Origin of the sequence: Bradyrhizobium sp. SZCCT0148, assembly GCF_018129985.1 — a bacterium.
Lineage (GTDB): Bacteria > Pseudomonadota > Alphaproteobacteria > Rhizobiales > Xanthobacteraceae > Bradyrhizobium > Bradyrhizobium japonicum_H.
Genome location: NZ_JAFCKT010000013.1, coordinates 1 through 113,024, shown reverse-complemented (window position 1 = coordinate 113,024; position 113,024 = coordinate 1). Strand labels below are relative to the sequence as shown.

Below are 113,024 nucleotides of genomic sequence, written 5' to 3'. Positions count from 1 at the left end.
CGCACGGCACACTCTCAACCAAAGTGCAAGGGGCCGTCGGAACGGCTTGAGAAGGCGGGTATTACGGCATGGGGCCTTGGGCAAGAGGAGGAATGAGCATTGCCAAATGGCGCGCGCGCAATGGCCGCAAGCAAGATCGCCCGCGAGGTAGCGAAGGCATTAACGTCCGCCCTGAAGCGTTCAGTCAGCTTTCCGAAGAAGGGCCTTAGAAAAGAGGAAAAAGCACCTCGCCAGACCTCGCCCTCGCTACGTGCCGAAAAGTAGCGGCAGCTCCCATGGCAATCTGGCTTACTGCGGGTCTTTGGGGGCTGCTAGGGGCCTCATCGTTGCTCCTGGGAGCAGCGGTCGCATTCGTATTTACGATGCCTCGCTACGTTACTGCAGGGATCATGTCCTTCGGCTGCGGCGTGCTGATTTCAGCCGTGGCCTATGACCTTCTGGAAGACGGATACCAGGAAGGGGGTATCTGGCCTATCATTGCGGGTGCGATCGCCGGCTCTGCCGCCTATGCTCTTTCCGATTGGGCAATCTCTCGAGAAGGAGCGCGCTCGCGCAAGCGGTCCGGGGACCAGCAGGTCAACGCTGGTGAAGGTGGAGGCCTGGCGATTGCCATCGGCTCACTTCGCGACGGTATTCCGGAAAGCATTGTCCTAGGTTTAGGGCTGTTGAGCGGAAAGGGCATCAGCATCGCGATGCTCGCCGCTATCTTTCTGTCCAACTTCCCGGAGGGCCTTTCTAGTGCGCTCGGCATGCGGGCCGCCGGCCGTTCAGTCACCTATATCTTTGGACTATGGAGCGCGATCACGATCCTTTCAGGAGCTGCCGCCGCGTTAGGAGCAGCTTTCCTGGGCGCTGCTGCTCCTCAGGTCGTTGCTACCGTAAGTGCCGTAGCTGCGGGCGCTCTTCTCACGATGGTGGTGAACACCATGGTGCCGGAAGCTGTCGAAGGCGAACAGAAGCTGGCCGGCGTGCTCGTCGTTGTCGGCTTGCTTGCGGCCTTCGCGCTTTCTAACGTCGGCGAAACGTAGAAGGGCGTTAGGCGCCTTTCTGAATCAATCAGGTGTTGTCGGCCCACTGCCCTTCAGGCGCGGCTTAGATGTCGGTCGCCGCAGCGTTAGGTGCGCTTCGGGCTCGGGACTCGTCAATAGTCCGCACGAACCCGAGCCGCCGGACTTCGTCTGGGCTCGTTTCTCGCCTTCAATCTCGCCTCAAGAAGCGTTCGCCCTTGCTCGCTCGCGAGCCTCCCGACGACGTTCGCGGCGTTCTTGGCGCCGATTGGCGCGGTCAGCAGGCTGCCGGAACGAAGGAATGTGACTTGAAGGGGCTATCACAGCCGCAGCCTCGAGCAAGGGAGTTTGGACCGGTGCGGGCGCAGCGGGGCGAGCTTCCATGAACTCGAGCACGGCCCTCCCTTTGGTCGTAATCTGCCATCCGCCGCTGATGCGTTCGACCAGCCCTTGCGAAAAGATGTCGAGATCCGGAACCCGGGCGGCGAGGCGCTTGGTCCGATCCGCCCATTCGCGACCACTGGTCGCCAAGATGGCCATGTCGTGCTTGAGGTCTTCCATGACGGCGAAGCCGTCCGGATAGCTCACCAAGATCTTCAGCGCCGTGACCTGGAAATTCACACCCGCCTCAACCGATCAGCGCCACATCGTAGGTGCACGCGAAAGGGCATCACGGCCTACCTGCCTGAGCTCGTCCAGCGATACCTCGCCTTTAGTAGCAGCCTCCAGTATCTTTGAGGCGACATGGGTACGCGCTCCGATCTCGCGGCGCGAAACGCTCTTGCAAACTTCGCTTAAGACCGCGCGCAATAACGCAGTAGTTGCCGGATAGAACATGAATGCCCTCAGAAGGGAAAACCCCATCATAGCCAACATTTCGCGCGCCGCCACTCAACAATGTTAATGATGCGAGAGGCCAGTTGGTCTGACCGACCTTTTGGAATTGCCTCCACGATGGACTTGCCTTCCAAGATCGGCCAATTCGTAAGGCTATCTTGGGATCAGGAACTCGCGTGTCGAGACCCCACGAGCCCATAGGCAGGTCGTCTTTCGATGTCTGGAGCCGTGCTCCTGCAGCCGGCGCCGCGGCCAAGGAGGATAAGCCACAAGCCGGCCAATCCGGATAGGGGTGAGAGCACCGTGGAGGAAAAGACGCTCGGCCATTTGCCCAATCCGCTGCAGAAGTATGGCGTGAGGTTCGCGGCTACTTACAGTTTCAGAGCGTCAGCATGTCCCTGATCGCATTGCGGGCTTCGCGGCGGTGCAGGTCGTTATCGGCAACTTCATTTACCCGACGTTGCAGGCCAGCCAATCGCTCCCTCCCGTCGCGATTATCGTAGCACTTGCGTTCTGGAGCTGGGTATGGGGTTGTCGCCGCGGCCTTGATCTCCGTTCCCCTAACCTCGGCACTTGTCATCGTTTGCGAGCCCGGGCGAAGCACAGCCCGGAGCCCGACTACTCTCGGTGCCGGAATAGCCGCCACGATCGGACCCATACACCCTCGATAACGTTGAGAACTTCTCAAGCCGGATGTAGCCGCATGATGCCAGATCACCACGAGGACAGATCTCCCCTCACCGGCACGCTGGTTCGGCTGGCCGGCTCGCTGCGCTCCGCATTCGAAACCACCCGTCGGGCGTTTCTTGAATTTCTGACGATACCAACGCTGGTCATCGCCGGTTTTCTGTTGCTTGCTCTACTCACCTTCGTACTGGATCGGGGCCGCCTATCGAACAGCAGCAATGATGCACAACAGATTTGGGGCGGACTGTTCAGCGATGCGCAGGGCGCGCGCAATTTTCTTGGCGTCATCGCGTCGAGTATTATAACGGTAACGTCGATCACGCTGTCGTTGTTGCTCATCGCGGTGCAACAAGGCGCGGCCTCCCTGACCAGCCTCGTTTTCGACCAGTTTCTACGTCGCCGGACCAATCAGCTCTATTTCGGCTTCTTCATCGGTCTGGCGCTTTATGCACTGATCGTTCTGGCCAGCATTGAACCGCGCCACCAGCCGATTTATGGTGTGGCCCTGGCTGGCCTGCTGACGGTCGTGGCTCTCTACATGCTGATCCTTTTGACCTACACGACCATCAATCAGATGCGTCCGGTCGTTATTATCAAATCGATCCATGATCACACCCTCCTTGCGCGCGAACGTCAGCACGATCTGCTCCGCGCTACGCGGCGGTCGCCGCAGAACCCGGGCCTTATAACGGAACGCCTGAATACCACGCGCAGCGGCTTCCTGACGCGAATTGATGTCGCTGCAATCGACGACGCCCTGCCAGCCGATGTGGAAATCGTCATCCTGGTCTCGATCGGCGAATACGTCGCATTCGGCGATCCGATCGCGGAGATCAGAGCGTCGCAGCCGACCTCCTCGAAATTGAAGGCGACCGTCGGAGAGGCGATCATGCTCGAAGCGCAACGCGATCTTGACTCCGATGCCGTGTTTGGCATCGAACAGCTCATGACGATCGGGTGGACGTCGATCTCGACAGCGAAGTCCAATCCGGACCCGGGACTGTTGACCATCTGGAACCTGCGCGACTTGGCGGCACGCTGGCTCGCAACGGACGTCTCCTTCGGGGCAACGGTCGAGGTCGATTCCGGCACGGTTGGGGGCGTGGTCTACGTTGACAATCTCCCGGTACGACTGATGGAGGCGTTCGAGTCGCTGATTGTCGTCGCATCGGAGTCGATGCAGCATCAGAGCGCCGCGCAGATTTATCGAACGTTTGCCAGCCTGTATCCGCGCCTGCCGCTGGACCTGCAACGTCAGTCCGAGGATTGCCTCATGCGCTCGCTGTCCGGGTTGGGCGACCACATTTTGACCCGTGAGCTGGCAGCATCGCTGTCAATCCTCGTCGACGCCCTGAGCATGTCTGGCCCCCCTGAATGTGCAGGGGCGATTGCGCTGGCTCGGGACAAGCTGGCGGCGAGCATCGGCCAGCTTAATTCACGGTCGAGCCGAACGCCGTGACCTGCTAAGCGGGCCCGGTGAAGAAGAAGGACAACCCGAACAGAACATAGACCCCGAGAAGCAGCAGGCCTTCAAACCAGGTCGTTTCCCCATCTCGGGCGATCGCGTTGACGATTAGAGCCGTGCCCGCGATGGCGAAGAGATACAGTGGGTTGGAAAACACGAGGCTCAACGGATGACCCATGAACCACGAAATGATCACGAGGAGTGGTGCTACGACCAACGCCACCTGAATCGCCGAACCAACGCAGATACTGAGAACCAGGCCCATCTTGTCCTTATGTGCAAACCAGGCCGCGGCGAACAGATCGGCAACTGTTCCGACCAAGCCAAGCACAATGACACCTAGAAAGAGGGGCGAGAGCTGCAGTTTGGCAGCAGTCTCGCTCAGCGATCCGGATACCAGTTCGGCTTCAAACGCGATCGCAACTGTCGCGGCAATGATGACCGCGAGAGAGCGCATGAGACTCCAGTCGGCCTTGCCGGGAGACGTCTCGGCTGAGAACACATCCCGATGTGTGATTAGCGTGTAGATTAGGTTTGCCATATACAGCGATAGCAGGACGGCCGAAACGCTGAGGCTAAGCTCCTCGTCGGTAACGCGGAGCTCCCGGCCGTGACCGGCGATCTGGCCAGTATAATTGAACACGGCGGGAAGCAGCATCGCGATGACGACCAGGATGAGCAACGTGGAGAGCAGCCCCGCTCTCCTGGGATTGAAACTCTGCCGCTCTCGCGTCGCGCCCCCGATCACGATGGCCAGCCCCAAACCGAAAAGACTTGTACCGATGATGGATCCAGTGATCTGCGCCTGAACCACAGCCGTTTCGCCACTGGCAAGCACGAAGAGCGCCAGCACGAGCTCTGCGATACTGCCGAAGCTGACGGTCAGCAAACCGCCTATCGCCGGTCCAACGCGCTCTGCGAGCTGTTCTGTGGCGCGACGGATCCATTCGGCAAGGACCGCGACGGCCATAACGGCCGCGATGAAAATCCACACCGAAGGTGCGCCGACAAGATACTTCAGCCCGAGGGATATGGGGACGCAAAGGAGCAGGAAGGACAGAACCACCGTCTTCACATCGTACCTTCAATCAGCTTGTGAAATCTTCGTTCTTTGTCCGCTCACAAGCGACGACATTGCACCGGCACATGTGGAGAGCACGCGACCGATTCTTGGCTACGGCGTTGCCGGATAACCCTTGGTCCTCGATAGGGTTCAACCTCAGAAGCTTTCAAATCGGTAATGTCTAAGGTCTGCAAGTCATCGGCTGGCAGGTGTCAGTCATCTTCGGCTGCAGATGGCCGCTCGCGGGTAGCCGCATGCGCAGAACTTCTCATGACGAGGGGGCCGGCCTCCCACAACTTCGGCCTCCCACAACTAAACTTCGGCCTCCCACAACTAATGGACCTGACAGTCATTGGAACACGCCTCGTTGCGCGCCGTTTTATGCCATCGGGACTGTTGCGCGAGATCATTCGCCCGTCCCACAACGTTTCGGAATCTGCATGTCCAGCCGCGCCATCCGTATCGCCCTTTCCACTCTTTTTGCCTTGACCGGTCTTTGGCTTGGCGTCGGGGGTCTCTGGCTGGTCACGCTGGGCGGTTCGTATTCTTATCTCGCACAAGGGGTGGCCCTGATCGCGGTCGCGGCTCTCATCATGGCCCGCAATCCGTTGGCATTTTGGGTTTACGCCGCGCTTCTGTTGCTCACCATGGTTTGGGCCCTGGTCGAAGTCGGGCTGGACTGGTGGCAGCTCGCGCCGCGCGGGGATTTCATCTTCCTGTTCGGACTTATCCTGATGTTGCCGTGGCTCCCGCGATCGGCTCGAACCCGGCCCCTCGGCTCCTTCTTCAAATCGGGCCGAGCCGCTCTTGCTGCCTCGCTCGCCGTCAGCGTGGCGATCGCTCTGCTCGCTGTCTTCACGCCGTCGCACGATCTGGCTGGGAATCTGCCGGAAAGAAGCGCGACTGATCATGACGGGCTGGGACCGGCGGCTGGAACGGACTGGGCCGCCTATGGCGGAAGCCAGGCCGGGCAGCATTACTCGACGCTCGATCAGATCACGGCGCAGAACGTGGGAAAATTGAAGGTCGCGTGGACTTTTCATACCGGTGACATGCGCGGCAAGAAGGACCCGATCGAGACGACATACGAAGTCACACCGCTCAAGATTGGCGACTCTGTGTATCTCTGTACTCCCCACGATCTCGTCTTCGCGCTCAACGCGGAAACCGGCGAACAGAAGTGGCGATACGATCCGAAAGTCGCTGAACCTCCGTACCAGAGCACACAGCACCTCACCTGCCGGGGCCTGTCCTATTACGACGGCACGGCGCCAGACGCGACGGCGTCAGCGAATGCCACGGCTTCGGCAGATTGCGTCAAGCGCCTGTTCCTCCCGACCGTGGACGGACGGCTGATCGCGCTGAGCGCAGAGACTGGCAAGGTCTGCCCCGGGTTCGGCGGCCCAGATGGCTTCGTGAATCTGTGGCAAAACATGCCCAACGTGAAGACCGGATCGTATTATTCCACATCCCCGCCGATCATCGCCAAAAGCCTGATCATCGTCGGCGGCGCGGTCAACGACAATGTGTCGACGGCCGAGCCCTCCGGCGTGATCCGCGCCTTCGATGTCAATTCTGGCAAGCTGATCTGGAACTGGGACAGCAGGAAACCGACGGAAACAGCTCCCATCGCACCGGATCAGACATATTCCGCTAACTCCCCGAATAGCTGGAGCATATCCAGCTACGATTCCGCACTCGGCCTGATCTATATTCCGATGGGAAATCAGCCGCCCGATCAGTTCGGCGGGAACCGCGACAAGAACGTTGAGACCTATTCATCTTCGGTCGTTGCACTGAACGCTGAGACCGGAGCGGTCGCGTGGGTTTTCCAAAGCACACATCATGACCTCTGGGACATGGACGTCCCCGCCCAGCCCGCTTTGCTGGACCTGACCATCGCCGGTAGCACCGTTCCCGCGTTGGTCGAAACCACCAAGCAGGGCGGGCTTTTCGTGCTCGATCGCCGCACCGGAAAACCATTGCTGCCGGTTAGGGAAGTGCCCGCGCCCCAAGGTGCCGTTGCTGGCGATGTCACCGCACCGACTCAGCCCGTCTCCACTTTGTCGTTCAACCCGACGCCGCTGACGGAAGCCTCGATGTGGGGGCTCTCGCCGTTCGACCAACTAGCGTGCCGCATCGCCTTTCGCTCCATGCGCTATGAAGGACGCTATACTCCACCGTCCCTCAAGGGCTCGATCGTCTATCCTGGAAATTTCGGAACGTTCAACTGGGGCGGTGTCGCGATCGATCCGGAGCGGCAGGTCGTATTCGCGATGCCGGTCTACCTGGCCTTCACGTCGACCCTGAAAGCGCGCACCGACGCCACCAGCCGCATCGTCAGCAAACCGGATGAAGCGCCATTCAACGAGAATTTCGGAGCGCCCTATGCCGCCAAAATGGGGGCGTTCCTCTCTCCGATCGGGCTGCCATGTCAGGCTCCGCCGTGGGGTTACGTCGCCGGCGCCGACCTTACGACTGGCAAAACATCTTATCGTCATGTCAACGGAACGGTCCGGGACCTTTCGCCGATCCCCCTGCCTTTCGAAATGGGCGTTCCCGGCATTGGCGGCCCAATGGTCACCAAGGGCGGCGTGGCTTTTCTCAGCGGATCGCTGGACTATTTTGCCAGAGCGTATGACGTCACGAACGGAAAGAAACTGTGGGAAAGCCGCTTGCCGGCCGGCGGGCAAGCCACGCCCATGACCTATTGGTCGGAAAAGAGCGGGCGTCAGTTCGTGGTGGTGGTGGCCGGCGGCCATGGCTCGACGGGCACCGAAGCCGGTGATTCCATCATTGCCTACGCGTTGCCCAATTCATAATCGCGGCTCCTCAAGATAGACAACCGTTCCATCGTTGCGCAAGACGGCGCCGGACGTGCCGATCCATCTTCTGATCAATCGCCGGAAGCGTCTTGCTCCCGCGGCTCCCAGCCGGGCCAGCACTGCGGGAACACGCCGATTGATATCCGGGGCCGCGCAGGAGCGGCGACACGCGCCGACTCTTCGACAGTCGGGCGGATTCCTCCGTCATCAACTGGCGAACGCCCAACGGCGCCGGTCGGGATGCTCCGCAGCGCGGGAGCGACGACCATCCGGAAGATTAAGGCGTCAACTCAGTCGCGGTAACGACAAAATTCGTCGCCGTTTTCATATTCAAAGCAGATCTTGACGCGTCGGCGCGGCCGATCCTCATCGCGGTATCGCGAGCGTCGGTCCATATCTTCATCATCGCGCTGCATCCGCCAATTGCCGCCTGTGGTGCGATGGTCAGTATCTTCCATCATGCGTCCCATATGCTGCTGACGCCGCATGCGGTCCATGCCCGTGCGATCCTCATCGCGCTGCGTGGTCCAGTCTCGCTTGACGCGTGTGTCTTCGGCACTCTTACGCTCCGTTTCGCGCGCCTGATCGGACTGCTGCGGCGCACGGTCCGGCTGAACGGGAGTGGCCTGGGTCTCGTTGGAGCCCGGTGCAGTCTCGGGTTGTTGAGCAAGGGCGAAGCCGGAGACGAGTAAAGAGGAGAGGAACAGAACGGTCGCTGTTGCTGAATTACGCATGGCACATCCTCCTGGCCAATCACCTTAACCGTGCGGGCCGAGGGATTGTTTCTGGAGAGACTGCATCTTTTTCGATGGCGTGCATGAGATTGGAACACGCCTCATGCGCTCTCCTTATAACCCTATCAGCCATTTCGACGCGCAGTCGTGATCCTTCTATGCGCCCCCAGCCGGTCCTGGGGCGCCAAGTTTTGCGTCACGGCAAGCAAGTGAGGGAGACACGGAGTTATATGATGAAGCCTCGCGTCGTCTAGACCGGTTGCCCGCTCAATCTGAAGGTGGCACCGGCTTTCGTAAATATTTCGACTCCTCGCCTCTGCACCAAGGAAAGGCCGAGTTTGGACCGGAACCAACGCAATGAAGGAGAGCAATTGGAAGACAAGTTGACCGCTCACGTCCGCCATATAGAGCGCACTCTCCGAGTAAGCGCGATCGGCCTCTTTCTCGCCGCGTCAATCTGGTTGCTCCGTGACATTCTCTTGCTCACGTTCAGTGCCGTAGTCATTGCTTGCGTTTTGCGCGGGGCAAGCAACGCGGTGCAGCGCGTATTTCGCCTGGGTCATTACACCTCCCTGCTTTGTGTCATCATCATCACTTCTCTCGTTCTCGGTGCGCTGCTCTGGTGGCGCGGGAGCGTTATTTTCGCCCAGGCCGACGAAATCGGCCAGCAACTGAGAACCCAGTTGGAGAGAGTATGGAGGGAGCTGGAAGATAGCTCATGGGGCTCGGTATTCGCTCAACAGCTACAAATAGCCGGAAAATCTCTGCGAGCCGGCCTGACTGGCTACGTCCCGGGTGTCATCGGCTCGGTTCTCGGTATCGGCGGCACTCTTGTCGTTGTGGGGGCGACGGCAATATTCCTGGCTGCATCGCCGCAATTGTACCTCGAAGGCGCGCTGCGTCTGCTTCCTGTGGCTTGGCGGCCTCACGGGCGGGAAGTTGCTCGGGAGCTTGGTTCTACGCTCAGGCTCTGGTTTCTCGGGCAATTCATCGACATGGTCATCGTAGGGCTTCTTCTTGGCTTGGGTCTTTTTCTTATCGGCTCGCCTTTGGCACTTTCATTGGCTCTGCTCGCTGGGCTGCTGAACTTCGTGCCATACATCGGGGCGCTCGCTGGCGCCGTACCGGCGATCCTCGTCGCCCTGGCTCAGTCTCCTACCTTAGCGGCATGGGTCGCTTTATTGTTCTTGTCGATCCAGCTCATCGAGGGAAATGTCATCTCACCATGGATTCAGAAAAGAACGATCTCACTCCCGCCGGCCCTCACGATACTTTCTCAGACCGTTTTGGGGACGCTTTTTGGTCTGATCGGATTGATCGTGGCCACCCCTTTGATGGCCATTCTGCTTGTTGCTGTCCGCATAATCTATGTCGAGGCCTTCCTGGAGCGTGAGAGTAAGCAGGTCTCTGACCAAGAGCACGTTCAAACCGAGCGAAAGTCATTGTAGTTGGTACGGTGTCGTACACTCGTCAGTCTGCCATCGACGATCGGCGCGACATAGTGTCCGCAGCTATTGACTCTGGAAACCAAGATCGAAGGCTGAGGTTGAGACCGCACTCTGAAATCACAGGAGCCACTGATGCGGAGACTCACACTTGCCCTTTCTCTCACCGGTCTGATCGCGATCTCTCCACTCGGCAGTACACAGGCCGCGCCATTGACAGCGCTCTCCGCGGCGGCGCGCTCGCCGGAGCTTACGTCGGCGGGACAGAACAATGTCACGCAGGTGCGCTGGCGTGGCGGCTGGGGGATCGGCGCGGGATTACTTGCGGGAGCGCTGATCGGCTCCGCCATTGCTGGCCCCTACTATTATGAGCGGCCGTACGACGGCTACGGGTATGCGTACCGCCCATACGGTTATGGTGGATACTATCCAGCATACACCTATACGCCTTACTGGGGCGGATATGGTTGGGGCCCGCAGCCCTACGCTTGGGGACCGCGTCCTTGGCGCTATAGTTACGGCTGGTCCGCGCCGAGGCCGTGGGGATATACGGTCCGGCAGGTACACCCATGGCGTCATAGCTACGGCTGGACTCCAAGATCCCATCGCCATCATCATCACGGCGTAATCCGCGCGCATCATCGGTGGTAACACGCCAATCTCACGGCAAGGTGCCCGGCGCGCTCAACGCCAGCGGACGTGCGCTGGCGTTGGGGCGAGCGCGATGAGCTTGCGCAGGCCGACAGTTTGCGCATTCGGAAGAGCAAGATCAGAGTATTCTTTTGGGGGCTCTAGCCAAGCACGTCGCGAGGGCACTGACCAGATTGCGGCCGTGCTCGCCTATACGAAAGTAGAGGTCGTCAAGGTCCTACATCCGCTCCTTGACGCCGGCCTAGATCAGCCACCAGTTCACCGGATATTGGTGAGAAATCCCCGATGATCGTGATCTGCATCATGACCAAAACTCCGGCATCGACCGCTCCAGCCGTACCCCGAGGCCCCTCCGGAAGATAGCGAGCTGCGCACATCCCGACTTGCCAAGCCGTGAGCGAGAGCGTGTCTGCTTTAATAGCCTGAACGATACCCTCTCGGCGACAGGTCGCATGGGCTTGATCGTGAAGTACTGGAATGCCACTTCGAGTACGAATGCGAACAGATAATCCACCACTCAGATTGCAAACATCTTTTCAGAGAACGACGTTTTCCAACCAGCCCAGATCGCAATCGCCGGAAACGCGAGCACGAGACTTTCGGCGACTGTCACCTAGGGTGCATCCGGCTCCGCAGTGCATGGCGCCTTTGGCGACCATGAAGAAAACGGCGTTTCCTTTTTCACGCTGGACCGCTTTTTGAGCTCGCTCGCATCGCGCGCAGCAAGGCGACCGAAGCGGTGGTACAGCAACAAGGTCAGTACGGTACCGAACAGACCGTTAATTGGCCAGACGATGTTCATGATCCACAGGCGCTGCGGATGGTTGATTAGGACGATTGCGATCAGGATGGCGCAGACGATTCCGACGGCCAGACAAGCGAATGCTACCTCGGGATCATGATCTGTCCTTTCCGGAGAAGAACGTCCCGAAGACCGCCCTCGTTGCAATTCCAGAGGACTGCATCGCAACCCGCAAGGGCGCAACGAAGGGCTGCAAAGCAAGTCTATGCGCGAGATCGGATTTGCCGATCGTACTCGCGCTGTATCAATCCAGAGCACGAACATGCCAGATGCTGCAGCTGAGCCCGGTCGATCAGAGTTATTGCAGCTCGCGTGTTGCGGATGATGCCCGCCTGCTCGAACGTCTCGAGACACTCGCTAACACTGGCACGGCGGATCCCGAGCAGTTGAGCCAACACGGCATGCGTGATCGGCAAATCGTTCGAGTCCATCGCGTTGGCCGCGACGAGAAGCCAACGGCCAAGCCGCTGCCGGACCGAGTGCAGCGAGTTGCAGGCTCCCACCTGGGAAGTCTGAAACAACACGAGATTGATATAGCGAAGGATTATTCCGCGAAGAGCCAGGAGCTCGTCCAGCGTTGCAACAAACGCCTGGGTCGGAATTCGCAGGGCGGTTCCGCCGACCTGGACCACACGGCGGTGCGGGGGCATTGGATCTTCCGGTGCCAAAACACAGGGGGCTCCAATCATTCCTTCGGCGCCGACAAGCCACGCCTCGACGAAACGATTCGGCTCCACCTTGGCCGAGACCGATATGAGCCCGTCATTGAGAAAATAGACGTATTCCATCGGCAAGCGCCAATGATGCAGGACTTGACGCGGCTTGATTTCGACCTCCGTCCCGATCGATCGAAGCACCTCCAACTCTGCCCCCGGAATGCAGCTCAGCAGCTTGTTTCGTACGGTCAGTGCCCGAACGTGGCCTTCGGGTTCGATCAGCCTTGGCGCTAACCCAGTTACTCGACCGTCCTGCATTACCGTTGCTCCCCGCCCCCGGAGACAGACTCGAAACGTTCGGGGGAGTTAGACAGAGTACGCAGTCAGGCCGCCTGGGTTCCATTTTCAACGTGTACGACTATGTTCCGTGTCCGTCCCCTCGGTTGGATGCCTTATTTTCGAAGCGAAGGGCGGCGCGGACCAATGCCAGATGGCTCAATGCCTGAGGAAAGTTGCCGGCTAAGCGGCCATCGCGCACGTTGAACTCCTCAGCTAGTAATCCGAGATCATTTCGCGCTCGCAAGAGATGAGCGAAGGTTCGCTCCGCTTCGGCCCGTCGCCCTTGCATCAATTGGCATTCGACGAGCCATCCGGTGCATGCGAGAAACGCTCCCTCGCGAATTTCGCCTGACAACTTGCGATGGACGAACCCGTCGTGCACGAGCTCGCGCTCGATCGCAGCAATCGTCTTTTCGATGCGCAGATGCGTAACAGGCAGGAAGCCCACCAAAGGCAGGTTGAGCAGGCTCGGATCCACCTCCTCAGAGCCGTAGTACTCTACAAATGTCTCTCGTTGGCGGTTGAACCCCTTTTCGCATATCTCGCGATGCATCCGGTTCCGCAGCCCCACCATTCGCTTCACAAAGGCGTTGTCCGCCGATCGATGGAGATCATCACGACGGACGAAGCGATCCACCGCGGCCCAGGCCGACACTTTGGAATATGTGTAGTGCTGCGGATGTCCTCTCAATTCCCACAAACCATGGTCGGGCTCATCCCAAACCCCTTCGACGTGAGCGATCACGGAAGCAATCAGATCGGCTTCACGATCGGTCGGGACAACGCCCATCTTCGCTGCGGCAGCCACAGAATCAAGGAGCTCGCCGTAGACGTCGAGCTGTCGCTGGGCGGCCGCGGCATTTCCAATTCGCACCGGCCTCGCCCCTCTGAACCCCGGGAGCCAGGATGCCACCCATTCCTCCAGACGACGCGAGCCATCCACGCGGTACATGATTCTGATCTTGTCAGGCTCGCCACCTGCAGCCCGGAGAAGCCAGTCGCGGAACGCCCTGGCCTCCTCTTGATACCCGGCATCAAGCAGAGCCGTTATCGTGAACGCTGCATCCCGCAGCCAGCAATATCGGTAATCCCAGTTCAGGTCCTGGGCCGGCGCCTCCGGAAGTGAGGTGGTGGGAGCGGCAATGATGCCGCCTGTCGCACAAAAAATCATCGCCTTGAGCGTCAAGAGGGAGCGCCTGACGGCCTCGGGCCACCGCGTTTGGATCGAGAACTTCGCAATCCAATTGAGCCAATATTCCTCCGTTTTGTGCATAGCTGCCGCGGAGGCAAGCGGCGGAGGCGGCGCACCCGTTGCGCTGCCGTATCGGAGACAAAATGCGATCTCCTCCCCTTCACTCACCTCCACTTCCGATACGATGCAGGAGCCCTGCTGCGAGACCTGTGACGGTGCATGCAGAACGACGAGATGCGGTCCCACGAAGGCGACGGCCTGTTGTCGATCGGTCTCAACTGCGGGTCTCAAGGATCCATAGTCGAAGCGCAGGTCCAGCTCGCTGCGCAACTTCACCTTGCCCGCAAGGCCCCGAACGATCCGGATCACGGCAGATGCGTTGCCCTCGATAGGCATAAAATCGATCAGACGGACACAGCCCGTCGTCAGCTCAAACTCCGTCTCGAGCACGAGCGTATCGGTGCGATAGCGGCGGCGCGATGAACTGCCGGCTTCGACCGGCGCCATCTTCCAACGTCCATGTGAGTCCGTGCTGAGCAAGGCCGCAAGGCAAGCGTCCGAATCGAAGCGCGGCCAACACAGCCACTCGATCGAACCGTCACGATGCACGAGGGCAGCCGTCTGGCAGTCTCCAATCAGCCCATAATCCTCGATGGACTTCGTCGGCACTGGGAAGCTCTCATCCAAGTCGCGCATCGCGTTGACGTCGACGATGTCTGCTGCTCCTGCTTCGCGATGCCCGTGCAGCCACCACCGCCAACGCAGCTGTTCCCAACAGCGCCATGACCGGAGCAAGCCGCAGCATGCTTGCCGGTCCGGCAAAGGCGCTATCGACCGCCTCCGAAGCGAAGCTCCCCCTGGTGCGATGAAGGCCGCGTACGGGTTGATCGAGGTTGTCCCGCCGACTTGGATCGATCGGGCGATCCGTCTGTTGGCCACTGATACAGGTTTGTGCGAGATAGCGATCCAGCAGCCCCGGCAAGATCATGTTGCCAAGAATGACCTTTAGGGTGCTGAAACCGATCCAATACTCCCTCGCCGGCCTTTGAGCTGCATCGTACACTTTATTCGCGATGACCTCAGGCTCGACCACAGGCGCCACTGGCCTCGGCGTCCGCGGCATATGCGCCCTCGCCCAATCGAATTGCGGAGTGTTGACCGCCGGCAGCTGCAGCATCATCAAATTGAGCCTGCTCTGCTCGTGCCTCAGCTCGCTTCGCAGCGAATCCGTGAAACCGCGAATGGCGTGCTTGGCCCCACAATAGGCCGACTGGAGCGGAATGCCGCGGTAGGCCAACGCCGATCCGATCTGGATGATCGTCCCCCTGTTTGCGGGCCGCATGTGGCGCAGGGCCGCCATCGTTCCGTGCACGAAGCCGAGATAGGTGACCTCGGTGACACGGCGGAATTCATCGGGCGTCATGCGCCAAACCGGAGAGAACACCGTCACCATCGCGTCGTTGATCCAGATGTGGATCGGACCCAGCGTCGATGCGATGCGGTCCGCTGCCGCAAAGACGGCGCCGGCATCCGCCACATCCAGAGGCATCACAACCGCCCGTCCTCCGACGTCCTCGATCTCGCGCCGCACATCCTCGAGGGCTTCCACATCTCGGGCGATCAGACCGATGGAGTAACCGGCGCGGCCGAAACGATGGGCGATGGCCCGGCCAACCCCAGCGGATGCCCCTGTGACCACGACAACCGGACGGGGACGGACCGGCCCCTCATTCAAGCTCGCTTCGTCATTCATTAGGACATCTCCTCACTCCGGTACGGCCGGGTAGGCAATGGTCGACAGCAGCGCCATTGCTGGCTGGCGCGAGTCGAGCCTGGTATGCTGAACGATCACCGGCTCGCTCGCCTCGATAATTGAAGCGTAACTCGTGTCGCGCGGAACCGGAGCGGGGTCGGTCAGATCATTGAAGCGGAGATGCAGAGTGCGCTTGGCCGGCACCTTCACCCGGTAGGGGCCGACCGGAGCCCTGTTCTCGAAGAACAGCGTAATCCGGACGTCTGCGTCGCGATCGCCCGTGTTCAGGAAGCACGCCGCCTCATGCGACACAAGATCGTGCGCGTCGCTGACGCTGTCGCTTGGGATATAGCCTTCCGGGATGGCCCACATTGTGCGACCGATGCTCTGCATTGTCATCGCTCCAGCTTGATCAACGCCAGCCCCGTCACGGGATCGTGCGCCTTCTGAAGATGCGCGGGATTTTCGGTTACGATCACCTCGAGAGTGGGGCGCACCCGAGCCGATCCAAGGTGGCCGGCGAGAGCGGTGCCGTCGCGCCGCCCGACAACGAGATGGACGTGCACGGAAGGTTCGCCCGACGGCGAAACCGCGATATCGCCGACGAGCGAAGCGACCTCCACCTGTTCGTCTACGCGATTCTCGAGGTATGTCTCTTTCTCCCAATCGAAGTATTTCAGCACCAGCCCGCTGAAGGCTCCGATGCCGGTGATTTGGGCTGCGGAGATCCGCTGCGCCGCCGCAAAGGACTTGAGGCTTTCCATCGCCTCGTCGCCGCTGTCGAGGATGACTGCAAAGGTTCGCTGCGCGCTGTCGTTGAGGAGCTTTTGCCTCATCGGTATCCTCCTAATTCAATCTGATCTCTCCCACTCGGGACAGACCCCGAATTCGATCCGCCGTGCGGCAAGCAATCGCCTGAATTGTCAGGGACGGATTCGCGCCGCCCACGGTCGGAAACACGGAGCCGTCGCAAATCCAGAGATTGGGGATGTCCCAGCTGCGGCAGTCCGCATTGACGACGCTGTTGTCCGGCCGATCGCCCATCCGGGCCGTACCGTTGAGATGACAGGTGTCGTCTTCCTGCACCCACAAGTCTTTGGCGCCGATCGCGCCCAGAGCCCGGCTCATGAAGGCGACGGAGTGATCGATCAGGCGCTTGTCGTTATCGCACCAGGAGTAGGTAACGCGCGGAATTCTCAGCCCGTATTGATCGACTTCGTCGGCCAACGTGACGCGGTTGCTTTCCTGAGGCAGCATCTCCCCAACGATCTTCAAGCCCACGACGTGGTTATAACGCTTCATCGCCTCGACCAGTCGCGTCCCCCACAGACCATGCGCCGTCGCTTGCGTGTTGGCCCATAGCTGCGGAAGGGGGCCCTGGCTCATGTAAGCGTAGCCACCAAAGAAATCCTTGCCCTCATCCTCGTAATTCCAGTGCTCGGTGATGGCGAGGGACGGAGGTCCCTTGTACGAGCGGACCTCCTCGTCCATCTCGCCCCACACCGCCTGGTTTGCTTGTGCCATTAGATTCTTGCCGACAAGTCCGGACCTGTTTGCCAGGCCATCCGGAAACTTGTCGGTCGCCGAATTCAGCAGGAGCCTCGGTGTTTCGATCGCGTAGCCGGCCACCACCACGTTGCGCGCCTTCTGAAAGCGCCACTGGTTCTGGCGGTTATAGTGCACACCGACGGCGAGGCCATTCGCGTCGGTCTCGATCCGGCCGACCATGGCGAGATCCCGGATCTCGGCGCCGGCAGACAGAGCGCGCGGAATCCACGTCACGAGCGCGCTTTGCTTGGCATTCGTCGAGCAACCGGTCACGCAGAAGCCGCGATAGACGCATGGATGTGCGAGGCCGCGCGGCGCAGAGAGGGTTGCGAGCGGCGTCTCGGTCCAGCCGATACCAAGGGCTTCGCAGCCGCGCGCGAGCGCGCGGGCAGCAGCATTGAGCGGATGGGCGCGATAAGGATAGCGCGGACGCGGCGGTCCCCAGGGGTAGTTGACAGGGCCGGAGACTTTAAGGGCCTGCTCGACTTCCGTGTAGTAAGCCCACATCTCGCGCCAATCGATCGGCCAGTCCGCACCGTAGCCAAGTTTGGTCCTGGCTTTGAACCATTCCGGCCGGAACCGGAGCGATACCATTGCGAAATGCACGGTCGAGCCTCCGACGGCCTTGCCGCTGTTGTTGCTTCCGAGCTGCAAGGGATTGTCACCATCGACAATGCGGTCGTCTGTCCAATAAAGCTTGGTCTGCTCGGACTCGTCGGAGGCGAAATCCTCAAGGGGCCGGAAGTAAGGGCCGGCATCGAGGGCCACCACCGTGAACCCGTATTCGGCCAACTTGCAGGCGAGCGTCGCACCGCCGGCCCCAGTCCCGACGATCACGAAGTCAACCGCCTCATGCTCGGCGTATTGTTTCATGCTCACCCAGCGGCCGGGTCGAAAGACGTCGGGCGCGCGGCCGTTGATTGCACGTGGACTGTGAAGCGGATCATCGGACATTTCGATTGATCCTCCGAGCTTCGACCTCCCGGCCCGGCATGGCTTCGGCCGCCTCCCAGGGATCACGGTCGTTGAAATCGAGCCGCACGTAGCCGCGCGGACTGGCGGGTCCGCCCCACCCCACCTCGCTCCACGCAGTAGGGTGAGAATAGTAAGCCAGAACTACATCGCGCAGCAGACGATGTTTGAAGAAGATCTGCGACGGCATGCCGGCCCATTCCGGCGCGTTCAATTCGCCCGCCTCGCAGCGCCTTAGTAGATCGTCTTGATCGCCATCAGCGACCGCTGCGAAGCCACAGTCGTGGCGGGCTCTCGCCTCCGCATTCAGGGCTCCGAGCCCCCTTCGCCAAGCTTCGCCGTCGCCCGGCAGGCCCACGACACGATAGCCGTCCATCACGCCGGCTCGCAGCTTTTGATCAAGCAGGCCGGCCACGGGAACAGGCGACCTCGACGCAGGTTGCGGCACGATGCGATCGGCGATTGCGGTGAGCACTTCAAACTCATCCAGGGTCAGGAATTGCGGCTCGTCTGGCACCTGCAAGCGAGCCGCGATCACCTCCCGCGTCTTCTCATTCCAGGATGGGCTCCGCCATTTCGCAAGCACGTCATAGCCAGGGTAGGCATTGTGAAGCTCCGCCTTCCGATCAAGCATCTCGTGCCTCTCTGATCAACTCGAGCGCAGCAAGCCCAGCCATTGCGAGCCCAGCGAAGCTTGGGGGTGCCGGCAGAGGCGGTCCGTTGAGGATGTTTTGGCTCCAATTGCGCCAGCCGCCCATGTTTCGCGAGACGCCATAGGCGTGAAAGCCAACGCCGGCAAAACCCATCAACGCAAGCAGCCGCATCCACCATCGCGCAAGGCCGCGCATCCGCCTTCCACCGTTCAATACCGCGCCGGCGAGTAAGCCAGCGCCGATCGGCGGGAGGGTCACGGGAACGGCCATGAAGGGGTTGTGAAAGGCTCCGCGAAAATGGAGCAACCCCGCCTCTCCCGAGGTTCCAAGGAGGCCCAGCGCTGATACTGTTGCGACCGTCTCAGCCGCGGGAAGCTTGAAGATCCGACGAGACCGCCGGCGCCCGTTGGCGCGCACACGTTCCGAGCAAAAGCCCAACATCCCGGAGAGCAGAATAGCCATCGGCGCGCCCAGGGGAGCACCGTAGAATACGTTCTGCCAGCTCAGGCCGCCGACTTTTTTCGTCACATTGTAGATGTGAAAGCCTGTCCCAATCAGGCCGGTGACGGCCGCCGAAAGATACGACGCGTCTCGTGCTCTGTGTGCAACCGGGCGCCGGTCCGCCGTGCCGTGCAGGCTCATTGCCAAGGTCAACCCGGCAACGACCAGCGGGGTGAACATCGCCTTATTCTTGAATGACCCACGGTAGTGCTCGAGAGCGCTGTCGGCAAGGACGGACGCGGCCAACATGCCCGCGGCTCGATTCAGACGCCGGGCTGCCGAAACGGTCTCGGCCTCGCGCTGCGCGGAGCGGGAGAGCGAGCGAGGTACCGACAGACGCAGCGGTCTTGCCCGCATCGCTTCGACGGGCAGAGCTTGGAAGCTTCCGCGCGCCTTATCTTTTCTAGCCTGGTTAGATCGCATAGCGCTCAGCATCCGCTTCCTTTAAGATCAAGCCGTTGCCCGCTACCGACAGGTCGGGCTGGATCGCACCATTACGTGGCTTCGGCGCGCCGTCGAAAAGCATATGTTCGATGCGAACGTGATCGTGAAACCATTCCAGATGCCGTAGGCGCGGCACAGCACAGGCGGCGTGGAGATGCAGAGCCGGCGCGCAATGGCCCGACAGATCGATTTGGTGCGCCTCGCAAAGCGAGGCGATTTTCAGAAACCCGGTTACGCCGCCGCACCGGGTGATATCGGCCTGCTGAACGTCGACTGCCGACGCTTCCAGCATCGTCCGCACATAGTCTGTGGTGTAAGCGTACTCACCCGCAGCAACCTCCATGCCTGCCGGGGCACGGGCGCGAACCGCATGCAAGCCCGCGAGGTCGTCCGACGACACCGGCTCCTCAAACCATTTGACACGGTGAGGCTCGAAGAGATCCGCAAGCTCTAGCGCTTGTTTCACCGAGTAAGCACCGTTTGCATCGACGAAGAGATTGGCGCGTTCGCCAATCGCGCGGCTTGCCACTTGCACGCGATGCGGATCGAGGTCCGGCTCCGAGCCCACTTTCATCTTGACGTTCGTGCACCCAGCGTCGGCAACCCACTTGCCGAGCTGTTCGGCCAATTCGGTGTCCGAGTAAGTCGTGAAACCTCCGCTTCCATAGATCGGGACATTTCTTCGGTAGCTTCCGAGCAGCTGAGCCAGGGGCACACCCCAAATCCGCGCCTTCAAGTCATAGAGAGCCGTATCGACCGCCGAGATAGCATTCGCAGCGAGGCCTTCGCGTCCCAGATTGCGAACCGCGCGCTGCATCGCCATCCAAGCGGTTTCGGGCGCGAGGGCATTCATCCCGCAGACGATCGAGGCGAGCTTGCTCGTGATGAGCGCAACTATGCTGTGGTCAGAATACGTGTAACCAAGCCCGGACTTGGCGCCGGCCGCGACTTCGACCAGAACTAAAGTTGTGGAATTCCAACTCATCGTCCCGTCGGCCTCCGGTCGATCGGTTGGAATCTCGAAGGCACGAGCCTTGACTGCCTCGACAGAGATCTCGACCATCATTCCTTCCCGGGCAGTACGCTCGTCAACAGCTCCTTGGCGCTGTTCTTCAGAACGCTGCCGAGCTCCGGCTCCGAAGGAATCATACTGACGAAATTCTTGGCGTCCTTGAGCGTGATGTGGGGCGGCAGCGGTGGAACGTTGGGATCGGTGTACGCCTCAAGGACCACGGGACAATCCGCCGATAATGCCTCATCCCAAGCAGGGCCGACTCGGTCCGGATTGTCGACAAAGATACCCTTGAGGCCGATCAGCTCGGCGTAGCGGTGGTAGGGAAAATTTGGGATGCTCTGGGTAGAAAGCGTCTTTCCCGCACCGAGCTGAATCCGCTCCTCCCACGTGACTTGATTGAGATCGCGGTTGTTGAGGACGAGCACGATCAGGCGTGGATTTGACCAGGCCCGCCAATATTTCGAGATGGTGATGAGGACGTTCAGTCCGTTCATCTGCATCGCACCGTCGCCCATGCAGGCGATGACTGTCCTGTCCGGATAGGCCATCTTCCCTGCCAAGGCGTAAGGTGTTCCTGCACCCAGGGAAGCCAGACCTCCGGAGAGCGAAGCTTTCATGCCCCGGCGCATTTTCAGATCGCGCGCATACCAATTGGCCACTGAGCCTGAATCCGCAGTGATGATCGCGTTCTCAGGGAGACGGGGCGAGAGCTCCCAGAATACGCGTTGCGGATTGAGCGGCTCCGCCGAATCCATGGCGCGCTTTTCAAGCGTCTGCCACCATTCCTGCACGCCTTGCTCGATGTCACTTCGCCAAGATGACTTTTGCTTCTGCTGAAGATGCGGCAGCAGCGCCTGCAACGCCAAGGAGCTGTCCCCGACGATGTTGACTTCCATGGGGTAACGCAGGCTCAACCTGGCGCCGTCGATATCGATCTGAACGCCGCGCGCCGCGCCGGGCTTCGGCAGAAACTCGCTGTAGGGAAACGACGAACCGACCATCAGGAAGGTGTCGCAATTCTTCATGAGGTCCCAACTCGGCTTGGTGCCGAGCAGTCCGATCGAACCGGTTACAAAGGGGAGTTCGTCCGGGACGGCCGCCTTTCCAAGGAGGGCTTTGGCCACACCGGCCTGCAGGCGTTCGGCCATCGCAATGACCTCGTCGGTGGCACCCAAGGCGCCTGCTCCGACAAGCATTGCGACCTTATTGCCCTCGTTCAGAACTCCGGCGGCGGCGCGCAACAAATCGTCATCCGGACGCTTCGCGGGCTCGGCGTAGCCAACGCCGGTGTGGGTCGCACCGTGGGCGAGAGGGGGATCTTTGTAATCCAGTTCCTGCACATCTTTCGGCAGGATCACGCAGGCGACGGCACGTTTGTTGTGGGCAATTCGTACAGCGCGATCGATCAAGTGGCGCACCTGCTCGGGCACGCTTGCCTGCCCGACGTATTCGGCGACGTCCTGAAACAGAACCTGCAGATCGACTTCCTGCTGATAGCTCGCCCCGATTGCGCTCCTCGCCTGTTGGCCCACGAGAGCAACCACCGGAACGTGGTCCATCTTGGCGTCGTAGAGCCCGTTAAGAAGGTGAATTGCGCCAGGCCCTGAGGTCGCATAGCAAAGTCCCACCTGCCCCGTGAACTTCGCATGAGCGGAGGCCATGAAGGCCGCCATCTCTTCGTGCCGGACCTGGACGTAATCGATCACGTCTCTCGCGCGTTCGATAGCGACGTCCAGTCCACCGACGCCATCGCCGGGATAGCCATAGACCCGGCGCAATCCCCATTCGGACAACCGGTGCCAAACGAATTCGCTGACATTCATTGGATTTTCTCGCGGTTCTTTCGCGCTCGACGCTGGAGCAACGGTCAGGCAACCAGAACGTTTCGGAGTTCGGTTGGCCATCACCTACGATGTGCGTACGCTCGCGTACGTCTCGCTTCGGCGGCACCAGACGAACATCGCGGGGCCTGCTTTTGAGAGACGCGATGTTCGCCAAGGTGCGAGGATCTACTTGGAGTTGGCGCTGCTGTTTGAAGAGCTTGAGCCCGTCGTCCCCTGAGAGTTAGCTGAGGAGCCGGATCCTGTTGTGGTCGCGTTCATCGCTTCGAACACCGACATGCCATGAGGACCAATCGTCATCACCATGGGATTTCCGTCCTTGGTTTTGGCCTGCACGACGAAGGATTCGGCCACGACTTTGATGTCGGTGAAGCCTGCCTTCTTGAGATCGTCTTGAATTTTTTGTACCGCCGTGTTTTGGCCCGAGTTGGCGGCTGACTGCGTGGTACTCGTGGAATTCGTGCCACCACCTTGCGCCAGTGCTGGAGTGGCGGCCATCGCGGCGAGCAGGATTCCCGCCAAAAGCGTCGTCTTCATCGCTGTCTCCTTTCAGTTTGGAAAGCCGAACATCACCACAGCGCTTGCCGGCTACAGACGTTCCGACCGAAACGGCGTGCGCGATCTGATGTCAGTACGAGACCGAACGAAGGCACGCTCCCGATTGCCCTCAAGAGCCGAAGTTCAGCGGGAAAGCATCTCGGGAGCCGGCCTCTCGACCCCAGCGGAGACCAGTTCTTTCGTTTCAAAGAGCAGCCGGCTTGCATGGCTGAATATCTCGTAACCATCGTCACGTGCGACGGCGACGAGCGTAACGCCCGCCCGCTCGGCGGTCTCGATCGCCAGCGAAGTCGGCGCTGAAACGGCGACAAGAAGCGGCACGCCCATGCGTGCGGTTTTCTGCACCAATTCGACGGAGACCCGACTCGTTATGAGGACAGCCCCCCGCGACGTCTCCAGGCCGGCTCTGGCTATCGCACCAGCGAGCTTGTCCAGCGCATTGTGGCGTCCGACGTCCTCCCTGACCAATCGAATGTCATCGCCGCCCCAGAACGCCGCCGCGTGCATCGCGCCCGTCGCCTGGTTATGTTGCTGGAGCGGCCGCAACGAGGCCATCGCCTTCAAAATGTCAAACGGGTGAAATCCAGCGAGGCTGACGACGCGCGCCGGGCGTGGGCAGGCCTGCTCCAAACTCTCGATTCCGCAAAGGCCGCAGCCGACCGGCCCGACCATCGCCCTCCGCCTGTTGGCAAGGAGATCAGCATGCGAGCCGCCGAGCCAGATCCGCAGTTCGCACCCCAGCTCGAGCTCGACGGTGTCGATGCTGAGGATGTCATCACAGTCGTCCACAATGCCTTCGCTTAAGGTAAAGCCGATACCGAAGTCTACGAGATCGGCTGGCGAGGCCATCATTACCGCATAGGTCGATCCGTTGTAGGTGAGCGCTATCGGCCGCTCCTCTGCGACTCTGCGCGAAGACGGGATCGGATCGCGCCCTCGCCAGACCAGCTCTGGCTTGTTGAGTGTGCAGCGATCATCCATGGCCGGCTCCGAGATTGGCGTCTGGCAACCTCTGCCGGGCGCCCCGGTTCCTCGCCCCTATCGAACGAACTCGCCCAATCAACATCGCCCGAGTGCGCGATTTCCGGTACGGCAGCGAGCAAACTATCTATCGCGAATGAGACGCGCCATCCGCCGTCCGATCGAAGACTTTGGTGTCGTTGGCCTTTTTCCGCAGCACTATCTCCGTTCTCGGAGTGGCAAGAAGGGCCGAGCCGAGGAACCGCCATCACGAACATACGTTGGCGATGCACCGGGTCTGGCGGGTTCCGGAAGAGAAGCAAGATCATGGCGCGACCGAACAAGGCTGGCGACGAAACTCCCAATACAGTTGAATACGACGGTCCAGCCGGCGGATGGGGCTCTCTCGAAGGGATTGCCCGGATATTCGGCAAAGAGTGGGATTCGCCGGCGGCGCTGAATACCCTTCGCCGGCAAAACAAGCCGAAAGGCTTCATGTGCGTTTCCTGCTCGTGGGCAAAGCCGGCCGATTACCACACGTTCGAATTCTGCGAGAACGGCGCCAAGGCGACCCTTTGGGAGTTGACCTCACGCCGCTGCACGCCGGAGTTCTTCGCCCAGCACACACTGACCGAGCTGCTCTCCTGGAGCGATTACGACCTCGAGCAGCAGGGACGACTGACACACCCTCTGCGCTACGACAGTGCCACTGACAAATACGTGCCCTGCTCCTGGGATGAGGCGTTTCAAGCTATCGGTTCGCAATTGAAGGCTCTCGATCCAAAGTCGGTCGTGTTCTATTCATCGGGTCGCGCCAGCCTTGAGACCTCCTATCTCTATGCCCTGTTCGCGCGGGTTTATGGCAACAACAACCTGCCTGATAGTTCGAACATGTGCCACGAAACGACGTCCGTGGCGCTCAAAAAGCTGATTGGCGCTGGCGTTGGAACCGTGGTCTTCGACGACCTCAGCAACTGCGATGCAATGTTCTTCTTCGGGCAGAATACGGGATCGAACAGTCCGCGCTTCCTGCATCCACTCCAGGACGCGGCCAAGCGCGGTGTACAGATCATCACCTTCAATCCTGTGCGTGAAAAGGGCCTCGAAGTCTTCATCAATCCCCAGAATCCGGCGGAGATGCTTACGGGCAAGGCTACGCAGATCAGCAGCCAGTACCACCAGGTGAAAGTTGGCGGTGACATCGCGGTCATCGTCGGCATCTGCAAGCATGTCTTCGCCGCCGACGACGCGGCAAAGCAGCAAGGCAAACGTGTCATCGATGCTCCCTTCATCGAGCAGCACACGCACGGTTCCGAAGACTTCGAGGCCAAAGTCCGAGCGACTTCCTGGGAGGAAATCGAAGCCGCCTCTGGCCTGAGCCGATCCGTCATTGAGGAGGCCGCGCAGGTTTATGTCGAGGCAGACCGCGTAATCGGCATCTACGGCATGGGCCTGACCCAGCACGTGCACGGCTTTCAGAACGTGGCAATGCTCGTCAACATGCTGCTTCTGAAGGGAAACATCGGGCGAGACGGCACCGGGATTTCGCCGGTGCGTGGGCATTCTAATGTGCAGGGTCAGCGCACCGTCGGCATTTCGGAGAAACCCGAGCTGGTTCCCCTCGACAAATACGCCAAGCAGTTCGGGTTCGAGCCACCGCGCGAAAAGGGCATGAATACCGTCGAGACCTGCGAAGGCGTTCTGGCCGGCAAGGTCAAGGCCTTCGTCGGGTTAGGTGGAAACTTCGTGCGAGCCATTCCCGAGCGGTCGAAGATGGAAAAGGCCTGGCGCGGCCTCGAGCTAACGGTGCAGATCGCGACCAAGCTCAATCGCAGCCACCTGATCCATGGCAAGGCCGCGTATCTGCTGCCCTGCCTCGGCCGCACCGAGGAAGACATTCAGGCGAGCGGGCAGCAAGCCCTCACCATGGAGGACACGTTCAGCTGCATCCAGGGCTCGATCGGGCTGAGCAAACCGGCGAGCGAGCATCTCAAATCCGAAGTCGCGATAGTCGCGGGTCTCGCCAAGGCGACGCTGCGGTCCTACCCCAAACTGGCCTGGGATGCGTGGGTCGGCAATTACGACCTGATCCGCAACGAGATCGCCGAAACCTATCCGGACGAATTCCACGACTTCAACGCGCGCATGTTCACGCCGGGCGGCTTCTACCGCGGCAACTCGGCCCGCGAACGGATCTGGAAGACCGAAAGCGGCAAGGCCGAATTCACCGTGCCGGACACGCTGACCTCGACCGGCTTTTCCGATGCGGCTGGCCGCTACCGGCTGCTGACCATGCGCAGCAACGACCAGTTCAACACGACCATCTACGGCTACAGCGACCGCCTGCGCGGCATCGAGGGTACGCGGGACGTGCTGCTGATGAATCCGGACGAGATCGCGCGCGCCGGTCTGCAGGACGGCCAGATGGTTTCGCTGGTCAGTGACGCCGAGGACGGCGTCTCGCGCGAAGTGGGACCGCTCAAGGTGACTCCGTTCAAACTGCCGGACGGCTGCGTCGGCGCTTACTACCCGGAAATGAATCCGCTGATCCCGCTGTCGCACCACGACAAGCACTCCAAGACGCCGGCGGCAAAATCGGTCCCGGTTCGCATTCGCGCGTGACGACACGGCTACGGCAGGGGGCCGATGCATGCAGCTTTTTCGTCCCGGCGCGAACACGATCGCCACGCTGGTGATCGCGGCGATTGGAGCAACCCCGGTGCTGGCCGTCGGTCTGTCCTATCAATTGATGCGGTCGCCCTATGTGACCGACCAGCACGTCACGCGGAACCAGCCGGTGCCGTTCAGCCACGAGCATCATGTCTCGGGGCTCGGGCTCGACTGCCGTTACTGTCACACCTCGGTCGAGAAGGCGCGCTTTGCCGGCATGCCGCCGACCGAGACCTGCATGACCTGCCATTCGCAGATCTGGACCAACGCGCAGATGCTGGTGCCGGTGCGCGAGAGTCTCGCCAAAGGCCAGCCGATCGCATGGACGCGTGTCCACCGGCTGCCGGATTACGTTTATTTCGATCATTCGGTTCACGTCGCCAAGGGCGTCGGCTGCACCACCTGCCATGGCGAGGTCGGACAGATGCGGCTGATGCGGCAGGCGGCGCCGCTCACGATGCAATGGTGCCTCGACTGCCACCGCAACCCCGCACCGCATTTGCGTCCCGCCGAGGCGGTGTTCGACCCTAACTGGCACGCACCGAAAGACCAGGCCGAGGCCGGCGCGAAGCTCGCCGCGACCTATCACATCCACACGGATCATTTGACGGACTGCACAATATGCCACCGCTGACCGAATTGCCGACGCGGCCCGAGCCGGCGCGGCGCAGCAAGCTCAACCGGCGCCAGGCCCTCAGCCTGCTGGCGACCGGCATGGCCAGCAGCCTGGCGGCCTGCAGCAAGCCGGACCAGCAGATCCTGCCCTATGTCCGGATGCCGGAGCGGATCGTTCCCGGCGAACCGCTGAAATTCGCGACGACGCTCGGACTTGCCGGACTAGGGCGCGGCGTCATCGTCACCGCGATCGACGGACGGCCGATCAAGGTGGAAGGCAATCCGCGCCATCCCGGCAGTCTCGGCGCCACCGACGTGTTCGCCGAGGCCGCGGTGCTGTCGCTCTACGATCCGGACCGCTCGCGCACCATCCTTCATGACGGCGCCATTGCGTCGCGCGAAGCGCTGCAAGGTGCGCTGGCAAGCCAGCTCGCCGACGCCCGCAATCGTCAGGGCGACGGCCTGCGGCTATTGACCGGCCGCACCACATCGCCGACCGCGCTCCGCCAGATCGATGCCCTGCTCCAAGCGTTCCCCGCCGCGGCGTGGCACGCCTACGACCCGACCGACGACGACAACGCGCGCCAGGGCAGCCAGCTCGCGCATGGCCGGCCGCTTCGCGGCGTCGCCGACCTCGCCAAGGCGCGCGTGATCGTTGCGCTGGATGCCGATCCGATCGGGCACGGGCCCGACCAGATCCGGCACGGCCGCGGCTTCGCCGAAGGCCGAAGCGATGCCAACAGCTTCTCGCGTCTCTATTGCCTCGAAAGCGGCTTCACGCTGACAGGCGCCAAGGCCGACCAGCGGCTGGCACTGCGACCCGAGGCCATCGAACGCTTCGCGATGAGTCTGGCGGGGGATCTCGGTGAAGCTCGAGGCGCAACGGAGCTCCCCGAGCGCGAGCGCGCGCTGCTGCGCAAGATGTCGACGGACCTCAGCGGGCACAGGGGCGCAGCGCTCGTCATGGCGGGACCAACGCTGTCGAAGGAGATCCATGCGCTGGTTCACTGGATCAATGCGCAGATCGATGCACCAGTCCGTCTCATCGAGCCGATCGATCGCACGCCGTCGGGCCAGCAGGCCGCCACCCTCGAACAGCTCGCGGGCGATCTCGCGGCGGGGCGCGTGCGCCAGCTTGTCATCGTCGGCGCGAACCCTGTTTATGACGCGCCGGCCGATCTGCAATTCGGGGCGCGGCTGCAGCAGGCGCCGTTCCGTTTGCATATGGGCGAGTATGTCGACGAGACGGCGGCACTCGCAACCTGGCATGTTCCGCAGCATCACGCGCTCGAAGCCTGGTCAGATCTGCGCGCCAGCGACGGCACCGCGAGCATCGTCCAGCCGCTGATCCGGCCGCTCTACGACAGCCACGGCGTTCACGAGCTGCTGGCATGGCTCGCCGGGGAGCAGGATGCGAGCGCCTACGACCTGGTGCGGCAGACCTGGCAAAGCGCGGCCACCGGCGATTTCGAGGCGTGGTGGAAGCAGGCGCTGCACGACGGCGTCATCGCCGGGCCCGGCGCCGCCGCCGTCAGCGCGGCCCCGCAACTACTGCCGATGCCGGGCGGCGACGCGCAGGACACGCACGCCGGCGGCATGACCCTGGTCCTGCGTTCCGATCCTTGCCTGTGGGACGGCTCCTTCGCCAACAACGCCTGGCTGCAGGAGTGCCCCAAGCCGCTGACCAAGCAGGTCTGGGGCAATGCGCTCGCGCTGCATCCCGACGACGCGGCAAGGCTCGGCATCGCCTCCGGCGATATCGTCACGATCGGCGCCGGCGACCGAACGCTTGACGTGCCGGTTCTGACCGAACCGGGGGCCGCCGCCGGCGTCGGCACGCTCACGCTCGGCGGAGGCCGGCACAGCGCGGGCGCGATCGGCAATGGCGTCGGCGCCAATGCCTATGCGCTGCGAAGCGCCGACAATCGCTGGCGCATTGCGGGCGTCTCGGTCACGCGAACCGGCCGCCGGGAGCCGATCCTCACGACGCAGAACGTGGTGCGGACGCCGGACGACGTTCGCGAACTCTATCCGCTTTACGAGCTCGGCCATACACCGGCCGCGGCAGCCTCGGACGACACGCCGAGCCTGATGCCGCGAACCATCCAGTCGAGCGACGGCCATGCCTGGGCGATGGTGATCGATACGTCGGTCTGCATCGGCTGCAATGCCTGCGTGGTGTCGTGCCAGGCCGAGAATAACGTTCCGGTCGTGGGACCGGAGCAGATCGCGATGGGACGCGACATGCACTGGATGCGCGTCGATGTCTACGATCACGGGGTCGCGAACGGGAGGCCACTCGGCTTCCAGCCGGTCCCCTGCATGCACTGCGAGCATGCGCCGTGCGAGCCGGTCTGCCCGGTCGCGGCCTCCGTGCACGATCACGAGGGCCTCAACGGGCAGGTCTACAATCGTTGCATCGGGACCCGCTTCTGCGAGGCCAACTGCCCCTACAAGGTCCGGCGCTTCAATTTCTTCGGCTACGCCGACGGCGAGGAGTACGCCAATCTCGGCGCCGAGTCCTATCGCGGGCAGAAGAATCCGGAGGTGACCGTCCGCGCCCGCGGCGTGATGGAGAAGTGCACCTATTGCGTCCAGCGGATCAGCGGCGCGCGGCGCAGCGCGGAGCGCGAGAACCGCACGCTAGGTCCGGACGAGGTCCGCACCGCCTGTCAGAACGCCTGCCCGACGTGCGCCATCAGCTTTGGCGACCTCAACCAGGCTGACGCCGAGATCAACCGCGGCAAGGCCGACCCGCGCCACTATGCCCTGCTCGGGCATCTCGGCACGCGGCCGCGGACCACTTATCTGGCCGACCTGCGCAACCCCGCGGAGGAGCAGACATGAGCCGGGTCCTCGTGCCGCAACAGCCGCCCGCGCATCGCTGGATTTCGGCGGAGCGCGCCGACGACGTCGCGATCACCCAGGCCATCGCCGGCCCGCTGTTCACCGGGTTCGGCAAGCGCTGGTGGCTCGCGCTGCTCGCCACCCTGCCCTTCGTGTTCTGGCTGCTGGTCGCGATCGTCTGGCTATTCTACCGCGGCATCGGCATCTGGGGCATCAACTCCACCATCGTGTGGGGCGTTGCCATCGCCAATTACGTCTGGTGGATCGGCATCGGCAACGCCGGCACGCTGATCTCGGCGATGCTGCTGCTGACCCGGCAGCGATGGCGCGCCTCGATCAACCGCTTCGCGGAGGCCATGACGCTGTTCGCGGTCGCGATCGCCGGGCTGATGCCGATCATCCATCTCGGCCGGCCGATCTATGCCTACTGGCTCGCGCCCTATCCGAACACGATGGCGCTGTGGCCGCAATGGCGCAGCGCGCTGGTCTGGGACTTCTGGGCCATCGTCAGCTATCTGCTGTTCTCCATCCTGTTCTGGTACGTCAGTCTCATCCCCGACCTCGCCACCATGCGCGACCGCGCGCCGTGGCGAGGGGCCCAGCTTGTCTACGGCGCTTTCGCGCTCGGCTGGCGCGGCTCGGCGCGGGAATGGTCGCGCCTCCAGACGCTGCACAGCACGATGGCGGCGCTCGGCGTGCCGCTGGTCTGTTCGGTCCATTCGATCGTTGGCCTCGACTTCGCCGCCAGCCTCATGCCCGGCTGGCAGGAGAGCATCTTCCCGCCCTATTTCGTGGTCGGCGCGATGTATTCCGGCTTCGCGATGGTCGTCGTGCTCGCAGCGGGGATACGATGGGGGCTCGGCCTCCAGGCCATCATTACGCCCCGGCATTTCGACGCGATGGCCCGCATCCTGTTGATGGCCTCCATCGTGATGTTCTATTCCTATGCGACCGAGTGGTTCATGGGCTGGTATGGCGGCGAGCATGCCGACCGCGCCGTTGTGCGCTTCGAGTTCACCGGCACCTACGCGCCGCTGTACTGGGCGCTCCTGACCTGCAACTGCCTCGTGCCTCAGCTCCTGTGGTGGCCGTTTGCGCGACGTTCGTTGCCGGTGCTCATTCTTGTCGCCATCGCTATCAACATCGGAATGTGGCTCGAGCGTATCCTCATCGTCTGGAATACGCTGTCGCACGACTACATGCCTTCGCTATGGCGCAGTTTCCATTTTACCTTCTGGGACTGCAGCTTCCTGATCGCGCCACTCGGCTTCTTTGCCTTCCTGTTCCTGCTCTTCATGCGGCTGATCCCGAGCGTGTCGATGTTCGACATGCGCGAACTCGCCCACGAGGAGGCCGCCGCATGACCGCGACGCTGGTAGCGCAGTTCCTCGACGCCGAAACGCTGCAAGCCGCGCTGCAGCGCGTGAAGAGCACGGGTCATGCCGCATTGGATGCCTTCACCCCCTACCCGATCGATGGGCTGGCGGAGCAGCTCGGACTCGATCGCTCGCGGATAAGGGTGGCGATGCTGATCGGCGGGCTCGCGACCGCCGCTTTCGCGTTCGGCCTGCAATGGTACAGCGCCGTGATCGATTATCCGATCGACAGCGGTGGGCGGCCGCTCAATTCCTGGCAGGTCTTCCTGCTCGTCCCCTTCGAGGTCGGGATCTTTGCCGCCGCCCTCGCCGGCGTAATCGCCTTTCTCCGGTCGTGCCGTCTACCGCGGCTGCACGATGCCCTGTTCGAAATCCCGGGCTTCGAGCGCGCGACCCAGGATCGCTACATCCTGGTCGCCGCCTCCGAAGCCGATCCCAACGACTTGCGGACGGTGCTCACCGATGCCGGTGCCGTCGCAGTGACGGAGCTGCGCTTGCCATGACGATCCGCCGGCTGCTCTGTTTGATGATGCTCCCGGCCGCGCTCGGCGGCTGCGGCGATCATTCGATGACGCAGCAGAACCGCTACGGCACGTTCACCAAGGCAGCGCTGTTCAAGGACGGGACCGAAGCCCAGGTCCCGCCGAAGGGCGCGATCGCGCAGGGCGAGCTCGACCGCGCTCGGCAGGTCGCGACGCCGCCGCCCGTCGACATGACGCTGCTGGCGCGCGGCCGCGAGCGTTTCGGCATCTACTGTTCGCCCTGCCACGGACTCTCCGGCCATGGCGACGGCATGATCGTGCAGCGCGGCTTTCCCGCCCCGCCGTCGTTTCATTCGAGCCGGCTGCGCGCCGCCGACGCCCGGCACTTCTTCGACGTGATCACCAACGGTTACGGCGCGATGTATTCCTATGCCGCGCGCGTCGAGCCCCACGACCGTTGGGCCATCATCGCCTATATCCGCGCGCTTCAACAGTCGCAGCAGACCGATGTGGCCGAGGTCCCGCAGCTGAGGAGCAAGCTGCCATGACCGCCGCGCTGCATCGGCAGACCCTCTCCGCATTCGGCAACCGGCATGCGGCGGCAGGGCTTGTATTGCTGACACTCACGACCGCGCTGGTGCTCGTTCTGGGGCGGCTCGGTGTTTATCCGCCTCTACTGCAGGGCTGGTTGCTGGCTTTCGCCATCTGGAGCTGCGTCCCGGTCGGTAGCATGAATTTGCTACTCATCCACCGCCTGACCGGCGGGGTTTGGGGCATCGCCGCTGCACCGGTCCTGCGTCCGCTCGCCGCCATGATGCCTCTCGTTGCCATTGCGTTCGTCGCGGTCCTCGCCGCTCTGCCGTCGATCTATCCGTGGGCCGCGAATCCCGGCGAGATCAAGCCGGACGTCGCGGTCTGGTATCTGAACCAGACGTCATTCATCCTGCGGGCCGTGGTCACCCTGGCAGGGTGGTCGGTTCTTGCGATGATCTTTGGGTCTTGTCTCGGCGGAAGGCTGCTGGCCGGGCTCGGCCTTGCTTTCTACGGGCTCACCATCAGCATGGTTGCGGTGGACTGGTTCCTGTCGATCGAACCCCATTACGTGTCCACCGCTTTTGCGTCGATGATCGCGATCCAGCAGTTGCTTGCGGCTCTCGCCGTGCTGGGCGTTGTCGGGATCGGGAATGTGGGAGGACGGGCTAGGAGCGACATCGGCAAGCTGCTGATGGCGACGCTGCTTGGCGTCGTCTATCTCTCTTACATGACGTTCGTAGTCGCCTGGTATGGCGATCTGCCTCACAAGGCCGAATGGTTTCTCAAGCGCGGCACCGACACATGGGCTGCAATTTTGATCGCGACCTTTCTCATTGGCGCGGTTCTGCCGTTCACGATGCTTCTGCTCGCGGGCGTGCGCGCCAGCCGCGCCGGCCTGCGTGCAGTTGGTGTTCTCCTGCTGCTCGGGACCGGCCTGCACTTCGCCTGGCTCATCCTGCCCGCGTTCGCCCGGCAATCCGCCGCTGCACTCACCGGCCTTGGTTCGCTCCTCGTCATGACCGCTTCGTCCGTGCTGTTCGGTCGAGGGCTCACATTTGAGGGTGGGCGCCATGCCGATTGAGGAGATGGGACATCGCGCGCTGCCGCAACCGGCCGATGTCGACAACCGCGTTGTGCTGGCAGTTGTCGGCGGCTTCCTGCTGTTCGTGGCGGCGGCCATCGCAGGAATCCTGCTGTTTCTGAATGCGCAGGTGCCAAGCGCCTTCTTGCCACGCGACGAGCTGCGGTTTCCCGCGCCGGAGCTGCAGACGTCCCCGCAGGCCGACCTCGCGCGTTTCGAAGCCGAGCAGCAGGCCCGGCTCTCAGGCTATGCCTGGGTCGATCGCGACCATGATATCGCGCGCATCCCGGTCGATGAGGCGATGCAGCTCGTCGCAGGACGGGGTCAGCACGCCTATGATGCTCCCCAAGCTCAGCCTGCCCTGGAGCCCGCGGCCAGCGGAGATAAGCCATGAGGCGCGCTCTGTTTGTCCTCGCGCTTGGGATGTGGCCGGCATTCGCACAAGCTGGATTAACAGAGCAGCAGATCGAGCGCGTGGCCGTCGACCCGCCCGCCGGTGCGCATGTTCCGCTCACCTTGCAATTCACCGGCCTCGACGGCCATCCCGTGTCAGTCGGCGATGCGATCGACGGACGTCCGACGCTGCTGATCCCGGCAGACTTCACCTGCCAGCAGATCTGCGGGCCGGCGCTGACGATTGCCAGCTCTGCCTTGCAGCAGACCGGCCTCGCTGCGGGACGCGACTACAGCATCGTCATCGTCGGGATCGATCCGCGCGACAGCCGCGATGACGCGCGCCGCTTCACGGAGGGACAGATCGGCCAGGCAGGGACATCGGTCCTGAGCGGATCGCCCGACAACGTCCAGATGCTGCTCGATAGCGTCGGTTATCACACCGCGGTGGACCGCAGCCGCGACGCCATCGCGCATCCGGCGGCCTTCGTCACTCTTGCACCGGACGGCCGGGTCGTCCGAGCGCTCTCCAGTCTCGCGCTCCGGCCCGCCGATCTGCGCCTTGCGCTGCTCGAGGCGGGCAACGGCCGCATCGGCGGGCTCCCCGGCCGTATCGCGCTGCTGTGCTACGGCTTCGATGCGGTGCACGGCATCTATACCAGCAGGATCGCCGCGATTTTGCAGCTTCTCGGCGCCGCAACCATCGCCGCCATGGCGGGGCTGATCGGACTGTTGCTGTTGCGCGGCAAACGACGCGGAGCTTCGGCATGAACTCGCTGGTCAGCCTGCCGGAGGCCAGCACGCACGCCGGCGCGGTCGATCACATTTTCTACCTCCTGCTGGCGCTGTCCGGCACGACCGTCATTCTGGTGTTCGGGCTCATCCTGCTGTTCGCCGTGCGCTACCGGCGCGGATCGAAGGCCAAGCGCGGTCCGATGCCAGAGATTCTTAGTCGCGAGTTCGAGATCGGCTGGACGCTCGCCACGCTCCTCACCTTCATATTTCTATTCTGGTGGGCCTCCTCCGCCGACCTCAGCAGCCTCGCCGCGCCGCCCCATGCGCTAGAGATCCATGTGGTCGCGAAGCAGTGGATGTGGAAGACGCAGCACACGAACGGGGCCCGCGAGATCAACGCGCTGCATGTGCCGCTCAACCGGCCGGTGCATCTGCTGATGAGTTCGCAAGACGTCATCCACTCGTTCTTCGTGCCGGCGTTCCGCGTCAAGCAGGACGTGGTGCCCGGCCGCGATACCGATATCTGGTTCCAGGCGAGCAAGCGTGGCACCTTCCCGCTTCTGTGCGCCGAATATTGCGGCACCAACCATTCGATGATGCGAGGCAAGATCGTGGTCATGCGCCAGGATGACTATGCTCGGTGGTTGACCCAGCAACCCGAAGGCGACGATCTCGCGCATGAGGGCGCCAAGCTGTTCGTCTCGCAGGGATGCGCGGGCTGTCACGCAGCCTCGTCCAACGTTCACGCACCGCGCCTGGCGGGCCTCTATGGCCGCACAGTGCAACTGGCGGATGGTCGCACCGTTTCCGCCAGCGACGCCTATATCCGCGATTCGATCCTGCAGCCGAAGCGCGACGTCGTGGCCGGCTTTGAGCCGATCATGCCGAGCTTCAAGGGGTTGCTCGATGACGGCGAAATCCAGAGCCTTACCGCCTATATCCGCTCGCTTCGGGAGGAGCAGCAAAATGACTGACGCCCTGCTCGCCGGAGAGCTGCCGCTACCGCCGCGCCCGGATTATCTCCGCCACGGTTCCACGATCCGGTCATGGCTTGCCACCACCGATCACAAGCGCATCGCGATCCTCTACGCCGTGACCATCACGGTCTTCTTCTTCATGGGCGGCGCTGCGATCACGGCCGTGCGGCTCGAATTGTTTCAACCCAACGGATGGTTGTTGACCTCGGACACCTACAACAAGCTGTTCTCGTTCCACGGGATCATCATGGTCTGGTTCTTCCTCGTGCCATCGATCCCCAACACGTTCGGCAATTTCCTGCTGCCGCTGATGATCGGAGCCCCCGACGTCGCTTTTCCGCGCCTCAATCTTTTCAGCTGGTATTTGACCATCGCAGCCGGCGCATTCACCGTCTATGCCCTCGTTGCGGGCGGCGTCGACACCGGCTGGACGTTCTACACGCCTTACTCATCGATGTTCTCCAACACCCATGTCTTCGCGGCGGCGGCCGGCGTGTTTGTGGTCGGGTTTGCCAGCATCTCCACGGGCGTGAACTTCATCGCGACCACCCACATGCTACGCGCTCCCGGCATGACCTGGTTCCGGCTGCCGCTGTTCGTCTGGGCAATCTACGCGACATCGCTGATCATGGTGCTCGCAACGCCGGTTCTCGCGATCTCGCTTCTGCTCGTGATCGCCGAGCGCGTGCTGGGACTGCCGATCTTCGATCCCGCGCGCGGCGGCGATCCGATCCTGTTCCAACACTTGTTCTGGTTCTACTCACACCCCGCCGTTTACATCATGGTCTTGCCAGCCATGGGCGTCGTGTCCGAGATCATCCCGTGCTTCGCAAGGCGGCGGATCTTCGGATACGACTTCATGGTCTACGCCATGCTTGCGATCGCCGGCATCGGCTTCTTCGTCTGGGGGCACCACATGTTCGTATCCGGGCAGTCAGCCCTGGCGAGCCTGGTGTTCTCCTTCCTCTCCTTCATCATCGCGGTGCCTTCGGCCATCAAGGTCTTCAACTGGACCGCTTCGCTCTATCGCGGCCAGATCAGCTTCGAATCCCCGATGCTCTATGCGCTCGGCTTCGTCGGCCTGTTTACGACTGGCGGGCTCTCCGGACTTTTCCTCGCCTCGATCCCCATCGATATCCATGTGACCGATACCTATTTCGTGGTTGCTCACTTCCACTACATCATGGTCGGCGGCTCTGTTTCCGCCTTTTTTGCCGGCCTGCATTTCTGGTGGCCCAAGGTGACTGGCCGGCTCTATCCAGAGCGCTGGGCGAAGTTCGCCGCCATTCTTATGTATGCCGGCTTCAACATGACGTTCCTGCCCCAATTCTTCGCCGGTTATCTCGGCATGCCCAGGCGCTATCACACCTATCCGGCGGAGTTTCAGATCTACAACGTGATGTCGTCGGCCGGCGCGGCGGTGCTCGCGCTCGCCTATTTGCTGCCGCTCGGCTATCTGACCTGGTCGCTCTTCTACGGCGGAAAAGCCGCCAGGAATCCGTGGAGCGCCACCGGCCTCGAATGGACCACGAGTTCGCCGCCGCCGCCCAAGAATTTCGACCGGCAGCCTCGCGTCGACCGCGCGCCCTATGACTACCACGCCGAAGGAGTGTCCGCCGGAACCGCCCCTCCGGAAATGCAGAACGCGAGAGAAACGCGATGACCGACGAAAGTGCACTGCTGAGAGAACCCTGGATCGATTTCGGCCGGCAGCTTGAGGCGGGCAAGTTCGGCATCTGGGTCTTCCTGGCCAGCGAGACGCTGTTCTTTGGCGCCTTGTTGCTGACCTATACCGTGTGCCGGATCGAACACCCGGACGCGTTCGCGGCCGCCGGCCGCGAAACCAATGTCTGGTACGGTACGATCAATACCGCCGTGCTGTTGACCAGCAGCCTGACTATGGCGGTCGCCGCGCAAGCGGCCAAGGAGTCTGCGCGATTGCGGCGGGTTGTCCTCGCGGGCCTCATGATCACGGCGATGCTCGGTCTCGCTTTCATCGTCATCAAGGGCTTCGAATACAAGGAGGACCTTGACAAGCACCTCGTCCCAGGAGCCGGGTTTGCGTTGCCTCAGCCCGGGGCCCAATTGTTTTACGGATTTTATTGGCTGGTCACGGGTGTGCACGCGATCCACCTGTCGATCGGCATCGCCCTGGTGAGCCGCTTGATCTGGGTGCTCTACCGGCGCGAACTACCCGCGAAAGACAATCCCGAAATTGAGGTAACGGCCCTGTATTGGCACCTGGTCGATATTGTATGGATTTTCCTCTACCCTCTCATCTACTTGCCGGGACGAGCATCATGAGCGGGCGAGGCGCATCAAATGACATCCGCCGCCTATGGGTGAGGAACCTGATAATCTGGGCCGCGCTACTCCTTCTTCTGCTGCTGAGCCTCGTTGCGGCCTACATCCCGATGGGCCGAATTACCACTGCAAGCGGCATCGTCATTGCCGGGGCAAAGTCGACGCTGGTCGTCCTGCTTTTTATGGAACTTTCTTCAGCGAAGCCGTTGATCCGCCTCGCGGCGATCTCGGGGCTTGTCTTTCTGATCGCGATGTTCGCATTGACCTTCGCTGACGTCCTCGCACGACCCTAAGCGCATGCACCCACTTGGTGAGCAACTACACCGCTGGCCGGACCAAGACGCTCTGATGCAGCCACGTCCAAAGGCAGATTTGAGGAAAAGGAGGACTTTTCGCCGAGGACGTGACTGCACCAGTTCGCTTCGGGGAGGCCTGCTCGTCATAGAGGCACGGCAGGACGCTACCCAGACGAGATTAATCTCCTCACGAGTTTTGAAACTCCTTCATGTCGAGCCGCAGGCCGGCTTTGCTTGCCTGATCTGCCGTGACGTAAGGCAGGCCATAGTAGCTGAGTTTCGGGCTCCATCGCCCCGTTTCACCTGGGTAAGGAAAGGCGTAGGTCCCTCCGCCGGCAGACGCTTCGCGGGATATCACGACTGCCGCAAGCTTGCCGCTGTTGTCGAAAACCAGATCGGAGACATAGCCATAACCTTGCCCCGCCTGCAGCCGCGCGTAGTCGCCGATGATTTTCGAGATCGAGAACTCGTGCGGCTCCGCTTGTGCTTGGCTGGGATCGACGAAGAGGCCGTATTCTCGCGACCTCAAATCGGCGAAGTCGGCAACGAGAGCCCCTTCGTGAAGCGGCCGCAGCACTCGCTTGAAGGGAATCCGCGAGATGAACTCGGGCTCGTCCTTTGTTCTAAAGCCTTCAACGAGCAACGAAACAATTTGCCCGTCGTCCGCCAGAATCATGTTCCGCACGGCTCCCAAATATTCGCCTTTCAGGGAAAAGACCGCACTTCCGAGCAAGCGCGAGGCACGGTATCCATCGTAAACCGTTCTGGAGAACTGTGGGGAATGTGCTGATTGTTCCGTCGCAACCGGCGTTGCCGTCTCGGACCACGCGGCGACCGGCAGAACGGGGCTTGAAATTGTGCCAATGAGAATTGCGAGGGCGATCCTGCTCTTTACCCACATTCCATTGCTCCTGCGATGGGGATTGTTCTGGCATCTTTCATCTCATAATCGTTTCCGGTGCCGAGAGTTCGAGGTAGCCTCAACAAACGGTCCGCTTCCGTGCCAAGTAAAGCGGGAAGCGCGTCATGACTTTTCCGAGCAGTCGCGAAGGCGGCGACAGAATGAGCGGACCCAGTCAAGCCTGTGTCGGCTCGCGCTGCTCCAGTGTTGCGCATGCGACGCCGATGAGGCCGTAGAGGGAGCGATCGAAAGTCGCCGTCAGGTTTCTCCTGACACATGGCACCTTAAGCCCGACTGTGATCGGAAGGCCGTGCTCCCACATGTCAACAAATGGCCCTTCACGGAGAATAATATGTTGAGGGATGAAATCGCACGCAGCCGTACGTTTTCTGACCGGCCGCTTCCGTTCGAACCAGAGCAGGGGAGAAAAGAACCGCCGTACCACTTCACCAATGATTTGGTCCGCCGCCTGCCAGATTGGTCACGCTCTCTGCTGGTTGGTCGCTGCGACTATGTGAGATTAAAACCGAGACAAATGTTGCAAGAGCGCAATCTTCCACTGCGGTACGCCTATTTTCCAGAACACGGCGCCGCCTCGCTGACCGCCACGGCTGGAAATTGCCTGCCCGTCGAGATACAGACCGTCGGGGCAAAAGACTTTATTGGCATCCCCCTGATTCTCGGCATGCGAGTTTCCCCTCACCGCTGCATGGTTCAGGTCCCTGGCAAGGCCCTGCGCATCGAAGCCGATGCGCTGATCGAGTTGATCAAGAGCGACGTCGAAATCGAGAAACTACTCCTGCGGTACGTTCAGGCTACCTTGATCCACAGTTCCCAGCTGGCCGCATGTAACTCGCGTCACAGCCTGCAACAACGACTGGCTCGGTGGCTACTCATTGCGGAGGACAAATTGTCATCCGACGAAATCCCCCTCACGCATCGATGCATGGCACAAGCGCTGGGTGTTCGGCGCGCCGGCATCACTACGACAATGGGCGACATGGAAGCGCGAGGCATTATCAAGCAAAGTCGCGCTCAGATCGAGATTCTTGATAAGGCTCGTCTCGAGGAATTATCATGCAACTGCCATCGGGTGATTTTAACGGCACATGAGAATTCTCTCGATGCAACCAATACTGGGCGGGCAATCAATGCGTGACCTCTGGCCGCGATGCGGATAGCCGCCGAACGCCTCGATCCGCTGTATTGTCCGGACTCGTACCAACATCGTGTTGGCGCAGCGAACGGGACCTATGTCACCTCGTGCTCACCGCAAGCTGCCTGTAGATCGACCGCGGGAGCCTTGCCTCCATCAGTCGCAACCCCGTCGTCGGCGCTCGTCGAGCCAGCTTACCTGTGAATTGAACGACCGCCTGCGGCTAGGAGCCTGTCACCCGCTTGCCGACCCCCATCGCCTCCAGGAACAACAACGCGTTCGGGAAATACGGCGCCATGGCCCGACTTGCGCCCCTGGCGTTCGTGTTTTTCACACCGATCGGCAAGTAAGTTTTCCATCTTTCGCCAATCTGGACCTTCGGGTCCGGCGTTCTTGCTATAGCCGTGCTCGCGGAATGGATCCGCGTAGCAACAGACCAGCTTTCCTCCCACACCGGTCCTGCCCTGGGCGGCCTTCTGACGGTCAACCTGGGAAGCCTGGCAGAACTCATTCTTGCGCTATTCGTTCTCGCCGGCGGGCAGGTGGAGGTTGTCCACGCCCAGATCACCGGATCCATTGCAGCAACCTGCTTGCTGGGGCTCGGGCTGGCCATCGTCACCGGCGGGTTCAATCGCGAGCGTCAAAGTTTCGCCGAAGCGCGCGCTGGATTGTTGTCGAGCATGCTCGTCCTGTCCGTGATCGCTCTGCTCCTGCCGGCTGTATTCGACTACACGGGCCGTAGCATCCGTCATATCAACAACGTGAGCGCCTCGGACGAATTGCTTAGCCTGGCCGTGTCCGTCGTCCTGCTGATACTTTACTCCGGAGATCTCGTCTTCACGCTAATCACTTACCGGAACGTCTTCGCGACCAATGAGGAGTCTTCTACCACACCTGCGTGGTCCGTAACCGCCTGTTTGATTGTCTTGCTGGCGTGCACCGGCGCGGCGGCCCTGCAGAGCGAATTTGTCTCCGGCGCCCTGACGGAGACTGCCAAATCCGCGGACGTGACGCCACTTTTTCTGGGCGTCGTCGTACTTGCGCTCGTCGGCACCAGTTCGGGTATATTTTGCCGCTGTCTGGTTTGCTCGACGCGACCGAATGGGTCTCGTGATGACGCTCTGCATCGGTTCGGCGATCCAAATCGCGCTCGTCGTGGCTCCGCTTCTGGTTATTTTCTCCTGGTTGATCGGGAAGCCAATGACCCTCGTGTTTCAGAACCCGGTCGACCTGTTTTCGATCGCGGGCACTGCGTTCATCGTAAATTCAATCACGAGAGACGCCGAGACCACCTGGTTCGAAGGCCTGCTGCTTATTGGCGTCTATGTCGTTCTGGCACTTGCGTACTATTTCTCTTGAAGCGCAAACGCGGAGACGATCTTGATGTCGGCAGCTCGGAGGTATACCGCCGCGAGCTGCTTCTCTGGCACCCGCACGCAATGCAGGCCGAGCGCCTTTCTCCCGCCTCATTGGCGATGAGGAATGCCTTCGCTGGTAACAGCTATAGAATGACTTCCCCTGCCAAAAAGGCCAGGATGACGAAAACCACGAAGATCGCTACGGCCGCGAAAAACAGCCACTTGGCAATCGTGGATGCACCGGCAGCGATGCCGCTGAAGCCGAGCAGTCCGGCTATGATCGATATGACAAAAAAGATCAACGCCCACTTCAGCATGCCAGGCTCCTACTGCTTTCCTTACAGATGAGGCAGGGCAAGTTAGGTTCGAAAGCCCATCCACTTTCATGCGCTCCGATCTTGCCTATGCAGCAATCGTCGTGAGCTTGGGGCGTTCCGAGTCCGGCACAATATTTCGACGGTTTGTCGGTGCGCATGCGTACCCAAACTCCGCCGAATCCGCGCGCAACGAGAAGTCGGCCGCTGGTGTGGCAGACCTCTAAGGCGGTCCTGGCGCTGCCGGAGTTTGCGGCGAGCCGTGCGTCAGCGCGTCGCGACATAGGCGATCAACCACTTCGCGGATACGAATCGGCTTCTCGACTACGTAGAGTGCAAGCCGGCTCGGTATGATTTCGCGGCTGTAGCCGGTGTAAATCAGAAAAGGGACGCTCCTCTTGAGAAGAATATCTGCGATTCCGAGCGAAGCTTCTCCCTGCAGGTCGATGTCGAGCAGCGCCGCATCGATAGCTGCGCTACTCGCTGCTTGGAAAGCGGCGCTTAGCTCGGAAAATGGGCCAACGGGCTCATGGCCGCTACGCCGGATCTCGACGGCGAGATCGTCAGCAATGAAATATTCGTCTTCCATAACGGCAATCTTCATTGGGCCTCCAATGACTTGCGGCAGGCTTTGCGAGAGCGGGGATCATCGTATCGATGATGCCGCAATGATCAATTCAAGGCCTGATTGTTGAGCACAAACTATGTCCGTTGCCGGACGCCCCCCAGAAACGCACCGGAGATCGCGTCAGAGTACGGCTGTCCTCAGCCGCGAGTACCCTTCTGTACCAAGTGTCTCTGCAACGCCGTCGCTGCTTGCGCATTCTCCATTGGTGGAATGCAGCAAGGGAGAAAGCTGATGAAGACTAAGCGCTCGAATTCAAGCAGATTGTGCGTTGCGGCCGCTGCGCTCGCTCTCGCGATGCCACTTGGAGCTTCAGCGCACGCCGCGCCGATGGTGGCCGCGAGCAGAATTGCTAACGACGACGCGAGGCTGGTGGAGGTCCAATGGAGGCCTGGCTATCATCACGGTTGGCATCGTCATCACTGGCGGGACGGATACCGGCACCGCTACAGCCGCGGCTGGGGTCCGACGGTAGGTGGCTTCGTGGCAGGTGCGGCGATCGGAAGCGCCGTCGCCAACAGCCGGGCGCAGGCAGCCGAGAACAACGCCTACTGCTCTCAGCGATACAAATCCTATGACCCGAGCTCGGGTACCTACATGGGTTACGATGGCATCAGGCATCCTTGTCCCTAGATCAGACGCCACCCCGGCGGCGACGGCCGTTCGGGGTGTCACAACTACGGAAACATGAGCACAGGAGATCCACAGATGAAGGCAGCGTCATTACTGACCGCCGCATTCCTTGCCGGCGCATCATCCGTTGCGTTGGCGCAAAACGCTCCGCAGACGACCGGCCCAGCAGACCATGGTTCGGGCCAGAATCAGCCCGCGGACCAACGCGGCGACAGCAGCCCCGCAAACAAAGCCGGCACGCCGTCTGATGGGACCCAGGAAAGCGTTCGGCAGCAGATGGTCAACGACTTGCAACAGGCAGGCTTCACGGACGTCAAGGTACGGCCGCAGTCGTTCCTGGTCGAGGCCAGAGATCGGTCGGGAAATCCGGTGACGATGTTCGTCGGCCCAAGCACCTTCGCTGAGGTGAAAACGGTCGGCGCGAACGCGCAGAAGAGTACTTCGAACGCAAACGCATCAGGCAATAGCACCAACGCGACTGCAGCCGGCCCCGGCGGAGCCTTCACGTCGGTGCCAGCGAAGGATGGACTGAGCTCGCAATTGATGGGCCTGCAGGTGTACAACAACGCCAAACAGGACATCGGCACCATCAAGGATGTCGCGCTCAATGAGAAAGGCATTGACGGCTATATCCTCTCAGTGGGAGGATTCCTGGGCATCGGCGATCACTACGTCGCGGTGCGGCCGTCGGCGATCAATTTGAAGTTTGATCATGCAGCCAAGAAGTGGACCGCCACCATGGACACGACGGCGGACCAGCTGAAGTCGGCGCCTGAGTTCAAATACCCCAGCAATAGCTGATCTTCTGAGGGCGGAGCGGTTTGGCGGAACCGCACCGCCCTTGCGCTATTTCTTCCAAGCTCGCCTCCTTTATGCGGCTTAAATAATGTTGGCCCGTGCCGAGAAATTTTTGACCGATCTGGGCGAGACGTTCTGGCTGGTGCCCATGCTCGTGGTGCTTTCCAGTCTGCTCGTGGCTTTCCTTGCTGTTCATCTCGACCGTACCGAAGCCGCCGCACTCTCGACGCTGCAGGATTGGCTTTACGACGGAGGCGCGACCGGCGGCCGCACCCTGCTCGGCACCGTTGCCGGCGCGACAATCGGCGTCGCTGGCACCGTATTTACGATTACCATTGCTGCCTTGTCCTTGGCCGCCGGCCAGATGGGGCCACGGCTCCTGCGCAATTTCACCTGCGACCGTGGCAATCAACTGACACTTGAGATGTTGCTTGGCACGTTCTGTTACGCTCTGGTCGTGCTGAGAAGCATTCGGACCGAGCCCGAGGGTGGCTTTGTCCCCCATCTGGCGTTGAGCGTCGGCATCGTGCTCGCGTTCGCCTGTGTCGCGATACTCGTCTATTTCGTCGGCCACGTCGCCGGTCGGATCAATGTGGAAACGGTGATCGAACTCGTCAGTGAAGACCTCGGCTCCGCGATACAACGGCTGACGACCCAGGATCCGCAACCTAAACCTCCGCCGGAAGAGTACTGGATCGGCTCGCTGCCTCTGAGAGATTCCCGGCGCGGCTATCTGCAGCATCTCGACGACGAGGGTCTGGCCACCTGGTCGGCCAAGCATCGCGCCAGCATTCGGCTGCTGGTCGGGCCTGGCGATTATGTTTTCCCTGGAGCAACTGTCGCGTTGGTCACTCCTCCCGTCGATGGTGCCGAGGTGGCGATTCAAAATGCGACAGCGCTCGGCGGCAGCAGCAGCGCTTCGACCGATTTGCGCTTCGCCGTCCGGCAACTCGTCGAGGTCGCGGTCAGGGCACTCTCTCCCGGCATCAACGACCCGCACACCGCTCTCGCGGTTCTGGACCGACTGGGAGCGGCGCTGTGCGATCTCGTGCCTTTGCACCTCCCGACAGGCGTGGCGATCAGGGGAAGTCAGCGGTCCTGGTCGTGCCGCGTGTGCAATATGGTCAATTGCTCGGCACCATATTTCACATGATCCGGCAAAGCGCCGGCGCGCAACCGGCAGTATCGATCCGAATGATCGAAGTCATGACCGAGGTCGCGAGCTGCGAACGCGATCCTGCCCGGCTCCTTGCTCTCTCGCACCACGCCGACCTCGTCCTCGCGGACGCGCGTCGAACGATTGCCGCCGCCGGCGACAGGGGGGACGTCGAGCGCCGACATCACGCGTTTGCTCTCGTGGTCCGTGCAGGCCCGATGGGGCAATTCACTGAACATGTCTTTCCTTTGGGGGGCGACGATGCGCCAAAGGCTGTCGCTCAGCCGACCGGCTCCCGATCTCGGAGTTGAGCTCGGCCCCCGCCAATATGGAATAGGCCGCGACCCAGAGCCACGTCATGAACACGGCAACGGCCGAGCGAGCCGTAGGTCTTCTGATAGGCGGCGAACGTGCTCACATACTCCGAGAAGGCGTATGAACCAGCAATCAATCCGGTCGTAGCCAGAAGCCCGCCGGCCGAAACAAGGTCCCATCTTGGTTCAGTGCGATTGGGTGCGTAACGGTAGAGCAGAGCAATGATTGCGATGATTATGCCCACGAGCAGCGGCCATCGTATCCACATCGCAGCAGCCTGCGAGCCAGTCGGTATTGGCAGGTAGCTGAGTAGGAGGGAAGCACCGCGATCAGGATCACGGCCCCACCGGCGAGCACAATCAACGCCACGGTCAGCGACAGAGCAACAGCATTGAAGAGAACCAATCCCCTCCCCTCCGGGACCGCGTAGGTCACGTTCAAGGCAGTCATGAGCGTGCCAGTCGCGTAGCGCGCACTCCAGATCGAAATACCCACACTCACCATCAGCCCGACGCCGAAAAGGGGGACGCGTGTTCTGCACGAGAGCCTTCAATCGCTCTGAAATGAGTGCCGTCGCTTCCCCCGGCAGGATCGCTTGGAGCGCGTTGAGCTGCCGCACGATGTCGTTGGTGTCGGCGACGAGCCCATAGAGTGACACAAGCGCGGCTATGGCGGGGAAGATCGAGAGAAAGGAATAGAAGACAACGGCGGCGGACAGGACCGAAATGTTGTGAACACCTAGCCTGACCCAAAAGGCCATTGCGATGGTGATGAACCTGCGCAGAGGGCTGCGGCTACCCCCGTTCAGTGGTTCAGCATTGGTACCGCTTCTGATCACGTCCGTTGCCAGCCGCTAAGCCTGAAGGAATGATGGAGAACCTCCCGTCGCTGCGCAGGTTCCAAGGCACCGAGCAACACGCCAAGTGCCTTCGTCATGGTTCGCAAACGTACTCACTTGTTGAGGAACCAAGGTATTTGGGCTCGCCTTAGTTCTTCAGCAGAAGCATGGGTACCGGCATGGCTCAGACGTATCGCGCAGCAGACTGGGCAGCATTCGTTCTCGGAGGCGTCATGATCCTCATCGGCTTCGTACTCGGGGCCGGCGGCGCGTGGCTGCTGTGGTTGGGGGGGTCGTTCTATTATCTGCCCAGCGGACTCATGCTGATCGTCTCGGGTGTTCTGTTGGCCCGCCGGCGCGTCGAAGGCGCATGGCTTTACCTTCTCCTCTTCCTGCTCACCCTCGCATGGGCGTTCTGGGAAGTTGGCGCCAACGGGTGGGCGCTGGTCCCACGGACGGTCGGTCCGGGTGTGTTACTGATCTTCGTGCTGGCTCTCACCCCGAAGCTTCGCCCGATCCGCCACCAATATGAACCTGCGGTGACTATCGTGGTCGGATTGCTCTTGTTGGTGGCTACCACTTTGTTGATGACGGGGGCTTTCAGGCCGGCAAGCGCCGCACCGTCCGTGGTGCCGTCGCCGACAAACGCGATGCCCGATCCTTCGCCTCTGAAGGCGGGCGCGGATTGGCCTGCCTATGGCGGCAGCTACAGCGCACGCCGCTATTCGCCGCTCGACCAGATCAATACGACCAACGTCGCCAAGCTCACCAAGGTCTGGACCTTCCATACCGGCGACCTGCCGACAAAGACCACGAAAGGCACCTACGGCGCGGAGAACACGCCGCTCAAGGTGGGCGATACCCTCTACGTCTGCACCCCCAAGAACCTCGTTCTTGCTGTCGATGCCAAGAGCGGCAAGCAGATCTGGCGATTTGACCCGCGCGTCCCGGACGAATTCATTCCGTACACAGCGGCTTGCCGGGGTCTCGCCTATTACGCGCTTCCGAATGCCGATCAGAGCGCCGCCTGCGCTCAGCGCATCATCGAAGGCACGCTCGATGCACGCCTCATCGCGATCGATGCGAAGACCGGCAAGCGCTGCCAGACGTTCGGCTATGACGGACAGGTCGACACTGCGACGGGCGTTGGCCGACACGACCCCGGCATGTTTGCGATCACGTCGGCGCCGACCATCGTCCGCGGCGTCATCGTCATCGGGCACGAAGTGCTCGACGGCCAAAAGCGGGACGCGCCGTCGGGTGTGATCCAGGGATATGATGCACAAACCGGCGCCTTGCGCTGGGCCTGGGACTTGGTCAAGCCCGATGCAGACGCACCGCCGCCGGTGGGACAGACCTATACCAGGGGCACGCCCAACATGTGGACGACCGCCTCCGGCGACGAGGAGCTGGGGCTCGTCTATCTGCCGCTCGGCGTCTCGGCCGTCGACTATTGGAGCAGCAGCCGCTCGGACCGCGAAAAAGAGTTCGCCACGTCTCTGGTGGCGCTCGATGTCACCACCGGTAAGCCCGCCTGGCACTTCCAGACCGTGCACAATGACGTCTGGGACTACGACCTCGGCTCTCAAGCCACTCTGGTCGACTTCCCGACCGACAACGGCGCGCCGGTGCCCGCGCTCGTGCTGCCGAGCAAGCGCGGCGACATTTTCGTGCTCGACCGGCGCACCGGCAAGCCGCTGGTCGGCGTCGAGGAGAGGCCAGTCCCGCAAGGCGGCGTCGAGCCGGCGCAGCGTGCAAAGACCCAGCCATTCTCGCTGTACCACACGCTGCGGAAGGCCGACCTCACCGAGCAGGACATGTGGGGCATGTCGCCGATCGATCAGATGATCTGCCGCATCCAGTTTCGTCGGGCAAGCTACAAGGGCATCTTCACACCGCCCACCGCCAGCCCGCACTGGATCGAATATCCCGGCTACAATGGCGGCTCCGATTGGGGCGGCATCGCCGTCGATCCCGTTCGCCAGGTCATCGTCGCGAACTACAACGACATGCCGAACTACAATCGCCTGGTGCCGCGCGACGAGGCCAACCGTCTCGGCTGGGCGCCGCGCGACCAGGCGCGCGGCGAAATCGGCGGGCAGGAAGGCGCGGGCGATCCGCAGCTCGGCTCCCCCTACGCCATCAACGTCAATGCGGGCTGGCGACTGCCCGGCACCGGGTTGTTGTGCAAGCAGCCGCCCTATGGCGGGATTCGCGCCATCGACCTGAAGACCGGCAAGACGTTGTGGGATCGCCCTTTGGGAGAAGCGCGGACGAATGGACCCTTCGGGATCCCGTCGATGCTGCCGATCACGATTGGAACGCCTAATAATGGAGGCGCCGTCGTGACTGCCGGCGGGCTGATCTTCGTCGCAGCGACGACCGACAATCTCATCAGAGCAATCGATATCAAAACCGGAAAAACTGTCTGGAAGGACGTGCTACCTGCCGGGGGCCAGGCCACGCCGATCACCTACGAGGCCGGCGGCCGCGAATATCTCGTCATCATGGCCGGCGGTCATCATTTCATGGAGACGCCGATCGGCGATTCCTTGATCGCCTACTCGTTGCCGAGCACCGGCCGCTGACTCCTGACGAGCAGAGGCAGCCTTGGGAAGTGTTGGTATGCAAGTCACCAAGAACGGAACGGACTTCGCATGTTGTCGCAGCCGTTGCGTCGCCCTTCAAACGTCCGGTCCGAGCTGGCGGGAATGGAAGACCAACGTTACTCAGTGCACTCGCCACCGCTGCGACGAGGGTAACACAGCGTGCCGGCAACAACTCAGGCCATGAGATCGCGCCAGTTCGCCGGTTCGTCAAAGTCGGCGACTACCGCCTGCGACAAGAAAAGCTTGTACGGCAACATACTAATCCACCGAATGTCGAAAAGACCCTTGGCGCCTTAGGACTATAGTGAACCAAAAGCAAAGATCCCAGGTAGAGCTAGACTCATCCCTCTCTGGATAAGCCTTCTCCAACTGGCGACGCACACACAGGAGGAGTCCAGATGAGCACGGGCAAGTATTTGCGCGTCACACGACGCCGTTTCCTGCAACACACCGGTCTTACCCTTGCCGCCGCATCGGTGCCGTCGGTATCTGCGCCGTTCGTCTCCCGCGCGCTTGCCGACACCAAATCCCTTTCCATCGTGCAGTGGAGCCATTTCGTCCCCGAGTACGACAAATGGTTCGATGCGTTCGCAAAGGACTGGGGAGAGAAACACCACGTCGAGGTCACCGTCGATCACATCCCGGTCGGCAACGTCGCCGCGCGCGCCGCCGCCGAGGCCTCCGCACAATCGGGCCACGATCTGTTCGGCTGGAACGGCGCGGGCGGCGCGCACCTCTACCGCAAGTTCCTCGTCGACGTGACGAGCCTCGTCGAGGCGACGGAGAAACAGTACGGCAAGGTCAGCACGATCGGGCGGCAGATCGGCTACAACCAGGACGACAAGACCTGGTCTGCGTTCCCCGATTTCTACATCAACTTCCCCATCATGTATCGCAAGAGCATGTGGGACGAGATCGGAGTGAAGCCGGACACGTGGGACAACGTGCGTACGGGCGGCGCCAAGCTGAAAGCCAAGGGTCATCCGGTCGGCATTTCGCTCGGGCACAGCAACGACCCGAATACGACCTGGCGCGGCCTGCTGTGGAGCTATGGCGGCGCGCTTCAGGACGCCGATGGCAAGAGCGTCGTGCTCAACAGCAAGGAGACGGTCGAAGCCGTCAAATATGTCTCGGCGCTATACAAGGAGGCGATGACGCCGGAAGTGCTGTCGTGGGACGACTCCAGCAACAACCGATATCTCGTGTCGGGCGTCGGCTCGCTGATCGTCAACCCGATTTCGGCCTACCGTACCTTCCAGAAGGCCAACAAGAAGGGCGCCGTCGACACCTTCGTGATGGCCCCTCCGAAGGGGCCGGTACGCCAGATCATGGGCGGCGCGTCCGAGTTCTACGGCATCTGGACGTTTGCCAAGAACAAGGAAGGCGCAATCGAGTTCCTAAAATACTACGCCGATCACTGGCCGGAAGCGTTCAAGGCGAGCGAGGGGTACAACAATCCCTGCTTCGCCAACCTCGTGCCGAAGCCGATGCCGATTCTGTCGAACGATCCGACCTCGACGCCGAATGACAAGCTTGCCGTGCTGCAGGATTCCGGACAGTGGTCGGCGTCCCCAGGATATCCCGGTCCGTCATGGCCTGCCGTCGACGAGGTCTACAACGACTTCGTCATCTGCGACATGATGTCGAAGGCCGCGACCGGTCAGATGTCGGCCGAGGACGCCGTCAAATGGGCGCACCAGCAGTCCGAGGCGATCTTCACCAAGTGGCACGGCAAAACCTGAGGCGGGGTCCGGACCGCGCTCGCGCGGGCCGGACACCCCAACGGTTGCTGCCTGTCGGACTGGCGCTCCGCCGCAAGATCGACGGCGGAGCGCAGTGCATTGATCTCAGGAGGTTCGATGGCTGCGGTATTGACTAGGGATATCGTCAAGAAATTCGGCGAGGTGCCTGCCGTCAACGGCATCTCGCTCACGGTGCCGGATGGCGAGTTCATGGTGCTGCTCGGCCCTTCGGGCTGCGGCAAAACGACGTTTCTGCGCATCATCTGCGGCCTCGAGCAACAGACGAGCGGCGATCTCCTGATCGGCGGCCACGTCGTCAACGACATCCCGCCGCGCGCTCGCGGCGTTGCGATGATGTTTCAGAGCTATGGTCTCTATCCGCACTACACCGTCCGCAACAACATTGCGTTTCCGTTGCGGACGCAGCGGGTGCCCCGCGAGGAAATCCAGAAGAAGGTCGATTGGGCCTCGCGGCTTCTTGGCATCGGCCATCTTCTCGACCGGCGGCCGCGTCAGCTCTCCGGCGGCGAGCGCCAGCGCGTTGCGCTTGCGCGCGCGCTCGTTCGCGAGCCGACTGCGCTTCTGCTCGATGAGCCGCTGTCCAATCTCGATGCCAAATTGCGCACCCTGGCTCGGCAGGAAATCAAGAACTTCCAGCAGAGCGTTGGCCTTACGACCGTCTACGTGACCCACGACCAGGTCGAAGCGATGGGCATGGGCGACCGCATTGCGGTCATCGACCATGGACGTATCAGGCAGGTGGGCACGCCAACCGAAATCTACGAAGATCCAGCCGACCTTTTCGTCGCGACCTTTGTCGGCGCGCCGCCGATGAACGTCGTGACGCACAACGGCGGCGGCTATTTGGGTTTCAGGCCGGAGAATTTCCTGCCCAGGAACATGATTGAAGATGGCGGCGCGACCGAATTCTCGTTTCGCGTCGACCGCTCCGAATATCTCGGGTCCGAGCGCATCGTTTACGGTGTGATCGCTGATTTCGATTCCAGCCAACCAATCACGGCGAAGTTGCCGCCAGCCCACGTCGCCGAAGCAAGCATTCATCCCGGGGAGTGGCATCGGTTCGCGGTGAAAAACAGCGCCTTGCGTCATTTCGACGCCGGCGGCAATCGCAACACTCGCCACTGAACCGGGGACAGCTGATGGCCGTCATTGCAGAGCCCATTGCCAAGCCGGTTTCGCGCTTTCACTTCGTACTCGATCGCCGCGAAGTGCTTGAAACGATTTTGGTCGCGCCGGCGATCCTGTACGTCCTGCTGCTCGTCGGTCTTCCGCTTCTACTCGCGATCTACTACTCGCTCAGCGCCTACACGATCTATAACCCGACCTGGAAGTTCGTCGGACTGGCCAATTTCGAGCAAATTCTGCAGGATCCAACTTTCCTCGACACGTTGCGCAACACGTTCATCTTTACGTTCGGGTCGCAATTGCTCGGCCTCGTGCTCGGAAAGTTCGGCGCGTTCTTGCTATTGCGACCCTTTCGGGGTCGCAAGATCGTGCGGGCGCTGATTATTCTGCCCTTTGCGGTGCCGGTCGCGCTCGCCACGATCGCCTGGCAATGGATGTTCGATTCGCTCTACAGCGTGATCAACTGGAGCCTCATTGCGGCTGGCTTCCTGACGCGCGAAGATGCGCCGAACTGGCTCGGCGATCCCTACCTTGCGATGCTGTGCATTGTCATCATCAACGCCTGGCGCTTCTTTCCATTTGCGATCGTGATCTTCCTCGCCGGCATCACCGCGGTTCCGCAGGACGTGATCGACGCGGCAACGGTCGATGGTGCGGGCTTCTGGCGCCGCAACTACCAGATCATCCTGCCGATGATCCTACCGATCATGGCCATCGGCCTGATCTTCGGCATCGTGTTCACGTTCACCGATCTTTCCATCGTGTTTTTGCTGACCATGGGCGGTCCCGGCGGCGCGACGTCGGTGCTGGGATTTGCGGGCTTTCAGACCGGCATCGTCTCCGGCGACGTGTCCCACGGTGCGGCCATCTCGCTGTTCATGCTGCCGGTGCTGCTCGTCGTTGTGATCTTCATGCTGCGCTTCATTCGTCGCTGGGAGATCTGACATGTCGTCCCCCGTTTCTCGCTCGCTCCGCGAAACTGGTTTCTTCCTAGGTGTCACATTCTTCGTGATCCTGGCTGCGTTTCCGTTCTATTGGATGGTGATCACGGCTTTCAAGCAGAACAGCGACCTTTACGACATCACCAACACCCCTTTCTGGTTCAACGAGCCGCCGACGCTCGAGCACATCAAATACCTGTTCGAGCAGACCTTGTTCACGCGCTGGCTGCTGAATTCGCTGGTCATCGGCCTCTGCGTCACCGCGATCACACTGGTCACCGCGGTTCCCGCCGGATACAGCCTTGCCCGCATGACCAGCAGAAAGGGCGAAGCTCTCGGCATCATGATCTTCCTGACCTACCTGGTGCCGCCGACCCTGTTGTTCCTGCCATTGTCGCGGATCATCGCCGTCCTCGGTCTGCAAAACTCGATGTGGTCGCTGGTGTTGGTCTACCCGACGTTCACGATCCCATTCTGCTCCTGGCTGTTGATGGGATTCTTCAAGGCGCTGCCGGTCGAGATCGAGGAAGCCGCAATCGTCGACGGCTGCAGCCTTTTCGGCGCCTTCATCAAGATGGCGATCCCGCTGTCGGTGCCGGCAATTTTGACGGTGGTGATCTTTACGTTCACCCTGACGCTTCAGGAGTTTGTCTACGCGCTGACCTTCGTCTCGTCATCCGACCAAAAGCCGATCACGTTGGGCGTCTCGACCGACTTAATCCGCGGAGACGTGTTCTTCTGGGGTGAGATCATGGCTGGCGCCCTGATCGCCGCGGTGCCGGTGGCTATCGCTTACAATCTCTTTCTCGATCGCTTCATCGCAGGTATCACGGGGGGAGCCGTCAAGTAAGCTGACCTCATCAGGTACGGACTTTGGGCTTGAGCCGAAGTGGTGCCGATCCCCCGCCGGTCCCGGGGAGTTCCTTGCGCTTTCGGCGGATCTGCACGCGTACGCTCTCGTGCGTGGGCAAGGTCGATTCTGGGATTCCAGCGCACGCCGATCCGCATTACACCCGGCGCGCTCGACGCGCAGACCTTGACGACATCTACCTTGAGTGTTGCACTCAGCAGCCGCTATCAGCGATTGTAACACGATCGGCAGTTTCTGGGGAAAACCATGGCCTGATGCCCCGACTGCCGAGGCTCTACAATACCTGTCGCCCCCCGGTCGCCGCCTGGAAGATTTACCTCTTCGCAAAAGAGACCGATGCCGACGTCTCGAAGCGCTCTCTACCATCGCAGCCCTCTTGGGGCACGGGAGCGATGCCAGCCAACCCGGCACTACGCCGTGGCGAGCACCGGACGGAAAGTCATCGTGCCGTCAGCCGATCGGGAGCGCGTCAGGCAAGTCGTCGATCTGCATTGGTTCGAGAAGCTAATCGTGGTGAAGCCTCAGATGCGGACGGTCAGTTCTTGAGCGCCACCCCTTCGCCGTGGGATTTGCTTCCATAGAGGAACACGACACCGCGCTCCTCGAGCGCGTTGCGCATCTTCCGAAACGTCGCGATCTTCAACGGATTGACCGGAATTTCCGTATCCGCCTCTAGTCGCGACACCGTACGCCGATCGACACCGATCTCGCGCGCGAGATCGAGCTGCTCCATACCGACAAGCGCGCGGGCAGCGCGAATCATCCGCCCTGAGGGTATCTTGTCGCCGGCCACCGTGGGCTCCGAATCGAAAAACGGTTAACCATACACCGGATCGCGACGAGGACGACAGTAGCGCTCTTGCGCGCATGTCCCATATGGGATATATCTCATATGGGATATGTATGCGAGACCTGCAAGTGACGCAATCTGACCTCATCGCGGCCCCGACGAACGCCCCCGGGCGCGGCTTCACGGCCACGACCGTCTTTATCGATGGCAGCGCGAGCGGGATCCGTCTGGTCAAGTCATTCGGTTCCAGGTTGTCCGTTCTGGTCCTGCCATTCTCCGAGCTCGCACGCCTCAAAGAGCGCGTGAGGCCTTGGGACTACGTCGTTTATGTGATCGACGACCCCTCGCCGGCCAGCCAGCAGGAGACCTACATCGGTCATGGCGACGGCGAGCGAAGGTTTGGAGAACGCCTTGGCAAAGCTCTCAGCGCGACCACTCTGATCTACGTCGTCATCGCCGAGGGCGCCACGTTCGACAAGGTCACCGCGCCCTATGTAGAAGCCAGGCTGATCAGCATCTGTACCAGCCTCAACATTCCTCTCGCCAATTCGGATCTCCCTATGGGCCGGGGGCTTGGCATTTTAGACGATCTCGAGCAGTTGGTTGCCCACGCCGAAACGCTGCTGTTTTTGGCCGGCTTCACGCGGATCGAGATCGCACGCAGAAATCCACCTACGTTGCGCCTGCGCCTTTCCGTGACGACGGATCGCGACGAAATGGTTGCGATGACGCAAGAAGAGATGACGCTCGTTCCTCAGAAGGGCATTCAATATCGACTGGACTGCCGGAATTTGGATTCTGTTGGTTACGGCTGGAACGATCGCTTCTACGTCATGCCGGGCGCCGACTACGCGCGACGTACGCGGAGCGATTTGTCGTACGACAACCGGCGACGCCGCGATCTCCTTGTGGCCGCGAAGTGGGTCGGTCCGGCCAGCCGGCATCCGGACAAGATGAAGTTGAACGTCGGTTTCCACTGTCGTAGCGGCGCTTTCGCTGCCAAGTTGCTCTCCGGTGAGCATATCGACGAGAAGAGCTGGCTCGCGGTCGAGACGAAGGCGCCGACGTGCGGGGTGCCGGAATGAACCTGCGTACAATCGCCGCGTCGAAGAGGCCCCTGCAGCAAGTATTCATCGACCGAGCTCGCGGCGGCACAGGATTTTCGGGGCTGCCACGGCCGATTCTGGACGAAGACGATGAAATCGCCTCATATGACGGAGGCGACCAGGCTCCTCGCGCGAGGTCCTGCAGCCCCGAGCTTGCCACCGCCGCCGTCCTCCTCGGCCGCGCCTTCGAGACCTCACGCGACGCGCTGGCCGGAATGCTGGATCCAGACGCCGTCATCGTCATCCAGGTGCCCCACCCGAGTTTGGTGCAGCCGGTGCGTCGCTTCTTACGACTTTTGCTTGCGAACGACACGCCCCTGATAGACGGCGACGACCTCGACGACCGCAGCCATGTGACTCGAGCGGGAGGATCCGCGGTCGTATTCACGGAGCCCACGAAATCGAAGACCTCCTCCAAGGAAGACAATGAAGCCCTCGCAATCGCGATGCGCTTGCGCTGCGCGACCATCGGAATAGGGACGCCGTTCGGCAATTTGCCCAAGAGCTTGCTCCGGCTCGCCGAGCATCGTGTCATAGTTCCAGCCATCGATGCCGTTGTCCTCGCCGAGGTGATAGAAGCCGTCACCGGCACGCGGCCCGTCGTCGTCGACGCCTCGATCGCCGCCCGTGCGACCATCAATGACCTCGCGATCGCCGTGAACGACGAGATCGGCGCCGAACGCTCGCTCGAACGTCTGCGACGCCTCGTCGAGCCCGAAATCTCAGACGATGTGACCCCGCTTTCCGAACTTTCGGGCTTGGGCGACGCGAAGAACTACTGCATGGACGTGGTCGATTCGATGAGGGCATACCTCGCTGGAACGCGTCCGTGGAGTGAATGTCCGCATGGCCTATTGGTGTCCGGTCCTCCCGGCACCGGGAAGACCTCGCTGATGCGCTCGCTGGCGCGCGAGCTGCCCAACGTTCACTTCATTGCCACAAGCTACGCGCAGTGGCAGGCACACAAAACCGGTCACCTTGGGGACGTGACCTCCAGCATCCGTGCAACGTTCGCGGAAGCATTTCAGCGGCGCCCTACTATCATTTACATCGACGAATGTGACGCCATCCCCGCGCGTGGAACTACGAAAGACAACTCTTGGTGGAATGCAATCGTTGCGACGTTGCTCGAGTGCATGCAGGGCTTCGAGCGGGTGGAGGGCGTCTTCGTCTGCGCCTCCTGTAACGATCCCAATCGTCTCGATCCTGCGCTTGTCAGGGCCGGACGCCTCGATCATCATATCAGAATCGAACTGCCTGACGTGGCGGCATTAATCGGCATTTTCAGAACGCACCTCCGCTCCGATTGCGCCGGCTCAGACCTGCGCGAAGCCGCACTTGCCGCTCGCGGTCACAGCGGTGCCGACGTCGAAAGGTGGGTTCGCATGGCCCGCCTAGCGGCGCGCAAGGCCGGCAGGGATCTCACCGAGGAGGATCTTGTTAGCGTGGTCCGCGGTGGCAAGGCCGAGCTTCCGCGAGATCTTCGCCTTTGCATCGCCTACCACGAAGCCGGACACGCGATCGCGCACCTGGCGCTCGGCACCGCCATGCCGAAATCGCTCTCGATCGGCGGCGACGGTGGCTTTGCGCAGAGTACGCCGGCAAGGCTTCAGCTCCCAACCCGCGATTACCTCGAAAGACTTCTCATGACGATCCTGGCCGGGCGGGCCGCAGAAGAGCTCAAGTTCGGTGAGGCAACGACCGGCGCCGGCGGAACGTCAACGGAATGCGACTTGGCTCGCGCGACGAGCTTGGCGCTGAGAATCGAGAGTGCGTATGGATACGGACATACGGGTCTCGTGACGCTCAGCGAGGACCAAGTCACCGACGCCCATCTGCTCATGAATGGGCCGCTCCGTTCGGCAACCAACGACACCTTGAAGCGCTCCTACGCCAAGTCGCTGGGTCTACTTAAGCAGAACGACCGGTCGCTTGACGCGCTGGCGGAAGCCCTGTTCGTCGCGGGCTATCTCGATCAGGTCGAGATCGCCGCAATCATCTCCGCCAACCCGCTCGCACAGACGGCGGCCGTCCTGTCTCGCGAGCCGCCTCTCCCCTGTGCTGATTAACCTGCCACTGGAGAGAGGCTCACTCGAAGGAAGACCATGTACAACGAGGCCAGCGAGGCACTAGCGAAGCAGCTGGAGGCAACCGGACAGTACAGGGTGCTGCGCCGCATCGCGCCGCACGTCCCCGGCTACAGTTCTGAAGGCGGAGCGAAGATCGGTATAGTGCTCGACGTCGAGACGACGGGGCTCGATCCCAATCGGGACGAGGTCATCGAGCTGGCCATGATCAAGTTCGCCTATTCCGCCAGCGATCGGATTTTGGGGATCATTGACATCTTTCAAGGTCTACAGGAGCCGTCGTCGCCCATCACTCCAGAGATCACGGCACTAACTGGGATCACCAACGAAATGGTTGCCGGCCGAGCGATCGACCCCCTGGCAGTCGATCGCTTCGGTTCCGAGGCCCACATAATTTTGGCACATAACTCAGCGTTCGATCGAAAGTTCGCGGAAAGATTTTGGCCAGTCTTTGTGCACAAACCGTGGGCTTGTTCGTCGAGCGGCATCCCGTGGAAAGAACATGGTTTCGCGAGTGCCAAACTCGAGCACCTGCTGGCCGCGTGCGGCTTCTTCTATGATGCGCACCGTGCGGTCGACGACTGCCATGCCCTCATGACTCTACTGGCCCAGGAGCTATCGCACAACTCCACAACTGTCCTGGCTGGCCTCCTCGAGCGCGCGCGGCGAAAGACGGTCCGGGTCTGGGCACAAGGGGCGCCCTTCGAACTGAAGGATACCCTCAAGCGCCGCAACTATCATTGGAGCGACGGTACCGACGGGCGGCCGAAATCCTGGTACAAGGATATCGAAGAGGAAATGTTGGGAGCCGAGCTGCGCTTCCTCAAGAGCGAAATCTACCAGCTCGAGATTGAAATTCTCCGGCAAGAGTTTACCGCAATCGATCGATATTCATGCAGGGCCTAGGCGCGCAGAACGGCCAAGTTGTAGTCTGTCGGGCCGACCAACTTATTTCCTGGGTAACTTAGTGGACCTCTCTGGAGCCGGTGGCAATGCGTAGACTAGCCCCGTGCGCTGCACAAAGCCCGCGTTGCTGCGGTCACGATGAAGCTGCCCCGGAGGGGGAAAGTCAGAACGAGATTTTTTAACCTCCTCAAATTTTCTGACACGAATTTGCCCTACTAAAGTTCACGCCCGTGGTCGAAGGCTTGAAGAAGACCAGTGGGTCTCTTGGGAGTGATGCTACAGGTGTCGCTCCAGCTCTCACCGGAAAAATTTCACCGGTGCAGGTGGAGACCCCTCAAAATCTTTCAGATGATGTCGTGCACCCTTTCCGCGCCGATCAACTTCGCCACGCGATTCGCCGTCACGAGCGGAATGCCACAGAAGAAGACTGTCGGATTTCCTTGCAACATGGTTTTCCCACAGCTCGGCAGCATGCCTTCGACGTACGATCTCTTCCGACGCGGAGGGCGCCGACGGCTGAGGGAATTCGAACTCGTCCCAGTCGGATTTGAAATTGGGGTGGATCTGTTTTGGCTCTAACGGAGCAACCAACTTCAGAGGCCGAACGCTGGAATTGCGGTCCATGATTAAACGCATCAACGGGTGCTCGGCTCCTGCCAATGGGCCCTCATTCTGTTTGTCCGGAATTGATCGGGTGGCGCTAGGCAAACCGACATGAGTTTCGGCCGGAAGGTTTTGGACTACAGGCGCGGGATAGCTCAATACGAAGGTCGCGGCGTCTCTGGAGGCCAGAATGGCAGCCTCGGTCGCCTTCTTCGCATCGTTGATCTTCCTGCGGACCTCCGCAGCGCGCGCGACGTTGCCGGTTTGCGGCACCTTCTCGCTCGCGACCCCGATCAGCCCGCGCCGCCGGCGGCCATGCTGTACCCGGCCATATTTCGCCTGTGTTCGGTCGGTGCAGTGCCCGCAAGCCGCCGCAACGGCTACGCCAGCCCCTAAGGTCGCCTTTAAGTCCGCGATGACCTGATTGCGGAACACGTAAGGCGTGATGTTGACGTGGCAGCCCGGCAACGCGATCTTGCCCAGTCTCAGCAACTTTTTCCGGCTGGCGTCCTTTGAGTGGAGGCTGACCACTAGCCCTTCGCCGTCACATCGCTCCGCCAGGTAGGAAGCTCCCCCTCCCGCCACCGCGGGGTTGATCTTCACGACCGTGATGCCGGTGCCGAACTTGCCGCCGTGGGACTTGGCGGGTGCGATCGTGATGTCGATGCGATGTGCCGAACGGCGTTTCACCAGCACGCCTTCCGACCATCCGGAGCCGCGCTCGCCGGGCATCATGTCTTCCGACCGAACCGGCACAAGCAGTCGAACCGCCAGGGCATCGAGATCCGCCAGGTCCGAGGCATCGGTCCAGGTCTCAAGTGCCTTTTGCCAGACGGTATCATCCCACGCCGGCGGCAGTTCTCCCAGCACGTGAAGCTTGGAGTTTGCGCCGGGCACAGGATGAGGGCCATTCGCCGCCTCCCAACGCGATGCAGACGACTTCAACGCCGCCGCGCCCTCCTCCAGCGGCGGATCGATTTCCACCACCGGCTCGATGCGGCTCAGGAGACGAACCAGGACTGCAGCGCACGACCTGGCTGCGCCAACATCGTTGCGAAGGCGAGCTATCTCAAGGCCGCTGCAAAGGCGCACCAAGACCGACCGGCTGGCCCAATACATGGCAGCGCGACGGTAGTAATAAGTGCCCTTGGCGATGCCCGGCAACAAAGGATCAAGGACCGGCTCTCGCAACATATTCGCGAGAGTGCGGCGATAGCGCTTCCCCGTCGTGGCGCTAACCTGGCGATCAGGCAGCCTGCCGATCAGTTCCTCGGTCCTTTGAACTAGTGCCGCGTAGTCCATCGCCCTGCTCACTTCGCCGACGCCCTCGTTATTGTCGGACGCGGAGCAACGGTAACCCGGCAGCCTGCAAGGCGGGATCCACCTCATTCGAGGAGCACAACGAAAAGCGCGGCATCCCGGCCGTCACCATGGCCTTTGTAAGGTCCACGAATGGCCCAATGGGAGAAGCTAGACGGAAGCCCTCAAAAAACGAAGTGCGATCAAAGGATTACAGGCAGCCCGTGCGGCGGGGAAACCCGGGCTCCCCGGTTAGCACCAACAACAGATTTATTCAAAAACTTAGATCGAGTTCCAAATGCCGGCACCTGATGATCCGCCAAAGTGGTCCACTGGAGCCTTGTCGATCTCCACCCATCTGCGCCCCCGAGGTTAGCGGGTCTCTTACGGTCGAAAAAGCCGAAGCGCCTTGCAGCCAGCGACCTTATTTTTAAGCTCAAGACCCCCCGACTATCCAACCGCCCGCCGATAGGTCTCTCTCCGGAAGATCGAGTCCATGAGCTCACCGGACCACTCAGTCGAGCCGAAATTGGAACCGCTGTTCGCGGCTGGATCGACGGCGTCGCCTTCGAAGCCTGGTGTCGGTCAACACCCGGATGCTCTGACCTCTGGACCACGGTCTCAATGCCGTCCGCAGCGACAGCCTTCTGACTGGCGGCAACCAAGTGCGCCTATTCGGCCGATGACCATTTTGAGGTCGATCCGGACACCGCCCGGACACCTCTTGCAGCGCATGCGCGCATGATCATCCTAGGAGTGATTGAGCCCATCGGAGGAGAATGACGAGAGCCCGGGATCCGATAGGTTTTTATCGAGGTGCATGGTCCTTGACTGTTAGGTATTGATCCGACTTCCGCGCGTGACCCCGTCGTCATTTCGAACTGGAAGGATTCCGTCGCGGTCCGCATTGCCATTGCGCCGGAATGTGGGAGCGGTTTTTCAGCACGCCCAACCTATTGCAGCGTGCCCCGAGCGCGCTCCGTCGGCCCAGGAAGGACCCAGCCATGATCACACGCGGCGGAGGCGCAAGCCGACCGGGTTCGGACCTTCAAAAATGAACTCTAAGCCCCTCAGCTCGAATGCTTTGCGTATCTTCTCGAGCGTTCGCTCGGTCGCCCCTCGAAACCCGCTTTCAATGCGATAAATGGTCCGCACCTCGACGTTCGATGCGTCGGCGAGCTCTTGCTGCGAAATATTCAACCAAGCTCGCGCAGCGCGGATTTGTTCCACCGAGATCATATCTTAAGACCTTGTTAACGTTATTTTGTCGAATCACCTGACATCTCAGGCCCACCATGAGAAGGATATTCCGAGCACCAACGCAACCCCTCGCGGAGCGCTACTACCGCGCGGGCGTCTCAGCGAAAGGACGTCGCTATGAAGGACATGAACAAGGCCCCTGGGCGCGACAGAAAGACTGCGCGCGGGCTCCGCAGGGATGGCGACAACCATGCCAGCGAGCACGGCGCCGGAATGCCCCTTTCCTCTCTCGGAGATCAGGCGTGGAGATTCGGTGCGGCTCCGACTTGGCCATTCTCACCGAATGACAGCACGCCCCTGACCTGGTGGCGCAGTCTGCCTGCGCACATCCTTCGTGACCAGGAGCGCGCGCAAATCAGCGAGACGCTGCAGCACGTGGACGTCCTTCGTTCTGACGCCGAATTCCGAGCTGCCCTGAATGGCGATGTCGATGCCGCCATCGCTACGGCCCTATCGATGATGCCCATCGAGAACATCGATTTTCACACCGACATCGCGATGACGGCACTGCTTCACTGCGCGCTCGCTGGTCAAGCATCCGCCGCACTCGTCCTCGCACAGATCGTCGGGCTCACCGATGTGGGCCACGCCCTCTCGAGAGAACTTTCGGTGTCGTGGTTGGGGTGGGGCTTCCGCTACTCCACCGAACCCGAAAAATTCGGTGAGGCCGGCGCCGTAGTGTTGTCGGCGATCAAGGCCCACGAGCACGGGACGGAGGAAGACTAACTTGCCCGCCCTATCCGCCGCATTCCAGCGGGCGACTACGCTCGAAGCCTTGCAGGAATCGGCGGTCGATGATCCCGAGGACGTGATCGCCGGAATCTGCCGCTAGTGATCAGGTTCTTGCTCGATCCAGCGGCCGAGGACTGAATGAAGTCATCCATTTCAACCACGAGTGAATCCGTGATCGAGCAAACGGCGATGTCCAACAATCCGCTGTCATCCAGTTCTAGACCCGTCATGTCACTTCAGAGACACCATCGGTCAGTGGTCTCTGACCGAAGTGAGGGCGTCGGATCGGCTCGATGATTCCTGTGAGCGTCCCTTGATGCTCGCCGAACCGTCCGAACACGCCGGTGGTAGCGACGGAGAGCTGGCCTTCCAGCACAGGACTGGCAATCTGTAGGTGGGCGCAAGCAGCAGCACGGGCCCCTTGGCCTTGAGACTCGCATCCAGGCTGACGGTCGCGGTCGGCGGAACGCGGCCCATCTGGATTTGCGAGGCGGCGGCCACATTGCCGGTGGGTGACGGACGTATGTTACATAGATCATTCCCAGCGACCAGCCCTGAACAGATAGAACCGCGACAAAGCCGCCGAACTGGCGGGAAGCCAAACGAGAGGCCCCGGCGCGTCGTGAGAAAGGACCTGACAAGACTATCGATGCGATCACGGTCCTCGCAGCGGCACATTGGCCGCTCTTCGTAACTCTCACTGAGCCTATTCGGCAACGGTCATTGATTGAAAAGCCCTATGGCCTTGCTGGTGCCCGCCGCCTACCTGCACCGCGCAGTCTGGTCTATTTCACGACCCACACCGCGCTCGACTGCTATGCCGTGTTGAAGATCCTGGCGCGCAACTTTCGATCGCGCTCGACGTTCCTAGCGTCGCATCAAGGTCATCGACGCCCCGTTCGCGATCAATGATCTGCTCAATCAGCACGGACACCGTTGGAGCGACGGTGCCGACGGGCGTCCCAAGTCGTGTAAGCGGACGCCGACGTTGCCAACGCCGAGATCAACTATCATCGGAAGAGATTTTCCAAAGAGCAGACCCCGATATGTCGTCCTCACGATCACATCGCTCAACTGGCTTCAAAGCCGTAACGAGCGGAGTTATGGCCAAGAGGCCACAACCGCGATATTTGCAAACGAACGAGTACAACCCCACGCGAGGACTAGCCGTAGGACAAGCCCTTCCTGGTGCCGAAAAGCTGCTGTCGATCGCTAGACATTCTGCTCGGAGACGACTTGGCCGGTGCCGCTTCCGATCGGCTAGTGAGCGTCTCCCAAGAGCCAACCCAACAGGCGAGCACGGAGGCCGCCAAGCTGGCGCACCTTGATGAAGCCGAGCACCTCGGGGCTGGCGCACGCCGCGGCAGCCGCCTCCAGCAAGCCGTCGGCAGAGCTGTCTGATATGTCGTCAGCATGACAGAGAAGACTGTCTAGGACCGACATAAATTGGTCATTGGTCTTCGCCGCGCAGCAGAGGTCTTCAAGAAGCGTAGGACGTGTAGCGTGGATCGCGGCGATCCTGGCTAAGTCTCCCCGCTTGATCAGCTCGATGATTGAGGAGGCATCCACCCCTGATGCGATGAGCAGCTGGGCGAGTTCGAGCAAAGACTCGCTCGAAACGACGGACAGGATGGTCGAACGCAGATTCTTGCTGTCCTTCTGGTCGGTGACGATCGCCTGCGCCACGGCGTAGACGGTGTCCTTCGCCCCCTGGTCCCTTGGCACTTCGACGACGTATTGCTCGAAGCCCTTGGCTTTCCGCTCCGCTCGGTACTCTCGCTTTTTCGTGGCTGCGTCAGAAACCTTCCTCTTTGCTCGAGTTACACGAACATAGGCGGTGGTCCGCTCCAGCCCGAGTTCAGCGACTTTCTCGTCGAATTGAGCTTCGTCACAGGTATCCGAACCCGGACCGTCATCAGCGGTATCAGGACCAGGTTTCGAGGTGGCTTGGGCGCCGACATGGACTCTCATTTCGCAGGACTAGTCCGAGGACTAGTCTCCCTGTGCTTAGCCATTGAGACACCAATCGCATCGCGCAACGACAACGATACGCGTCGATTGACGTCCCGAGGACGTCGATTCAGGTGATTTTCATAAGGGTGCACGAGGCGTCCCGGGGAGAAGGCTAGGTCTAGATGGAGAAGCCTTCACCGCCTTCGCCACGAAGTGGCCCCGGGTCCGGAGGTCCGGCAGCCTCTCCAAGCTGCACAACCACGCTCCAACGTGGCGGACACGTCAAAGATAATCGGCGCTCACCCAAAAACAACTTCGACGACAGAACATCGTTAAATCGGGTTAACCGCTGCATCTTTTTCGAACGACGTGGCCAAGTTTCCCAAGCGTTGCTTCAGAAATCCTGGTGACGATCCGCAGTTTCGCCAGGGTGGCGGCGCCGACAACTTCGGTTCAGCCGGCGTCCCGACCTTGGCGAATAAGTGTGTGCGCTCGGTCCAGTTTGGCTATGGATACTCGGGCACCACGGCGAAACGTAAAGTCGGTCTTGACCCCATGGACCTGCTCGGCCATCATCTCCTTCAGCTCTCCCAAACGCTCAAATGCCCACCAGACGGTCGGCTTTACCCTTCCCTGCAACAAATGCAGTGGAAAACTTTTTGTCCGTGTGCCGCTGAAATGTTGACAGCACCTGAAGCGCTCGGGGCTCGTCAACTAATTTGCGGCGTCTGAGCAATTTGCCGGACAGCAATGGAACCTGCGAAGATCGAGCCCGTGCCAAACGGCAGGAGGACGGGTTGGATCAGCATTCGATCAGCGAGATCAGTGAACCTGGGGACACCCCGCAGCACGTGCCGGAGCAGGCGACGGCTCCCAGCGTGGCTGCCCTCCCCCTGCCCTTTGGTTTTCCTAGATTGAGGCACGTTGATCGCTCTGACGAAGAACACAAGCGCCCACGCGGCGCTGCCGACGTGGCGACGGACCTTCCCAAAACCGACGCATCGAACGATTCTTCTGAGGCTCAGCGAACGCCATTGCCGCCCAATCCCTTTGAACTCGGCGCCGGGAACAACACCGGGCTCGACATCTTCCGGCATGTGCCTCTGGCTGACATCACGATGAGGAACCGGCTCCGCGGCGTGGTCAAGGCCTCGGTCTCGAAATTGATGGATTCGATTGCGGAGAGCGGCCTCATCCATCCGGTCGTCGTCCGGCCGGACCCGACCGATGCAGAAAAGTTTGTACTCGTTAGCGGGATGCAGCGTATCAACGCGGCGAGGAATCTCGGACACCACGAGATACTTTGCCGCGTGGTTGCTCTCGACGATAGCAATGCGGAGTGGTGGGAGGTCGAAGCAGTTCTGGCGAGGGCGAACCTTGGGCCTGCCGACGAAGCTCGATTCATGGCCCGCCGCCGCGAGTTATACGAACTGCGGCACGGGAAGGGCAACGGCCAGGCCAAAGGCGCAGCCGCCGCCAATGCCCGACAAGGACGGCGACACGCTGCCGCCACGTTGGCGCGAGCGTCTTTTTCGGAGGATACCGCCAACGAGACGGGGCGATCGCAGCGTACTATTCAGCGGGCGATCCAGCGAGCTGACCGTATCGGCTCCGCCACGCTGACGCGGGTCGCCGGGACTGCTCTCGATACTGGGGCCGAGCTCGACGCCCTGCCGCACCTCCCGCCGGCGACCCAGGAGCGGCTCATCGAACAGGCCGCAGCTGGAGCTCAGGTTTCGGCGGTGCAGGCGCGAAGGGAAATGCGGGCGTCATCCACCGCAAAAGGCCGGGAGGTGACGGAACCCTTGTCGTTGTCGGCCGATGCCGAGATCGACTCTTCCGACCTCTCAGCACTGAAGGAGGCTTGGCTTGGGGCGTCGAGCACGGCTCGTGAGAAGTTCCTCGCATGGATCGAGGCCTCGTCCCAATGAGCTTGCGCGCATATGAGTGGGCGTGGAAACAGAGCGTCAGTCCAACTAAAAAGTTGGTGCTGTTGGAGCTCTGCGATCACCATAATGAAGAACGCGGCGACAACGATGTCTGGCCGAAACAAGACACCATTGCGAAGCGCACGGGCTTCACCTCACGAGCAGTGAATTCTGCGCTGAAGGCATTAGAATTGGAGGGGCTCATCGAACGTCGGCCGCGATACCTTAACGGCAAACGCACGTCGGACGTGATTACCATTCTCATCGACCGAAATGAGGTGGTGTCCGCAGCCACACAAACCTCAAATCCCGGTCCGTCCTCCCCTATGGTACCGGAAGAAGATTCAGGTAGCAACCAGAAGGAGATTCCGGAAGCTGCCGGAACCACGTTCACCGTAATCGGTAAGGATCAACCAGCAAGACTGAATCAACCAGTAGTCTTCTTCCCGGAATACTGGGAACCCCACCGTCCGGATCTCGACGCGTGGAACTACGCAGCCAGAACCATAGTAGAGATTTCCATCCAACTCGGCACCGCTATCGATTGGGATTCACCTGGCATCCAAAACCTGTGGCCCGTCGTCGAGTGGCTAAAGCGCTTGGGAGATCAAACGGTCACGTCGTCCCTGATTAAGGTCGGCGCGCGGGCCGTGAAGAGCAACACGAAGATCAGGTCGTGGAAGTACTTCGAAGCTGAGATATCAAAAGCTGGCGCTTAGTTCATGGCGCCTGATCCGGCTATCGCGTCGCCACGAGAGCAAAGAGCGGGCACGCGAGTACCTCTATGTCATTCTTGTTTGTGGGTCAGGGCCGTACTTTCGACCGCAGCCCCGGCGTGAGCCGAAGATGTAGAGCCCAGCGACGCCAAAGGCTCGTAGTTGGGGCTCTACGGATTTTAAGCGGGAGATAACGTCAGCCGTCTGCATGGGACTATCCTATCACAGCCCTATGCGTTTCGGCGAAACCGTATCCTGACGCCTTGGGGGTTATTCCCGGACTCCCATAAAGCGGTCGTAAGTATCCAAATCGCGGGGCCCATCGTGATGAAACACCGGGACCACGTCCGCAAATTGCAGCAGTGTATAGTTCAGGTCGTACTGCTCGGCCCGCAGCGTCATCTCCTTGGTCGGCTCATCGAACCACACACCTTCGGCATGCTTCACGCCGGCTCGGGCTTCCTCCGTGAAGATAGACTGCCCCACCAGCGAGCGGGCCGGCACCTCGACCGGCGCGCCGCTGGTCTTGAAGTATCTTCTGCTCTTGAGAGCTGCTTCGCTCGACCAAGCCCAGTTCATGTAGCCGTCGCGCGAGACGACGATTATGGCACGGCGCTCGGTGTACCGAAGCCAGCGCAGGATGGCCGCGACCAGAGAGACGTCATAGTGCGTGGCGCATTCGCTGAGCTGGTCGAAATCCGTTTCCGATTTTGCCGGGATCCGGCGCCGGAAGTCATCGAGAGGCATCAGCAGCGTTGACGCAAAATCATTGGCCTCTCGCTCTATCTCGATGCCGTTGCGCCCGTCGACGGCAGCCTCATCGCACCGCAGGCCGTCGGGGTATTTTTGACGGTGGACGAGGTAGTGGCCAAGCTCATGGGCCGCCGTGAACCGGCGACGACGCGGCGAGCCCTTCTTGTTGACGTAGATGCCCCAGCGCTTGCCCGAGTCGGATGGCAGCAAGGCCCCTTCGCAGTCTTCGAGGTCGACGCTGCGCACCTCGGCGATGGGGTCGTCGGGACACAAAGTGTTGGAGATCTCTTTCGCGAACGCCGCAATATTAAAGCGATAGCGGTCCGGCGGATTGGCGGCGTTCAGAAGCTGGGTCAGATGAATCGCCCAGCGCTGCGACCCCCACCCCTCGAAGTTCATGACTTATCATCCAGCAGTTTGCGCATTTGGCGCAGCGTGGCTTTCAGCTCCGGAGTCATGCGTTGATATTCGCGGAAGAACGCCTTGTCCTCGGCAGCTATCAGTTCTTCGGGCGTGTCCTCGCCGAGGAGGTAGTCAACGGTGACCTCAAGGGCCTTGGCGATGCCGGCCAGCTTGTCCGCCGACGGCCTCGGCGGGTCCTTGTTCTCCAGCTCCCAGAGATACGACTTACTCGACCCTGACTTTTCGGCCAGCTGATCGAGTGTCAGCCCCTTTCCCAACCGAAGCTTTCTGATCTTGGCTCCGATTTTTTCGCTCATTTCAACGGCTTCCCCTTTGTTCGGAGTAGCAAGATAGCAGTTCCTTGACTCCCGGTACAGGTTCCATTATGTTCGGAGTAGGCATATAAGCCATGCTTCCAGGCTGGAGTGGCATTCGGGAGCTCCTATCGACCGCGCCGCGTATCGGCGTCGCCCCGGAAGGAGGCATAAATGACTGCAAAGATTACGTTTTTCCCTCTTGGAAATGCGGACACCAGCCGCATCGATCTCGTGAGCAGCCGTAAGGTCCTCATCGACTTCGCCAACATGCGGGACCCCAAGGATCCCTGCGACCTCCGGATCGACCTGGCGGAAGAGCTGCGCCGCGACCTCAAGGATGCTGACCGCGACTACTTCGACGTGGTCTGCTTCACGCACCTCGACAACGACCACATCAAGGGCTCCAGCGACTTCTTCTGGTTCGAGCACGCCGCGGCCTACCAGGGCGCGGGCCGCATCAAGATCAAGGAGTTGTGGGTGCCGGCGGCGGCTGTCACCGAGGAAGGGTCGAATGGCGAGGCGCGAATCATCCGGCAGGAAGCGCGGGCGCGTCTGCAGGCCGGCAAGGGCATCAAGGTGTTCTCCCGTCCCGGTCACCTGCACGATCTCCTGGCCTCATGGGGCCTGAGTGTCGAGAGCCGCGCCTCCTGCATCGTCGATGCCGGCCAGACCGTGCCGGGCTTCGACAAGGCTGGCGCCGACAGGGCCGAGTTCTTTGTGCACAGCCCGTTCGCGTGGCGCCTCAACGACCGCGAGGTCGAGGACCGCAACCAGGACAGCATCGTCATGCAGGTCACCTTCGTGGAAGGCGGGGTCGAGAGCTACGGTTTGCTCGGCTCCGACGCCGACTACGAGACGCTCACCAAGATCGTCGAGACCACCAAGCGCCACAAGCGTGAAGGCCGGCTGCTCTGGGACGTGCTGAAGCTCTTCCACCACTGCTCGTACCTGTCGCTCGGCCCGGACCGCGGCATGGACGAGACGGTGCCGGTGCCGGAGGTGAAGTGGCTGTTCGAGCAGGGCCGCGAAGGCTGCCTGATCATCTCGCCGAGCGACCCGATTCCCGTGAAGGGCAGCGACGCCGACAAGAGCGATCAGCCGCCGCACCGTCAGGCGGCTGCACACCACCGCCGCGTGGTCAACGGCAAGGACGGCGAGTTCAAGGTGACGATGGAGACGCCGTCGGTGTCCCGCCCGAAGCCGCTGGTCGTCGAGATCACCACCTCCGGGGTCAGCCTGGTGCTGGCCGCCCCCTCCGCGATCGGCATCGCGACCTCGCGGCCGGCTCGCGCTGGTTGATTGATGCTGCACGACTGGCTGCACATCTGGGGCGAACCTGTCGAGCCGGAGCACCTCTCCGGCTCGATGGCGGTCCGGTTCCGCGACTTCCTTGTCAACCAGGCCGAGGGCCTCGCGACCATCACAGGCGCCCGACGCAGCGGCCCGAACGCCGAAGGTGAGCTGCTGATCATTCAGGTGCGGACCAACCGCCCGCAGCGGCCGGCATATCACCTCCTGCGAGAAGAGCCCATCGGCATCCTGTTCACGACCGACGGCAGCTACGCGCCCTCGGTGCTAGCCCTCCGTACGGACTTCCCTGACACACCCCATCAGAACTGGGTGCCAGACGGCGTTCCTTTTTCGCTCTGCGTGGATGACCGGCCTTGGCAAGAGGCGCGCCCGCTTTATACGCCGGCCGAGCTTCTGCACCGCATCATCAAATGGTTCGAGCGCGCCGGACGCGGCGGCCTTCACGACCTCCGTCAGCCGCCCGATCCGTTCTTCATGCGCGAAGGCTATCACCTGATTATTCCGCGCAACACCTTCGACGGGGGAACGCGCGAACTGATAGCCTTTGCCCACGATCCTCAGAACCCGGTCGTGGTCTCGCTGCGCGAGCCACAGCCGGGCGAGCTGCAGCGGTTACAGGCCGGCACCTTCATGGTGATCGCCTTAACGCTGGAGCCGCGCGCCATGAGCCGGATGCGACGCGCTCCTGCGAACCTCGGCTCCCTCCTCCATGAGCTGAATGCTCGCGGCGTCGACCTTGCGGAGGTGCTGACGGCGCGCATCGCAGCGTGGAGCGCGGCCGGCAGCCAGACTAATTTCGAAACGCGAATTGGCCTGCTGCTGCGTATGCCGATCATCGGACCTGACGGCAACCCGACCGGCGAAAGCGACGACGTCGCCTTCCTCACCCTGGCCACGCTGGGTGAGATCGGCGTCGCTCTCGGCCTCCTAGGGCGCTCGCCCGAAGCGCATGGTGCTCGTTATGCCCGGCTGTTTACGCCTGCAAAAGCCGATGAGCAGGCGCTGGCAGGGATGATCGTGCTCGTGACCGCGGCCCACGTCGGGTTTGACCAGCGCAGGGCCCTTGATCTTGCCGGAAACTCCGTTGATGTCCCGCGACGGGTCGTGCAGATCGGCGCCGGCGCGATCGGCTCGATGGTCGCCGAGACGCTCGCGCGGCAGGGGTTGGGCCAGCACTGGACCTTCATCGACCCCGATTACTTGCTGCCGCACAATCTCGCGCGTCATGAACTCACCACCACAGAGATCGGCATGTCCAAGGCCGACTCGCTCGCGCGGCGACTGATGCAAGTCCGCACCGATCTACGCGCCGATGCCATCAACGCGGACGTGCTCAAGCTGGCGACCCGGGCGGATGAGGTCGCCGCCGCCCTGCAAGGCGCCGACCTGGTGATTGATGCCGCCGCGTCGATCCCGGTGGCAAGATGGCTCTCTGACCACGCCACCCGAGCCCGGCGCGGCAGCGCTTTCTTCAACCCAGCCGGCACCGCGGTGGTGTTGCTGATGGAAAGCCAGGACCGGACGATTGACCTGCGCCTGCTCGAAGCGAGCTATTACGGCGACGTCTTGAAGGTCCCTGCGTTGGAAGATCATCTTTCGCAGTCCGTCGATGCGGTGCCTTATGCGGGCGCCTGCCGCGCCGTAACCAACAGTATCCCCGCTGCTCGCGCGCAAATCCTTGCCGGGCTGGCCTCCGCGGGGGTGATGGAAGCGGTGGGCAAGCCAGAAAGCGATCTGCGAGTCTGGTCGCTGTCGAAGGATGGCAGCGTCACGGTCCATCACGGCGAGATCGGTGCGGTGCGGGCACAGTCCATCCTTGGCTGGACCATCACGCTGCCGAGCAGCCTGGAAGCCCGGATTCAAGAAATGAGAACGGCCGGCTTGCCGGCAGAGACCGGAGGCGTTCTCTTTGGCGTAGTCGACCTGATCGCGGCTCGGATTGACATCATCGAGGCATGGCCCGCGCCGCCTGATAGCGCAGCATCCGAGACCGAATTCAAGCGGGGAACAAAAGGGTTGCGCCAGGGCGTCGAGGCCGCCATTGCCCAGACCCTTGATCAGGCCCGCTACGTCGGTGAGTGGCACTCACACCCTCGCCGCGCGCGCACTCATCCAAGCGGCAAAGATCTCCTTCAGCTTGGTTGGCTCGCCACGACGTTGTCGATGGACGGCTGCCCCGGCGTCATGCTTATCGCGGGCGACACCGGCATCAGGATCTGTCTGGGTGCCGCCGTCGACGATGAAGAGGCCCCGACGTGAGCGAAGCGTCTTCACAGGGCGTTCCGCCAGAGGCAGCGGTCGCCGCGGACTTTCTCGGCGGGCAAAAGCTCGAGGACGGCATCGGGCTCTGCCTGTCTGGTGGCGGATTTCGTGCCATGCTGTTTCACCTCGGAGCTTTCGTCCGCATGAACGAGCTTGGCTTGCTGGCCAAGCTGGACCGCGTGGCGAGCGTGTCCGGCGGATCACTCGCGGCGGGCGCGCTTGCGGTCGCGTGGGATCTGCTCACCTTCGACCAGAACGGAATTGCCACCAATCTCACAGAACGCGTGGCCGAGCCGATTCTGACGCTTTCGCGCAAGTACATCGACATTCCGGCAATCGCTCTTGGCTTTCTGCCCTTCGTCCATGCCTCGGGCGTCGCGGCTCTGGCCTACGATTATTGGCTGTTTCGCGGCAAGACCCTTCAGGACCTGCCGCAACGCCCGCGCTTCTCATTTACGGCAACCAGCCTTCAAAGCGGCGTCCTGTGGCGATTCGCTCGCGACTATGCCGCAGACTACCGCGTGGGTATGTGGCGCAATCCCACGCTGCGGCTTGCGCCCGTCGTCGCCGCCTCTGCTTCGTTTCCGCCGTACCTTTCACCGACCTATATCGATGTCCCGCCCGGCGCGCTTAAGCCCGAAAATGGCTCCGATCTCCGCTGTGAACCCTACACAACGCAGCTCTGCCTGACCGATGGCGGCGTGTACGACAATCTCGGGCTTGAGCCGGTCTGGAAGCGCTACAGAACCATTTTGGTCAGCGATGGAGGGGCAATAACGCCACCGAGCATCGCTCCCCGATCGAATTGGCTTTCGCTGGCCGTGCGCGCGAGCAATATCGCCTTGCAGCAGGGCGTTAACATGCGTCGGCGCGTGCTGTTCGGCCTGGAACGCACTGGCGAGCGGCGCATCGCGTATTGGGGCATCGGTGAGCCCGTCGCGTCTTATGGCGTCGGCAACGAGCTGGGCTTCACGGCTGAACAGACCAAGCATGCAGCCGAGGTCGCCACCCGTTTAACGAAATACACCCTCGATACTCGGGTTAACATCATTCGTGCTGGCTATGCACATGCTGATGCGGCGCTTCGCGCGAGCCGCATCCCACTGCCCAACAACACGAAGCCCGACTTCTCAGGGCTGCCAGTCGTCCGTTAGGCCAAAGCGGCGCGCGCGGCGGATCGGCCAGGTTGCGTCCGGCACGAGAGCAGCTAAATTACAGGACTTCAGGCGCTTATATCCAAGGTCTCATGGCGAAGCGTAGCACTTCCACTGGTGCGGTCCCCGCCAGATTATCGATCGACCAGCTTCGCGCTGCGTTGCCAAAGCTTGAGCGTCGGCTGGCGGAGTTCAAGGGCTTAGACCTCAACACTCTGACGGATGAGATCGAGGAACCCGTGCTGGGCAGCCTTCGTCAGAAGTTCGATGACACGCTCATGGAGATCTACGGAGCAGACACGACCGATTACAATCGATACGCGGTTCACTCACTCGACGATACACCAATGTCACTTGTTGGGGGTTGGCCCCCAGTTCGGAGCAGGCTTCCCGGCATCAGGGCTGCTGTCGACCGCGCAATCGGGAGCATCGAGACCGCCATCGAAATCACGAAGGAGCGCATCGGCGATTCAGGAGGCGATGTCGCTTCGAAAGCCGTGCGGGCGTATGCGGGCGTCGATCTGCATCCCGAGATCGCCCGCGCCGCGAGCAAGCTTTATACGGATGGGCATTAGCAAACGCCGTTGAGGCCGCAGTGAAGCGGTTGAACGGTCTGGTAAGACTGCGCAGCGATCTGGAAATTGACGGCACAAGCTTGATGGAGCGCGCGTTCAGCCCCTCGAACCCCATTTTAAAATTCAATGACCTCTCTGACCAGTCGGACAAGGACGAGCAGAAGGGATTTATGATGATGTTTTCCGGCGCAGTGTCCGGGCTACGCAACCCCGCGCTCACGGCTTCATCAACGACGATCCTGAAAGGGCGCTGGAATTCATAGCGTTTGTGAGCTTGCTGGCGAAGCTCCTCGATGGGGCATCCACTTGATGCCGGCCAATTCTCGCACGAGTTCGCCAATCAACGCAGGCTGAGCGCCTAGCTTATTGGCTTGATCGCGCTTGAATTGCGGATCGTTGCTGGCGCATGAAAAGCGCTAGATGCGTATAAGTTGCCGAGCTTCGAATGGACTGCTCGATTTCGCCGTGCCACGCGACGAGATCGAGGCCGCGATTGCCGAGGTCGTCCCGCCGACAGTCGAGTTTCACCCGAATGCAGGCAATGCCTAACGCGACAAGATAAGGAACCTGAAGCAGGCCTTCGCGAATTCGGACGAGGACAGCCGTTTGGCTGCCCATAAGGCTGTTCGGGAGATTGTCGAGAAAGTCGTCGTTCACCCACAGGGCCGGTACAAACCTGCGCGGATCGACATTTACGGCCAACTCGCCGCCCTGCTCAGGATTTCCGAGCGGGCGGCCGAACCCTAAAGTCTAGGGGAGCGTTGGTTGCGGGGATAGGATTTGAACCGATGACCTTCCGGTATTCGAAGGACTTACCGCAGTTCGAAGTGCGATTGATTGACCACGCTTCCGGATGTATCAAGGAGACCTCACTCGCGTGAAACTTCGAACGGCCAAGTCTGGGAGATCAAGGGGTTACGCTGGGTCTGGTGGCGAGGAAGGACTTGCCCGCGCTCCTAAAGCGAGGCAAGCGCGCCGGCAGAACGCGCCTTTCGCCCTCTCGCCTTCTCTTCCGGCAACCCATTGGCCAAAGCGGCCTTTCGCATTTCAACTGCCTTCGCCAAGCGCGGATCCTTCTTTGCAGCTTCGTAGGCAGGCAAGACCGCTTCCATCCAGATCAGCATGCCTTCTGCCTTGAATACCACCCGGTCGGCAGCGCTGTAGACGCTCTGGGTAATGGCAGCGACCTCGCGCGACATCTTGTCTGCACCGCTCACGCGATGATCCAAGAGCGCGGATGCATATGCACCTTCACCGAAGTTCTCAAAGAAGCTCGTGACGGATCGACGCTCGTCATGCGGACCAATTCTGTTGGGCAGCCCGACCACGGTGAGCAGATCCGGCCATCCCGGTTTGCGGCCTGCCAGGGCATCAAGCGCATGATTGAGGGAAGAAGGGGTAATCGCCTTATCCAGATGGGGCGGTACGCGATTATCGTTACGTTGTTTGGCGGCGAGATCGCGCACAAGATACTTATTGCGGTCCTGCGGAAACGCCCACCTCGAGATCGCACCTAGTTGCTGCTTCGAGTACCGCGCCACTCTTTCGAGGATCTCGATCGCAATAGGCGGTACGCTCAGCTTGATTTCGCGCTTATTTTTCACCTCATCCGGTTTCCAGGTGTAGACGCGCCAGCCGGCGCGCTCCGGTGCTGGATCGGGGATCCAGCGATCGGAGCCCAAAGCAAGCATGTTCACCAGAGCGGAGCTGCGCTGGGGGATCATCCATGAAACTTGCAGGGCACCCAGGACCGCATCGTTGTTATTGCCACCCAAAGGCCTGACGGCTTCCAGAAGCGCGATGAGCATGCCAATCTGCGCCGGAGTCAGATAACGCTTCGAGCGGTCCTCCATCTCGTACTCGTGGGATAATGCCTCCCACCAGGTCGCGGTCGGGTCCAGGCCAGTGAAGCGCCGCTTTTGCTTAAGTCCCCAGCGCAGGACGCGCTTAGCGAGATCGACGTATTTTGCTCCAGCGGAGGGACCTGAACCGCTGGCATCAATGCGGTCCCGCACTTCTTCAAGATCTTCAAGGCGGAGCTCCTTTACGAAGCGCTTCTTGAGTTCGGTGTTTTCCGGCCGATCTCGCAATCGGGTCTCAAGCTCGGTAATCGACGAAGGCGCAAGGCGCAACTTGGCGGCTTCATTTCGACCACCATCTTTCGAGCTTTTCGTTCGTTGCGCGTATTGGTTAATCAGCGTCTCGAAGGTCCACAGTTCTCCCTTTATAGCTTCAGCGCGGTCAACCGCGACAGCAACGGACTTTTCGTCGCCGCCCATCAACCTTGTTTCGATGACGGCGTCCGGGTCGCGCCCGTTCTTGATCGCGAATATCGCCTCGGTGGCGATCTTCTTCACTTGGGCGAACGTGAAGTCTCCCACCGCACCAAGCCGCCGCTTGACAACCGTGGATTTCTGGCCTCGGACGCGGGTGCGGGCCTGCACATAGTAGGCGACCTCCCCGCCCCTGACGCGGATGCTCAGGCCTCTGGGATTATCGATAGCGAACTGGCATTCAGCGTCCGCATCGCGCTTCGCGCCTGCCTCGCCGAGCAAATCCTTCGTCAGCGCGTATCGCTTGTTTGCCATTTCCGGCCTTTTGGGGATACATGGGGATACACACATATGTAGACCGAAGGTCCGTCCCACAAGCACTCAATTTTCGTTACCTTAATAACCTATTATACTGTCAACAAATTTTGCGCTTTAGATCTCGCCAGGCGATATCCTGTTTACAGACAAGCGGTTTTGTAAACCGAAGGTCGGGGGTTCAATCCCCTCAGCCGGCACCATTCGTCCCCTACGGATGTCAGCGGGAACGCTTCGACACGCTGCCTTGCTGGAAGTGCTCGGCACCTTCGATCATCACCCAGCGATGTTTCGACTGCTCGAACACCGATCTCATCGGCGGCGGAAACTCGGGATGTGCGATCGCACCGGCGGCAACGCGATCATCGCGGGCAGATTGTCGGCGAGCCAATAGACCGTCGAGCCGCAGTCGGGACAGAAATAGTTGCGAACCTTGCCGCCACTCGCGGCCGTCCGGACGTATGGCTTTGACGTCCCCGAGATCATTACTGCCTCCGCGGCATAGAACGCACCGACGCCGAACGGCGCGCCGGTTCGTCGCTGGCAGTCGAGGCAATGGCAGGCAACGACGAGCCGCGAAGGCCCCGGAAGCGACAGCCCGAGTGCGCCGCAACTGCATCTGGCACCGATCATTGATGCATCCCTTATTTCAAAATCCATCGACGTTCAGGCGTTTCGTTCCGTCCCAATTCAGCATGGCCTCATGCACAACGTTAATTGCGCCGTTCCGTATCTCGTGCGGGAGACGGAGGACGCATGATTGTTTTGACCGCCGACGAGGATTTTGCCGTCCAAGCCAAGCTCAACTTCAGCCTGGGTGCAAAGGCATACGACACCTACCTTCAGGGGTTTCGTTGCGCACAGCTGACGGGCGGCGTCGTGATTGCCTATGCGCGCAGCGAGTATATGGCGGGAGTCATCAGCGCCGAATACAGCACGCAGATCGCGGACGCGGTGGAGAGCGTCGTCGGACAACCCGCTACGATGGTGCTGATCCTGCCCCGCCCCCGGCAATGACCTTCAGTCTGTTCCGACCTCGAACGCCAGCAGCACGTTGCCGGCGACGCCGCTCCATTGGCCGTAGCCGGAATTGGTGTAGAGCATGCCGCCGGCGATGACGGGCCCGGGGCCGTCGATCGCGCCGCCATGGGCAGGGACGCCGTTCACGGCCTTGAAATCCTGCGCGGTGTCGAATTCCCAGAGCAATTTGCCGTCGGTGGCATAGGCGCGCAGGAAACCGCTGACACCGCCGGAGAACACGACGCCCGGGATCAGGCTCACCGCCGCCGAGAGCGCGGGGCTGCATTGGCGGCGGTCGCCGCACGCGACCGGCGGCACTTCCATGGCGATCTTGCCGCTCGCAAGGTCGAGGCCGAACAGGCCGCCACCTTGCGTGGAATCCAGTTGCCGCGTGCCGTCGCGCATGAATCGCACGTCGGAGTTGGCGACATAGATGCGCTCGCCGTCCGCGGCCGAGCCCCATTCGCTGCCGCCGAGCGAACCGCCCTTCCCGATCCGGGTCTGCCACAGGATCTTGCCACCGTCGTCGGGATCGAGCGCGTGCACGACGCCGGATTTTTGCGCGATGGCCAGAATGCGCTTGCCATCGCGCAAGGTGACGAGGATCGGCGACTGGCCGAAATCGTGGTCGGGCCCGTGCTCGTCGGGACAATTGGTCTTGTCCGCCATGAAGCACGCCACCACGAAGGCGTCCTTCGGCGTCGCCTGCTGCTTCCACAGCAGCTTCCCGGTTGTCAGCTCGAACGCGAGGATCGAATCGGCGGTCGCAGCCGGCGGGTTCGAATAGGAATTACTGGTCGCCACATAGACCGCGCCCCGCTTCGCATCGATCGTCGGCGCCGACCAGATCGCAGCGCCCGACGGGCCGAAGAGCTGCGTGCCCCTGGCATTCCTGGTCGTGGGATGCGGGATCTCGGGAATCGTGTAGGCCTGCCAGATCGTCTTGCCGGTCGCGGCCTCGAGCGCCACCACGCTGCCGCGGAAGGTGCAGCATTCGTAGGAGGCCTGCGAGCCGGCGGCCTCCTCGAGTGACGACACCGGCACGTAGAGCACACCATCATGCAGCGTCGGCGCACCGGTAATCCGCGCGGCCGCATGCTCCTCCACCTTCGTCTTCCAGATCAGCGCACCGGTCAGCGCGTTCACCGCATACGCGTTGGCGCGCAGATCGCCGAAGAAGATCGCGTCCTGATCGGACCCCGGAAGCTTTGAAACGCTGATCGCGGCGCGCACCGCCGCATCGATCGCCACCGTCCACAGCGTGCAGCCGCTTCGCGCATCGAGCGCATGGACTTTGCGATCGGTGCCGCCGATGAACAGCATTCCGCCGACGATCGTCGGCGACGCAAACGACACCGAGGCCCCGGGAAAGGCATAAGCCCATTTCAGCCGCAGGCGCGGCACCTGCTCCGCCGTCAGCCCGGCCATGTCGGTCGGCTGGAACCGGCTGTTAGCAGCGTCGACGCCCCATCCGTTCCAGTGCGGACCGTCGAGGGCTTGCGGGAAGCCGCTCGCCTGTTGCGCGCAGCCGCCATCTGCGTCCGCGGCGGCGCCGTTCGCCGCCGTCTTGCCGGTGACGAAGGAGGCGATCGCGCGGCGTTCGGCCTCGCTGCGGTCCTTTGCCATCGCCGCCATGCTGCCGCTGGACAAGGTCGCCAGCACATGATCGAACGACATCGCCTGCATGGCGCCGCGGCCGGGCACGCGGGCCTGCGCATCGCCATCGTGGCATTGCGCACAATGCGCGGCATAGAGTGCGCCCCCGTCCTGCTGCGCCAGCGCCGGCGCGCTGCACCAGATCAACACCGCGGCCAGGACGGCACGTAGACCCATGGAGGGGCTCCGGCATGCGACGGGAGATCGCCTACACAACCCGAAGTCTATCGCAGGCGCGATTGAATCCGCAATGGAGGTTGTGCCGCAGCCGTCACACATCCGCGGCCACGTGGACGGGATTCGGCAGGTCGTCCAGCCGCCAGAGCCCGAGGCTCTTGTCGCGCCAGCCGCCATCGCCCTCCTCGCAGCGCTCGTCGATCAACGCGCGCGGCACCGGCCAGTCGAACGGCGGCTTCGTCATGTTGAGCGCGCGCCAGTCGCCGTCCTCGCAATCACGATTGGCCTCAAATTCCTGAAACGTCGTGACGAGCAGGAATTGCGCGCCGCTCTCGCGAAAGCGAGCAATCGCGCGGGCGATGTTCTGAAAACTCAGATGCACCAGGCAGTCCCGGCACAGGATCAGGTCGGCACGCGGCAGTGCATCGCGCGTGATATCGGCCACCAGAAATCGGCCGGCCAGTTCGCCGCGCGCCGCACGCTCATTGTTGGTCTCGATCAGAGACGGCACGATGTCGATCCCGATATAATCGAGGTCGAGCTTCACGCGGCCGATCCAGCCGGCATCGCCGCAGGGCGCATCGAGCAGCGAGCGCACGCCGAGCCGCTGCAGCAGCGGCGGCAACGCGTCCCGGATCGCTGCAGTGGCCGGGTCCTCCGAGCCGAGGCCGGACACCGAGCTGGCAGCGCCCCAGAGGTTGGTCCGCTCGATCCGCTCAAACCGCGCGGCGAGATCGAGCCCGGAGAAATTATCGCGGTCGGCGACGAAGCGTTCATGGGCAAGCACGGGGGGACGGTTTGAGATCATCGGCAAGCCTCACCTCAAGTCGCACGATCACACTACAGCAAGCCGGGGGGCCCGCACCGCTCAATCCGGCTTCTGCCACTCCATGATGTGGAAGTAGGGCACGCGGCGATGCCGGGCGATCTGCTCGGGGGTGCCGCCCGTCGGTTGAGGCTCACTGAACAGGCGCAGCTGGAGACCGTGGTCGAGCAGCAGCGTCATGTAGGTGCTGAGCGGACGGTGCCAGTTCAGGATCCGCATGTCGCGCCAGCTCACCCAGGTCGCGCGTTCGTCCATGTAGTGATCGATGGTGAAGCGCAAGGTGCCGTCGCGGTCGCGCGTCCAGCCGTCCGGTGGGCCGGCGGTGTTGAAGCTGGTCATGTTGGCGATCAGCAGAGTGCCGCCGGGCCGCAGTGCCGCCACCATCCCGGCGATCGCCGCGGCGAGATCGGGTATGTCGATCAGGCTGAGATAGCTGACGACGAGATCGTAGCACGCCTCGGCATCCATCGTCTCGGCGCGGCCGAGCCGGTAGTCGCCCTCGGGATCGAGCTGCCTAGCGCGCGCCAGCAGCGCCTCGGTCGGATCGATGCCGGTGGTGCGGATGCCGGCGCGCTGCATGATGCGGCAGAAGCGCCCCTCCCCGCAGCCGACGTCGAGCGCGTCGCGGAATCCGCGACCTTCGATCCGCGCCCGCATCGGTGCATCCAGCACGAAACGACGGCCATAGTCGCCATCCTCGCCTTGCTCGGCGATCCATGCGGCCGCCGAGGTGGCCCAGCCGTCGCCGACGTCCTCGTTCATGTCCCGGACCCGTGGTGTCTATCCGCGCACCCGCGCGGGGACGGTCAACAACCACAGATTGGATCCGATTTCAATAAGAGGTAACGTGCGCATGCCATGCACGCCACCACGCCCCGAGACAAGGCCAGGATCGCTGCCGGCGCGGTGACGGCCGTCGTCATGACGGCCGTGCTGCTGATTCTCGCGCTCGGTTTCGTGCTGGCGCTCTAGAACGCGGCGATGCCGGCGGACTTACGCCGTGCGCACCGTCCGCAGGAATTTCCCGACCTCGTCCTTCAGCCTTGTGCTGTCGCTTGCCAGCATCTTGGCGGTCGAGAGCACCTGCGAGGACGCCGAGCCGGTCTCGGCGGCGCCGCGCTGCACGTCGGTGATGTTCGACGAGACCTTCTGGGTGCCGTGCGCGGCCTGCTGGACGTTGCGCGAGATTTCCTGGGTCGCTGCGCCCTGCTCCTCGACGGCCGCGGCGATGGTCGACGACACTTCCGACAGCCGCTCGATGGTCACGGAGATGTCGCGGATCGCATTGACGGAGTCCTGGGTGGCTGTCTGGATGCCGGAGATCTGCTGGCTGATCTCGCCGGTCGCTTTCGCGGTCTGCTCGGCCAGCGTCTTCACTTCGGCCGCGACGACCGCGAAGCCTCGACCGGCCTCGCCGGCACGCGCCGCCTCGATCGTGGCATTCAGCGCCAAGAGGTTGGTCTGGCCGGCAATGGTGTTGATCAGTTCGACGACGTCGCCGATCCGGGTCGCCGCGACCGAGAGCTCGCTGACTCGTTCGGTCGTGGTGCGGGCCTGGGCGACGGCTTCACCCGCCATCCGCGCGGATTCCTGCACCTGCCGGCTGATCTCATTGACTGACGAGGACAACTCTTCGGTGGCGGTCGCGACCGACTGCACATTGCCGGTGGCTTCGCCCGAAGCGACGGCGACGACCGAGGTCAGCTCCTGCGCGCGCTGCGCGGTGGTGGCAAGCGTCGAGGACGATGCTTCGAGCTCGGTGGACGCCGAGCCCACCGTCTCGATGATTTCGCCGACCGCGCGTTCAAAGCCGTCGGCGAGGTTGACCATGTCGCGGCGGCGCTGCTCGGCAGCCTGCTTCTCGACCTCGAGCTGCGCAGCCTTGAGGCGCTCGACTTCGAGCGCATTGGTCTTGAAGACTTCGACCGTCCTGGCCATGTCGCCGATCTCGTCGTGCCGGTCCTTCTCGGACACCTCGGTCTTGAGATCGTTGCGGGCAAGCCCCTCCATGGCGAGCTTGAGCCGGGCAATCGGCTGCGACATCGCCTTGAGGCCGATGAACAGCGCGATCGCCATGCCCAGGATCAGGCCGCCGGCGCTGACGCCGACCACGGTCCAGGTCGCGGCGCGTGTATCGCGATTGATGACCTCTTTGCGCTTGGCGACGGCCTGACCGGTTTCGGTGGTGAATTGGGCAATGCGTGCGAGGGCCGCATCGAGCAGCGGATCGCACTCCTTGTGCGCCCGGTCGGCGGCCTTGGCATTTTCTTCCGTGCTGCTGGCCTGCGATCCCGCCTTCAGCACCGGGTCGCAACCCGCGAACGCTCCCGTCAGCTGGTCACCGATGCTCTTGATCTGATTGGCGCGCTGCGGATCGTCTCGCTCCGCCGCGTCCAGGTATTGACGAATCTCGTCGCGGTTCTGGTTCGCGGTCTTCAGCCGAGCGGCATTGCCGGCCTCGGTTGCCTCGGTGAGGACGGCATAGAGCGCGGCATGGTAAGTCTCCGCACGGCGCTGGGCGCGCGCGAGGTTGAGCGCGGAGGATTGCGCGGCGGCGAGTTCGCCGAAGCTGTCGACGGTTGCGGCAAGTTCGCGCGCGCCGAAGCCCGCGACGGCGATCATCGCGCAGCCCATCACCGCCACGATCAGCGCCACTTTCCAGACGATCTTCAGATTGTTCAAAAAGCTCATGTCCGCCGCTCACCAATGTTCTGCCGGGCATAAACCCAGCACCGTGCATCAAAACCTGCGGTTGTTAAAATTTAATGCAATTTGAGGGCGTCCTCTTACGGAAAATAAACCCCTCTGCGCTCCGGCGTAAGCTTCGCGTAAGCTTGAGCCCGTTTTCGCGGCACCCGGGATCTCTCCAACAGCGGAACCGCGCCCGGGCGTTTTGCGTTGTCGGCCCATGCGGATCAGAGAAGAAAACCGGAATATGTTCTTGCTGGCGACGGTGACGCTGTGTTGCGGCGCTGTGGCGGGCACGTTGGCGCTGCTGGAGCCTGCCATCGGACCTCAGTCCGAACGGCTGGTCGCTGAGCGGGTGACGGCTGAGCGGGCGACGACCGAGATGCCGCGGACGTCGGATCTCACGCCGGTTCGGGTGATCGGCGCCCCGTTCGAGCCGAACGTCAATCCACGCCAGCGATAACGCTTACTTCGGCGACGCCTCTGCGCCCTCTGCGGGCCGGTCCTGCGCACGTGCCAAACCCTCCACGAACGCGATGACCTCCGCCCGCTTGTCGGGCGGCAGCGACAGGAACGCGCGGATGAGCCTTAGGCCCTCCACCGCGTTCGACCGTTCTGCTCCGGAGTTCATCCGCCCTATGTCGGATGACCGGGAAAAATATGCAATCCCTTTGCAAACTTGCTTGATTTGACGCAGTCGCTTTGCTGGAATGCGGCGGCTGAGGTGGATCATGAAATGGATCGCGGAACGCGACGCTCTGATCGCGCAGACAATGGCCTTTGTCCAATCGGTGACCGGCAGGAAGGATCATGTCCTTCAACCGGGCACGAGCACGGCTGCCCAACGCGTCCCAGCCGATGACGTCGCCGTGCAGGCTCGCGATGTCGAGACCACGCGGAAGCAAGCCCCGCTGCCGCCCCCGCCCGCCCCCCTGCCGGCGCCGCGCGCGGGCGGGGACTTCCGGAACGAGATGCAGGCCCGCATTGCCAGTTTCCGCAAGCATCAAGAGCGGTTCGAGCGCGAGCGCGAGGAATATTGCGCCGAAACCCTGTCCAGGTTGCGCGCCGCCATTCGCGACGGCTCCGGCCCACCGGCGAGAAAGTAAGCCGCCCCCTCAGGGCCTTAGATCCAGGACCACACCAGCCAAAGATTGGCCGCGCAGGCGCTGACCAGCGCCAAAGTCAGCGGCAGAAGCATGTGCCCACAAGAGGTGTTCAGGTCGCTCGTCATGGGCGGGAACATCCGCTGATTCCGCCAAACGAGTCCCAGGGATTCTTTTTTCCGGGATTCAGGACTCGTTAAGGACTCAGGACCTCTGCCCTCTGATCACGGCGCCGTGATCGGAAGCCGCCCGGAACCGCTTGGCTCGTAGGTCGTTAACGCGCTTTCCGGGAGCGGGAAGAATGCCCTACGCCTTGTTCTGCAACGACGCTCAGATCAGCAAAGCCTATCCGAGCGAATCCGACGTCTGGAAGCTGGCGCATCGGAGCGGGCTGGTCGTGGATGTCAGCGCCGACGAGGACCGTCCCGGGCCGCGCCGGGTGCTCGACAACGATTACGAGATCAAGCCCTGCCGGGCCGCCGAGGGAGAGGACCCTGCCAGGAACAAGGCCGAGGCCGACCGCCAGTCGAAGATGGAGCTCGAGCTGAATTCGTGATGGCCGGTGGCAGAAGCCGCCAAGCGCTCAGGGCGTCGCCGCGGCCAATGAAGCCTGCTCACCCGGCATGGGAACGCAGGCCTTGCGGCGATGCAGCCCGCGGATCGCGCCGGTCACCTTCAGCACCTTGCCCGACGGGCAGGACGCATCCTTGACGAAAGCCACCTCGTAAGGTGCCAGCATCAGAGGCTCGGATTTGAGGATTGTCTGTGCAGAGCACGGCAGGCCAAAGAGGCAAGATAACGCCACTGCCGACACCAAGATACGCATGTCCGTCGTCCCACCAGCCCGGTAATTCTCATATAACGCTTTCCGGAGCGCCAGTTCCGTAAGCGGCAAAAATTATTTTTGCTTTACCCAAGTCCTATGACGCGCGTGAGAAGTCGCGCGCCGGAATAATTCCTGCAAATGACGCGCCAGATGGTTCACACGAAGGAAATATTGAGCCGGCAAGCCAAGGTCTGACAAACGAAAGGCCGGCGCGAAGCCGGCCTTTGTCAGAGCGCTGGCACGGGTGGTGGATCAGTAGCGCGAGGCTGCCGGTCCGCCCCAGCCGAAACGGTAGTTCACACCGACCTTGACGGTATGCTCGTCCTCCCGACCGCGAACGCCGACGATGTCGGCCGGGCCGGAGGTGAAGGTGGTGCTGCCGAAGTTATAGTATTGGTACTCGGCCTTGGCCGACCAATTCGGCGCGAACATGTATTCGAGACCAGCACCGACGGTGTAGCCCTCTTTGCTATTGCCGGTGGTGGTGAAGCCCTGCGGCACGCCGGCGATGTTGACCCCGAGGCCGCCATTGCGCCAGGCGTAACCGCCCTTGGCGTAGAGCAGCGCCGGACCCCAGGTGTAGCCGAGGCGACCGGTCACCGACCCGAGCTGGTCGGTATTGGAGGTCACCTGCGTGCCCAGCGGGAACGTGACACCGTTGTTGCTGGTCGGCAGCCAGGAATACTGGGCCTCGATACCCAACACCCAGTTGGGTGCGAACTGGTAGTCGAAGCCGCCCTGCACGCCGCCAAGGAAGCGGGCGTCACTGGACTGGAAGCTGCTGTCGCCGGCAAACGCGCCACCGACATGGCCGCCGATGTAGAAGCCGGTCCAGTTGTAGATTACCTGCGGCTGCGTGTAGGCCGGAGCCTTGGTATAGGTGCGCGCTTGCATGTCCGCGGCTGCGGCCGGCGCCGCCAATGCGAGCAGAGCGGCTGCACCCAGCAAAATCGATTTCATTGTCATCCCCGTTCTTTCATTTACGACACTCAGGAAACAACGTGGCGTGAATTGGGTTGCTTCGCGGCGATGCCGGAACGTTGATCGTTCGTAACTGTGACGGAGGGGCAACAACGCGATTTTGTTCCCCCGGATTGCCTTGTACAGGTGGTTTTTATCGCCTGCGCAAATCCAGCCGTAACAATTTGTCGCGCGGTCAGTCCGCCCCGTTCAAAGTTCCCCAAAATGTGATCCACGGGCCTGGCAGCCCCGGTCTAGCACCCACCGATGAAAACGCGCTTTGCGCTACCGCGTCATCTTTTCGAGTTCCGGAAAGGGTACGTAAACCGCGCCGGCGCAGAGGTCGCTTGTCCGGTCGACGACACGGTCCGCCCGTCCGTTCACGAAGATCACAGCACGCTCCCGCATGGCCTTATAGCTGCCGTCGCTCTCGCGCGGGGTGAAGTGGAGACAGCTCACATAGAACTGCCGGCCGCCGACCTCGCGCTGGACCGGCTCGGCCATGCTGGCCTCGCGCACGCCGACCGGGTTGTTCAGATAGGTGCGCATCAGTGCCAGGATGTCGGTTCGGAAATTGTCGGGAAACGGCTGCGGCCCTCCGGCTTGCGGTCCACCAATGATGGTGGGACGGTCGCCGTCGCTGCCGAAACATGCCGTGAGCGCCAGCGGCAACAGCAGGACCGATGCCAAGCTCACCGCACGTTTCGCCAATCGCCCCACAGGTCCCGCTCCGCTCGAACAGACTCGGGGGACGTTCTAGCCGCAAGGTCGCGCAAAGGGAATTCGGGCCTGCCGGCAGGCCTTGCTTCACGCACCGCGGCCGGCGCCTGCGCGTTCGCACGGACGCCGGCCGGGCCTGAAATCCTCACCCGGCGGCGGGCAATGGATGCCGCCGCGTAAGGACCAACCGTCAGCTGCGCTTCTCGGTGGCCAGCGGCTTGGTCGCGTCAGGCTGCGCCTTCAGCTTCTTCGCCGACAGATGCTTGTGGTGGTGACGATGGGTGCGCACGGCCTTGTGCTCGTCGGCCGTAACCGCGGCGTTGGCATTCATCGCCTTCGACTTGGTGTCGACCTTGGCGTCCGCCTTGACGTCAGCGGGCTTGATGGCGGTGTCCGGCTTCGCGGCGGTGGTCGAGGCCTTGGTCTGGCTCTGGCCGGCCTTGATCACCGGGGCCGTGGTGGTTTTGCCGGCCTCGGCAGCGAAGGCCGGGGCTGAGATCACGGAAGCGGCGAGCAAGGCTGCGGAAATGGTCTTCAACATGGCAGGTCTCCTCTTGGAAGGATCTCGAGGCGGCGCCCTCTCGCCGCCCCTTCGATCATGGGTGGGAGCCTAGGGGCGGCGCGCTGAACCCGGTCTGAAGCCCCTTGCAGGCTCCCGTTCATCTGGATGACGAGTTTGTCATCCACGCCGGGGCGAATAGATCGTGCGAAGCCGGAATGTTTTCGCCAGACGGGTGTTCCGGTCTTCGGGCAATCGTGTAGGATCGCCACGTTCCATACGGGAGAATTCAGATGCGCAAACTCTCAATGCTTGTCTTGCCGGGATTGGTCGCCATGTCGCTGGCGGCCGCACCGGTGCTGTCCAGCGCCTATGCCGCCGGCAGTGACGAGCCTTCGTCGCCGCCGAAGTCCGACTCCTCGTCCAAGAAGGGCAAGAAGAAGAGCTCTTCCGTCAGCGATCCCAAATTTCTCGCCGCCTATCGCACAGCCTACACTGCGATCTACGACAACCACGACTACAGCGGCGCGATCGGTCAGTTGAAGTCGCTCAAGCGCGACGACGTCGCCGACGTCGCCAATCTGATCGGCTACTCCTATCGCAAACTCGGCGACTACCAGTCGTCGAAGGTCTATTACGAGCTGGCGCTGAAGGACGATCCGAACCACGTCCGCACCTGGCAGTATTACGGCCTCTGGCAGCTCGAGCAGGGCAACCGCGAACAGGCGCAGTACCATCTGAACAAGATCGCCTCGCTCGCCGGCACCGACAGCTCCGAGTATCGCTCGCTTGCCACGGCGCTCGACAAGCCGACCGGCGCGACGCTCGTCTACTGAGACGATCACATCCTCAACCCCCGCCAACGGGCACAACCTTTCGGTTGTGCCCGTTCGGCTTTCTCGGTTAGCCTCGCGCATCGATTTTCCCAGCAAATTGGTGTGCAATGGACCCGTGGCTGCGATCCGCGATCGACTACATCGGCTCATGGATCGAATTCCAACTGACGACGATCCAGCAGCCAGGCGTGATCGTCGCTTTCGCCCATCGCGGCGAGATCGTCGCCGAGCATGCGTTCGGCCTCGCCAATCTCGACACCGGTGAGAAGCTCACTCCGCGCCATCGCTTCCGCATCGCCTCTCATTCAAAGAGCTTCACCTCGGCCGGCATCATGAAGCTGCGCGAGCAGCGCAAGCTCCGGCTCGACGACGCGATCGGCCAACATGTCGGCGGGCTAAATCCGCGCGTCGCCGAGACGACAATTTCGCAGGTGCTGTCGCACAGCGCCGGGCTGACACGCGACGGCGTAGATTCCGGCCAGTTCATCGACCGCCGTCCCTATCTCGACGCGCCGGAGCTGCTCGCGGAATTGAAGCTGCCGACCGCGATCGAGCCCGGCACCCGCTTCAAATATTCCAATCATGGCTTCGGCCTGCTCGGCCTCGTCATCGAAGCCGTAACGAAAGAACCCTACCCGGCCTGGATCAAGCGCGAGATCGTCGAGGCCGCCGGCCTGCGCGAGACCGCGCCGGATGCGCCGCTTTCCAAGGGCACGCCGTTCGCGCGCGGCCACACGCGAAAACTGCCGCTCGGCGTGCGCTGCGTGATCCCCGGCGACAATCCCACGCAGGCGATGGCATCAGCCACCGGCTTCGCCGCCACCGCCGGCGACACTGCGCGCTTCTTCGGCCAGCTTGCGCCCAATGCGAAGAGGAGCGTTCTCTCTGTCGCCAGCCGCCGCGAAATGACGCGGCATCACTGGCTTATCCCGCAGAACATCGAGGCCTATTACGGCCTGGGCGTCAACGCCGGCAAGACCGATGGATGGGACTGGTTCGGCCATAGCGGCGGCTTCCAGGGCTACATCTCCCGGACCTGCGCCATTCCGGCTTGCGAGCTCACGATCAGCATCCTCAGCAACTCCATCGACGGTGGGGCGCCGTTCTGGATGGACGGCGCGATGCAGATCCTGCGCGTGTTCAAGACGCGCGGCGCGGCCGACCGCCGCCTGCGCGACTGGAGCGGCCGCTGGTGGACGATCTGGGGCGCGACCGACCTCGTGCCCGCGGGCAACCGCGTGCTCGTTGCCAATCCGCAATTCATCAATCCGTTCATGGATGCTGCCGAGATCGAGGTCACCGGCCGCGATACCGGCAAGCTGGCCTGGGCTGCCGGCTATTCCAGCCATGGCGAGCCTGTGCGCCGGATCCGCGACACGCGCGGCAAGGTCAGTGACGTCTGGATCGCCGGCGCCAATGTGAAGCCCGCGAGCGTCGTCGCGAGGGAGATCGCGCGTCGATACAAGCCGCGCAAACGGAGGCCTGTTTGATTGGAGCATGATCTCCGCGCCAACGCGCTCCGCGTTTGTCGCGAGGAAAAAACCGCTACGCCTTTTCCCGGATCACGCTCTACTCCCTGATGAGTGCCTCGACCTCGCTGCGAAACGCCTGCCGCGAGGAGCCCTGCGAATAAAACATGTGGCCGCCGGGATAGACGACGAACTTCACGCGCTGGGTCGCGAAGGCCGGCATCTGGTCGAGCACCCTCTTCGTGCCGAAATAGGGCGTAGCAAGGTCGAACAGACCGTGCCCGACCAGCACGTTCAGCTTGGCATCGGTGGCGAGGATCTGGCGCAGATCGGACACCGATTGCGGCGGGTTGATGCCACGGCCGAAATCCCAGTGACCTTCCACGGCGCCGTTGAGAACTTCATAGGAACCGTCGGGCCGCCAGTTGAGCTTGCGCGTGAGCACGTCGACCGCAGCGCTGGTCAACGGCGCCTGCAGCGCATCGCCCGAGGGGTCGCCGAATCGTGAGCTGCTCGAATCCGGATAGGGATCGAAGCCGCGCACGGAGGCATCGTAACGTCCCGTCACCTTGCCGTTCTTGCGGTCGAATTCGCGGCGGAATTCGCCGACGTCGAAACGGCCGGCGAGCCTGTGGCTCACTGCCGGGTCGATGCCGGTAAGCGCGGCGACCTTGTCGGCAAGCCGATTGGTCGCCTCCTTGTCCGCCTCGCCCTTGACGAGGTCGGCCAGGAATTCGCCGCGCGCATACGCCTCGACGTCGGCCAGGTCGGCACGCTTGACGGGTCCTTTGGCTTCGCGCGCCACCGCCACATAGCTCGGCAAGGTCGCGACATATTGCAGGAGGCTGGTGCCGGTGAACTCGCGGAAATCCAGCAGCGGCGACACCAGGATCAGGCCCTTGATGCCGACGCCGTGCTGGATCTGCAACTGGCGCACCACCTTCGGCCCGCGAATGCCGCCATAGCTCTCGCCCGCGACGTATTTCGGCGAGGTCAGCCGGTCGTGCTTCTCGAGCCAGCGGCGGATCACCAGCGCGATGGTGTTGGCGTCGCCATCGACGGAGTAGAACGATTTTCGCGCGTCCTCGCCGCTCGCGATGAAGCGGCTGTAGCCGGTGCTTACTGGATCGATGAAAACGAGATCGGTGAAATCGAGCCAGGTCTCCGCGTTCGGCTTCACCTCGGGCGAGGCTGACGGCGACAGCCCTTCGCCGTCGAGCGGCAGTCGCCACGGACCGGCCGCCCCGAACTGGAGCCAAGCCGAGGAGGCGCCGGGCCCGCCGTTGAACAGGAACGTGACCGGGCGCGTGGCGCGATCGGCGCCGTCGAGCTGGTAGGACGTATAAGCGATGTCGGCCAGCGGCTCGCCCTTGCCGTCGAACACGCGGATGGAGCCGGCCGTCGCGGTGAAGTTGAGGCTGCGGTCGGGAAGATCGAGCGTCTGCTTCGTAGTTGAATCCGGCGGGAGACGGTGCGGCTCGGCCGCCGACGGCGAAGCCTGCGTCGCGCTTTGAGCGCTTCCCGCGCGCCCGCCCTTCTGTGCCGCCGGCGATGCCGCCTCGGGGCGAGGCTGCGGCGCATCTTCCGCGCGCGCAACGCTCGTGAGCGCCATCGCGAACACGGCCAGCACCAGTCCGGTTCGTCGCAGCGTCGGCAAGATCGTGAGCATGATCGTTCTCCCTGCCCCGCTGTCACAGCCGGCGCGCATCGAAGCTAGCGAGGAATTGCGACGGTTTGCGGGATTATCGGTCCGATGTCGCCCGGACAGGCTCAAATCAACCCGTTTTGTTCTCCAGGTCAACAATCAGCCGTTTGCCCTGAGTGCCGGTCATCCTCGACAATGCAGGCCCACCTCGTATAGACGAGCCCGGCGGAACTTCCTCCAGCGAGCGGCCTTGCCCACAAGCCATGACCAAGCCCAAGCGATATGACCGCATCGCCTTCGTCGCCAGCCCGAGCAGCGAGGCGCAGGCCGCCTTCGGCCAGCTCACCAGGGACTATGGCAATTGCGACCCGCAGGAGGCCGACATCGTGGTCGCGCTGGGCGGCGACGGACTGATGCTGCAAACGCTGCACCAGAACATGCGCACGGGAAAGCCGATCTACGGCATGCATCGCGGCACCGTCGGCTTCCTGATGAACGAATACTCGCCGCACGATCTGCGCACGCGGCTCGAGACGGCGCATGAAACCGAGATCAACCCGCTCCTGATGCGGGCGACCGACGTCAACGACCGCGTCCACCTGCATCACGCCATCAACGAGGTCTACCTGTTCCGGCAGACCTCGCAGGCCGCGCACCTGCGGATCCTGATCGACGAGCGCGAGCGCATGCCCGAGCTGATCGCCGACGGCATTATTGTGGCAACGCCCGCCGGCTCGACGGCCTACAATCTGTCGGCGCAGGGCCCGATCCTGCCGATCAACGCCGCCCTTCTGGCGCTGACTCCGATCAGCGCATTCCGGCCGCGGCGCTGGCGCGGCGCCCTGCTACCCAACACCGCCTATGTCGTGATCGAGGTGCTGGAGGACGACAAGCGCCCGGTGGCGGCCGTCGCCGACCATGAGGAGGTACGCAGGGTCCGGCGAGTCGAGATCCTCTCCGACAAGAGCATCTCGATGCGCATGCTGTTCGATCCCGGCCATAGCCTGGAAGAGCGGATCCTGCGCGAGCAGTTCGGTTACTGAAACCGCCGTCCCGCCGGCCGCCGCAGCTTCGGTCGCAACCCTTCATTAACCCCCGCCGCGATATGGTTAACGAAACTTGACCGCTTCGGCCCGGGCTCAATGTTCCGCATCGACTTCAACAAGCTGCGCTTCCTCGTCTGCGACGACAATCCGCACATGCGCCGCATCCTGCGCACGCTGCTGCATTCGTTCGGCGCGCGTGAGGTCTACGAGGCCGAGGACGGCGCCACTGCGCTCGAAATGTACAGCCATTACGTGCCCGACATCGTCATCACCGACTGGGCCATGCCGATCTTCGACGGCCTCGAACTGGCGCAGATGATCCGGCAGCCTGAATCCAAGGGCAACCCTTACGCGCCGATCATCATGCTGACCGGCCATTCCGAGAAGCGTCGCGTCACCGTGGCGCGCGATGCCGGCGTGACCGAATTCCTGGCCAAACCGATCTCGGCCAAGGGGCTCTATCAGCGCATCCTCAACGTGGTCGCCAATCCCCGCCCCTTCATCAAGACCAAGACCTATTTCGGTCCGGACCGGCGCCGCAACACCAATACCGCCTATATGGGCCCCGAGCGCCGCGTCGGCGAAAAGCACGAGGTGCTGCAGCAGCCCTCGCTGCTCGACAAGGCCCGCTCCAGCATCTAGCGCGACGTCTTTAGACAAGGCAGCATCATGGCGAAGAACAGCGCAAAGGACATCGAGGTCACGGCCTTCGCCACGCATCAGATCATCACGCAGCCGAACCCGCTGCGGAAGGTGCTGCGCCGGGTCGACGAAAAGGACACGGACGATCCGGTCGCCCGCGCCGAGCAGGCGCTCGCAAGCCTCTCCGGCGAATTCAAGGAGTGGATGACGACGGAGGTCAACCGCCTGTCGGCCGCCTATGCCGCCATCCGCAACGGCGGCTTCACCAGGCAGCGGCGCGACGAGCTATTCCACGCCGCCCACGACATCAAGGGCGACGCCGTGACATTCGGCTATCCGGCGGCGGCGGGAATTGCCGAAAGCCTGTGCCGTGTCATCGAGCACGCGCCCAATCTTGAAAAAGTCCCGGCCGAGCTGTTCACGCACCACATCAACGCCATCCTGGCGATCCTGCACGAGAACACCAAACTCGACAGCATCAGCGTCTCCGCCGAGCTCAGCCGCCGCCTGCGCAAGGTCGCCGACGACTATCTCGCCGACGTCAACCGCGACCGCCCCGAGCATCTCGAGGTGATCCTGGCGCCAAGCATCGCGCCGGCTGAGTAAGGCACGGCTCTTTCCGTTCGTCATTGCGAGCGCAGCGAAGCAATCCAGAATCCCTCCACGGGAAAAGTCTGTATTGCTTCGCTGCGCTCGCAATGACGGTATTTGCAGATCCTGCTACGCGGCAATCAGATCGTCATACACGGGATCGAGCGACTCCTCCGCGACCAGCTCGTCGCAGAACAGCCGCGCCTCCTCGCGCGCGGATTCCGTGGCGAAGCGGCGCAGCAGGACCATCAGCGGCTCGGTGGCCCCGCGGTCGGTCTCGCAATGGGTGAGAACGCGCTCGACCATGCGCCGGCGCAGTCGCACCGCGCCGTCGTCGCTGTCGACGAAGCCCTGCTCGTGGCACGCGTCGAGCGCGACCTGGAACGCCGCGAATGTCGCCTCGGGCAGCCCGGCACGGCGGAGCAAAGCGTGCAGGCTGTTGCCGCCGCGGTCGTGCAGCAGCGCGGAGACGCGCGCCAGCGGCAGGTCGGCGAGCTCGGACAGCGCCGCGTCGAACAAATCGAGATTGCTGGACAGCAGCGCGCGCAAGATCAGGCCGGCGGTGAGCTGGCCGGTGATGCGCAGGTGCCGCACCAGGCCCTGCATGTCCTCGCCGCGCGAACGCGCCGCGATATTCATGGTGGAGCGATCGCGCGCCTCGAGCGCGATGCGTTCGGCGCGGTCGGCGCTGAGCCAGTTTCGCGCCACGACGAATTGCGCCAGCGTCTCCGAGAGTTTCGCCACCAGCGCGGCGCGGGTTGCGGCCGGCAGATCGTCCAGCACCAGCATCGCCTCGCGGATCGCGGCGAGTTGGCCGTGACGTTCCACGATGCGGTGCCATGAGAACGGCGCGAGTTCTGCGTGAGAATTCTCGATCAGCTCCAGCGCGGCGGCCGCGCAGCCGACTTCGGCAATGGCGGCGCAGACCGAGACCGGCAGCGCGATGCGGCGGGCAACCGCGCATTGCACCTCGTCATTGCCGGTCGCGACGATGTCGACGAGATCGGCGTCGATCAGCAGCGGAGAATGTTCGAGCACGGGCAGTGCGACGGTCGGCTGGTCTGCCGACAGCGCCCGCACGATCGAGGCCGGCGCATCCGTGCTGCGCGCAAACGCCTCGGCCATCGCCTGCCGCACCAGCGGCGAGGGATCGTCGAGCAGCATCAGGAGCGCGCCTTCGGCGGCGATGCGATCGTCATGGGAAAGATCCGAGATCAGCCAGGCCCGGGCCAACGCCCGCGTCGCCTCGGCCCGCTCACCGGCGGGCGCGGTCCTGATCCAATTGATGAACTGCCGAACAATCATGCTGCTTCCGGCTTACACAACAAACGAAAATGGTGACGGCTCGTCACCTGCAACACAAAATAAACCACGACGCTTAACAAAGCGTTCACCATAACTGGCTGGTTTCGTTGAGGATTTGTTAAGGGCAGAATCTCGGGAGGCGTTCGCGGCTAGGTCCCGGCCCTGCGCGGCAGCGTTTCACGCTGCAGCCCGTCCGGGACACGAGAGCGAGGATCAGCTCGAGAACGTGCCGCTGCGATCGCTGAACAGATCGAGCGGCTGCGGCGGCCGCACATCCGGCGTCGCGGATGCAACCGACGTGAGCGAGGCGTTGTTGCCCCACAATTTCTGCACCGTGGTCGAGACCGGCTGCGTGACATCACCGGGCTGGTAGATCGAACGAAACACCGGCGTGGTCGGGGCATTGTCCGCCACCGTCGTCGGCGATGTCGCGCTCACGGGAGTTACCGCGCGTGTGTTCGGGAAGGTCTGGAGATAGGCGGCGTTGTCGATGACGGGCGCGGTGGGCTGCACGCCGCTCGCGCTCGCAATCTCGGTGGTCGACGGCGTCCCGCCATACATTGCCATCGCGCTGCGGGTCGTTTTCGAATTGGCCGCGCTGGCATAGCGCGCGTCCAGCACCGAATAGACTTCGGAGACGCTGCGGGCGCGGCCGTCCCTGGCGTAGAAGATCGAACGGTTGGCGGAGGCCGCATTGGGAAACAGCCGCGCGCCGACGGCCTGCGGATTGTCCTCGGCGTTGGCGATCAGTTTGGCGGCTCCTCCGACGCCCATGAAATGCGCCATGTAGAGTTCGCTGTCGCTCGGCCTGCGTCCAAGCAGGCCCGTCAGCTTGAAGCTGTTCGACTGCGTCAGCGCCGCGGCCATGCTGGAGGCGGCCTCGGGATCGTCGCGCAGCTTCATGATCGATCGCTTCATCGCGGGATCGTCGACGGCATAGCCGCCCGAAGTCGTCCTGGAGATCGCGTTGGCATAATTGCCGTAGCCGAGCTGGGGGCCCGCCTCCTTTACCGTACCAAGCCAGGTCTGGTCGATGAACTGATAGAGCCCGTGCGCGGATGACGTGGTGGCGCCGGCCGAGGGATCGAAATCCGATTCCATCTTGGCGGTGGTCAGCATGTACTGGAAGCTGACGCCTGAAACGTTGGAGGCCTGCTTGATCGCACCGGCGACGCGCGCCCGCGTCGGATCGAGAGGGGCAGTCTGCGTGGCACTGGAATTGTCGACCGACATGATGAAGTGCCCGCCCCGCGCGGCGTTAAGCAGCGCCGCAAATTCGGGCGCCTGTCGTTTCACCGTGGGACAGGTATGGTTAATGCGCGGTTAATTGTCCCCACACGAGCCGTTCCGAGGGTCACGAGCCGCGAGCCCCAGACTGACGGAAGCTATTTCTTATAAACGTCGCTGGGATCGAACAGCCGCACTGCATCGGTGAAGACGAGCCTGGCACCGCCGCCCTCGGCCTCGACCTTGCGGTAGAAGCACGACCTTCGCCCGGTGTGGCAGGCCGCGCCGGTTTGCTCGACGCGGATCCAGACCGCGTCCTGGTCGCAATCGGTGCGCAGCTCGACCACGCGCTGGGTTTGACCCGAGGTCTCACCTTTTCGCCACAAGGCATTGCGCGAACGGCTGAAGTACCAGGCTTCGCCGGTCGCGATCGTCTTGCGCAGCGCTTCGTCGTTCATGTGCGCGACCATGAGCACGTCACCGGTGGCAACGTCCGTCGCGACCACCGTCACGAGGCCGGCAGCATCGAATTTGGGGAGGAAGGCAAGGCCTTCCTCGATCTCGTGGGAATGAGCGGACACGACGATCTCGCTTGAGATACTTGCGAGGTCAGCGCTGCATGCCTCGCACCATGGACAGGAAACGGGCCTGCTCCGCCGGATTGTCGCGGAACATGCCGGTGAAGCGGCTGGTGAAGGTGGAGGCGCCATGCTTGGCGACGCCGCGAACCGACATGCAGGTATGCTCGGCCTCGATCAGCACCGCCACGCCTCGCGGCTTGAGAACCTCGTCGATTGCAGCCGCGATCTGGGCCGTCAGATGCTCCTGGGTCTGGAGCCTGCGGGCGAAGATGTCCGTGAGGCGCGCGAGCTTGGACAGGCCGACGACGCGTTCCACCGGCGTATAGGCGATGTGCGCCTTGCCGTAGAACGGCATCATGTGATGCTCGCATTGCGAGGTGAATTCGATGTCGCGCACCAAGACGAAGTCGTCATAGCCGGCGGTCTCGCCGAAGGTGCGGTCGAGCACCTCGGCCGGGCATTGGTGATAGCCCTGGTAGAGTTCATCGAAGGCCTCGACGACGCGTCGCGGCGTGTCGAGCAGGCCCTCGCGCTCGGTGTTCTCGCCGATATAGGCGAGCAGCGTCTTTACCGCCGCTTCCGCCTCGGCGCGGGCGGGACGCGGCTGGTCGGCGCGCACGGCGGCCGCGAGGAATTCGGCCGGGTCAAGCTCGGCCGGGCGGCTCTCGGGCTGCCGGTCGGAGGGCTTGTTGGGGCGGATGGCTTTGATGGTCGCGTCCATGTCGACTCCGTTCGACGGCCTTGCGGCCGGAGTGTCACCGGCAGACGGGGGCGGCAACGCCGCCGGACGCCTGTAGAGAACAGTTCGGCGAAAAAGGTCCTGGCGCTATAACGCGGGGTGCACCGATCTGGATCACCGCCGCCACATTGCTGGACTGTTTTTCCGCCAGTTCCGCTCCTATATAGGACCCTGGACGTCGCCCGCCAAGGCCGATCCGGCCGGACGTGGGTGTGGACGTGTTGGACTCCCTCACATGCTGAACGACATCTACAACAAGCGGATCATCGAACTGGCCGGCAATATTCCGCGGCTCGGACGGCTGCCGGACCCCGACGCCACCGCAACCGCCCACTCCAAGCTGTGCGGCTCGACCGTAAAGGTCGATCTGAAGATGGAAGGCGACAGGGTCACCGACTTCGCCCATGACGTGAAGGCCTGCGCGCTCGGACAAGCCTCTTCATCCATCATGGCAAGTCGCATCGTCGGCTCGACTGCGAGCGAGCTCCGTGAGTTACGCGAAACTGTTCGCAAGATGCTGAAGGAGAACGGTGCGCCTCCCGAAGGCAAATGGGAGGAGATCAAGTTCCTCGAGCCGGTCCGCGACTACAAGGCGCGGCACGCCTCGACGCTGCTGACCTTCGATGCCGTGGTGGATGCCATTGGCCAGATCGAAGCCAAAGCAAAGACTGAGGCCAAGCAGCCGGCCGCGGCGCAGGGCTGAGGCCAGGTTCGCGCACGCGCGAACCTGGAATGATTGCCAGGGTTTGGATGCTTACTTCTGCGTCGCCGGGACCGGTGCGGCCACTCCGCCGGTCGGCACCACGGCTTCCGCCGTCTTGGTCGACTTGTCAGGCTGCGACTGCTCCGGCTCCGCCCCGAACCTCGCCTGCGTCTTCGGCGCGAGCCCCGCCATGGCCGGCGCAGAGATGTCCACATGCGGCAGCACGTCGGCAACGAGGTCGGTCGTCACGAGATTGGTGAGCTTCAGTTCGCCGGCATCCAGTTCGTGCAAGTCTTCCCAGGGCGGCACGCTGAGCGCGAGCGAAAGCAGGTCACCGGCACCGCCCATTTCAAAAGTGTATTTGGCGAGCCGGCCGATGTCGCGCTCCACGATCATCAGGTCCTGCGCGCTGTAGGTCGCCGCCTTGGCATCGTCGGCGCGGTCGCCCATCCAGATCTGGTGCACGCGGACATGGGCCGCTTCCGGCACGTAACGCTTCTTGCCGGCCAGCAGCAGGAACACGCACATGGATTCGCAATAGGCCTCGGGCGCAACCGCCGGACGGGCCGACTGCCCGCCGCGCAGACTCACGCCGACCGTGGTCAGAAGTCCGAGATTGCGGAAACGCCGGCCGAGGGTGATTGCGTCGTTGACGGACCCGCCGCTGGAATCGAGCACCACGGTGGCGCCGCCGAGCTGGCGTCCGCGGGAAAATTCCTCGAAATCCTTCGGTGTGTCCGCGGTGATGATGCCGACCGCGCTGACCCAGCCGCGGCAGTTCGGCTCGCAGGCGATCCAGTTGAACTTCATCGGCAGCTTGCGCTCTTCGAGAGCAACACCAGCGCGGGCCGACGATCCGAACGTCGCAACGGCGCCAGCCAGTGCGACTCCACAGACGGCGGTTCCCACCAGCAACCAGCCGCGAAGATTGAGCGACGTCAGAACTTTCAAACTGGTCCCTTCCCCAAGCCCAAAGCACTAAGCCAAAGCCGATTCAGGCACGCCCCGTTTTACGTCCGATGAGTCTACACATGAACGTCACAAAAATGGTATCCGGGGGAATACAGATCGTCCATAGGTTCTTGCTGCACTGCGCCCCAAAAGCATGCAGAATATGGCGCGAAAACAACAGCTTACTGTTCCCTGCGTCGGAACCGTGCAATTCTGGCTCAACATCGCAGCACATCGCACATGAAGCATTCAGCCTGTGGGCACTGTTCCAGTTCGGTCGAAGGAGTGTCTCGGCTCCCGCGCAGATTCGGGCGTGCCTTGATCTGGCTCTACCGGCACACGCTGTCGCCCCTGGTCGGTTACAACTGCCGGCATCTGCCGACCTGCTCCGTCTATGGTGATGAGGCGATCGAGCGGTTCGGACTCTGGGCCGGCGGCTGGATGACGCTCGCCCGCTTGCTGCGCTGCAATCCGTTCGGCACATCGGGCATCGACAATGTCCCGCTCACCGCACCCCCCGGCGCGCACTGGTATCTGCCATGGCGCTACGCCCGCTGGCGCGGCGTCAATGCATCCTAAGAGTGCTGCGGTGCTTTGCGCATCGGTGGCCTGACGGGAACCGCGAGCTTTCCTCCCGCGTTGTTTTGACGCTCCCCCGGGAGGACACAAAAATGCGCTGGAAAATCAGCCCTCAACTGCACGTCAGACATCTTCGTGTCAGGCCTGAAGCAACGCCCGCCTCAAAGCGGCAGCACGACCCCAGAACCATGGATCTGCTCGCGATCGTCGCCCTGCTGGCGCTCGTGCTGGGCTCCGGCTGGTACCTGGCGACGAGCCTTGCGACCGCGCCGGCTACGACGGCGTTCATCGTGCCGAGCCAGAGCGTGCACTGGTAATCAGCGATACCAGTAGAAGCGCCCGGGCGGCGGAATCGGCTCCGGCGGCCGCAGCCGCTTCGGGCGCGGCTGTTTCTGCGGCGGCTCTGCGCTGGAGGTCGCATCCGCCGCGGGCGCGGTCTCGCTGCCCGGCACCCGCACCGACAGCAGCAAGTTGGATTCATGCATCCGCCAGCGATAGCCGACGCCGAAATCAATCGGCTGGGCGCGGGTGAACAACTCGGCATAGCGCTCCTGGTAGCGGCCGGGGAATTCGCCGATCGGCCCGAGATAGCGGCCAAACGGGAAGAACCGCCATTGCCGGGCGCCGTAGTTCGCAAGCGGAATGCCGGAATCGTCCTGGATGATGGTGGCGCTGTTGGCGAGCAGCCAGTCGCGGACAACCGCGAAGTCGCTCTTGTGCAGCAGATAGGATGCACTCTTGAGCAGGCTGTTGCCGGGCCCCAGGGTCTCGCAGAATTTCAAGAATCCGGTGTTGCGCGCGCCGGCATTGGAGAGGTCGGTCGAGAAATAATACAGCGTGCGCGCTTCGCCATCGGGGCCTGCGAAGGTGATGCGAACGCCGCGCACTGCATTACGCCCCGGATTGTCGTCGCCGACGTGCAAGCCTCCCTTGTCGTCGAGCGCGATCATCTCGACGTTGCGGATGGTCTTGCCGGAGCGCGCGAGGAAAACATAGAGAATCGGCAAGGTGCCGTTGACCTGGTTGGCGTGCAGGTCGACCTTCATCTGCTTTGTGATGAAGAAGGAAAAGCTGAGGATCGAGCCGAGCGAGCGCTCGACATTGTAGAGCGCGGCACCGACCGAACCGCGCGGCAGTCGGGTCAGATCGGGCACGGCGCCGACCGGCTCCAGCGCGCCGAGCACGTAGGTGCTGGCCTTGGAATAGAAGGTGTTGGCGTAAAGGAAATCGGGACCGCTGAACATGTAGAACATGGTCGGCCGGGGCGCCGCCAGATTGACGTCGGCCCAATTGCGGATCCTGGAAAGCTGGCGCTGTTCGAGCTGGGCAAAGGCCCCGTCGAAGAATTTTGCATGACGCTGCCAGCCCGGATCCTTCGTCAGCGGCAGCAGCGGCGAGTCCGCGGAAGGCTGCATGCCTGCGAGGAAGCGCGCGGTGTCATCGAAGCTGACCTCGGCGGCACGGGCGGACGAGACGGCCGCAGCCAGCAGGGCGAGAGCGACGGCCGCAATTCTGAAGGGACGAAGCATGTCTATGCGCGATCGTGTGAATTGCCAGCGGCGACCGGCCGCCTGCGGAAAACAGCATAAATCAACAGGCCGAACATCATGACAAGCATCCCCGACAGCGACTGCAGGGGACGCTCGGTCAACAGGTAGTACATCATGAACCCCGTCACGAGCAGGAAAAGCAGCGGCGTGAACGGGTATCCCCAGGCGCGATAGGGCCTGGGCAAATCGGGATCGGTGATGCGCAGCTTGATGACACCGGCGACCGTGAAAAACGAACAGAACAGCAGCGCGAACTGGATGAAGTCGAGCACCGCCTCGAAGCTGCGCGTGAACAGCAGCAAATTGGCGACCGCGAGCTGGAACAGGATGGCATAGGCGGGCGCACCGCTCGTCGATCGCTTCGAGAACACCCGCAAGGCCGGGATGTCCTCCCCCATCGTCATCATCACGCGCGGACCGATCCACATCATCGCAGAGATCGAGGAGATCAGGCCGACGCAGATCATCGCACCGACGATGCGACCGCCGAGACTGCCGAAGATGGCGCTGCCGGCGACGCTGGCGACGTCGAGCTGGCCGGCGAGCGCACCGGCGGGCGTGGAGTAGAGGAACACCGCGTTCAGCGCGACATACAGGACGAGCACGATCAGCGTGCCAGCGAGCAATGCGCGCGGCAGATCCCGCTGCGGCATGTTCATCTCGCCGATGATGTAGGTCGCGGCATTCCAGCCCGAGAACGAATACATCACGAAGACGAGCCCGATCGCGAACGGCGCGCTGACGATGTGGGCGAGATCGCCCGGCTGCGGCGTGAAGGCGATCGGCTGCGGCACGCCGATGACGAAGCCCGCGACCAGGAAAGCGACGATCAGGACCACCTTGATGATCGTCGCGATCAGTTGAAAGGTCGAGGAGTGCCTGACGCCCGTCAGTTGCACGAGCGAGACCAGCCACACCACGGCGATCGCGAGCGGGATCGGCGGCAGATCTGGCACGACCGATTTGGCGTATTCGCCGAATGCCATCGCGGCGAGCGCGACGGGTGCCGCGAAGCCGACCGTCGCCGACACCCAGCCGGCGAGAAAACCGAAGGCGGGATGGTAGGCGCGGCCGAGAAAATTGTACTCGCCGCTCGAGCGCGGAAACATCGCCCCGAGCTCGCTATAGGCGAACACGCCGCACAACGCGACGATGCCGCCCACGGTCCACAGCAGCAGGATCGAGAAGCCGGAGGGGATGTCCTTGACCTGGAAGCCGAGGCTGGTGAAGACGCCGACCCCGATCATGTCGGCCACGACGATGGCGGTTGCGACCAGAACCGAGACCCCGGTCCCGCTTCCAGTCAGCCGGTCAGTCCAGGGCGCCGTTCCCGCATCTGATGCCGTCATCGGGGTCCTCAGCTTCAGGCGCCTTGCCTCGCCGGTCATCGTGCCGTTTCCCCCAGTCAATTCAAGCAGGGTTAACAAGTGTTAAATGAGGCAGCGAAACGGGGTATTCGGGCACCGCTGACACGCGCTGGCGGGTGAAAAGGCGCGTCAGACCCCGGAAGTCCCGCTTCCCTTCCCCACAATCAGGACATGATTGCATGGTCCTTTTGAGCGTTCCGGATGTGGGGAAGTTTCTCCGGACACTTAACGTCGCCTAAACGCCACTCGGCTCATTTGAAGAAGCCGATGGATGTGACTTTGGGGTCATGGGTGGATGGTCGGGGCCGTTCCGAAACCGAGAGCTGATATGCGTGCTGACCGGACCACGTCCGGTGCGCGCGGTCGTGCGCTCCGGATTGGCCTGATCTCAGCCTTGGTGCCGCTGTCGCTGACACTGGTTCAATGCGGCAAGGCGCCCAACCCGGCGGCGCTCGCGGCGAACTCGCAGGCCAATGTCCAGGGTGGCACCCAGGTCGTCGCCAAGACCAACACCCAAGTCGCGCGCGGCGACACGTTCGAGGATCGCTTCCCCGCTCCGCAATTCAGGGAGCGCTTCCCGTCGGCGAACGAGAGCTTCCTGCAGCGGCAGATGTCGGACGTCTCGCCCAAACGCGCAGTGCAGCAACCGTTGCCGGAGCAAGCCCCCTACAAGGTCGCTTCGCTCGAGCCGCAGCTCCCCTACAAGCGTTCGCCCCGCGACGACCTGACGACCCTCGTCAGCATGAAGTCGTCGGCCTTTCCCTATTTCGGCACCAACCCCGCCTCCGACGCGCCCTTCCTTAACATCTCCAAGGGCGACCGCCGCGGCCATCGCAGCTATTCCGGTCGCGTGTTCTGGCAGGACGAGACCTACAATGACAGCCGGGTGCTGATGCACGTGCCCGAGCATTTCGACGTCCGCAAGCCGGGCGTGATCGTGGTGTTCTTCCACGGCAATGGCGCAACGCTGGAGCGCGACGTGCGCGATCGCCAGATGGTGCCGAAGCAGATCACCGATTCCGGCGCCAATGCGGTGCTGCTTGCCCCGCAGATGGCGGTCGATGCCGCCGATTCCAGCGCCGGCAAGTTCTGGCAGCCTGGCGGCTTCAAGCGCTTCATGGCGGAATCGGCCGACCATCTCGCCCGCGCCACCGGTGATCCCAACAGCGCCCGCGCCTTCGCCAACATGCCGATCGTGATCGTCGGCTACAGCGGCGGCTTCCTGCCGACGGCGTGGAGCCTCGAGGTCGGCGGCATCAGCGATCGCGTCCGCGGTGTCGTACTGCTCGACGCCATCTATGGCGAGATGGACAAGTTCGCGTCCTGGATCGAGAGCCATCGCTCCGGCTTCTTCGTCAGCGCCTACACCCGCGGCACGGCGCGGCGCGACCGTGAGCTGATGAGCATGCTGCGACAGAAGGGCATCAGCGTCGCCGAGGACATGGACGGCCCGTTGCGTCCCGGCAGCGTGGTGTTCGTCGAGACTGCAGACGGCATCACCCATCGCGACTACGTCACCCACGCCTGGACGCGGGATCCACTCAAGGACGTGCTGGTGAAGATGTCGGCAACACCTGCGCTGGCGCTGACGCGCGTCGCCGCGACCAACCCGCCGGCGTCGAGCCGCTAATTGGTATTGCGCCAGCCGGCATCAAACGGCATTGCCCGCAATTGCCTCAGGCCCTGATCAAAATGTGATGTTGATGGCTTGCATCCCCGGGAGCCACCGGATTGCTTCCGCTGGCAGGGCTCATAGTTTGCGGCCGGGTTGCGTTTGGAATGTCGGAACAAGCAGTGCGGCAGGGATTGTACAAGGTCGACTTCCACACCGTTCATGGAACGGGCTGCGGCGTCGTCTATGTGACGGATGGCAAGATGCGTGGAGGCAATTCCGCTTTCGCCTTCATGGGCACCTATACGGGCGAAGGCGACAGCATCAAGGTCAAGATCTCGACCCAGCGCTATAACGACGACCCGTCCTTCAAGTCGCTGTTCGGCGCCGACCGGATCACGCTGGCGCTTGCCGGCCGGGAGGACGGCGACACCGCGGAATTCGAAGGCAACGCGCTGCAGGCGCCAGGCGTTGCCTTCCGGGCGGTGCTGAGCCGCATCAGCGACTGAGCCTTGGCTCGTTCACGATCGCTCTTTTGCAGGTCTCAGCTCTCGTAAATCTCAGCTTTTGGGCAGCTTCGGAATGCTCTCGGCAAAGCTGTTGAAGCAGGCTAGCCGCTCGTCTTCTTCCTTGAGGAACTTGCAGTCGGCATAGCCCTTGGCCTTCGGCGGCTTCGGCTTCGGCGTCGGCGGGATAATGGCATCGTAGCAGTTGAGACGGTCCTTGGTGCCGTCGTCGAGCTCGAGACAGGCTTGCAGCCGGGCCGCGATCGATTGCGGTTTACCCTTCGGCGCTGCGGCCGGCTTGGCCGCTGCCTCTTTCGTCCCCTTTGGCTTGACCTGCACCAAGGGCTTGTCCCCCACCATCGGTGGCTTGTCGGCTTGCGCGAACGCGGAGGCTGAATAGAGCACCGCGGCAACCGCCAGAATCATCCTCATTTCAGTCAACTCTCTTTGGTCCCCATGACCGGCCTTCTAGCGCTCCAGCGCGCGGTTTGCCAAGCACCTTGCGTATACGAAAATGCGGGATTCAGGCCGTGGCGGCGGCAGGCCGGGGCCGGGTCATGACCACCAGGATCAGCGCCACCACGACGAAACCGACCGCGACGAAGCCGAGCGCATGCAGGAACTCATGGGCGAACAGCAGCCCGCCGACGGCGGAGCCGACCGCCTGGCCGATATAGAGGACGGACGTATTGAGCGCGACGGTTGCCGATGCCAGCGGCGGCGCGGCCGCGACCAGCCGCACCTGCTGCATCGAATTTGTCGAGGCAAAGGCGAGGCCCCAGATCGCGACACCGACCGTCATGAAAGCAAGCGTGCCTGCACCGAGCGCCCAGCTAGTAACGCCCGCGAGCAGCAGGCAGGTGAACAGCAGCGAGGTTCTATATGGTCCCCAGCTGTCGACGATGCGGGTGGCAACGACGACGCCGAGAAATCCGCAGACGCCGTAGAGCGCGAACACCATGCCGATCGCATCGGGACCGGCGCCGGTGAGCTTGTTGAGCAGCGGGCCCATGAAGGTAAACACCACGAACTGCCCCGACATCTGCAGCATGGTGATCGCCAGCAACAGCAGGATCGTCCTGTTGCGACCGACATCGCGCCAGGTCTTCAGGTCCACCGGCGCGCCCTTCAGGCCCGCGGGTAGCCGCAACAGCAACAAGAGGAAACTGACGCAACCGAGCATGCCGATCGCACCATAGGCGGCGTGCCAGCCAGTGCGGCTGGCGATGAAGGTGATGAGCGGAAGGCCGACGGCGGCAGCGAGCGACCAACCGAGAAAGATATAGGCGATGGCGCTGCCACGCCGCTCGGCCGGCACGATCAACGCCGCGGTGCCGGCAGCCTGCGGCGTATAGAGCGCACCGACCGCGAGCATCACGAGGCGGATGGCGAGAAGGCTGGCGTAGTCGGGCGCAAAGGCGGAGGCGAGATTGCCGAAGGCAAGCACCGCCAGCGTGGTCGTGAGCAGCGTCCGCCGATCGATGCGGCTGGTCAGCCAAGCCGTCAGAGGCGAGCCGATGCACAGCGTCACAGCGCCGAAGGTCACGAGGAGCCCGGCCGCATGAATGCTGACGTCGAGCCCCCTCGCCAGCTCCGGCAGCATGCCCGCCGGTGCTAGGACCGAACATCCGGTGACGAGATTGCCGAGCATCAAGGCGGTTGGCGTGAAACGGCCGGCAGCGGGCGGATTTTCCATGCAAGTGCATGTAGAGCACCGCCGTGAACGGTGAAAGGGGGCGGCTCGAAATAGTTGAAGCGCCGCCCCGGCTTTTGCGCGCCACTTTCTTGGAATTGCCGGATTGCGCAGGCCGAATCGCCTGATATATCGCTCGTTCCCGCTTACCTGCGCTCGTTCGCAGGAGTGAGCCTCAGGAGAAAAGCAATGACCGAGCCTAAATCCGAATCCGGCTTCCAGTATTCCCTCAGCAATCTGAAGCCCGTGACCCCTGCCGCCAAGGTCACCCTCACCTTTCCGGACGGCGCCCAGCGCCAATTCGACCACGGCATCACCGGTCTCGACATCGCCAAGGGCATCTCGCCGTCGCTGGCCAAGCGCACCGTGGCGATGGCGCTGGACGGCGTGGTCTCCGATCTCAACGATGTGATCGAGGCCGATGCCAAGATCGAGTTCGTCAACCGCGACGACCCGCGCGCGCTGGAATTGATCCGTCACGACTGCGCGCACGTGCTCGCCGAGGCCGTGCAAGCGCTGTGGCCGGGCACCCAGGTCACCATCGGTCCCGTGATCGAGAACGGCTTCTATTACGACTTCTTCCGCAACGAGCCGTTCACGCCGGACGACTTTGCCGCCATCGAGAAAAAGATGCGCGAGCTGATCGCGCGCGATAAGCCTTTCACGAAGGAAGTCTGGGACCGCGAGAAAACCAAGCAGGTGTTCCGCGACAAGGGCGAGGCCTTCAAGGTCGAGCTGGTCGACGCCATTCCCGGCAACGAGCCGATCAAGATCTACTACCAGGGCGACTGGTTCGATCTCTGCCGCGGCCCGCACATGACCTCGACCGGCAAGGTCGGCAACGCCTTCAAGCTGATGAAGGTGGCCGGCGCCTATTGGCGCGGCGACAGCAACAATCCGATGCTGACCCGCATCTACGGCACCGCTTTTGCCAAGCAGGAGGACCTCGACGCTTACCTCAAGCAGATCGAGGAAGCCGAGAAGCGCGACCATCGCAAGCTCGGACGCGAGCTCGACCTCTTCCACTTCCAGGAGGAGGGTCCGGGCGTCGTGTTCTGGCACGCCAAGGGCTGGACCATCTTCCAGCAGCTGATCGCCTATATGCGCCGGCGCCTGACCGGCGATTACAGCGAGGTCAACGCGCCGCAGATCCTCGACAAGTCGCTGTGGGAGACCTCGGGACATTGGGGCTGGTACCGCGAGAACATGTTCGCGGCGCAGTCGGCCGGTGACGAGGCCGAGGACAAGCGCTGGTTTGCGCTGAAGCCGATGAACTGCCCGGGTCACGTCCAGATCTTCAAGCACGGCCTGAAGAGCTACCGTGACCTGCCCTTGCGCCTCGCCGAGTTCGGCGTGGTGCATCGCTACGAGCCCTCCGGCGCCATGCATGGCTTGATGCGCGTGCGCGGCTTCACTCAGGACGATGCGCACATCTTCTGCACCGAGGACCAACTGGCCGAGGAATGCCTGAAGATCAACGATCTCATCCTGTCGACCTACGCCGATTTCGGCTTCACCGGGGATCTGACCGTGAAGCTGTCGACGCGGCCGGACAAGCGCGTCGGCACCGACGAGATGTGGGATCACGCCGAGCGCGTGATGGCGACGGTGCTGCGCGAGATCCAGTCGCAGAGCAATCACATCAAGACCGAGATCAACCCCGGCGAAGGCGCGTTCTACGGGCCGAAGTTCGAATATGTGCTGCGCGACGCCATCGGCCGCGACTGGCAGTGCGGCACCACGCAGGTCGACTTCAACCTGCCGGAGCGGTTCGGCGCATTCTACATCGACCATGACGGCGGCAAGAAACCGCCGGTCATGGTGCACCGTGCGATCTGCGGCTCGATGGAGCGCTATATCGGCATCCTGATCGAGCACTATGCCGGCAATTTCCCGCTCTGGCTCTCGCCGGTGCAGGCGGTGGTCACCACCATCACCTCGGAAGGCGACGAATACGCCAAGGTGGTGATGGAGCAGGCACGCCGCGCGGGCCTTCGGGTCGAGATCGATCTGCGCAACGAAAAGATCAACTACAAGGTCCGCGAGCATTCGCTGGCCAAGATCCCGGCGCTGCTCGTGGTCGGCAAGAAAGAGGCCGAGACGCATTCGGTCTCGGTCCGCCGGCTCGGTAGCGACGGCCAGAAGGTGATGACGACCGAGGAGGCGATCGCCGCGCTGGTCGACGAGGCGATGCCACCCGACGTCAAGCGGATGCGCGGCGCGATCTGATCTCTGAAATCGATCTAAATTCGCTTCCGGTTGCGGGCGTGCATGCTTATCTCGGCATGGCACGCCCGACGACCATTTGAAGAGGATATCGCAGTGCCCGACGCCATCGAACTCCTGAAGACCCGCCGCTCGGTCAAGCCGCGCGAGATGACCGGGCCCGGCCCTTCGGCGGCCGAGCTCGAGACCATCCTCACCATCGGCGCGCGCGTGCCCGACCATGGCAAGCTCGCACCCTGGCGCTTCATCGTTTTCGAAGGCGACGCCCGCCAGCGCGCCGGCGACGTGATTGCCAACGTCTTCGCCCGGAAGAATCCCGGTGCGCCCGCCGCCGACGTCGAGACCGAGCGCAGGCGCCTCACCGACGCGCCGCTCGTGATCGGCATCGTCAGTTTCACCAGGCCGCATCCGAAGGTGCCGGCGTTCGAGCAGGAATTGTCTGCCGGCGCCAGCGCCATGAACATCGTCACGGCCGCGACCGCGCTCGGCTACGGCGCCTGCTGGCTGACCGGCTGGTTCTCGTTCGATCGCGACGTGCTCGACGGCCTCGGCCTCAAGCCGGATGAGAAACTTGCCGGCTTCATCCACGTGGGTACGCCGACCAAGCCGAGCGAAGACCGTCCGCGACCGTTCCTTTCGGAAATCGTGACGCGTTTTTAATCGAACGCTTGTTGACGCCTCCAGCGTCTTGCGGCTTTGATCCCGCCGAGGAGGAAGGTGCGGATGAAGCGTCGTGATTTTCTGGTGGGGGCCGCCATGCTCGCCGGCACGATGGCGCGAAGCCGCGCCGCCGACATCCCCGCCCCCTCGTCCGAGGGGCTCGACCGCATCACGGCATTCTTCGACGACGAGGTGGGAAGCGGCCGGCTGCCCGGCGCCGTGATCCTGGTGCAGCAGCACGGCAAGCCGGTCTACCAGAAGACATTCGGCGTGCGCGATACCAGGACCGGCGTTGCGATGACGCCGGACACGATCTTCGCGATCCACTCGATGACCAAGCCGATCACGTGCCTCGGCGCGATGATGCTGATCGACGAGGGCAAGCTGGCGCTGACCGACCCCGTGTCGAAATACGTTCCGCTGTTTGCCGCCACCGAGGTCGGCCTCGAGGTCACCCTGCCCGACGGCAAGCTGAAGCTCGATCTCGTGCCGCCGGTCCGTCCCGTCAACATCGAGGATCTGCTGCGGCAGACCTCGGGCATCAGCTACGATTATATCGGCGGCAAATGGGTCGAGCAGGCCTACAAGGCCGCCAACATCTTCGAAGGCGGCTTCAACAACCGCGAATTCGCCGACCGCATCGCAAAACTGCCGCTGGCGCGGCAGCCGGGAACGCTGTGGCGTTATGGTCATTCAACCGACGTGCTTGGTGCGGTCATCGAGATCATCTCGGGGCAAACGCTGTATCAGTTCCTGAAACAGCGCATCTTCGACCCGCTCGGCATGAATAGCACCAAATTCGCGCTGGCGACGGAGGACGAGCTTGCGCGGATGGCGCGACCGTTGCCGAACGACTTCATCCTGCTCGCTGGAGAGCGCGAACGCCTCGACCATCCCGAATGGCAGTCCGGCGGCGGCGGGCTGCTCTCGACCATCACCGACTATCAGCGCTTCTCGCAGATGCTGCTCAATGGTGGCGAGTTTGACGGCAAGCGTTACCTGAGCCCCGCCGCGTTCAAGGCCATGACGACGGATCACATCGGGCCCCACTCCGGCGTCGGACGCGATTATTTCTATTTCCCCGGCGACGGCTTCGGCTATGGCTACGGCCTTGCGGTGCGGACCGATCCCGGCAACGCGAAACCGCCGCCGCCGGGCTCGCTCGGCGAGTTGAAATGGGACAGCGGCAGCGGCACCTATTTCGGCGTCGATCCGAAGCTCGACATGGTCTACCTCATGATGCAGCAGACCCAGGCCGAGCGCGGTCGCATCACGCCCGCCTTCAAGGCGCTGGTCTACGATTGCTATCCGGAAGGTCTACGCCGCCCGTGAGGCGCGTTGACCGAAATCGGCGAGCAATTTTGCGATCTCCCCGGCGGGCCGCGCGGCGCTGAACAGAAAGCCCTGCACCTCGTTACAGCCTTCTGCACGGAGCCAGTCGAGCTGGTCCTCGGTCTCGACACCCTCCGCAGTCGTGGTGATGTTGAGGCTACGGCCGAGCCCGGAAATCGCGCGCACGATCGCGCCGCAATCGGGCCGCTCTGCCAGATCCTTCACGAACGAGCGATCGATCTTGATCTTGTCGAACGGGAAGCTCCTGAGATAGCTGAGGCTGGAATAGCCGGTGCCGAAATCGTCCATGGAGATGCTGACGCCGAGCTCGCGCAGCTGGTGCAGGATGGCGAGGTTGGCATCGGTTTCGGCGAGGAAGATCGACTCGGTGATTTCGAGCTCGAGCCGCCGCGGTGACAGGCCGGACTGTGCCAGCGCCGAGATCACGATTTGAACGAGGTTGCGGCTGCGGAATTGCGCCGGCGACAGATTGACCGCGACCTTGACCTCGGCTGGCCATTTGACGGCCTCGGCGCAGGCTTCGCGCAGGACCCACTCTCCCAATTGCGTAATGAGGCCGATGTCTTCGGCAACCGGAATGAACTCCGCCGGCGAGATCATCCCCTTGTCCGGATGACGCCAGCGCAGCAGCGACTCGAAGCCGGAGATGCGGTCGGAGGCGATCGACACCAGCGGCTGGTAGTGCAGCTCGAACTCGCCATTGGCGAACGCACGGCGCAGATCGAGCTCCATGTCGCGGCGCTTCTGGGCCTGCAGGTCCATCTCGCGCTCGAAGAAATGGTGGACGCCGCCGCCGTCGGACTTCGCCCGGTACAGCGCCATATCGGCATTGCGCATCAATTCTTCCGGCGTCGTGCCGTCACCGGGCGACAGCGCGATGCCGATGCTGGCGCCGATCACCATCTCCTGACCGTCGAGGTCGTAGGGCGCCTTCAGCATGTCGATCAGCAGGCCGGCGCAGGCGCTGGCCTCGTTCGGCGAAACGTCGGCGGCGAGGATCACCGCGAATTCGTCGCCGCCAAGCCGGGCCGCCAGATTGCCGCCGCGGACCGCGGTGGTCAGGCGTTCTGCGACGTCCTTGAGCAGGCGGTCGCCCACGGGATGACCGAAGGAATCGTTGATGTTCTTGAACAGGTCGAGATCGATGTAGAGCACGCCGACGCGCCTGTCGCCGGCCTGGTCCAGCGCCTGCTTCAGGCGCTCCTGGAAATATTCCCGGTTCGGCAGGTCGGTGAGCCCGTCATGGTGCGCCATGTGCGCGATGCGTGCCTCGGCTTTGCGGCGCTCCGTGATGTCGACCACCGCGACCAGATAGCCGTCGCGATCGTCGAAGGCGACGCGGCGGCCGAAGGTGAGCACCTCGATCTCGCTACCGTCGGCGCGCAAATGCCGCCAGTTGCGCGAGGAGTGATAGGCCTCGCCGAGGCGCTCGAGAGCCTCGGCGTGGCTGTGCCACTCGTCCTCCGGCCATATCTCGTGCAGCTTCATGCGCAGGAAAGTGGCGCGGCTGTAGCCGTAATGCTGGACCGCGGCGTCGTTGACGTTGAGAAACCGCTTGGTCTCGGCATCGAACACCCACATCGGCATCGGGTTGTTGTCGAACAGCAGGCGAAACGAGGCATCGCGCCGCTTCAACGCGGTGACGTCGGAGATCGTCAGCGAGACCACGTCGGCGAAAGCGGTGGCGCTGAAGCGGAGATGACGCCCCTCGTGCTCGATCTCGAGCTGCTCGCCGCGGCCGCCCGCCACGGCCTTGAGCAGGACGTCCATGATTTCGGGCATGGCCAGCAGCGTGGCTCCCTCGCCGATACGCCTCCACAACAAGCCTCCGGTCGCGACATTCAGCAGCGCGCTCGCGCTGTTGTTGTGATGCACGATCTGAAGGTCGAACGGCTTGCCGTCGGCGCCGCGCAGCGTCGCCAGCGAGATTACCGCGTCGTCGGTCGCGGCGAAGATCGCGTCCAGCAGATTGTACTGCGCGCCGCGCTCGTTGACATAAGCGCCGACCAGCGTGGCACCCCAGCGCGAGGCCGTCGGCAGCGCCAGCACGTCGTAGGTCCTGACCATGCCGTCGCGCACGCAATACGCGCTCGCATGATGGGGCTGCCGCGTCGCGAGCGCGATGGAAGCTGCCTCCGTCAGGGCCGTGGCGCAATCGGGCGACAATTCGGCCACGGGGATATCCCAGCGCTCCTCGCCGAGCCATTTCTGCACGTAGCGTCCGCTGCGCGACAGTTCGAGCCTGCCGTCGTTCCTCAGCAGCGCGATGTGATCGGCGAGCCGGCCGAGACTGCCGAGCATCACGTCCTCGTAACGCGGCAGCCGATCGCCCGGCTTCAACGCCGCGCGCCATTTGCGCTGAAGCACCGGGATGTCGTCGAACATTTCGGTGACCGGTTTTCCCGGTATCTTCTTCGCGGCACTCATTGCAGTCCCCAACGCACTTTCCTGGCGCATCCAATGCAGTCGCACTTAACGACCTGTAAAAAGTACGCAGGCGCCGGTTCCGTTCGGTGATTATGACAGTTTTAAGTCAGGTGTTGGTTAGTGCGTTTTAGAGACTGTGACGCTCGTGCGAAGGCAATGCGCCGGGTGTGCATTTCGAAGTTCGGGCGCGCGTCTCGTGTCGGACGCGCTGCAACGCTCATGCGTTGCGGCGCAGAGCCGCGATTGAGCAAGGCACAGCGCGCGCTGCGACATGGGCCCGGCTCAGCAGCGCACCGCCGAAGGGGCGCTGCGCTGCGTCCGGGGCACGAGAGCGGTGTTCAACGGCACACGTGATTGATCATCCTCGCGGCGCATTTCGCCCGAGCTTTGCTTCGTCGCTTCGCCCTCGATTGAAAGAGGGCGCAGGGAAGACCGGGC

At 62.4% G+C, this 113,024-nt stretch carries 103 protein-coding genes and 4 pseudogenes; 56 read left to right on the top strand and 51 right to left on the bottom strand.

Features of this window, described 5'->3' with window-relative positions:
- The first annotated feature begins 275 nt into the window (after positions 1 to 275).
- Positions 276 to 1,028, top strand: coding sequence for a ZIP family metal transporter (locus JQ580_RS28080; protein ID WP_212283708.1), 753 nt, complete (start codon positions 276 to 278; stop codon positions 1,026 to 1,028).
- A 180-nt stretch (positions 1,029 to 1,208) separates the two neighbouring features.
- On the opposite strand, the gene JQ580_RS28075 is transcribed toward JQ580_RS28080, so the two are convergent.
- Positions 1,209 to 1,628: a hypothetical protein gene (locus JQ580_RS28075; RefSeq protein ID WP_212283705.1), complete on the bottom strand. Its 420-nt coding sequence runs from the start codon at positions 1,626 to 1,628 to the stop codon at positions 1,209 to 1,211.
- Between the two features lie 15 nt (positions 1,629 to 1,643).
- Positions 1,644 to 1,844, bottom strand: a complete 201-nt coding sequence (locus JQ580_RS33995; protein ID WP_249134482.1) for a hypothetical protein — start codon at positions 1,842 to 1,844, stop codon at positions 1,644 to 1,646.
- A 703-nt stretch (positions 1,845 to 2,547) separates the two neighbouring features.
- Between JQ580_RS33995 and JQ580_RS28070 the strand changes: the two genes are divergently transcribed.
- Complete coding sequence (locus tag JQ580_RS28070; RefSeq protein ID WP_212283703.1) at positions 2,548 to 3,990, top strand: DUF2254 family protein; 1,443 nt, start codon at positions 2,548 to 2,550, stop codon at positions 3,988 to 3,990.
- Between the two features lie 4 nt (positions 3,991 to 3,994).
- On the opposite strand, the gene cax is transcribed toward JQ580_RS28070, so the two are convergent.
- Positions 3,995 to 5,071, bottom strand: coding sequence for a calcium/proton exchanger (gene cax, locus JQ580_RS28065; protein ID WP_212283701.1), 1,077 nt, complete (start codon positions 5,069 to 5,071; stop codon positions 3,995 to 3,997).
- A gap of 428 nt (positions 5,072 to 5,499) precedes the next feature.
- Here cax and JQ580_RS28060 point away from each other — a divergent pair, with 428 nt between their 5' ends.
- On the top strand, positions 5,500 to 7,881 hold the full coding sequence (locus JQ580_RS28060; RefSeq protein ID WP_212283699.1) for a membrane-bound PQQ-dependent dehydrogenase, glucose/quinate/shikimate family: 2,382 nt from the start codon (positions 5,500 to 5,502) through the stop codon (positions 7,879 to 7,881).
- 293 nt (positions 7,882 to 8,174) lie between these two features.
- Here JQ580_RS28060 and JQ580_RS28055 read toward each other — a convergent pair whose 3' ends face one another.
- Complete coding sequence (locus JQ580_RS28055; protein WP_212283697.1) at positions 8,175 to 8,618, bottom strand: hypothetical protein; 444 nt, start codon at positions 8,616 to 8,618, stop codon at positions 8,175 to 8,177.
- Positions 8,619 to 8,989: 371 nt separating this feature from the next.
- Between JQ580_RS28055 and JQ580_RS28050 the strand changes: the two genes are divergently transcribed.
- The gene (locus JQ580_RS28050; protein WP_212283695.1) at positions 8,990 to 10,066 is read left to right on the top strand and encodes an AI-2E family transporter; all 1,077 of its coding nucleotides are present in this window, start codon (positions 8,990 to 8,992) and stop codon (positions 10,064 to 10,066) included.
- A 1,261-nt stretch (positions 10,067 to 11,327) separates the two neighbouring features.
- Here the strand turns inward: JQ580_RS28050 and JQ580_RS33985 are convergent.
- The 13 genes from JQ580_RS33985 to fdhD all read right to left on the bottom strand — a co-directional run bounded on the left by JQ580_RS33985 (position 11,328) and on the right by fdhD (position 23,969).
- Positions 11,328 to 11,516, bottom strand: coding sequence for a hypothetical protein (locus JQ580_RS33985; protein ID WP_249134480.1), 189 nt, complete (start codon positions 11,514 to 11,516; stop codon positions 11,328 to 11,330).
- A 203-nt stretch (positions 11,517 to 11,719) separates the two neighbouring features.
- Positions 11,720 to 12,490 (bottom strand): Crp/Fnr family transcriptional regulator, encoded by a 771-nt coding sequence (locus JQ580_RS28040; protein WP_212283693.1) that lies wholly within the window; start codon positions 12,488 to 12,490, stop codon positions 11,720 to 11,722.
- Between the two features lie 100 nt (positions 12,491 to 12,590).
- Entirely contained in the window at positions 12,591 to 14,390 is a 1,800-nt protein-coding gene (locus JQ580_RS28035) for a glycoside hydrolase family 15 protein (RefSeq protein WP_249134479.1), read from the bottom strand.
- Positions 14,383 to 15,456, bottom strand: a complete 1,074-nt coding sequence (locus tag JQ580_RS28030; protein WP_212283689.1) for an SDR family oxidoreductase — start codon at positions 15,454 to 15,456, stop codon at positions 14,383 to 14,385. Before JQ580_RS28030 ends, JQ580_RS28035 begins: the two co-directional genes overlap by 8 nt.
- 12 nt (positions 15,457 to 15,468) lie before the next feature.
- Complete coding sequence (locus JQ580_RS28025; RefSeq protein ID WP_371746159.1) at positions 15,469 to 15,849, bottom strand: sensory rhodopsin transducer; 381 nt, start codon at positions 15,847 to 15,849, stop codon at positions 15,469 to 15,471.
- Positions 15,850 to 15,851: 2 nt separating this feature from the next.
- A complete protein-coding gene (locus JQ580_RS28020) occupies positions 15,852 to 16,292 on the bottom strand; it encodes a PPC domain-containing DNA-binding protein (RefSeq protein WP_212283687.1) in 441 nt (146 codons plus the stop codon).
- A 10-nt stretch (positions 16,293 to 16,302) separates the two neighbouring features.
- Positions 16,303 to 17,958, bottom strand: a complete 1,656-nt coding sequence (locus JQ580_RS28015) for a GMC family oxidoreductase (RefSeq protein ID WP_212283685.1) — start codon at positions 17,956 to 17,958, stop codon at positions 16,303 to 16,305.
- Positions 17,948 to 18,610 carry a gluconate 2-dehydrogenase subunit 3 family protein gene (locus tag JQ580_RS28010; RefSeq protein ID WP_212283683.1) on the bottom strand — a complete coding sequence of 221 codons (663 nt, stop codon included), beginning with the start codon at positions 18,608 to 18,610 and terminating at the stop codon, positions 17,948 to 17,950. The genes JQ580_RS28015 and JQ580_RS28010 overlap by 11 nt, the downstream gene beginning before the upstream one ends.
- Entirely contained in the window at positions 18,603 to 19,310 is a 708-nt protein-coding gene (locus tag JQ580_RS28005) for a hypothetical protein (protein WP_249134478.1), read from the bottom strand. Before JQ580_RS28005 ends, JQ580_RS28010 begins: the two co-directional genes overlap by 8 nt.
- Before the next feature lie 232 nt (positions 19,311 to 19,542).
- Entirely contained in the window at positions 19,543 to 20,640 is a 1,098-nt protein-coding gene (locus JQ580_RS28000) for an enolase C-terminal domain-like protein (RefSeq protein WP_212283681.1), read from the bottom strand.
- The gene (locus JQ580_RS27995; RefSeq protein WP_212283679.1) at positions 20,637 to 22,412 is read right to left on the bottom strand and encodes a thiamine pyrophosphate-requiring protein; all 1,776 of its coding nucleotides are present in this window, start codon (positions 22,410 to 22,412) and stop codon (positions 20,637 to 20,639) included. Before JQ580_RS27995 ends, JQ580_RS28000 begins: the two co-directional genes overlap by 4 nt.
- Positions 22,413 to 22,598: 186 nt before the next feature.
- Positions 22,599 to 22,967 carry a hypothetical protein gene (locus JQ580_RS27990; RefSeq protein WP_212283677.1) on the bottom strand — a complete coding sequence of 123 codons (369 nt, stop codon included), beginning with the start codon at positions 22,965 to 22,967 and terminating at the stop codon, positions 22,599 to 22,601.
- 144 nt (positions 22,968 to 23,111) lie between these two features.
- The gene (gene fdhD, locus JQ580_RS27985; protein ID WP_212283675.1) at positions 23,112 to 23,969 is read right to left on the bottom strand and encodes a formate dehydrogenase accessory sulfurtransferase FdhD; all 858 of its coding nucleotides are present in this window, start codon (positions 23,967 to 23,969) and stop codon (positions 23,112 to 23,114) included.
- Positions 23,970 to 24,275: 306 nt separating this feature from the next.
- Here fdhD and JQ580_RS27980 point away from each other — a divergent pair, with 306 nt between their 5' ends.
- From JQ580_RS27980 to JQ580_RS27920, 13 genes are read left to right on the top strand one after another with little or no spacing between them, the layout of a single operon-like run.
- A complete protein-coding gene (locus tag JQ580_RS27980; RefSeq protein ID WP_212283673.1) occupies positions 24,276 to 26,570 on the top strand; it encodes an FdhF/YdeP family oxidoreductase in 2,295 nt (764 codons plus the stop codon).
- Positions 26,571 to 26,598: 28 nt separating this feature from the next.
- The gene (locus tag JQ580_RS27975) at positions 26,599 to 27,252 is read left to right on the top strand and encodes a cytochrome c3 family protein (protein ID WP_212283671.1); all 654 of its coding nucleotides are present in this window, start codon (positions 26,599 to 26,601) and stop codon (positions 27,250 to 27,252) included.
- Positions 27,240 to 30,080 carry a 4Fe-4S dicluster domain-containing protein gene (locus JQ580_RS27970; protein ID WP_212283669.1) on the top strand — a complete coding sequence of 947 codons (2,841 nt, stop codon included), beginning with the start codon at positions 27,240 to 27,242 and terminating at the stop codon, positions 30,078 to 30,080. Before JQ580_RS27975 ends, JQ580_RS27970 begins: the two co-directional genes overlap by 13 nt.
- Positions 30,077 to 31,444 carry an NrfD/PsrC family molybdoenzyme membrane anchor subunit gene (nrfD, locus tag JQ580_RS27965; RefSeq protein WP_212283667.1) on the top strand — a complete coding sequence of 456 codons (1,368 nt, stop codon included), beginning with the start codon at positions 30,077 to 30,079 and terminating at the stop codon, positions 31,442 to 31,444. The genes JQ580_RS27970 and nrfD overlap by 4 nt, the downstream gene beginning before the upstream one ends.
- Positions 31,441 to 31,959, top strand: a complete 519-nt coding sequence (locus JQ580_RS27960; protein ID WP_212283665.1) for a DUF3341 domain-containing protein — start codon at positions 31,441 to 31,443, stop codon at positions 31,957 to 31,959. Before nrfD ends, JQ580_RS27960 begins: the two co-directional genes overlap by 4 nt.
- A 2-nt stretch (positions 31,960 to 31,961) precedes the next feature.
- Positions 31,962 to 32,486, top strand: a complete 525-nt coding sequence (locus JQ580_RS27955) for a c-type cytochrome (protein WP_212283801.1) — start codon at positions 31,962 to 31,964, stop codon at positions 32,484 to 32,486.
- Positions 32,483 to 33,553 carry a hypothetical protein gene (locus JQ580_RS27950; RefSeq protein WP_212283663.1) on the top strand — a complete coding sequence of 357 codons (1,071 nt, stop codon included), beginning with the start codon at positions 32,483 to 32,485 and terminating at the stop codon, positions 33,551 to 33,553. Before JQ580_RS27955 ends, JQ580_RS27950 begins: the two co-directional genes overlap by 4 nt.
- Positions 33,543 to 33,947 carry a hypothetical protein gene (locus JQ580_RS27945; RefSeq protein WP_212283800.1) on the top strand — a complete coding sequence of 135 codons (405 nt, stop codon included), beginning with the start codon at positions 33,543 to 33,545 and terminating at the stop codon, positions 33,945 to 33,947. Before JQ580_RS27950 ends, JQ580_RS27945 begins: the two co-directional genes overlap by 11 nt.
- Entirely contained in the window at positions 33,944 to 34,717 is a 774-nt protein-coding gene (locus JQ580_RS27940) for an SCO family protein (protein ID WP_212283661.1), read from the top strand. The genes JQ580_RS27945 and JQ580_RS27940 overlap by 4 nt, the downstream gene beginning before the upstream one ends.
- Positions 34,714 to 35,655: a cytochrome c oxidase subunit II gene (gene coxB, locus JQ580_RS27935; protein WP_212283659.1), complete on the top strand. Its 942-nt coding sequence runs from the start codon at positions 34,714 to 34,716 to the stop codon at positions 35,653 to 35,655. Before JQ580_RS27940 ends, coxB begins: the two co-directional genes overlap by 4 nt.
- Positions 35,648 to 37,321 (top strand): cytochrome c oxidase subunit I, encoded by a 1,674-nt coding sequence (locus tag JQ580_RS27930; protein ID WP_212283657.1) that lies wholly within the window; start codon positions 35,648 to 35,650, stop codon positions 37,319 to 37,321. The genes coxB and JQ580_RS27930 overlap by 8 nt, the downstream gene beginning before the upstream one ends.
- Positions 37,318 to 37,962: a cytochrome c oxidase subunit 3 family protein gene (locus JQ580_RS27925; RefSeq protein WP_212283655.1), complete on the top strand. Its 645-nt coding sequence runs from the start codon at positions 37,318 to 37,320 to the stop codon at positions 37,960 to 37,962. The genes JQ580_RS27930 and JQ580_RS27925 overlap by 4 nt, the downstream gene beginning before the upstream one ends.
- On the top strand, positions 37,959 to 38,255 hold the full coding sequence (locus tag JQ580_RS27920) for a cytochrome C oxidase subunit IV family protein (protein ID WP_212283653.1): 297 nt from the start codon (positions 37,959 to 37,961) through the stop codon (positions 38,253 to 38,255). The genes JQ580_RS27925 and JQ580_RS27920 overlap by 4 nt, the downstream gene beginning before the upstream one ends.
- 190 nt (positions 38,256 to 38,445) lie before the next feature.
- On the opposite strand, the gene JQ580_RS27915 is transcribed toward JQ580_RS27920, so the two are convergent.
- Positions 38,446 to 39,159, bottom strand: a complete 714-nt coding sequence (locus tag JQ580_RS27915) for a PRC-barrel domain-containing protein (RefSeq protein WP_212283651.1) — start codon at positions 39,157 to 39,159, stop codon at positions 38,446 to 38,448.
- Between the two features lie 352 nt (positions 39,160 to 39,511).
- Between JQ580_RS27915 and JQ580_RS27910 the strand changes: the two genes are divergently transcribed.
- On the top strand, positions 39,512 to 40,318 hold the full coding sequence (locus JQ580_RS27910) for a Crp/Fnr family transcriptional regulator (protein ID WP_212283649.1): 807 nt from the start codon (positions 39,512 to 39,514) through the stop codon (positions 40,316 to 40,318).
- Between the two features lie 401 nt (positions 40,319 to 40,719).
- A pseudogene (locus JQ580_RS27905) lies at positions 40,720 to 41,094 on the top strand (calcium/proton exchanger); the annotation flags it as partial.
- 722 nt (positions 41,095 to 41,816) lie between these two features.
- Here JQ580_RS27905 and JQ580_RS27895 read toward each other — a convergent pair.
- Together JQ580_RS27895 and JQ580_RS27890 are read right to left on the bottom strand one after the other, a co-directional pair.
- On the bottom strand, positions 41,817 to 41,990 hold the full coding sequence (locus JQ580_RS27895) for a DUF1328 domain-containing protein (RefSeq protein ID WP_212283645.1): 174 nt from the start codon (positions 41,988 to 41,990) through the stop codon (positions 41,817 to 41,819).
- A gap of 220 nt (positions 41,991 to 42,210) precedes the next feature.
- The gene (locus tag JQ580_RS27890; protein ID WP_212283643.1) at positions 42,211 to 42,591 is read right to left on the bottom strand and encodes a response regulator; all 381 of its coding nucleotides are present in this window, start codon (positions 42,589 to 42,591) and stop codon (positions 42,211 to 42,213) included.
- 234 nt (positions 42,592 to 42,825) lie between these two features.
- On the opposite strand from JQ580_RS27890, the gene JQ580_RS27885 reads away from it, so the two are divergent.
- The 3 genes from JQ580_RS27885 (at position 42,826) to JQ580_RS27875 (ending at position 45,196) form a co-directional block, all read left to right on the top strand.
- Positions 42,826 to 43,245, top strand: a complete 420-nt coding sequence (locus tag JQ580_RS27885; protein ID WP_311982544.1) for a BA14K family protein — start codon at positions 42,826 to 42,828, stop codon at positions 43,243 to 43,245.
- Positions 43,246 to 43,320: 75 nt separating this feature from the next.
- Entirely contained in the window at positions 43,321 to 44,046 is a 726-nt protein-coding gene (locus JQ580_RS27880; RefSeq protein WP_212283641.1) for a PRC-barrel domain-containing protein, read from the top strand.
- A gap of 85 nt (positions 44,047 to 44,131) precedes the next feature.
- Entirely contained in the window at positions 44,132 to 45,196 is a 1,065-nt protein-coding gene (locus tag JQ580_RS27875; RefSeq protein ID WP_283813996.1) for a DUF2254 domain-containing protein, read from the top strand.
- Here the strand turns inward: JQ580_RS27875 and JQ580_RS34155 are convergent.
- Both JQ580_RS34155 and JQ580_RS34370 read right to left on the bottom strand, forming a co-directional pair.
- On the bottom strand, positions 45,133 to 45,438 hold the full coding sequence (locus JQ580_RS34155; protein WP_283813995.1) for a hypothetical protein: 306 nt from the start codon (positions 45,436 to 45,438) through the stop codon (positions 45,133 to 45,135). The genes JQ580_RS27875 and JQ580_RS34155 overlap by 64 nt on opposite strands.
- A gap of 41 nt (positions 45,439 to 45,479) precedes the next feature.
- Positions 45,480 to 46,274, bottom strand: a pseudogene (locus tag JQ580_RS34370) (YihY/virulence factor BrkB family protein).
- Between the two features lie 311 nt (positions 46,275 to 46,585).
- Here JQ580_RS34370 and JQ580_RS27865 point away from each other — a divergent pair.
- From JQ580_RS27865 to JQ580_RS27845, 5 genes are all read left to right on the top strand, one after another.
- On the top strand, positions 46,586 to 48,940 hold the full coding sequence (locus tag JQ580_RS27865) for a membrane-bound PQQ-dependent dehydrogenase, glucose/quinate/shikimate family (RefSeq protein ID WP_249134475.1): 2,355 nt from the start codon (positions 46,586 to 46,588) through the stop codon (positions 48,938 to 48,940).
- A gap of 419 nt (positions 48,941 to 49,359) precedes the next feature.
- Positions 49,360 to 50,703 carry an ABC transporter substrate-binding protein gene (locus JQ580_RS27860; protein WP_212283635.1) on the top strand — a complete coding sequence of 448 codons (1,344 nt, stop codon included), beginning with the start codon at positions 49,360 to 49,362 and terminating at the stop codon, positions 50,701 to 50,703.
- Between the two features lie 117 nt (positions 50,704 to 50,820).
- Positions 50,821 to 51,849, top strand: a complete 1,029-nt coding sequence (locus JQ580_RS27855; RefSeq protein ID WP_212283633.1) for an ABC transporter ATP-binding protein — start codon at positions 50,821 to 50,823, stop codon at positions 51,847 to 51,849.
- Positions 51,850 to 51,863: 14 nt separating this feature from the next.
- Entirely contained in the window at positions 51,864 to 52,793 is a 930-nt protein-coding gene (locus JQ580_RS27850; RefSeq protein WP_212283631.1) for a carbohydrate ABC transporter permease, read from the top strand.
- Between the two features lies 1 nt (position 52,794).
- Positions 52,795 to 53,640, top strand: a complete 846-nt coding sequence (locus JQ580_RS27845; RefSeq protein WP_212283629.1) for a carbohydrate ABC transporter permease — start codon at positions 52,795 to 52,797, stop codon at positions 53,638 to 53,640.
- A gap of 556 nt (positions 53,641 to 54,196) precedes the next feature.
- Here JQ580_RS27845 and JQ580_RS27840 read toward each other — a convergent pair.
- Positions 54,197 to 54,454, bottom strand: coding sequence for a helix-turn-helix transcriptional regulator (locus JQ580_RS27840; protein WP_212283627.1), 258 nt, complete (start codon positions 54,452 to 54,454; stop codon positions 54,197 to 54,199).
- 125 nt (positions 54,455 to 54,579) lie between these two features.
- Between JQ580_RS27840 and JQ580_RS27835 the strand changes: the two genes are divergently transcribed.
- From JQ580_RS27835 to JQ580_RS27825, 3 genes are read left to right on the top strand one after another with little or no spacing between them, the layout of a single operon-like run.
- Positions 54,580 to 55,536 carry a hypothetical protein gene (locus JQ580_RS27835; RefSeq protein WP_212283625.1) on the top strand — a complete coding sequence of 319 codons (957 nt, stop codon included), beginning with the start codon at positions 54,580 to 54,582 and terminating at the stop codon, positions 55,534 to 55,536.
- Positions 55,533 to 57,626 (top strand): AAA family ATPase, encoded by a 2,094-nt coding sequence (locus tag JQ580_RS27830; RefSeq protein WP_212283623.1) that lies wholly within the window; start codon positions 55,533 to 55,535, stop codon positions 57,624 to 57,626. Before JQ580_RS27835 ends, JQ580_RS27830 begins: the two co-directional genes overlap by 4 nt.
- 36 nt (positions 57,627 to 57,662) lie before the next feature.
- The gene (locus tag JQ580_RS27825; protein ID WP_212283621.1) at positions 57,663 to 58,550 is read left to right on the top strand and encodes a 3'-5' exonuclease; all 888 of its coding nucleotides are present in this window, start codon (positions 57,663 to 57,665) and stop codon (positions 58,548 to 58,550) included.
- A gap of 297 nt (positions 58,551 to 58,847) precedes the next feature.
- Here the strand turns inward: JQ580_RS27825 and JQ580_RS27820 are convergent, their stop codons facing one another.
- Together JQ580_RS27820 and JQ580_RS27815 are read right to left on the bottom strand one after the other, a co-directional pair.
- Positions 58,848 to 60,455, bottom strand: coding sequence for a hypothetical protein (locus JQ580_RS27820; protein WP_212283619.1), 1,608 nt, complete (start codon positions 60,453 to 60,455; stop codon positions 58,848 to 58,850).
- A gap of 1,005 nt (positions 60,456 to 61,460) precedes the next feature.
- Positions 61,461 to 61,691, bottom strand: coding sequence for a helix-turn-helix transcriptional regulator (locus JQ580_RS27815; protein WP_212283617.1), 231 nt, complete (start codon positions 61,689 to 61,691; stop codon positions 61,461 to 61,463).
- Positions 61,692 to 61,829: 138 nt separating this feature from the next.
- Here JQ580_RS27815 and JQ580_RS27810 point away from each other — a divergent pair, with 138 nt between their 5' ends.
- Positions 61,830 to 62,438: a hypothetical protein gene (locus tag JQ580_RS27810; protein ID WP_212283615.1), complete on the top strand. Its 609-nt coding sequence runs from the start codon at positions 61,830 to 61,832 to the stop codon at positions 62,436 to 62,438.
- Between the two features lie 1,266 nt (positions 62,439 to 63,704).
- Here the strand turns inward: JQ580_RS27810 and JQ580_RS27805 are convergent.
- Positions 63,705 to 64,415 carry a hypothetical protein gene (locus JQ580_RS27805; protein ID WP_249134474.1) on the bottom strand — a complete coding sequence of 237 codons (711 nt, stop codon included), beginning with the start codon at positions 64,413 to 64,415 and terminating at the stop codon, positions 63,705 to 63,707.
- A 351-nt stretch (positions 64,416 to 64,766) separates the two neighbouring features.
- Between JQ580_RS27805 and JQ580_RS27800 the strand changes: the two genes are divergently transcribed.
- The 3 genes from JQ580_RS27800 (at position 64,767) to JQ580_RS27790 (ending at position 67,044) form a co-directional block, all read left to right on the top strand.
- Positions 64,767 to 65,129, top strand: coding sequence for a hypothetical protein (locus tag JQ580_RS27800; protein WP_212283612.1), 363 nt, complete (start codon positions 64,767 to 64,769; stop codon positions 65,127 to 65,129).
- Between the two features lie 65 nt (positions 65,130 to 65,194).
- Entirely contained in the window at positions 65,195 to 66,328 is a 1,134-nt protein-coding gene (locus JQ580_RS27795) for a ParB/RepB/Spo0J family partition protein (RefSeq protein WP_212283610.1), read from the top strand.
- Positions 66,325 to 67,044: a helix-turn-helix domain-containing protein gene (locus tag JQ580_RS27790; protein WP_212283608.1), complete on the top strand. Its 720-nt coding sequence runs from the start codon at positions 66,325 to 66,327 to the stop codon at positions 67,042 to 67,044. Before JQ580_RS27795 ends, JQ580_RS27790 begins: the two co-directional genes overlap by 4 nt.
- A gap of 267 nt (positions 67,045 to 67,311) precedes the next feature.
- On the opposite strand, the gene JQ580_RS27785 is transcribed toward JQ580_RS27790, so the two are convergent.
- Both JQ580_RS27785 and JQ580_RS27780 read right to left on the bottom strand, forming a co-directional pair.
- Entirely contained in the window at positions 67,312 to 68,193 is an 882-nt protein-coding gene (locus JQ580_RS27785; protein WP_212283606.1) for an ImmA/IrrE family metallo-endopeptidase, read from the bottom strand.
- Positions 68,190 to 68,513: a helix-turn-helix domain-containing protein gene (locus JQ580_RS27780; RefSeq protein WP_212283604.1), complete on the bottom strand. Its 324-nt coding sequence runs from the start codon at positions 68,511 to 68,513 to the stop codon at positions 68,190 to 68,192. Before JQ580_RS27780 ends, JQ580_RS27785 begins: the two co-directional genes overlap by 4 nt.
- A gap of 171 nt (positions 68,514 to 68,684) precedes the next feature.
- Here JQ580_RS27780 and JQ580_RS27775 point away from each other — a divergent pair, with 171 nt between their 5' ends.
- The 5 genes and pseudogenes from JQ580_RS27775 to JQ580_RS27755 all read left to right on the top strand — a co-directional run.
- Positions 68,685 to 69,812: a ComEC/Rec2 family competence protein gene (locus tag JQ580_RS27775; protein ID WP_212283602.1), complete on the top strand. Its 1,128-nt coding sequence runs from the start codon at positions 68,685 to 68,687 to the stop codon at positions 69,810 to 69,812.
- Positions 69,813 to 69,815: 3 nt separating this feature from the next.
- Positions 69,816 to 72,083 carry a ThiF family adenylyltransferase gene (locus JQ580_RS27770; RefSeq protein ID WP_212283600.1) on the top strand — a complete coding sequence of 756 codons (2,268 nt, stop codon included), beginning with the start codon at positions 69,816 to 69,818 and terminating at the stop codon, positions 72,081 to 72,083.
- Positions 72,080 to 73,240 (top strand): patatin-like phospholipase family protein, encoded by a 1,161-nt coding sequence (locus tag JQ580_RS27765; RefSeq protein ID WP_212283598.1) that lies wholly within the window; start codon positions 72,080 to 72,082, stop codon positions 73,238 to 73,240. Before JQ580_RS27770 ends, JQ580_RS27765 begins: the two co-directional genes overlap by 4 nt.
- Positions 73,241 to 73,332: 92 nt before the next feature.
- A complete protein-coding gene (locus JQ580_RS27760; protein ID WP_212283596.1) occupies positions 73,333 to 73,815 on the top strand; it encodes a hypothetical protein in 483 nt (160 codons plus the stop codon).
- Positions 73,816 to 73,829: 14 nt separating this feature from the next.
- Positions 73,830 to 74,078, top strand: a pseudogene (locus JQ580_RS27755) (TIGR02391 family protein); the annotation flags it as partial.
- A gap of 100 nt (positions 74,079 to 74,178) precedes the next feature.
- Here the strand turns inward: JQ580_RS27755 and JQ580_RS27750 are convergent.
- The 3 genes and pseudogenes from JQ580_RS27750 to JQ580_RS27740 form a co-directional block, all read right to left on the bottom strand.
- Positions 74,179 to 74,517: a hypothetical protein gene (locus JQ580_RS27750; protein WP_212283592.1), complete on the bottom strand. Its 339-nt coding sequence runs from the start codon at positions 74,515 to 74,517 to the stop codon at positions 74,179 to 74,181.
- A 254-nt stretch (positions 74,518 to 74,771) separates the two neighbouring features.
- Entirely contained in the window at positions 74,772 to 76,403 is a 1,632-nt protein-coding gene (locus JQ580_RS27745; RefSeq protein WP_212283590.1) for a hypothetical protein, read from the bottom strand.
- A gap of 220 nt (positions 76,404 to 76,623) precedes the next feature.
- Positions 76,624 to 77,036, bottom strand: a pseudogene (locus JQ580_RS27740) (GFA family protein).
- A gap of 123 nt (positions 77,037 to 77,159) precedes the next feature.
- On the opposite strand from JQ580_RS27740, the gene JQ580_RS27735 reads away from it, so the two are divergent.
- Positions 77,160 to 77,420: a hypothetical protein gene (locus tag JQ580_RS27735; RefSeq protein ID WP_212283589.1), complete on the top strand. Its 261-nt coding sequence runs from the start codon at positions 77,160 to 77,162 to the stop codon at positions 77,418 to 77,420.
- A gap of 3 nt (positions 77,421 to 77,423) precedes the next feature.
- Here the strand turns inward: JQ580_RS27735 and JQ580_RS27730 are convergent, their stop codons facing one another.
- The 4 genes from JQ580_RS27730 to JQ580_RS27715 form a co-directional block, all read right to left on the bottom strand.
- Entirely contained in the window at positions 77,424 to 79,256 is a 1,833-nt protein-coding gene (locus JQ580_RS27730; RefSeq protein WP_212283588.1) for an outer membrane protein assembly factor BamB family protein, read from the bottom strand.
- A gap of 94 nt (positions 79,257 to 79,350) precedes the next feature.
- Positions 79,351 to 80,064 (bottom strand): class I SAM-dependent methyltransferase, encoded by a 714-nt coding sequence (locus tag JQ580_RS27725; RefSeq protein WP_212283587.1) that lies wholly within the window; start codon positions 80,062 to 80,064, stop codon positions 79,351 to 79,353.
- A gap of 60 nt (positions 80,065 to 80,124) precedes the next feature.
- Positions 80,125 to 80,844 (bottom strand): class I SAM-dependent methyltransferase, encoded by a 720-nt coding sequence (locus JQ580_RS27720; protein WP_212283586.1) that lies wholly within the window; start codon positions 80,842 to 80,844, stop codon positions 80,125 to 80,127.
- A 231-nt stretch (positions 80,845 to 81,075) separates the two neighbouring features.
- Positions 81,076 to 82,773 (bottom strand): methyl-accepting chemotaxis protein, encoded by a 1,698-nt coding sequence (locus JQ580_RS27715; protein WP_212283585.1) that lies wholly within the window; start codon positions 82,771 to 82,773, stop codon positions 81,076 to 81,078.
- A gap of 244 nt (positions 82,774 to 83,017) precedes the next feature.
- On the opposite strand from JQ580_RS27715, the gene JQ580_RS27710 reads away from it, so the two are divergent.
- Positions 83,018 to 83,233, top strand: coding sequence for a hypothetical protein (locus JQ580_RS27710; protein ID WP_212283584.1), 216 nt, complete (start codon positions 83,018 to 83,020; stop codon positions 83,231 to 83,233).
- Positions 83,234 to 83,236: 3 nt separating this feature from the next.
- Here JQ580_RS27710 and JQ580_RS27705 read toward each other — a convergent pair whose 3' ends face one another.
- Positions 83,237 to 83,503, bottom strand: a complete 267-nt coding sequence (locus JQ580_RS27705) for a hypothetical protein (RefSeq protein WP_212283813.1) — start codon at positions 83,501 to 83,503, stop codon at positions 83,237 to 83,239.
- On the opposite strand from JQ580_RS27705, the gene JQ580_RS27700 reads away from it, so the two are divergent.
- Together JQ580_RS27700 and JQ580_RS27695 are read left to right on the top strand one after the other, a co-directional pair.
- Positions 83,502 to 83,876 (top strand): hypothetical protein, encoded by a 375-nt coding sequence (locus JQ580_RS27700; RefSeq protein ID WP_212283583.1) that lies wholly within the window; start codon positions 83,502 to 83,504, stop codon positions 83,874 to 83,876. The two genes, JQ580_RS27705 and JQ580_RS27700, sit on opposite strands and share 2 nt — an antisense overlap.
- A gap of 298 nt (positions 83,877 to 84,174) precedes the next feature.
- Complete coding sequence (locus JQ580_RS27695) at positions 84,175 to 84,429, top strand: hypothetical protein (protein WP_212283582.1); 255 nt, start codon at positions 84,175 to 84,177, stop codon at positions 84,427 to 84,429.
- A 27-nt stretch (positions 84,430 to 84,456) separates the two neighbouring features.
- Here the strand turns inward: JQ580_RS27695 and JQ580_RS34280 are convergent, their stop codons facing one another.
- The 4 genes from JQ580_RS34280 to JQ580_RS27675 all read right to left on the bottom strand — a co-directional run bounded on the left by JQ580_RS34280 (position 84,457) and on the right by JQ580_RS27675 (position 86,920).
- Entirely contained in the window at positions 84,457 to 84,699 is a 243-nt protein-coding gene (locus JQ580_RS34280) for a DUF6719 family protein (protein WP_212283581.1), read from the bottom strand.
- Positions 84,700 to 84,951: 252 nt separating this feature from the next.
- Positions 84,952 to 85,659, bottom strand: a complete 708-nt coding sequence (locus JQ580_RS27685; protein ID WP_212283580.1) for an outer membrane protein — start codon at positions 85,657 to 85,659, stop codon at positions 84,952 to 84,954.
- A 285-nt stretch (positions 85,660 to 85,944) separates the two neighbouring features.
- Positions 85,945 to 86,379 carry a hypothetical protein gene (locus JQ580_RS27680; RefSeq protein ID WP_212283579.1) on the bottom strand — a complete coding sequence of 145 codons (435 nt, stop codon included), beginning with the start codon at positions 86,377 to 86,379 and terminating at the stop codon, positions 85,945 to 85,947.
- 190 nt (positions 86,380 to 86,569) lie between these two features.
- Positions 86,570 to 86,920, bottom strand: coding sequence for a His-rich protein BRANT (locus JQ580_RS27675; RefSeq protein ID WP_212283577.1), 351 nt, complete (start codon positions 86,918 to 86,920; stop codon positions 86,570 to 86,572).
- Positions 86,921 to 87,171: 251 nt separating this feature from the next.
- Between JQ580_RS27675 and JQ580_RS27670 the strand changes: the two genes are divergently transcribed.
- Both JQ580_RS27670 and JQ580_RS27665 read left to right on the top strand, forming a co-directional pair.
- Entirely contained in the window at positions 87,172 to 87,714 is a 543-nt protein-coding gene (locus tag JQ580_RS27670) for a tetratricopeptide repeat protein (protein WP_212283575.1), read from the top strand.
- A gap of 107 nt (positions 87,715 to 87,821) precedes the next feature.
- Positions 87,822 to 89,204 carry a serine hydrolase domain-containing protein gene (locus JQ580_RS27665; protein ID WP_212283573.1) on the top strand — a complete coding sequence of 461 codons (1,383 nt, stop codon included), beginning with the start codon at positions 87,822 to 87,824 and terminating at the stop codon, positions 89,202 to 89,204.
- A 79-nt stretch (positions 89,205 to 89,283) separates the two neighbouring features.
- On the opposite strand, the gene JQ580_RS27660 is transcribed toward JQ580_RS27665, so the two are convergent.
- Positions 89,284 to 90,852: a S10 family peptidase gene (locus tag JQ580_RS27660; protein ID WP_212283571.1), complete on the bottom strand. Its 1,569-nt coding sequence runs from the start codon at positions 90,850 to 90,852 to the stop codon at positions 89,284 to 89,286.
- Positions 90,853 to 91,091: 239 nt separating this feature from the next.
- On the opposite strand from JQ580_RS27660, the gene JQ580_RS27655 reads away from it, so the two are divergent.
- The 3 genes from JQ580_RS27655 to JQ580_RS27645 all read left to right on the top strand — a co-directional run bounded on the left by JQ580_RS27655 (position 91,092) and on the right by JQ580_RS27645 (position 93,122).
- Entirely contained in the window at positions 91,092 to 91,871 is a 780-nt protein-coding gene (locus tag JQ580_RS27655) for an NAD kinase (protein ID WP_212283569.1), read from the top strand.
- Positions 91,872 to 91,970: 99 nt separating this feature from the next.
- The gene (locus JQ580_RS27650) at positions 91,971 to 92,516 is read left to right on the top strand and encodes a response regulator (protein ID WP_212283567.1); all 546 of its coding nucleotides are present in this window, start codon (positions 91,971 to 91,973) and stop codon (positions 92,514 to 92,516) included.
- A 27-nt stretch (positions 92,517 to 92,543) separates the two neighbouring features.
- Positions 92,544 to 93,122, top strand: coding sequence for an Hpt domain-containing protein (locus JQ580_RS27645; RefSeq protein ID WP_212283565.1), 579 nt, complete (start codon positions 92,544 to 92,546; stop codon positions 93,120 to 93,122).
- A 114-nt stretch (positions 93,123 to 93,236) separates the two neighbouring features.
- On the opposite strand, the gene JQ580_RS27640 is transcribed toward JQ580_RS27645, so the two are convergent.
- The 4 genes from JQ580_RS27640 to folE all read right to left on the bottom strand — a co-directional run bounded on the left by JQ580_RS27640 (position 93,237) and on the right by folE (position 96,941).
- Complete coding sequence (locus tag JQ580_RS27640) at positions 93,237 to 94,412, bottom strand: DUF2336 domain-containing protein (protein WP_212283563.1); 1,176 nt, start codon at positions 94,410 to 94,412, stop codon at positions 93,237 to 93,239.
- A 213-nt stretch (positions 94,413 to 94,625) separates the two neighbouring features.
- Positions 94,626 to 95,645 carry a lytic transglycosylase domain-containing protein gene (locus tag JQ580_RS27635; protein ID WP_212283561.1) on the bottom strand — a complete coding sequence of 340 codons (1,020 nt, stop codon included), beginning with the start codon at positions 95,643 to 95,645 and terminating at the stop codon, positions 94,626 to 94,628.
- A gap of 152 nt (positions 95,646 to 95,797) precedes the next feature.
- Positions 95,798 to 96,220 carry a phosphoribosyl-AMP cyclohydrolase gene (gene hisI / locus JQ580_RS27630; RefSeq protein WP_212283559.1) on the bottom strand — a complete coding sequence of 141 codons (423 nt, stop codon included), beginning with the start codon at positions 96,218 to 96,220 and terminating at the stop codon, positions 95,798 to 95,800.
- A 28-nt stretch (positions 96,221 to 96,248) separates the two neighbouring features.
- Positions 96,249 to 96,941, bottom strand: a complete 693-nt coding sequence (folE, locus tag JQ580_RS27625; RefSeq protein ID WP_212283557.1) for a GTP cyclohydrolase I FolE — start codon at positions 96,939 to 96,941, stop codon at positions 96,249 to 96,251.
- A gap of 253 nt (positions 96,942 to 97,194) precedes the next feature.
- Between folE and JQ580_RS27620 the strand changes: the two genes are divergently transcribed.
- On the top strand, positions 97,195 to 97,662 hold the full coding sequence (locus tag JQ580_RS27620; protein WP_212283555.1) for an iron-sulfur cluster assembly scaffold protein: 468 nt from the start codon (positions 97,195 to 97,197) through the stop codon (positions 97,660 to 97,662).
- Between the two features lie 51 nt (positions 97,663 to 97,713).
- Here JQ580_RS27620 and JQ580_RS27615 read toward each other — a convergent pair whose 3' ends face one another.
- Positions 97,714 to 98,613, bottom strand: a complete 900-nt coding sequence (locus tag JQ580_RS27615) for a COG3904 family protein (RefSeq protein ID WP_212283553.1) — start codon at positions 98,611 to 98,613, stop codon at positions 97,714 to 97,716.
- Positions 98,614 to 98,853: 240 nt separating this feature from the next.
- On the opposite strand from JQ580_RS27615, the gene yidD reads away from it, so the two are divergent.
- Entirely contained in the window at positions 98,854 to 99,192 is a 339-nt protein-coding gene (gene yidD, locus JQ580_RS27610; RefSeq protein WP_212283551.1) for a membrane protein insertion efficiency factor YidD, read from the top strand.
- A gap of 92 nt (positions 99,193 to 99,284) precedes the next feature.
- Entirely contained in the window at positions 99,285 to 99,509 is a 225-nt protein-coding gene (locus JQ580_RS27605) for a hypothetical protein (RefSeq protein ID WP_212283549.1), read from the top strand.
- Here JQ580_RS27605 and JQ580_RS27600 read toward each other — a convergent pair whose 3' ends face one another.
- Both JQ580_RS27600 and JQ580_RS27595 read right to left on the bottom strand, forming a co-directional pair.
- Positions 99,510 to 100,721, bottom strand: a complete 1,212-nt coding sequence (locus JQ580_RS27600) for a hypothetical protein (protein ID WP_212283547.1) — start codon at positions 100,719 to 100,721, stop codon at positions 99,510 to 99,512. It abuts the gene before it with no gap.
- Positions 100,722 to 100,723: 2 nt separating this feature from the next.
- Positions 100,724 to 102,091 (bottom strand): APC family permease, encoded by a 1,368-nt coding sequence (locus tag JQ580_RS27595; RefSeq protein WP_212283796.1) that lies wholly within the window; start codon positions 102,089 to 102,091, stop codon positions 100,724 to 100,726.
- A gap of 346 nt (positions 102,092 to 102,437) precedes the next feature.
- On the opposite strand from JQ580_RS27595, the gene JQ580_RS27590 reads away from it, so the two are divergent.
- Both JQ580_RS27590 and JQ580_RS27585 read left to right on the top strand, forming a co-directional pair.
- Positions 102,438 to 103,739, top strand: a complete 1,302-nt coding sequence (locus JQ580_RS27590) for an alpha/beta hydrolase (RefSeq protein WP_249134473.1) — start codon at positions 102,438 to 102,440, stop codon at positions 103,737 to 103,739.
- A gap of 149 nt (positions 103,740 to 103,888) precedes the next feature.
- On the top strand, positions 103,889 to 104,230 hold the full coding sequence (locus JQ580_RS27585; RefSeq protein ID WP_249134472.1) for a GrlR family regulatory protein: 342 nt from the start codon (positions 103,889 to 103,891) through the stop codon (positions 104,228 to 104,230).
- Positions 104,231 to 104,281: 51 nt separating this feature from the next.
- Here JQ580_RS27585 and JQ580_RS27580 read toward each other — a convergent pair whose 3' ends face one another.
- Positions 104,282 to 104,659 (bottom strand): hypothetical protein, encoded by a 378-nt coding sequence (locus JQ580_RS27580; protein ID WP_212283543.1) that lies wholly within the window; start codon positions 104,657 to 104,659, stop codon positions 104,282 to 104,284.
- A 91-nt stretch (positions 104,660 to 104,750) separates the two neighbouring features.
- Positions 104,751 to 105,923 (bottom strand): MFS transporter, encoded by a 1,173-nt coding sequence (locus JQ580_RS27575; protein ID WP_212283541.1) that lies wholly within the window; start codon positions 105,921 to 105,923, stop codon positions 104,751 to 104,753.
- A 186-nt stretch (positions 105,924 to 106,109) separates the two neighbouring features.
- On the opposite strand from JQ580_RS27575, the gene thrS reads away from it, so the two are divergent.
- The 3 genes from thrS to JQ580_RS27560 all read left to right on the top strand — a co-directional run bounded on the left by thrS (position 106,110) and on the right by JQ580_RS27560 (position 110,138).
- On the top strand, positions 106,110 to 108,149 hold the full coding sequence (gene thrS, locus JQ580_RS27570; RefSeq protein WP_212283540.1) for a threonine--tRNA ligase: 2,040 nt from the start codon (positions 106,110 to 106,112) through the stop codon (positions 108,147 to 108,149).
- Between the two features lie 93 nt (positions 108,150 to 108,242).
- Positions 108,243 to 108,806: a nitroreductase family protein gene (locus JQ580_RS27565; RefSeq protein WP_212283539.1), complete on the top strand. Its 564-nt coding sequence runs from the start codon at positions 108,243 to 108,245 to the stop codon at positions 108,804 to 108,806.
- Between the two features lie 63 nt (positions 108,807 to 108,869).
- Positions 108,870 to 110,138, top strand: coding sequence for a serine hydrolase domain-containing protein (locus tag JQ580_RS27560; protein ID WP_212283538.1), 1,269 nt, complete (start codon positions 108,870 to 108,872; stop codon positions 110,136 to 110,138).
- On the opposite strand, the gene JQ580_RS27555 is transcribed toward JQ580_RS27560, so the two are convergent.
- Complete coding sequence (locus JQ580_RS27555) at positions 110,124 to 112,586, bottom strand: putative bifunctional diguanylate cyclase/phosphodiesterase (protein WP_212283536.1); 2,463 nt, start codon at positions 112,584 to 112,586, stop codon at positions 110,124 to 110,126. The genes JQ580_RS27560 and JQ580_RS27555 overlap by 15 nt on opposite strands.
- Between the last annotated feature and the right edge of the window lie 438 nt (positions 112,587 to 113,024).

What these genes read in the sequence shown, in the direction of transcription:
- JQ580_RS28080 (WP_212283708.1), top strand. Translation starts at nt 276, where the DNA reads ATGGCAATCTGGCTTACTGCGGGTCTTTGGGGGCTGCTAGGGGCCTCA.
- JQ580_RS33995 (WP_249134482.1), bottom strand. Translation starts at nt 1,844, where the DNA reads ATGTTCTATCCGGCAACTACTGCGTTATTGCGCGCGGTCTTAAGCGAA.
- JQ580_RS28070 (WP_212283703.1), top strand. Translation starts at nt 2,548, where the DNA reads ATGATGCCAGATCACCACGAGGACAGATCTCCCCTCACCGGCACGCTG.
- JQ580_RS28060 (WP_212283699.1), top strand. Translation starts at nt 5,500, where the DNA reads ATGTCCAGCCGCGCCATCCGTATCGCCCTTTCCACTCTTTTTGCCTTG.
- JQ580_RS28055 (WP_212283697.1), bottom strand. Translation starts at nt 8,618, where the DNA reads ATGCGTAATTCAGCAACAGCGACCGTTCTGTTCCTCTCCTCTTTACTC.
- JQ580_RS33985 (WP_249134480.1), bottom strand. Translation starts at nt 11,516, where the DNA reads ATGAACATCGTCTGGCCAATTAACGGTCTGTTCGGTACCGTACTGACC.
- JQ580_RS28040 (WP_212283693.1), bottom strand. Translation starts at nt 12,490, where the DNA reads ATGCAGGACGGTCGAGTAACTGGGTTAGCGCCAAGGCTGATCGAACCC.
- JQ580_RS28030 (WP_212283689.1), bottom strand. Translation starts at nt 15,456, where the DNA reads ATGAATGACGAAGCGAGCTTGAATGAGGGGCCGGTCCGTCCCCGTCCG.
- JQ580_RS28025 (WP_371746159.1), bottom strand. Translation starts at nt 15,849, where the DNA reads ATGCAGAGCATCGGTCGCACAATGTGGGCCATCCCGGAAGGCTATATC.
- JQ580_RS28020 (WP_212283687.1), bottom strand. Translation starts at nt 16,292, where the DNA reads ATGAGGCAAAAGCTCCTCAACGACAGCGCGCAGCGAACCTTTGCAGTC.
- JQ580_RS28015 (WP_212283685.1), bottom strand. Translation starts at nt 17,958, where the DNA reads ATGTCCGATGATCCGCTTCACAGTCCACGTGCAATCAACGGCCGCGCG.
- JQ580_RS28010 (WP_212283683.1), bottom strand. Translation starts at nt 18,610, where the DNA reads ATGCTTGATCGGAAGGCGGAGCTTCACAATGCCTACCCTGGCTATGAC.
- JQ580_RS28005 (WP_249134478.1), bottom strand. Translation starts at nt 19,310, where the DNA reads ATGTTCACCCCGCTGGTCGTTGCCGGGTTGACCTTGGCAATGAGCCTG.
- JQ580_RS28000 (WP_212283681.1), bottom strand. Translation starts at nt 20,640, where the DNA reads ATGATGGTCGAGATCTCTGTCGAGGCAGTCAAGGCTCGTGCCTTCGAG.
- JQ580_RS27995 (WP_212283679.1), bottom strand. Translation starts at nt 22,412, where the DNA reads ATGAATGTCAGCGAATTCGTTTGGCACCGGTTGTCCGAATGGGGATTG.
- JQ580_RS27990 (WP_212283677.1), bottom strand. Translation starts at nt 22,967, where the DNA reads ATGAAGACGACGCTTTTGGCGGGAATCCTGCTCGCCGCGATGGCCGCC.
- fdhD (WP_212283675.1), bottom strand. Translation starts at nt 23,969, where the DNA reads ATGGATGATCGCTGCACACTCAACAAGCCAGAGCTGGTCTGGCGAGGG.
- JQ580_RS27980 (WP_212283673.1), top strand. Translation starts at nt 24,276, where the DNA reads ATGGCGCGACCGAACAAGGCTGGCGACGAAACTCCCAATACAGTTGAA.
- JQ580_RS27975 (WP_212283671.1), top strand. Translation starts at nt 26,599, where the DNA reads ATGCAGCTTTTTCGTCCCGGCGCGAACACGATCGCCACGCTGGTGATC.
- JQ580_RS27970 (WP_212283669.1), top strand. Translation starts at nt 27,240, where the DNA reads ATGCCACCGCTGACCGAATTGCCGACGCGGCCCGAGCCGGCGCGGCGC.
- nrfD (WP_212283667.1), top strand. Translation starts at nt 30,077, where the DNA reads ATGAGCCGGGTCCTCGTGCCGCAACAGCCGCCCGCGCATCGCTGGATT.
- JQ580_RS27960 (WP_212283665.1), top strand. Translation starts at nt 31,441, where the DNA reads ATGACCGCGACGCTGGTAGCGCAGTTCCTCGACGCCGAAACGCTGCAA.
- JQ580_RS27950 (WP_212283663.1), top strand. Translation starts at nt 32,483, where the DNA reads ATGACCGCCGCGCTGCATCGGCAGACCCTCTCCGCATTCGGCAACCGG.
- JQ580_RS27945 (WP_212283800.1), top strand. Translation starts at nt 33,543, where the DNA reads ATGCCGATTGAGGAGATGGGACATCGCGCGCTGCCGCAACCGGCCGAT.
- JQ580_RS27940 (WP_212283661.1), top strand. Translation starts at nt 33,944, where the DNA reads ATGAGGCGCGCTCTGTTTGTCCTCGCGCTTGGGATGTGGCCGGCATTC.
- coxB (WP_212283659.1), top strand. Translation starts at nt 34,714, where the DNA reads ATGAACTCGCTGGTCAGCCTGCCGGAGGCCAGCACGCACGCCGGCGCG.
- JQ580_RS27930 (WP_212283657.1), top strand. Translation starts at nt 35,648, where the DNA reads ATGACTGACGCCCTGCTCGCCGGAGAGCTGCCGCTACCGCCGCGCCCG.
- JQ580_RS27925 (WP_212283655.1), top strand. Translation starts at nt 37,318, where the DNA reads ATGACCGACGAAAGTGCACTGCTGAGAGAACCCTGGATCGATTTCGGC.
- JQ580_RS27920 (WP_212283653.1), top strand. Translation starts at nt 37,959, where the DNA reads ATGAGCGGGCGAGGCGCATCAAATGACATCCGCCGCCTATGGGTGAGG.
- JQ580_RS27915 (WP_212283651.1), bottom strand. Translation starts at nt 39,159, where the DNA reads ATGTGGGTAAAGAGCAGGATCGCCCTCGCAATTCTCATTGGCACAATT.
- JQ580_RS27910 (WP_212283649.1), top strand. Translation starts at nt 39,512, where the DNA reads ATGTTGAGGGATGAAATCGCACGCAGCCGTACGTTTTCTGACCGGCCG.
- JQ580_RS27895 (WP_212283645.1), bottom strand. Translation starts at nt 41,990, where the DNA reads ATGCTGAAGTGGGCGTTGATCTTTTTTGTCATATCGATCATAGCCGGA.
- JQ580_RS27890 (WP_212283643.1), bottom strand. Translation starts at nt 42,591, where the DNA reads ATGAAGATTGCCGTTATGGAAGACGAATATTTCATTGCTGACGATCTC.
- JQ580_RS27885 (WP_311982544.1), top strand. Translation starts at nt 42,826, where the DNA reads ATGCAGCAAGGGAGAAAGCTGATGAAGACTAAGCGCTCGAATTCAAGC.
- JQ580_RS27880 (WP_212283641.1), top strand. Translation starts at nt 43,321, where the DNA reads ATGAAGGCAGCGTCATTACTGACCGCCGCATTCCTTGCCGGCGCATCA.
- JQ580_RS27875 (WP_283813996.1), top strand. Translation starts at nt 44,132, where the DNA reads ATGTTGGCCCGTGCCGAGAAATTTTTGACCGATCTGGGCGAGACGTTC.
- JQ580_RS34155 (WP_283813995.1), bottom strand. Translation starts at nt 45,438, where the DNA reads ATGTTCAGTGAATTGCCCCATCGGGCCTGCACGGACCACGAGAGCAAA.
- JQ580_RS27865 (WP_249134475.1), top strand. Translation starts at nt 46,586, where the DNA reads ATGATCCTCATCGGCTTCGTACTCGGGGCCGGCGGCGCGTGGCTGCTG.
- JQ580_RS27860 (WP_212283635.1), top strand. Translation starts at nt 49,360, where the DNA reads ATGAGCACGGGCAAGTATTTGCGCGTCACACGACGCCGTTTCCTGCAA.
- JQ580_RS27855 (WP_212283633.1), top strand. Translation starts at nt 50,821, where the DNA reads ATGGCTGCGGTATTGACTAGGGATATCGTCAAGAAATTCGGCGAGGTG.
- JQ580_RS27850 (WP_212283631.1), top strand. Translation starts at nt 51,864, where the DNA reads ATGGCCGTCATTGCAGAGCCCATTGCCAAGCCGGTTTCGCGCTTTCAC.
- JQ580_RS27845 (WP_212283629.1), top strand. Translation starts at nt 52,795, where the DNA reads ATGTCGTCCCCCGTTTCTCGCTCGCTCCGCGAAACTGGTTTCTTCCTA.
- JQ580_RS27830 (WP_212283623.1), top strand. Translation starts at nt 55,533, where the DNA reads ATGAACCTGCGTACAATCGCCGCGTCGAAGAGGCCCCTGCAGCAAGTA.
- JQ580_RS27825 (WP_212283621.1), top strand. Translation starts at nt 57,663, where the DNA reads ATGTACAACGAGGCCAGCGAGGCACTAGCGAAGCAGCTGGAGGCAACC.
- JQ580_RS27820 (WP_212283619.1), bottom strand. Translation starts at nt 60,455, where the DNA reads ATGGACTACGCGGCACTAGTTCAAAGGACCGAGGAACTGATCGGCAGG.
- JQ580_RS27815 (WP_212283617.1), bottom strand. Translation starts at nt 61,691, where the DNA reads ATGATCTCGGTGGAACAAATCCGCGCTGCGCGAGCTTGGTTGAATATT.
- JQ580_RS27810 (WP_212283615.1), top strand. Translation starts at nt 61,830, where the DNA reads ATGAAGGACATGAACAAGGCCCCTGGGCGCGACAGAAAGACTGCGCGC.
- JQ580_RS27805 (WP_249134474.1), bottom strand. Translation starts at nt 64,415, where the DNA reads ATGAGAGTCCATGTCGGCGCCCAAGCCACCTCGAAACCTGGTCCTGAT.
- JQ580_RS27790 (WP_212283608.1), top strand. Translation starts at nt 66,325, where the DNA reads ATGAGCTTGCGCGCATATGAGTGGGCGTGGAAACAGAGCGTCAGTCCA.
- JQ580_RS27785 (WP_212283606.1), bottom strand. Translation starts at nt 68,193, where the DNA reads ATGAACTTCGAGGGGTGGGGGTCGCAGCGCTGGGCGATTCATCTGACC.
- JQ580_RS27780 (WP_212283604.1), bottom strand. Translation starts at nt 68,513, where the DNA reads ATGAGCGAAAAAATCGGAGCCAAGATCAGAAAGCTTCGGTTGGGAAAG.
- JQ580_RS27775 (WP_212283602.1), top strand. Translation starts at nt 68,685, where the DNA reads ATGACTGCAAAGATTACGTTTTTCCCTCTTGGAAATGCGGACACCAGC.
- JQ580_RS27770 (WP_212283600.1), top strand. Translation starts at nt 69,816, where the DNA reads ATGCTGCACGACTGGCTGCACATCTGGGGCGAACCTGTCGAGCCGGAG.
- JQ580_RS27760 (WP_212283596.1), top strand. Translation starts at nt 73,333, where the DNA reads ATGGCGAAGCGTAGCACTTCCACTGGTGCGGTCCCCGCCAGATTATCG.
- JQ580_RS27745 (WP_212283590.1), bottom strand. Translation starts at nt 76,403, where the DNA reads ATGGCAAACAAGCGATACGCGCTGACGAAGGATTTGCTCGGCGAGGCA.
- JQ580_RS27735 (WP_212283589.1), top strand. Translation starts at nt 77,160, where the DNA reads ATGATTGTTTTGACCGCCGACGAGGATTTTGCCGTCCAAGCCAAGCTC.
- JQ580_RS27730 (WP_212283588.1), bottom strand. Translation starts at nt 79,256, where the DNA reads ATGGGTCTACGTGCCGTCCTGGCCGCGGTGTTGATCTGGTGCAGCGCG.
- JQ580_RS27725 (WP_212283587.1), bottom strand. Translation starts at nt 80,064, where the DNA reads ATGATCTCAAACCGTCCCCCCGTGCTTGCCCATGAACGCTTCGTCGCC.
- JQ580_RS27720 (WP_212283586.1), bottom strand. Translation starts at nt 80,844, where the DNA reads ATGAACGAGGACGTCGGCGACGGCTGGGCCACCTCGGCGGCCGCATGG.
- JQ580_RS27715 (WP_212283585.1), bottom strand. Translation starts at nt 82,773, where the DNA reads ATGAGCTTTTTGAACAATCTGAAGATCGTCTGGAAAGTGGCGCTGATC.
- JQ580_RS27710 (WP_212283584.1), top strand. Translation starts at nt 83,018, where the DNA reads ATGTTCTTGCTGGCGACGGTGACGCTGTGTTGCGGCGCTGTGGCGGGC.
- JQ580_RS27700 (WP_212283583.1), top strand. Translation starts at nt 83,502, where the DNA reads ATGAAATGGATCGCGGAACGCGACGCTCTGATCGCGCAGACAATGGCC.
- JQ580_RS27705 (WP_212283813.1), bottom strand. Translation starts at nt 83,503, where the DNA reads ATGATCCACCTCAGCCGCCGCATTCCAGCAAAGCGACTGCGTCAAATC.
- JQ580_RS27695 (WP_212283582.1), top strand. Translation starts at nt 84,175, where the DNA reads ATGCCCTACGCCTTGTTCTGCAACGACGCTCAGATCAGCAAAGCCTAT.
- JQ580_RS34280 (WP_212283581.1), bottom strand. Translation starts at nt 84,699, where the DNA reads ATGCGTATCTTGGTGTCGGCAGTGGCGTTATCTTGCCTCTTTGGCCTG.
- JQ580_RS27685 (WP_212283580.1), bottom strand. Translation starts at nt 85,659, where the DNA reads ATGAAATCGATTTTGCTGGGTGCAGCCGCTCTGCTCGCATTGGCGGCG.
- JQ580_RS27675 (WP_212283577.1), bottom strand. Translation starts at nt 86,920, where the DNA reads ATGTTGAAGACCATTTCCGCAGCCTTGCTCGCCGCTTCCGTGATCTCA.
- JQ580_RS27670 (WP_212283575.1), top strand. Translation starts at nt 87,172, where the DNA reads ATGCGCAAACTCTCAATGCTTGTCTTGCCGGGATTGGTCGCCATGTCG.
- JQ580_RS27665 (WP_212283573.1), top strand. Translation starts at nt 87,822, where the DNA reads ATGGACCCGTGGCTGCGATCCGCGATCGACTACATCGGCTCATGGATC.
- JQ580_RS27660 (WP_212283571.1), bottom strand. Translation starts at nt 90,852, where the DNA reads ATGCTCACGATCTTGCCGACGCTGCGACGAACCGGACTGGTGCTGGCC.
- JQ580_RS27655 (WP_212283569.1), top strand. Translation starts at nt 91,092, where the DNA reads ATGACCAAGCCCAAGCGATATGACCGCATCGCCTTCGTCGCCAGCCCG.
- JQ580_RS27650 (WP_212283567.1), top strand. Translation starts at nt 91,971, where the DNA reads ATGTTCCGCATCGACTTCAACAAGCTGCGCTTCCTCGTCTGCGACGAC.
- JQ580_RS27645 (WP_212283565.1), top strand. Translation starts at nt 92,544, where the DNA reads ATGGCGAAGAACAGCGCAAAGGACATCGAGGTCACGGCCTTCGCCACG.
- JQ580_RS27640 (WP_212283563.1), bottom strand. Translation starts at nt 94,412, where the DNA reads ATGATTGTTCGGCAGTTCATCAATTGGATCAGGACCGCGCCCGCCGGT.
- JQ580_RS27635 (WP_212283561.1), bottom strand. Translation starts at nt 95,645, where the DNA reads ATGTCGGTCGACAATTCCAGTGCCACGCAGACTGCCCCTCTCGATCCG.
- folE (WP_212283557.1), bottom strand. Translation starts at nt 96,941, where the DNA reads ATGGACGCGACCATCAAAGCCATCCGCCCCAACAAGCCCTCCGACCGG.
- JQ580_RS27620 (WP_212283555.1), top strand. Translation starts at nt 97,195, where the DNA reads ATGCTGAACGACATCTACAACAAGCGGATCATCGAACTGGCCGGCAAT.
- yidD (WP_212283551.1), top strand. Translation starts at nt 98,854, where the DNA reads ATGAAGCATTCAGCCTGTGGGCACTGTTCCAGTTCGGTCGAAGGAGTG.
- JQ580_RS27605 (WP_212283549.1), top strand. Translation starts at nt 99,285, where the DNA reads ATGCGCTGGAAAATCAGCCCTCAACTGCACGTCAGACATCTTCGTGTC.
- JQ580_RS27600 (WP_212283547.1), bottom strand. Translation starts at nt 100,721, where the DNA reads ATGCTTCGTCCCTTCAGAATTGCGGCCGTCGCTCTCGCCCTGCTGGCT.
- JQ580_RS27595 (WP_212283796.1), bottom strand. Translation starts at nt 102,091, where the DNA reads ATGACGGCATCAGATGCGGGAACGGCGCCCTGGACTGACCGGCTGACT.
- JQ580_RS27590 (WP_249134473.1), top strand. Translation starts at nt 102,438, where the DNA reads ATGCGTGCTGACCGGACCACGTCCGGTGCGCGCGGTCGTGCGCTCCGG.
- JQ580_RS27585 (WP_249134472.1), top strand. Translation starts at nt 103,889, where the DNA reads ATGTCGGAACAAGCAGTGCGGCAGGGATTGTACAAGGTCGACTTCCAC.
- JQ580_RS27580 (WP_212283543.1), bottom strand. Translation starts at nt 104,659, where the DNA reads ATGAGGATGATTCTGGCGGTTGCCGCGGTGCTCTATTCAGCCTCCGCG.
- JQ580_RS27575 (WP_212283541.1), bottom strand. Translation starts at nt 105,923, where the DNA reads ATGGAAAATCCGCCCGCTGCCGGCCGTTTCACGCCAACCGCCTTGATG.
- thrS (WP_212283540.1), top strand. Translation starts at nt 106,110, where the DNA reads ATGACCGAGCCTAAATCCGAATCCGGCTTCCAGTATTCCCTCAGCAAT.
- JQ580_RS27560 (WP_212283538.1), top strand. Translation starts at nt 108,870, where the DNA reads ATGAAGCGTCGTGATTTTCTGGTGGGGGCCGCCATGCTCGCCGGCACG.
- JQ580_RS27555 (WP_212283536.1), bottom strand. Translation starts at nt 112,586, where the DNA reads ATGAGTGCCGCGAAGAAGATACCGGGAAAACCGGTCACCGAAATGTTC.